We start from the raw sequence: 91,541 nt of genomic DNA on the forward strand, positions 1-91,541 counted from the left end.
GCGTCCGGTACGGGTCCCCGTTTGTACAGCTTGCCTAAATCGTCGCGCTCCCGGGCCCGCCCGCCGCCCGAATCCCGGCCCGTGGGGGGGGGGGGGGCCCGCCGCCCGCCCGACGGGGTCACCGGGCCGGGCCCCGGCCCGGTCCCGGGGTCACGCCCCGGCCCGGCCCCCGGCCGGCCGGGGCCGGTCCGCCGCCGACCGCTGGGCGGGGACGGCGCGGTCGCGCTGGAGGTCCAGCAGCTCGCGGAACAGGCCGTCCGGGCGGGCGGCGAGTTCGGCCCAGGTGCCGGTCTGGACGATGCTGCCCTGGTCCATCACGATCACCCGGTCGGCGACCGCCGCGTTGGCGATGTTGTGGGTCACCAGCAGGGTGATCCGGCCCTCGGCGAGGCCGCGCAGGGCGTGCAGGATGCGGTGCTCGGCGCGCGGGTCGAGGTCCGAGGTGGGCTCGTCCAGGATCAGCAGCCCGGGGCTGCGCACCGTGCGGTACAGGGCCCGGGCGACGGCCGCGCGCTGCCAGCCGCCGCCGGACAGCTCGGCGCCGCCCCACCACCCCTGGGCGAGCAGGGTGCGCCAGCCCGAACGCAGCCGGCCGACCGTCTCGTCGAAGCCGGTCCGGGCCGCGGCCTCCACCACGTCCGCCATCCACCGCTCGGTGAGGTGGCCCAGGTGGACGTTCTCGGCGGCGCCGAGCGGCCAGCGGGCGAACTCCTGCGGCACCCGGGCGACCCGGGACCACATGCCGTCCGCGTCCAACTCCTCCACCGGCACGCCGTCCCAGGTGATCCGGCCGGACTGCGGCAGGTAGAGGCCGGAGAGCAGCTTGAGCAGGGTCGACTTGCCGCTGCCGTTCTGCCCGATCACGGCCACCACCTCGCCGGCCCGCAGGGTCAGGCTGACCCCGCGCAGGGCGGGCTCCTGCTGCTCGCCCGGGTAGGCGTGGCTCAGCCCGGTCACCTCGACCAACTGCGGTGCTCCCGGCACCAGTTCGCCGCGGTCGATGCGGTGGCCGCCGGCCTCGTCCAGGAAGGTGAAGTAGTCGTCCAGGTAGAGGCCCATCCGGTACAGCCGGGCGCCGTTGCCGACCAGGCCCTGCAGCCCGGAGGAGGCGGTGCGCAGCGCGAAGGTGGCGGTGCCGGCGGCGGCCAGGTCGATCCGGCCGGAGGCCACCAGGTAGAGCAGGGTGCCCCAGATCAGCGCGCTGCCGGCCCCGGTGCCGAGCGCGGCCAGCAGCGAGACCTTGGCCGCCTGCCGGGTGGCCCGGTCGGTGGCGGCGACGATCTTGGCCTCGGCGCGGCGGTACTTGGCCATCAGGAAGGGCGTGACCTGGTCCGAACGGACCTGGTCGGCGCGGGTCTTGTCGATCAGGAACCAGCGGTAGACGCGCAGCGCGCCGCGGTCCTCGTTGGTGACCACCGCGGCCAGGTAGTGGATCCGGGCGGTGCGCACGGCGGCGACGGCGGTCGGCACCGAACCGAGCAGCAGCAGCGGCACCAGCCAGGGGTGCAGCGTCGCCAGCACGCCCGCGGCGGCGGCCAGCGAGACGGTGGAGGCGATCACGTCCTGGGCGTTGGAGAGCAGGTCGGGCGTGGTCGAGGCGCCCCGGTCGGCGGCCTCCCACTGCTCGTTGTAGGCGGGTTCGTCGTACGCCTCCAGCTCGGCGGCGCACCCGGCGGCGATCAGCGCCAGCTCCGCCTCCCGGGTGATCCGGGGCGACACCCGGCCGGACAGGCCCACCACCGCGATGCCCAGGACGGCCCGCAGCCCGGCCGAGGCGGTCAGCAGGAGCAGGGAGGGCGTGGCGGTGCGCAGGTGCTCGGCCACCGGCCCGGGCACGAGCAGGGCGCCCAGGGTGCCGGTGGTGGCGTACAGCGCGAGCGCCCCCGCCACCCCGGCCAGCGCCTGGCAGACCAGCAGCAGCACGGTGGACGTGCGGTCCGCCGCCCAGGCCAGCGCCAGCGCCCGGCGGACCAGGTGGGGCAGGCGGCGCAGCATCGCGCCGGTGGACATCGACGCGCCCGCCTCGGCGCGGCGGTCGCCGGGGAAGCGCAGGTGCAGCTCCTCGTCGTGCTCGGCCCCGGCCGGGGACTTCTCGGCCAGGGGCTTCGTGGGCTTCACGACCTGTTTCGACACGGTGTTCCTCCCAGGTACGGCGGCAGACGGCCGCAGCGGTCCCGCACGCGGGCAGCCCTCACCGCGGGGTGGGCGCGGTGGGTCGGCAGCGGTGCCGGAGGGCACGCTGCGGAGGTCGGGCTGCCGGTGCGGACCCCGATCCTGGCAGCGGCCGACGGGCCCGTCCGGCGTGTCCCGCCCGCTCTCACCCGATCCGGGCGATTCCGTGTCGGCGACGGCGAGTTGGTGGATGTCGATCACCGGGACGCTCCGCGATGTTCGATGCGCGGCGGGCCCGGGCGGACCGGCGGCGGCTCATCCGCTCATCGGACGGCCACCCCACCCGCTCCGGGTCGGCGGGACGCTTCCTGTGGCCGGGTGGCGCGCCGAAGGTCACGATGGAGGCCCGAGCCGCCCCCAGCCCGATCGGAGTGCGATGAGCGAGCAGCACAACGTCGTCCTGCTGACCTTTCCCGACGGCGGCGCCTGGCGTCCCGCGTTCGACGAGGCGCAGCACCTGCCGGGGCTGCGGTACGCGGCGGCGATGGAGCGCAGTGCCGACGGCCTGCTGGAGATCAAGGACACCTTCACCCGGGGAGCCGGGGTGGCCACGGTCGGGTCGGGGGTGCTGGGCGGCCTGGTGGGGCTGCTCGGCGGGCCCGTGGGCGTGCTGCTCGGCTTCGCGGCGGGCGCGGCGCTCGGCAACGCGGCCGAGGAGCGCGCGGCCTCGGAGGGCGGCGCCGCGCTGATCGTGCTGTCGCCCCGGGTGCCGGACGGCGGGGCGCTGGTCGCCGTGGAGGTGCGGGAGGCCTCGCCCGGCCCGGCGGACGAGCTGGCCGCGAAGCACGGGGCGAGCGTCGAGCGGATCGACGAGCACGCCTTCACCGAGCAGGTCCGGGCCGCGGAGCGGAAGGCCGAGGAGAGCCGGAAGGCCGAGGAGGGCCGGGCGGACGAGGAGTCCTGAGCCCCCCGGCCCGCCCGGGGGGCTCACTCCGCCCGCAGCGCGTCCGCCGCCCGCCGCAACTTCCGTACCGCGCCGGGCGTACGGGCTCCGGCGTCATCCTTGCGGGGTAGTCGTCAGGTGCAGCGGCTGCCGCCGCTCGCGGGGCTGTCCCCGGCGGCGGCCGACCGCCACAATGACCCGGTGATCAACCACCCCACCGTGCGGCGGCTGCTGGACGGCGGCGCCGACGACGCGCCGCCCCCGCCCCGGCCCACCCGGCGCGGCCAGGCCTTCGACCTGGCCCTGGCCCTGTTCCTGGCCTCCGTCTGCGGCCGCTACGCCGTCGTCGCGGCCCACGCGCACGGCCAGTACGGTCCGGGCGGGCACGGATCGCCCTGGCACGGGATGCTGCTGCTGGTCCCCGTCGTCCCGCTGCCGCTGGTGCTGCGCCGGCGCCACCCGCTGGCGGTGCTGTGGACGGTGCTGGCGGCCGCCCTGCTGGTGCGGTCGCAGCACGAGGACATCGCGTTCTGGGCGGGCGTGGTGGTGATCGTCGCCGCTTACGGCGCGGCCGCCTACGGGCGCCGCCCGAAGGCCGTGCTGCTCGGCCTGGCGGCCGCCACCGCGGCCCTGGTGGTGCTCTTCGACCACGCCCTGCTGCCGCACTTCCAGAACTGGGTGATCGCCGTGCTGGTGCTGGTGCCGGTGCTGGCCGTCGCCTACGAACTGCGGATGTGGCGGCGCCGGGTGGAGGAGGGCCGGGAGCGGCTGACCGCCCTGGAGCGCGAGCAGCTGACCGCGCTGGACCGCGCGGTGGACCTGGAACGGGCCCGCATCGCCCGGGAGTTGCACGACGTGGTCACCCACAACGTGAGCATGATGACGATCCAGGCCGGGGCCGCCCGCAAGATCCTGGACACCGCTCCGGACAGGGCCCGCGAGGCGATGGCCGCGGTGGAGGCCGGCGGGCGCGCGGCGATGACCGAACTGCGCCAGGTGATGGGGCTGTTGACCATCGACTCGGAGACCGGCGGCGATCCCGCGACCACCGCCGACCTCAGCCCGCAGCCCGGCCTCGGCCGGCTCGACTCCCTGGTGGAGGGCGTGCGCCGGGCCGGCCTGCCGGTGGAGCTGACGGTGCGCGGGGAGCGCCGGACCGTCCCGCCCGGGGTCGAACTGGCCGCCTACCGGGTCGTCCAGGAGGCGCTCACCAACACCGTCAAGCACGCGGGCGGCGCCGCCGCCGCGGTGACCGTCGACTACGCCGCCGACCACCTCACGGTGGAGGTCACCGACACCGGCGGCCGCCCCACCGGCGCCGCCGCCACCGGCAACGGGCGCGGCCTGCTCGGTCTGCGCGAACGCCTCGCCGTCTACGGCGGCACCCTGCACACCGGCCCCCGGCCGCGCGGTGGCTACCGCGTCAAGGCCTCGATACCGCTGGAGAGTTGAGAGTTGACTGACACCGTGGAGCAGCACCCGATCCGCGTGGTGGTCGCCGACGACCAGGCCCTGGTCCGGATCGGCTTCCGGCTGATCCTGGAGTCCGAGGGGATCGAGGTGGCCGCCGAGGCCGAGGACGGCGAGCAGGCCGTCGCCGCCGTCCGCCGCACCCGGCCGGACGTGGTGCTGATGGACATCCGGATGCCCGGCCTGGACGGCCTGGAGGCCACCCGGCGGATCCTGGCCGGCCGGCCGGCGGACCGCGCCGCCGACGCGCCGCGGATCATCATGCTGACCACCTTCGACCTGGACCACTACGTCTACGCCGCGATGGCCGCCGGGGCCAGCGGCTTCCTGCTCAAGGACGTCACCCCGGAGCACCTGGCCGCCGCCGTCCGGCTGGTCCGCACCGGGGACGCCCTGCTCGCCCCGGCGATCACCCGCCGGCTGGTCGAGCGCTTCGCCCGCCCGGCCGCCCCCGAGGCGGCCGCCCCGCACCGTGAACTGGCCACCCCCACCCCGCGCGAGCTGGAGGTGATGGGGCTGCTGGCCCGTGGCCTCAGCAACGCCGAGCTGGCCGGCCGGCTCCAGCTCTCCGAGGCGACGGTGAAGACCCATGTGGCCCGGATCCTGGGCAAGTTGGGGCTGCGGGACCGGGCCCAGGTGGTGGTCGCGGCGTACGAGACCGGGCTGGTCAGCGCGGGCGCGCCGTAAGGGCGGAAGGGCGTAGGGGCGTAGGGGCGGAGGGGCGTAAGGGCGGAGGGGAACGCCGCAACGACGCACGGGAGCACGGGAGTTGGTCGACAACCCCCGGGCTCCCGCCGTCATCGGCTACCGCGTCACACCAGGTCGAAGCGGTCCGCGTTCATGACCTTGACCCAGGCCGCGACGAAGTCCTCCACGAACTTCTCCTTGGCGTCGTCGGCCGCGTACACCTCGGCGACGGCGCGCAGTTCGGAGTTCGAGCCGAACACCAGGTCGGCGCGGGTACCGGTCCACTTGACCGCACCGGAGGCGTCCCGGCCCTCGAAGGTGTGGGCGTCCCCCGAGGCGGAGGACCAACTGGTGCCCAGGTCCAGCAGGTTGACGAAGAAGTCGTTCGTCAGCACGCCCGGGGTCTCGGTCAGCACACCGTGCGCGGACTGCTGGTGGTTGGCGCCCAGCACGCGCAGACCGCCGACCAGCACGGTCAGTTCGGGCGCGCTCAGGCCCAGGAGGTTCGCCTTGTCCAGCAGCAGGAACTCGGCCGGCAGCCGGTTGCCCTTGCCGACCCAGTTGCGGAAGCCGTCCGCCTTGGGCTCCAGCGCGGCGAAGGACTCGATGTCGGTGAGCTCCTGCGGGGCGTCCACCCGGCCGGCCGCGAACGGCACCTCGACGGCCAGCCCGGCCGCCTTGGCCGCCTGCTCGACGCCGACGCCGCCGGCCAGCACCACCAGGTCGGCCAGCGAGACCTGCTTGTCGCCGGCCTGCGCGTTGAAGTCCCGCTGCACGCCCTCCAGCGCCCGCAGGACACCGGCCAGCCGGTCCGGCTCGTTGACCTCCCAGCCGGCCTGCGGCTGCAGCCGGATCCGGCCGCCGTTGGCACCGCCGCGCTTGTCGCTGCCGCGGAACGAGGAGGCCGCGGCCCAGGCCGCGGAGACCAGCTCGGAGACCGACAGGCCGGTCCCGGCGATCCGCCGCTTGAGGTCGGCGACGTCCGCGGCACCGACCTGCTGGTACGAGACGGCCGGCAGCGGGTCCTGCCAGAGCAGGTGCTCGGCCGGGACCTCCGGGCCGAGGTAGCGCACGACCGGGCCCATGTCGCGGTGGGTCAGCTTGTACCAGGCGCGGGCGAAGGCGTCGGCGAACTCCGCCGGGTTCTCCAGGAAGCGGCGCGAGATCGGCTCGTACACCGGGTCGAAGCGCAGCGACAGGTCGGTGGTGAGCATGATCGGGGTGTGCCGCTTGGCCGGGTCGTGGGCGTCCGGCACGGTGCCCTCGCCGGCGCCGTCCTTCGGCTTCCACTGGTGGGCGCCGGCCGGGCTCTCGGTGAGCTCCCACTCGTAGCCGAACAGGGTCTCGAAGAAGCTGTTGTCCCAGGTGATCGGGGTGGCCGTCCAGATGCCCTCGAGACCGCTGGTGATGGCGTCGGCGCCGACGCCGGTGCCGTAGCCGCTCTTCCAGCCGAGGCCCTGCTGCTCCATCGGCGCGGCCTCCGGGTCCGGGCCGACGTTGTCCGCCGGGCCGGCGCCGTGGGTCTTGCCGAAGGTGTGGCCACCGGCGATCAGCGCGACGGTCTCCTCGTCGTTCATCGCCATCCGGTAGAAGGTCTCGCGGATGTCGCGGGCGGCGGCGATCGGGTCCGGGTTGCCGTTGGGGCCCTCGGGGTTGACGTAGATCAGGCCCATCTGGACGGCGGCCAGCGGGCTCTCCAGCTCGCGGTCGCCGGTGTAGCGCTCGTCGCCGAGCCAGGTGGTCTCGGGGCCCCAGTAGACGTCCTCGTCGGGCTCCCACTCGTCGACCCGGCCGCCGCCGAAGCCGAAGGTCTCGAAGCCCATGCCCTCCAGCGCGACGTTGCCGGTCAGGACGATCAGGTCGGCCCAGGACAGGCTGCGCCCGTACTTCTTCTTCACCGGCCACAGCAGTCGGCGGGCCTTGTCCAGGCTGGCGTTGTCCGGCCAGCTGTTCAGCGGGGCGAAGCGCTGCTGGCCGCCGCCGGCGCCGCCGCGGCCGTCGCTGATCCGGTAGGTGCCGGCGCTGTGCCAGGCCATCCGGATCATGAACGGACCGTAGTGGCCGAAGTCGGCCGGCCACCAGGGCTGCGAGGTGGTGAGCACCTCCTGGATGTCCCGCTTGACGGCGGCGAGGTCCAGGGCGCTGAACGCCGCGGCGTAGTCGAAGTCCGCGCCGAGCGGGTTGGCGACGGCGGGGTTCTTGGCGAGGATCTTGAGGTTCAACCGCTCCGGCCACCACTGGCGGTTCCCGCCGCCCTGGGTGGGGTGGAGCGCGCGCCCGTGGTTGACCGGGCAGCCGCCCGCGCTCGCCTCTACACCGGTTGCATCGTGGTTCTCAGACATGGGAATCCTTCCGTACAAGGCGGATCACGGTGTCTATCTGCTACCTACGGCACCTACTGCTGCTATTCGGCACTGCCGTTACCCAGGCTAGCGCCGGAGCCGATCCTACGATGGACGTAGTCCAAGTCAAGAAAGACACCAAACCCCCGTCCGGCCGAGGTCGGAGGCCTCAGGACCGGCATTGGTAAACTCCGGTCTTCCCCCATGACCTGAATAGGTGAACCGTGATGAGTGACCTGCTGGAGCGGCTGCGCGAGCGCGGCTGGCGCCTCACCTCCCAGCGGCGTGTCGTGGCCGAGGTCCTGGACGGCGAGCACGTGCACCTGACCGCCGACGAGGTGCACGCCCGCGCGGCCGAGCGCCTCCCGGAGATCTCCCGCGCGACGGTGTACAACACCCTCGGCGAGCTGGTCACCCTCGGTGAGGTCATCGAGGTGTCCACGGACGGGCGCGCCAAGCGCTACGACCCCAACGCCCACCACCCGCACCAGCACCTGGTCTGCACCGGCTGCGGCGCCATCCGGGACGTCCACCCCCTGGGCGACCCGCTCGCCGACCTCCCGGCGGAGCAGCGGTTCGGCTTCGCCGTCTCGGGCGCCGAGGTCACCTACCGGGGCCTCTGCCCGGCCTGCGCGGGCTGAGCCGGCCCACCGGCGGAGCGCGCCGTCACCCCGGAACCGTCCAGCGCACCGGCAGGCTCTTGAGGCCGTTCTGGAAGTTGGACACCAGGCGCCGCGGCGGCCGGTCCGGGTCGAGCTCCAGGTCCGGGAGGCGGTCGAGGAGGTGGCGCAGGGCGGACCGCAGCTGCAGGCGGGCGAGCCGGGCGCCGACGCAGAAGTGCGGGCCGTACCCGAAGCTCACGTGGTCGTTCGGGGTGCGGGAGACGTCGAAGCGGTCCGGCTCCGGGAACACGGCCTCGTCCCGGTTCGCCGAGGCGTGGTGGACCACCACCTTGTCGCCCCGGCGGACCGGCTGCCCGGCGATCCGGGTGTCCCGGGTCGCGGTGCGGCGGAAGTGCACCACGGGCGGCCAGCAGCGCAGCATCTCCTCCACCGCCGACGGGACCAACTCCGGCCGCTCGCACAGGAGTCGGTACTGGTCCGGATGGCTGAGCAGGGTGTGCAGGCCGCCCGGCAGGCCGTTGCGCACGGTCTCGTTCCCGGCGACGGCGAAGAGGAAGAACATCGTCTCGAACTCGGCGGCGCTCAGGCCGGCGTCCCGCATGCGGGCGACGATGCTGCCCGGCGGCGGCTGTCGGGCGAGCGCGTGGGCGTAGGCGAACATGTCGGCGAGGGCCGCGCGGGAGCGCGGGTTGAGCGGGCGGCCGTCAGGGGCCGTGGGAGTGGTCGGCCGGTGGTCGAGCGCGGCGCGTCCCACGGCGGTGAGCCGGGACGGGTCGGCGGTACTGGACCGGGCGTACTCCGGGTCCTGGTAGCCGATCACCCGGTTCGACCAGTCGACCAGCAGCTGCCGGTCCTGCTCGGGCACGCCCAGGACCAGGGCCAGCGTCCACACGGGCAGATCGGCGGCGAGCGGCACGAAGTCGGCTTCGCCCAGGGGGCGGATCGCGGCGACCAGTTCGGCCGCGCGCCCCTCGACGGCGGCGGTCAGCCGGTGCAACGCGCGCGGGGTGAAGGCGGCGGTGACGATCCGGCGCAGCCGGGCGTGGTCCGGCGGGTCCTGGTTGAGCATCATGGTGCGGACGAAGGCCAGGTCGGCGGGGGTGTCCGGGTCGCGGATCTGGGTCGCCCCGAGGTGTGAGGAGAACAGCTCCGGGCTGCGCAGCACGTGCTTCACGTCCGCGTGCCGCAGCACCGCCCAGTAGCCCGGCCCGGCCGGCCAGTCCCCCACCGCCGGCTCCTCCACCCAGCAGACCGGGGCCTCGGCCCGCAGCTCGCGGAACAGCCCGTACGGAACGCCCTCGGCGTACGTCCCGGGCAGGAAGATCCGGTTCACCCGCGCCTGGTCCAGTGCCACGGTGACCGACCGTACTGCGTCGCGGTTGCGGCGATCAACCGGTGGGATCCCGTAAGGTCGGCCAATGGCCAAGTACTTCGACGTGCACCCCGAATCCCCCCAGCCGCGCACCATCAGCACCGTGGCCGACAGCCTCCGCTCCGGAGCCCTCATCGCGTACCCGACCGACTCCTGCTTCGCGCTCGGCTGCCGTCTGGACAACCGCGACGGGCTGGAGCGGATCCGGTCCATCCGGCGCCTCGACGACCGCCACCACTTCACCCTGGTGTGCGAGGACTTCGCTCAGCTGGGGCAGTTCGTCCAGCTCGACAACAACGTCTTCCGGGCCGTCAAGGCCGCGACGCCGGGCAGCTACACCTTCATCCTCCCCGCCACCAAGGAGGTGCCGCGCCGGCTGATGCACCCCAAGAAGAAGACCGTGGGGGTGCGGATCCCCGACCACGCCGTCACCCGGGCGCTGCTCGCCGAACTGGGCGAGCCCCTCCTCTCCAGCACCCTGATCCTCCCCGGCGAGGACGAGCCGATGACCCAGGGCTGGGAGATCAAGGAACGCCTCGACCACGTGCTGGACGCCGTGGTGGACTCCGGCGACTGCGGCACCGAGCCGACCACGGTCATCGACTTCTCCAGCGGCGAGGCCGAGATCACCCGCCGGGGGGCCGGCGACACCGCGCGCTTCGAGTGAGGGCCCGGCGGCCGGGGCCGGGGGCCCGGCCGCCCGGCGGCCCCCGGCTCAGCGGTGGCGGAGGTCCACGAACGAGCCCACCAGCCCACCGAGGGCGATCGCCGGGATCAGCGACGCGTCCCACGGCTGACCACCCGCCGGCCCGGAGGCCGCCACCAGGGCGGCGACCGCCAGCGCCGTCGCCCGCCCCGCGGTCGACTGCGGAATCAGCGGCGAGGGCTTGCCGTTTCGCCGCTCACGGGCCAGTTTGATGACGAGCAGGAGCAGTGCGACTGCGAGCAGTGGCGGCACCATGTCGTGGGTCATGCCGCCAGGATGTCATGGACGGTGATGAGTTGATCGAGTTGGGTGGGGTCATCGATCCGCAGGAAGGCCGCCTCGACGGCCAGTTGGAGCTCGGGCCCGCGCAGCCAGGCCGCGAAGGTCCGGTACGCGGCTCCCCGTTCGTCCCAAAGGGCGTCCCGCGGTTCGAGCTCACCGCCGAGGGCGAACTCGTACAGGCGCTCCACGGCCACGGGGCTCGCGAGCCGGGCCCATTCTGCTAGTCGGCCGCCGGTCCCGTCCGGATCGGCGGCTCCCAGAGCACTGAGCACGGCCTCGGTGTCCCCGCACTGCCGGGCGTCGTGCAGGACGTCCGGCCACAGGGCGTCGAGGAGCCGGCGCAGGTACGGCGCCTCCGGCCAGTCCTGCCAGCCGGCCTGCGCCAGCTTGCGGCAGACCAACGGCACGCCGGGCCAGGCGAGTTCGCCGGTCAGGACGAGCTGGAGGATGCGCGGCGCGAAGTAGCGCAGGTCGGCGGGCGAGCCGACGGTGTTCAGCACGGAGGCGGCGTAGGGCCCCAGCTCCTCGGGCGTCAACTGCGCGCGGGGCGCGCCCAGGAGGCGGTCCAGCCCGGCCCGGGAGGCGCAGCAGGGGCAGGCGTCGATGCGGCTCGGCCGCGGGGCGGTCGAGAACACCTCGGGGAGACCGGTGACCAGGTGCTGCAGTGCGGTGCCGTCCGTCATGGCCGCCATTCAACAGGTCCGCCGGGACGGGCGTGGGTGCGTTTCGGCCGGGCTGGACCAGGCACGCGTCGGCCCGGGGTTGCGCAGGGCCACCCCGGGTGTGGGGGAACAGATCCGATCGGCGTGTGGTTGGGGCAGGGCGACGGCCAAGGACGGCACTCGCGAAGGGGCTTACCCATGAAGATCGGCATCATCGGCGCGGGCAACATCGGCGGTAACCTCACGCGGCGGCTGACGGCTCTCGGGCACGAGGTCTCGGTGGCGAACTCGCGCGGGCCGGAGTCGTTGCGGGCGCTGGTCGAGGAGACGGGCGCGAAGGCGGTAACGGCCGCGGAGGCGGCGCACGGCGCCCAGGTCGTGGTGGTGACGGTGCCGTTGAAAAACGTACCGGGCCTGCCCGCGGGGCTGTTCGACGGCGCCGCCGAGGGGCTCGCGGTGATCGACACCGGCAACTACTACCCGAAGGAGCGCGACGGCCGGATCGACGCGATCGAGGACGGCGGGCTGACGGAGAGCCGCTGGACGGAGCAGCACCTGGGCCACCCGGTGGTGAAGGTGTTCAACGGCACCTACGCGCAGGACCTGCTGGACCGCCCGCGCCCGGCGGGCGACCCGGAGCGCCTCGCCGTGCCGGTCTCCTCGGACGACGAGGCGGCGAAGGCCGTGGTGCGGGCGCTGGTCGACGAGTTGGGCTTCGACACCGTGGACGCCGGCGGCATCGACGAGTCCTGGCGCCAGCAGCCGGCCACGCCGGTGTACGGGCTGCGCGCCGGGGTGGCGGCGGTCACCCGGGCGCTCGCGGAGGCGTCCCCGGAGCGCCCGGAGGCGCACCGGGCCTGAGGCACCGCAGCGGGGCCCGGCCGCTCAGGGCTCCGTCGGCAGGGCCCCGCCGGTCAGGGCTCCGCCGCTCAGGGCTCCGCCGGTCAGGCCGAACTCGCCCGCACCACCAGTTCGGTGGGCAGCTCCAGGCCGCCCGTCGGCGCGGCCCCGCCGTGCACCTGGTCCAGCAGCCGGGTGACCAGCCCGGCCGCCAGGGCCCGCAGCGGCAGCCGGACCGAGGTCAGCGGCGGGTGCAGGTGGCGGCAGAGCGGTGAGTCGTAGAACCCGGTGACCGCCACCCCGGCGGGCCCGACCGCCGACCCCTCGGCCCGGATCGCCTCGTACGCGTCCAGCGCCAGCAGGTCGCTGCCCGCGGCGACGGCCGTCGGCCGGTCGGGCCCGCGCAGCAGCTCCCGCACGGCCGCCACCGGCCCGGCCGTCGGCGCCGCCTCCGACGGGGCGACCGCCGTCAGGCCCAGTCGGCGCGTCTCGGCGAGGAAGCCCGCCCGCCGAGCCGCCATCCAGGGCAGGTCCTCGGCGGCGCCGAGGTAGCCGATCCGGCGGTGACCCCGCGCCGCGAGGTGCCGCACCACCGCGGCCATCGCCGCGTCGTTGGCGATGTCCGCCCAGTGCTGCGGCTCGCCCGGTCCGGTCCGGCCGAAGCTGACGAAGGGCACGCCCAGCCCGGCGACGTGGGCGATCCGCCGGTCCTCGGTCAGGACGTCCGCCAGCACCAGCCCGTCGACTTGCCGGGCCGCCACCAGTTCGTCGATGGCCGCCACCGGGTCCGCCGCGGGCGGGGCGGGCCGGAACAGCAGCACCCGCTGCCCGCGTTCCCCGGCCGCGTCGACCAGGGCCTCCAGGAAGCCGGCCATCAGCGGGTTGGGGTCGAGCGGGTCGTCCACCGGCGCGAGGTAGCCGATGGTGCGCCGGGCGCCGCTGCGCAGCGACCGGGCCGACTGGTCGGGCTGGTAGCCGAGTTCGCGGATCGCCGTGCTGACCCTGGTCAGCGTCTCGGCGCGGACCCGGTGCGGGGCGTTGAGCGCGTTGGAGACGGTCTGCCGGGAGACCCCGGCCGCGCGGGCGACCTCCTCGATGGTGGTGGCGCCACGGCGCGGTCGGTGCGCTCCCTCGGGCATGCGGGTCCTCCGGTGGTGGGTCAGGGGCGGCGCAGCGACAGCAGCCCGCCGCGCGGCACCGCGAGGGTGTCCGTCCAGTCGAGGTCGATCTCGTCCTGCCGGACGATACGCCCCCGGGCGTCCTGGACGGTGGCGGTGGCCCTGCCGCTGCCGCCCACCAGCCGGACGTCCGGGTCGGCGTCGGCGTTGGCCACCAGCAGGGTGTGCCAGTCGTCCGCCGAGACGTCCACCGGCAGCGCCGCGTACCGGGCGACCACGACCGTCCCCTCCCCGCGGGCGGTGACCAGCGGGTATCCGAGGTCGGGCCGGCTGGGGAGCAGTTCGCCGCGCTGCAGGGTGTCGAGGTGCTCGCGGAACACCCCCAGCCAGAAGGCGATCGCCTCGCGCTGCCCGGGGTCCTGCGCGGCGAGGTCGACGGAGATCTGGGGCACCGAGAAGAGCACGTTGACCAGGTGGCAGGCGATCTGCTCGGGCGGCTCGGCCGGGTGCCACATCAGCATGTCCGCGTGCACCGGCACCGGCCCGGCGGCCAGCCGCACGTCGACGGTGCGCTGCCGGTTCTCCTGCGGGCTGAGCGGGCAGTCGGTGGCCCGGATCATGGTGGCGTACGGCCACAGGGCGGGGCTGACGTACGGCTGCCGGTGCTCGATCATCGCGTCCGGGTGGGCGGCGGTGGTCCGGGCCCGGATCGCGGCGAGCAGTCGCTCCACGCCCTCGGCCACCTCGGCGCAGTCCGCCTCGGGGCCGGGCCCGGGGGCGTCGGGGCGCTCGGCGGCGCGGGCGAAGGAGTCGACGAAGTCGACCTTGAGCCCGTCCATGCCCCACTCCTCGACGGCCCGGGCCAGCCGGTCGGTGAGGAACTCGCGGACCTCGGGGTAGCGCGGGTCGGCGACCACCGCGCCCAGGTGGGGGACGTCGGCGAGGGCGTGCCGGCCGATCTTCCGGTAGGCGGCGCTGTCCTTGCCGATGAACGGCAGCGCGTACCAGAGCAGGTAGCGGACGCCGAGGTCGTGGACGCGCCGGACGTGCTCGGCGGTGTCGGGCAGCGAGACGGGCTCCCAGTCGCCGCAGTGGGCGTAGCCGCGGGTGCGGTCGGCGGTCATCCAGCCGTCGTCGACGATGATCACGTCCAGCCCGAGGGCCTTGCCGAGCGCGGCCTGGGCCTCGATCCGCTCGGGCGAGACGTCCTGGTGCATCGCGTACCAGGTGGAGTAGGCGGGGCGGCGGGCGTCCTCCGGGACGACGACGGAACGGCCCTCGCCCCACCAGGCGGTCAGGTCGGCCAGGCAGCGGGCGAAGTGCCGGCCCGAGGTGTCGATCCGGACGGTGATCCGGCCGGCGGCCTGGGCCCAGCAGCGGAAGTCACCGGTCTCCTCGACCACTCCGGCCCCGACCAGCACCTCGGTCTGCTCGGCCGCGAAGGCGCAGACCGCGGTGTCCCCGGTGCCGACCAGCGCGGCGATCGGGGCGCCGGCGGCGGGGCCGGTGCGGCGCGGGGCGCTCCAGGCGGCGGGCAGCCAGCCGGTGCCGCGCGGTTCCGGGGTCCAGAAGGAGGTGACGTCCACGCAGGGCACCCGCCACTCGATCCGGACCTCGGCCGGGCCCTCGGCGCTCACCTCGACCACGCCGTCGGCGACCTCCCGGACGGTGGCGGTGCCGCTCGCCCGCAGGTCCAGGCCCCGGGCGTGGGGCAACGGGTGGAGCGCTCCGGGGGCGGGGGCGTGCGGCTCCCAGACCTCGGCCGTGCTCCCGGCCGTAGTCCCCGCTGCGGTGTCGGCCGCGGTCCCCGCTGCGGTGTCGGTCTCGGTCATGCCGCTCAGCCCTTCGTCGCGCCGGCCAGCAGGCCGGAGATGAACTGCCGTTGGAGGACCAGGAAAAGGACCATCATCGGCAGGGTGGAGAGCGCGGTCCCGGAGAGGATCGCGCCGTAGTCGGTGGTGCTCTGGTTGCCGTACAGGGTCGCCAGGGCGACCGGCAGGGTGTGCATGCCGGGGCTGCGCAGGGCGATCAGCGGCCAGACGAACTGGTTCCAGGAGCCCAGGAAGAGGAAGATCGAGAGCGCGGCGAGCACCGGCCGCATCACCGGGACGACGACGTTCCACAGCACCCGGAACTCGCCCGCGCCGTCGACCCTGGCGGCGTCCAGGAGTTCGTCCGGCAGGCTGCTCAGCGACTGGCGCATCAGGAAGACCGCGAAGGGCACGCACAGCCCGGGCAGGATGATCGCCTGGTAGGAGTCGAGCAGGCCGAAGTCCGTCATCATCGTGAACAGCGGTACCAGCATGACCTGTTCGGGCACCACCAGGGTGGAGAGCAGCAGCGCGAACAGCAGGGTGCGGCCGCGGAAGCGGAACTTGGCGAAGGCGTAGCCGGCCAGCAGGGCGACGACCAGGGCGCCGAGGGTCTGGATCCCGGCCACCAGCAGGGAGTTGCCGAGCACCCGGAGCAGGCCGATCCGCTGGTCCAGCCGGTGGAGGTTGTCGCCGAGGCCCCCGCCGGGCAGCAGGTGCGGCGGCCAGTCGAAGATCTCGGTGTCCTTGCGGGTGACGGAGACCAGCAGCCAGTAGAAGGGGGCGACCGAGAAGCCGGTGAGGCCCGCCAGGAGGAAGGTCAGCGGCCAGCCGCGGAGGTTCCTGGGGTTCATCCGTCCCTCTCCCCCATCAGGCGCATCTGGACCGCGCCCAGCACGGCCACCAGCAGGGTGAGCGCGTAAGCGATGGCGGAGGCGTAGCCGAAGTCGAAGTAGCGGAAGCCGTTCTGGTACAGGTACATGGAGACGGTCAGGCTCGCGTTGTCCGGGCCGCCGCCGGTCAGCACGTACGGCTCGTCGAAGAGCTGGAGGGTGCCGATGGTGGAGAGCACGACGGTGAACAGCAGCAGCGGGCGCAGGGCCGGGACGGTGATCGCGGTGAAGCGGCGGACGGCACCGGCGCCGTCGACCATCGCGGCCTCGTACAGCTCCTTCGGGACGGACTGCAGGCCGGCCAGGTAGATGACGGCGTTGTAGCCGGTGTAGTGCCAGGTCAGCACCAGGACGACGGACATCCGGGCCCAGAACGGCTGCCCCAGCCAGTCGACGGCGGGCAGGCCGATGGCGTGCAGCAGCCAGTTGACCGCGCCGTCGTCGCGCTTGAGCAGGAAGGCGAACATCACGCCGGTGGCGACCAGGCCGGTGACGGCGGGCATGAAGACGCCGAGCCGCCAGACGGCCCGCCAGCGCACCAGGGTGGAGTTGATGCCGACGGCCAGCAGCAGGGCCAGCCCGAGCATCAGCGGGACCTGTACGACGAGGATCTCGCCGGTGTTGCGCAGGGCCGTCCAGAACAGCGGATCGTCCAGCAGGCGCCGGTAGTTGGCGAGGCCGGCGGGGCGGGCGGCGGGGCCGGAGCCGGTGGTGAAGGAGAGCAGCAGCGAGTCGACGATCGGGTAGGCCTTGAACACGCCGAAGGTGATCAGGGCGGGGGCGAGCAGCAGGTACGGCAGGGCGGTGCGGCGCAGCCGGGCCCGGCGGTGGGCGCGCGCGGCCGGGCCGGCGGGGCGGGCGGGGCGGGTCCGTCCGGTGGCGGGGGGTGCGGTGGCGGCGGTCATGCGACGGTGCGTCCGGTCTGCTGGGCGAGCTGCTGGGCGGCGGCCCGGAGGACGCCGGCCGGGTCGCCGCCCTTGAGGAGGACCTTGGTCTGGGCGTCGCTCGCGAGCTTGAGGGCGCGGGCGTAGTCGCCGGAGTAGTTGGTGGGGTCGCCGCCGTCGGTGGCCAGGTCGGCGAAGGTCCGCAGCGGGGACTGGCCGCCGTAGTAGTCGCTGGGCCTGGCGTACAGCGGGTCGCCGTAGGCGTCGAGGAGTGCGGGGAAGACCCCGCCGGCGTCGAACATGGCGTTCACCGAGGCGGGGCGGGTGAGCGCGTACTCGACGAACTTCCAGGCGGCGCGGCGGCGCGGGCTGGAGGCGGCGACGGTGAGGTGGGTGGAGTTCACCAGGGCGGTGCGCTTGCCGCCGGGGGTGACGGCCGGGGGTTTGGCGAGGCGCCAGTTGCCGTGCTGGTCGGCGAACTTGGCCTCCAGGTAGTGCGCGGCCCAGGCGGGCATCGGGGCGACGGCGAGCTTGCCGGCCTTCATCAGGGTGGCCCAGCCCTGGTCGCCGGGGGCGTCGGCGACCAGCCCGGCGTCGTCCAGGTGCTTGAGGGTGGCCAGGGCGCGGACGTCCGGCTCGGAGCCGAGGGTGATCCGGCCCCCGAGGTCGAAGTAGAAGGCGCCCTGGAGCTGCATCAGGGACTGCACGAAGTCCAGGTCGGGGCTGGGGTTGGCGGCCTTGTTGATGCCGATCAGCGAGATGCCGGGGTTGGCGGCCTTGAAGCGGTCGGCGGCCGCCGTGAGGTCGTCCCAGGTGGCGAAGGAGGCGGGGTCGAGGCCGGCCCTGTCGAAGTAGTCCTTGCGGTAGAAGAAGCCGAGCGGGTTGGCCTCCCAGGGCAGGGCGTAGGCGTGGCCGTCCTTGCCGGTGACGACCGGCCACAGGCCCTTGGCGAACTTCTCCTTGTGCGCGTCGGCGCCGAAGGCCGAGAGGTCGGCGAGGCCGCCGGGGAACTTCTCCAGGTAGCCGGGCAGGTAGTCGCAGCCGATGTGCAGGACGTCGCCGAGGCCCTGGCCGCCGGCCGCCAGGCCGACGGTGATCTTGTCCCAGATGGCGGGGTTGCCGATGTCCTGGACGTCCACCGTGATGCCCGGGTTGTCCTTCTCGAAGGCCGGGACGACGGCGCGCAGCGCGACGGCCGCGGTGGCCCACGACCAGACGGTGACCTTGCCGGTGTCGGCGTCCCCGCCGGAGGCGCTCCCCGAGCCCGGGTCGCCGCAGGCCGCGAGGGCTCCGCCGGCCGTGAGGGCCAGCAGGCCGGCGCCGGAGGCGCGGAGCAGGTCGCGGCGGGAAAGGTGTGACATTGCATTCCTCCCGATGGGTGGCTCTGGACGGAGGCGGGGCATGGGGGTGGTGGAGCTCGGCGGCCAAGTTTGAACGTTCAAAACAACAAAACAGACCACAACTCAACAGATTCGCACGAGCGGAACACAGCAAACGCCCGCCCTCCCCGCGCCGTCAACCCCTGGCGCAGCGAAGGGCGGGCTCCGCAACCGTTCCGTTATGAGCGCCGGCGGGTCAGGAGCGGACCACCGGGGCGCCGGTGAGGTCGACCCCGGCGTCGCGGAGTTCGGTGAGCGCGGCATCGGTGGTGTCGGGGGCGACGCCGGCCGTGTAGTCGAGCAGGACGCGGGCGTCGAAGCCGGCCCGGCGGGCGTCCAGCGCGGTGGCCTTGACGCAGTGGTCGGTGGCGATGCCGACGACGTCGACGGCGTCCACGCCGCAGTCGTGCAGCCAGTCGGCGAGCGGGGTGCCGTCGGCGGTGAAGCCCTCGAAGCCGCTCTTGGAGGCGGAGCGGGCGCCCTTGTAGAAGACCTCGTCGACCGCGCCGGCCTCGACGGCGGGCAGGAAGTCGGGGTGGAACTCGCCGCCCTCGGTGCCGGCCACGCAGTGCACCGGGAAGGAGTCCCGGTAGTCGGGATGCTCGGAGAAGTGGCCGCCCGGGTCGACGTGGTGGTCCCGGGTCGCAACCACCCGGGACCACCCCTCCCGCTCCGGGCCCTGGATCAGCGCGGCGATCGCCCGGGCCCGGTCGGCGCCGCCGCCGACCGGGACGCTTCCGCCCTCGCAGAAGTCCTTCTGCACATCCACCACGATCAGCGCGCGCGTCATCGAACGGCCCTTCCTCACCAGGTTCTTACGCATCCGCGGCCCAGCTTGGCGGGTCGACGGCCGTGGACGAAGCAACCGGGCGGCCGTTCACTCGAACGGGTTCCACCGGTTCCCGGCAGGGGTACGGCGGGGCGCGGCGGGCGGCCGCCGCCGTCGAAAGGGCGTCGAACCCGCGTCGAACAGGCCATTGAGAGCCGGTCGGCGCCGCACCTACACTCGCGGCCGTCCGTGACCCCGCGTCCCGGATTCCGCTCCGTGTTCCGCTCCGCATTCCGCTCCGTGCCCGGGGTGATCGATCCGCCCCGGGTCGATCGCCGATGTCCCCCAACCCACCCTCGTGGAGGACTACTTGAAGGCTCGAACGATACGCCGCATGCTCCTGGCCGGGGTGAGCAGCCTGGCCCTCGCGGCCTCCGGCGCGCTCGCCGCCCCGGTGGTCGGCAGCGCCGTGCCCGGCGGCGCCGCGGCCGCCGGCTACCCGACGGTGCACCCCACGGTGGCCGACTACGCCCAGGTGTCGGCGGGCACCACTCCCCCCACCCCGACGCAGTGCGCGAGTGCGGGCCGCCGCTGCTTCGACCCCCAGGCGATCAGGGCCGCCTACCACCTGGGCCCGCTGTACGCGGGCGGCTTCGACGGCCGCGGCCAGACGATCGCGATCCTCGACTCGTACGGCAGCGACACCATGGCGCACGACCTGCACGTCTTCGACCAGGCCTTCGGCGTCACCGCGATGTGCGGCGAGGAGGCGGTGACCTGCCGGCCCGGGATGCCGTCCTTCGGCGAGCTGCACGTCCAGGGCGATCCGGGCACCAACGCCCCGCCGCCCACCAGCCACGGCACCGGCCAGGAGAGCAAGGCCGCGTGGGCGCTGGAGGTCGCGCTCGATGTGGAGACCGCGCACGCGATGGCGCCCGGTGCGAACATCCTGCTGGTCAGCACGCCGACCGCGGAGACGCTCGGCGTCCAGGGCCTGCCGACGCTGATGAACGCCGAGCAGTACGTGGTCGACCACCACCTGGCGAACGTCATCTCGCAGTCCTTCGCCTCCGCCGAGGGCGCCTTCGGCAGCGCCCAGTCCATCGAACCGCTGCGGCACGCCTTCAAGTCCGCGGCCCTGAACGGGGTCACGGTGCTCGGCTCCTCCGGCGACAGCGGCACGGCCGGCTCGGAGAAGACCCCGGTGAAGTCGGGCGGCTCGACCCTGCCGTACCCGTCCGTGGAGTGGCCCGCCTCGGACCCGCTGGTGACCGGCGTGGGCGGCACCTACCTGTGCACCGACCCCGGCGCGACCGGCGCCCGGACCGTGGACAGCACCGACAACCCGGCCGCCTGCCAGAGCAACTCCGGCTCCGCCGAGGTGGGTTGGACCAACTCCGGCGGCGGGTTCAGCCGGGTCTTCGACCGGCCCGACTACCAGTCGGCGCTGCCGGCCGGCTCCACCGCGATCGGCGCCAAGCGCGGCGTGCCGGACGTCTCCCTCCAGGCCGCCTCCAGCACCGGCGCGCTGGTCTACCTGTCGCTGCCGCCGGACGGCTCCTCCGGCCTCAAGTGCGGTGCCACGCCGTGCAGCACGGGCTGGTACGACATCGGCGGCACCTCGCTGTCCTGCCCGCAGTGGGCCGGCCTGGTCTCGATCGCGGACCAGATCAACGGCGGCGGCCTGGGCCAGATCAACCCGGCCCTGTACAAGCTGGGCGCCGACCCGGCGAAGTACGCGGCCGACTTCAACGACGTGACGCTCGGGAACAACACCACCGACCCGACCGTCCCGGGCTACCCGGCCGGTACGGGCTGGGACCCGGTCACCGGCCTCGGCACGCCCGACGCGGCGAACCTGCTGCCGGACCTGGTCAGCGCCGTCCGGGCGGGCTGACCGCAGCCCGGCGCTCCGCCCCGTCGAGCTGTGCGGCTCGACGGGGCGGAGCCGTGTGCGGCACCGGCCCGGCCGGCTCGGCCAGTTCGGCTGGGTCACGGATCCGGAGGGGAACCGCATCGAGCTCTGGCAGCCCGCCTGAGCGCGGTCGTAGGGCCCGTCTTCAAACTCCCGCACGGGAAGTCGGCCGGGCCGACTTCCCGTGCGAAGCGATCAGAACAGCGCGTCGGCGGACCCGCACTTGAGGGTGCCGCTGGCCGTGGCATCGATGCCGCCCGGCATCTGGTGCACCGCCATGCCGGAGAACGTGATGGCGTCCTCGGTGCGGCCGGCCCCCGCACCGACCGGGACCTTTCCGGCCCACGCCGCCACCTTCGGGTCCTCGGGCTCGCCGACGGTCAGCAACAGGCTCATCTGGCCCTGGCCGTCGAAGCCCATGACCAGGGCGGCCTTCTTGGTGGACTTGCCCGTCGCGCTCAGGGTCAGCGGGCCGGACGGGGACTTCTTACCGACGCAGCCCGCCGTGTCGAAGGTGAACGTGCCGCCCTCGCTGCCGGTGATGGTGACGGTGTTCGCGCCCCCGGAGCCCGCCGCACCACCCGCCGAACCGCCCGCCGCATCGGCCGTCTTCGAGGGAACGGCCGGGGTCGGCGCGTCGGCCGGTGCGGAGGTGGCGGCGCTCGACGTGACGGCGGTCGGCACGGCGGCGGTCGGTGCGGCGGAACTTGGCGCGGCGGTGTTCGAGGAGGACGACGAGCCCGAGGAACCACAGGCCGAGAGCAGGAGGACGGAGGCGCCGAGGACCACGGCGGGGACCACACGAGTCATTCGCATCATGGGCACAACGTAGAGCTCCTGTGTGACAGAACATCAGCGAATCCTCGACGGATCCGTACCAGAGCGGTCCGGCTTCCCCGCGCGGCCCCCGTGCGCCCCACCCGCACCGCAGTTGGTCAGCGGGGGGACCGGATGCCGTCGATGATGCGGGTCCAGTTGTCCGCGCCGTGGCCGTCCTCGATCGCGCGGCGGTAGTGGGCCTGAACAGCCAATGGGAGGGCGGGGTCGAGGCCGAGCGAGGTGCTGGTCTCGACGATGTGGTCGGCGGTCGCGCCCATCATGGTGACCGTGCTGAGGTGGCCCGGGTGCTCCCCCGCGTCGAGCGCGGTGCCGGGGGCGGCCTCGCCGGCCCGCAGGATGGCGCCGATCGTGTCGGCGGAGGAGAGCAGGTCCGGCAGGGCCTCCGCGGCCTTCATCCCCGCGGTGCCCAGCATCGCGGTGGCCTGCATCAGGGCGGACAGGGTGGTGAGGAAGACGGCGAGTTGGGCCTGGTACATCATCTGGGCGAGGCCCGCGTCCTCGCCCAGGTACCTCGGCGTGCCGAGCAGGGCCAGCGCGGCCCGGTGACGATCCATCACCTGCCCGGGACCGCTGTAGTAGACGTGGGACGCCGCCGTACCGACCATCGGCGCGGGGACCATGACGCCCCCGGTGAGGAACTCGGCGCCGTGGCCCGCCGCCCAGGCGGCCGCCTCGCGGGTGCGGTCGGGGGTGTCGGAGCTCAGGTTGACCAGGGTCCGCCCGGCGAGCGCCGTGGTGGCACCGTCGAGGATGTCGTACATGGCCCGGTAGTCGGTGAGGCTGAGGATCACGAGGCCGCTCGCCCCGACCGCCTCGCCGGGCGTCGCCGCGAGCGTCGCCCCGGCCGCGACGACGCCGTCGGCCCGAGCGGCGGTGCGGTTCCAGACGGTGACCGGGTGGCCGGCGGCGAGGAGGGCGCGGGTCATCGCCTGCCCCATCGGGCCGAGGCCGATCACGGTGACGGCGCTGTGCTGACCGTTGGTGTGGTTCTGTCGTTCGTTCACCCCTCCATCCTCGGAGAGGGCAACTATCCTCGGAAGTACCCACTATTTTCTGCGGTACTTACCTTTTCGTAAGGGGGATCGGTGATGGCCAAGGCACCGAGGAACGGGCCCTACATCTGCGGGATCGACGCCGCGCTCGACGTGGTGAGCGGCAAGTGGAAGGGGCTGATCCTGTGGGAGCTCACCGCCCACGGCGTGCGCCGCTTCGCCGAACTCCGGCGCGCCCTGCCGGGCGTGAGCGAGAAGATGCTGACGCAGCACCTGCGGGAGATGGAACAGGACGGCCTGGTCCACCGGGAGGTCTTCGCCGAGGTGCCGCCGCGGGTGGAGTACACGCTGACCGAGGACGGGCGCACGCTCAACGAGGCGCTCCGGCCCCTCGGTGCCTGGGGAGCCGGGCGGGTCCGGCGCGAGGGGCTCGACCTCGTCGCGGTGGCCGAGGCCTCCCGCGGGTAGGGCGTGGGCCGGGTGGGTCGTGGGGGGGGACCCACCCGGCCCGCGCGGGCGCGTCACGGCTCGGGGCCGTCGGGATCCTGCGTCAGCAGGTGAACCTCGGCGACTGCACCGAGCCCTGGCGGACGTCGTTGTTGGTGATCCAGGTGTCGATCACCAAGGTCCCGCCGAGTGCGCAGTAGAGGTCGTGCCCGTTCCACTGCTGCGAGACGTTGTTGGACAGGTCGCTGTCGACGGTGTAGAGGACGCTCGGGTTGAAGTCGCTGATGGAGCCGTCCGCGTTGACGCGGGCGACCGCCTGCCAGATGCGCACCTGGGTGTCCGGCGTCCCGTAGGCGGTCACCGACGAGGCCACGCTGCTCTGGAGGTTGTTGGGCCGCGCACACGGCAGCAGCGAGACGCCGTGGCCCACGTACACCGAGTTCGGTTTGATGTCGAGGCCCCCGCGGCAGCCACCGCCCCCGATCTGCTGTGCCGAGGCGCTGCTGGTGGAGCCGATGACCAGGCCGAGGGTGGCCGCCGCCGCGAGGGCGAGGCTGGCGAGCTTGCGCATGGGTTTCTTTCCTCCGGTGTCGGATTGGCCGTGCACCGCCACATTCGCCGTCGGGGCTGCCAAGGCGACAGCTATTCGCCGCTGGGCCTCATAGTTGAGAACTCACCCACGGCGGCCCGGCCGCATGGCACCATCGGCTGTGCTCGAAATCGGCTTCCGGCCGGCCGATCTGGCCCGCGTCCGGTTCGCGGTCTCTCCGCTGGATCACGTGCTGGGCGGCGTCGCCGGCCCGCAGCACCACTGCGCCCGCGACTCGGTGAACCGGGACCGGTGGTGGCGCCGGGTGAAGGGCCACGTCCCGCAGCAGGCCGCGGCGTTCATCGATCTGGTCAACGCGAGCCCGCTCGGCGTACCGATGTTCCTGACCCCCGACAGCACGGCCGCGCGGGCGACCATCGGCGACGAACTCGACGCCCTGCTCGCCCTCCCCGAGGCCGAGGTCCACCGGGAGATGCAGGACTACGGCACCGGGCCGGACCTCCCCCGCGTCATCGCCGAGTTGCGGGACGGCGGCACCCGCCGGCTGCGCCGGATCACCGACGCCGCCTGGGCGCTGTTCCGCACCTGCCTCGCCCCGGACTGGCCCGACATCCAGCGCGCCCTGCGGGCGGACGTCGAACAGCGCTCACGCGCCGTCGCCGAGACCGGGCTCGGCCCGATGCTGGCGCGGCTCCACCCGGACCTGTCCTGGCACGACGAGGGCACCCTCCGGTACGCCAGTCCGGAGTGGCGGCTCGCGTACGACCTCGGCGGGCGCGGGCTGGAGTTGCGGCCCAACCTGTTCCTCTCCGGCCTCACCGCGCCCCTGGGCGCCCACCGGTCGCCGGCCCTGCTGTACCCCGGCCGCGACCACCCGGCCCGCCGCGCGGACGGGTTGGCCCGCCTCCTCGGTGCCGCCCGTACCCGGGCCCTCCGGGCGATCGCCCAGGGCGCCTGCACCACGGGCCAGTTGGCCGAGGACCTCGGCGTGTCCGCACCGACCGCCTCCGCCCACGCCACCGTGCTGCGCGACGCCGGGGTGATCACCACCGAGCGCCGGGGCCGCGAAGTCCGGCACAGCCTCACCGCCCTCGGCCGCGACCTCCTCCTCGGCTGAGTACCGGCCGTCGGTGCACGGCTCCGCGGCGGCCGGAGCCGGCACGGCGTTCAGAGCATCGCGGGGCCCAGGGTGTCGCACTTGAGGCTGCCGCTGGCCTTCGCCTCGGCAGCGTCCGGCGTCCTGGAGACCGGCAGGTCGGTGAAGGTCACAACGTCCCTGGTCCGGCCTGCCTTCTCGCCGACCTCGGCCTTTCCTCCCCAGGTGACCGTGGACGGGGCGAGGACCTTGTCCATGGCCACCGTCAGGATCATCTCCCCCTTGCCGTCGAAGACGGCCGTCAGCATGGCCTTCCCGTCGGGCCCGCCCGTCGCCATCAGCAGGAGGTTCCCGGACGGGGACTCCTTGCCGAGGCAGGCACCCCCCGTGAACTCGTACGTACCACCGCTGCTGCCGCTGATGACGACGGTGTTGGTCGGCCCCGCGCCGCCGGTGCTCGGGACTGTAGTGCTCGGGGCCGTGCCGTCCGGCGCGGCGGCCTTCGCGGACGGCTGCGTGGACGGCGCCGGGTCCGCGGGCCCGCAGGCCGCGAGCAGGAGCGCGGAGACGCCGGCGACCACCACGGGATGCACACGAGTCGTTCGAATCATGGTCAGAAGGTAACGCCCTCGGATGACGATGCGTCATCGGATGCCCAACAGGTCCGCTGCGGTCCGCAGTCAGCGGTACCGGGCACCGGGTCAGCGGCCGACTTCGCGCAGGCGGAAGTCCTCGACCGTCTCACGGCGGATGAGCAGCCGGGCGCGGCCGTCCTTGACGGCGGCCACGGCGGGCCGGCCGACCAGGTTGTAGCCGGAGGCCATCGACAGCTGGTAGGCGCCGGCCGCGGGGACGGCGAGCAGGTCGCCGGGGCGCAGGTCGGCGGGCAGGACGGCGTCGTGGACCAGGACGTCCCCCGCCTCGCAGTGGCGGCCGACGACGTCCACCCGGGCCGCGCCGGCGTCGGAGCGGCGGCCCACCAGCCGGACGCTGTACGGGGATCCGTACAGGGCCGGGCGCGGGTTGTCGCTCATGCCGCCGTCGACGGCGACGAAGGTGCGGCCGTCCGCCGTGTGCTTGACGGAGAGCACCCGGTAGACGGCCACCGCCGCCGGTCCGGCGATGGCGCGGCCCGGCTCGACGATCAGTCGGGGCACCTCCAGCCGGGCCTCGGCGCAGCGGACCGCAAGCCGGTCGGTGACCCGGACGGCGAACTCGGCGAGGTCGAACTCGGCGTCCCCCGGCAGGTACTTGATGCCGTGGCCGCCGCCGAGGTCCAGTTCGGCCAGTTCGACGCCGTGCCGGTCCCGCACCGCGGCGAGCAGCCGCACCAGGGCGTCGACGGCCTGGAGGAAGGGTTCGAGCTCGGTGATCTGCGAGCCCAGGTGGCAGTGCAGTCCGGCCAGTTCGAGTCCGGGCTGGTCGAGCACCCGGGCGATGGCGTCGGCCGCGTCGCCGCCCTCGATCGGGAAGCCGAACTTCTGGCCGCCGACGCCGGTGCGTACGGCCGCGTGGTGGCCGGCCGCGATCCCGGGGACGACCCGGACCAGCACCTTCTGCGGGGTGTCGGCGGCGACCAGCGCGGCCAGCCGGGCGATCTCCGCCGGGCCGTCGATGACGATCCGCCCGACCCGCAGCCGCCGGGCCAGCCGCAGTTCCTCCGGGGACTTGGCGTTGCCGTGCAGCAGGATGCGCTGGGCCGGGAAGCCGGCCGAGACGGCCAGCCACAGTTCGCCGGAGGAGCAGACGTCCAGGCCGAGGCCCTCCTCGGCGGCCCAGTCGGCCATGGCGCTGCACAGGAAGGCCTTGGCCGCGTACAGCACCTCGGCGTGCGGCAGTGCCCGCCGGTAGGCCCGGGCGCGGCTGCGCACCTCGCCCTCGTCCAGGACGTACAGCGGGGTGCCGAACCGTTCGGCCGCCTCCGCCAGTCCGACGCCGCCGACCAGGACCTCACCGCCCGGGCCGGGCCGCGCGGAGGCGGGCCACGGGCCGCCGAGGGTGTCGGCGGGGGCGGGGGTCGGAACGGGCGGGGCGATCAGCTGGGTCATGGCGGCTACTCCTACGGGTGGTGGGGAAGGGCGGCTCGGTCAGTCCTCGTAGTGCATGGCGAAGCGGCAGTGCGCCGGGCGGGTGCGCGCCTGGTCGACGGTGCTCGGCGCGGGTGAGGGCGGCTCGGGCCGGTCCTGGCGGTCGGCGGCGGGCACCAGGCGGATGGTGCGCCCCAGCGGCCGGTCGACGTCGATGAGGGCGGTGGCGGTGGTCACGGCGGGCTCCTGGGATCTGCGGCAGGGGCCGTCGTCCGGCGGCCCGCATCCAGTGGAGACCCTCCGGGCACCGTTCGCACCCGGCCTTGACGCACGGCCTACGCATCGGGGGCGTACCTTGACGACTTCCTGACATGCCCGGGATTCCAGTGTTCCGAACGACTGTTCGTGCAGGTCAGGGGCCGGGCGCCGGCAATGTCAGGGAAGCGTCAAGGATGGCCGTTTCCTCGCCAAGCCCGCGTCAAGGCCGGCATGGCCCGGCGGACTCCGATGGTGGGCTGTGGCCCGTCCCCGTCGCCCCGAGCACGCCGCCCCGCAGCTTCGGGGCGCCCCGGAAGGTCCCCCGAGACGATGCGCCGTTCGGCCCTCACCCCACCGGACACCACCCCCGGCACAGGCCCGGGCACCACGCCCGGCACCGGCCCCGGCCCCGGCCCCGGCCCGCAGAACTGGTTCCGCCGCCCGGAGCCCGCCGCGCCGGAGCCCCCGCACCCGCACCCGAGCCACCGCCCGTCGACCGCCAAGGGCCGACGGCAGCTGATCACCCGGCACCAGCTGGCCGAGGCACTGCCCGCCGCCGTACGCAAGCTCCACCCGCGCACGATGCTGCGCAACCCGGTGATGCTCGTGGTCGAGACCGGCTCGGCGCTCACCACCATCAGCGCCGTCGTCCACCCGAGCGTCTTCGCCTGGGCGATCTCCTTCTGGCTCTGGCTGACCGTGCTGTTCGCCAACCTCGCCGAGGCCGTGGCCGAGAGCCGGGGCAAGGCGCAGGCCGCCTACCTGCGCCGCGCCCAGGCGGCCACCACCGCCCGGCGGCTGCTGCACTGGCGGGTCGGCACCCGCGACCACCGACACGAGGTCGTCCCCGCCGAGGAGTTGACGCTGCACGACATCGTGCTGGTGCCGGCCGGGGAGGTGATCCCGCAGGACGGCGAGGTGGTCGAGGGCGTCGCGACGGTGGACGAGTCCGCCATCACCGGCGAGTCCGCGCCCGTCATCCGCGAGTCCGGCGGCGACCGCACGGCCGTCACCGGCGGGACGAAGGTGCTCTCCGACCACCTGGTCGTCCGGGTCACCTCGCGCCCCGGGCAGAGCTTCGTGGACCGGATGATCGCCCTGGTCGAGGGCGCGAACCGGCAGAAGACGCCGAACGAGATCGCCCTCAACATCCTGCTGGCCTCGCTCACCATCGTCTTCGTGCTGTCCGTGGTCTCGCTCCAGCCAATGGCCATCTACGCCCACGCCCCGCAGACCACCGTCGTCCTGGTGGCGCTGATGGTCGCGCTGATCCCGACCACCATCGGCGCCCTGCTGTCCGCGATCGGCATCGCCGGGATGGACCGGCTCGTCCAGCGCAACGTGATCGCCCTGTCCGGACGGGCCGTCGAGGCCGCGGGCGACGTGGACGTGCTGCTGCTCGACAAGACCGGCACCATCACCCACGGCAACCGCCGGGCCGTCGCCCTGCACCCGCTGCCCGGCGCGACCACCGAACAGCTCGCCGAGGCGGCCCAGTTGGCGTCCGTCGCGGACGAGACCCCGGAGGGCCGCTCCCTGGTCGAACTGACGAACCGCCAGTACTGGGTGCCGCCGCGGACCCCCGGTGAACTGGGCGAGCAGCGACCCGTCCCGTTCACCGCGCACAGCCGGATGAGCGGCGTCGACCTCAGCTGGCCGGACGGCACCGGCTGCCTGATCCGCAAGGGCGCGGCCGCGGCCGTCGCCCGCTGGGTGGTGGACTCCGGCGGACGGATGCCGATGGAGGCGAAGCCCCTGGTCGACCGGATCGCCGCGGCCGGCGGCACCCCGCTGCTGGTCGCCGTGCACGACCGGCACGGCGCCCGGGCGCTCGGTGTGGTCGAGCTCAAGGACGTGATCAAGGAGGGCATCGCCGAACGCTTCGCCGAACTGCGCCGGATGGGCATCCGCACCGTCATGGTCACCGGCGACAACCCGCTGACCGCCCGGGCGATCGCCGAGGAGGCCGGGGTGGACGACTTCCTCGCCGAGGCCACCCCCGAGGACAAGCTCGCCCACCTCCGGCGCGAACAGGCCGCCGGGAACATGGTCGCGATGACCGGCGACGGCACCAACGACGCCCCCGCCCTCGCCCAGGCCGACGTCGGCGTCGCGATGAACTCCGGCACCCCGGCCGCCAAGGAGGCCGGCAACATGGTCGACCTCGACTCCAACCCGGCGAAGCTCATCGACATCGTCCGGGTCGGCAAGCAACTCCTCATCACCCGGGGCGCGTTGACCACCTTCTCGATCACCAACGACGTGGCCAAGTTCTTCGCGATCATCCCCGCGATGTTCGCCCACGCCTACCCCGGGCTGCACCACCTCAACATCATGGGCCTGCACAGCCCGCAGTCCGCGATCGCCTCCGCGATCATCTTCAACGCACTGATCATCGTCGCCCTGATCCCGCTCGCCCTGCGCGGCGTGCGCTACCAGCCCGCCTCCGCGACCGACCTGCTCCGGCGCAACCTGCGGGTGTACGGGCTGGGCGGGCTGGTGCTGCCGTTCCTCGGCATCAAGGCGATCGACCTGCTGATCGAGTTCGTCCCGGGCCTGGGCTGAGCCCCGCGGCCGCCAGGAGGCCGCCTGTCAGGAGGCCGTCAAGATGCGTGCGACCGGCGTCATGACGGTGTCAGCGCCGGTACGGAGGGCACGGTTCCGGGGTTCACTGGAGGTATCCGAAGCAAGGAGCACCTCACCGGCAGAACCCGACCGGAGTGCGCGACCGGAGAGACGGAGACGAACGGCCATGACCGGGACCACGACCGACACCACGACCGGCACCACCCGAGTGATCGTCGGCCTGAGCGGGTCGCTGAACAGTCTGGCCGCCCTCTACCACGCCGTCGGCGAGGCGGCCCGGCAGGAGGCCGTGCTGGTGCCGGTCGCCGCCTGGACGGTCGGCGACCGGGACGGGCTGCGACCGCTGTCCGAACTGGAGCACGCCGCCCGCCGCCGACTGGACGTCGCCTTCGAACAGGCCTACGGCGGCTACCCGTCCGGCCTGGTGATCCACCCGGTGGTGGTGAACGCCGAACCGGGGCCCGCCCTGGCCGCCGCCGTCACCGGACCGGACGACCTGCTCGTCCTCGGCGCCGCCACCCGGCGCCGCTTCGACCTGCTGCGCGGCACCTCCGTCGCCCGGTACTGCCGGCACCGGGCGGGCTGCCGGGTGATCGAGGTCTCGCCGTCGGCGCTGCTGACCCGGCTGGAGCTGACCGCCCGCACCGGGGCACCGCTGCCGCTGCTGGCACGGTAGCGGCAGCAGCAGCGGGCCCGGCCGGGGCCGAAGACCCCGGCCGGGCCCCCGTCACTCGGCGTCGTGGCTCCCCCGCCGCTCGGCCAGGGCCTGCCAGACCTGGTCGCGCAGGAACGGCGGGTCGGTGAAGCGGATGCCGGTGGCGTCGCGCAGCGCGTTGGCGAAGGCCGGGGCCACGGGGTTGAACGGGCTCTCGCTCATCGACTTGGCGCCGAGCGGGCCGATCGCGTCCGAGGTGGTGCTGAAGTGCACCTCGGTGCGCGGCACGTCGGCGTACGCCGGGAGCCGGTAGCGGCGGAAGGCCGCGGTGGTGACCTCGCCGTGCTCGTCCAGCAGCACCCGTTCGAACAGGGTCGCGCCGAGCGCCTGGGCGACCCCGCCCTCGACCTGGCCGCGGCACTGCATCGGGTTCATCACCCGCCCGGCGTCGGCCCCGTGCACGCTGCGCAGGATCCGGATCTCCCCGGTGTCCGGGTCGACGGCGATCCGGAACCACTGCGAGTTGAAGGCGATCGAGCGCGGCGAGCCGCCGAAGTGGCCGTCGGCGGCGAGCTCGACGCCCTTGCCGCGGGCGGCCTCGAAGACCTCCTTGAGGGTGATCGTCCGCCCGTCGCACTCGACCGCGTCGGCACCGAGCCGCAGCAGGCTGCGCGGGGTGCGGGCGTACTCGGCGGTGAAGGTCAGGAGGAGCTCGGCGAGCGCGTTGGCGGCCTTCATCACCGCCTTGCCCGCGACGACCGTACCGGCCGAGCCGAAGGCGCCGGTGTCGTGCCGGACGACGTCGGTGTCGGACTGCCGCACGGTGATCCGGTCCACGGTGGTGCCCAGGGCCCCGGCGGCGATCTGCCGGTGGACGGTGGTGGTGCCGTTGCCGAACTCGGCGGTGCCCACCGCGATGTCGTACCCGCCGTCCTCCAGCAGCCGCACGGTGGCGTCGGCGATGTGCCCGCCGGGCGGGCCGCAGGCGATGGCCGCCATCGCGAAGCCCTGCCCCACCAGCCAGCCCTCGGGGGCGAGTTCGGCGCTGGTGTCGTTCGCGAGGGCCTCCCGGACGACGCCGAGGCACTGGTCGAGGCCGTAGCTGGCGATGTGGAGGTCCTCCTCCTCGCCGAGCGGGCCCTCCATGTGCTCGCCCGGGCCGATGATGTTCTTCTCCCGCAGGACGAGCGGGTCGACGCCGAGCCGCCGGGCGAGCTCGTCCATCGCGGACTCCACGGCGAAGGTGACCTGCCCGAGGCCGTAGCCGCGGAAGGCCCCGGCCGGCACGCCGTTGGTGTAGACGGAGTACGCCTCCACCTTCTTGTTCGGCGCCCGGTAGACGCCCATCGACTCACCGACGCTGTGGAACATCACCGCCGGCCCGTGGTTGCCGTACGCGCCGGTGTTGGACACCACCCGGAAGCGGATCGCCGTCAGGGTGCCGTCCCGCTTGGCGCCGAGCTTGACGGTGACCAGGAAGGGGTGCCGGGTGGTGGCGCCGTGGAACTGCTCGGCGCGGGTGAACTCCAGCTTCACCGGCCGGTGCAGCCGCATCGCCGCGAGCACCGCGATGTCCTCGGTGAGCATCTCCTGCTTGCCGCCGAAGCCCCCGCCGACCCGGCCGGCCACCACCCGGACCTTCTCCGTCGGCAGGTCGAACAGGGCGCACAGGGCGCGCCGGGTGAGGAAGGGCACCTGGGTGGAGGAACGGACCACGATCCGCTCCTCCCCCGTCTCCCCGGCCTCCCCGGCCTCCCCGACCGGCTCGAAGGTCACGACGCAGCCGTGGGTCTCCAGGCTGGCGTGCTGGACCCGCTGGGTCCGGAAGGTCTCCTCGTACACCGCGTCCGCCTCGGCGAACCCCTGCTCCACACTGCCGAGTTCACCGTGCGCCTCGCCGCAGACGTTGTTCTCCGGGCGGGCGATCCGGGACTCCGGCCCCTTGGGGTGCAGCACCGGCGCGCCGGGCGCCATCGCCTCCTCCGGGTCGAGCACGTACGGGAGTTGCCGGTACTCGACGACGATCCGGCGGCAGCCCTCCTCGGCGGCCGCCTCGCTGTCCGCGACCACGGCGGCGACCCGCTGGCCGACGAAGCGCACCACGTCGTCCAGCAGCCGGGTGTCGTCCGGGTCCTCGGTGGGATGCTCGTGCCGGGCCGAGGAGTAGAGCCGCTCGGGCGCGTCGTGGTGGGTGAGGACGAGGTGCACGCCGGGGACGCGCAGGGCGGCCGCCGTGTCGATGGAGAGGATCCGGGCGTGCGGGTGCGGCGAGCGCAGCAGCTTCATGTGCAGCAGGCCGGGCACGTCGACGTCGAAGGTGTAGCGGGCGGTGCCGGTGACCACCTGCGGCCCGGCCGGGGCGCCGAGGTTGCGGCCGACGGCGTGGCCGGGGTCGGGCTCCTCGGTGTGGCGGACGCCGTTGATCGCGTCCTCGATCGCCCGGTAGCCCGTGCAGCGGCACAGGTTGCCCTTCAACGAGCGCGGCAGGTCGGTGAGTTGTTCCTCGTCCAGGGCGCTGGTGGTCATCAGGAAGCCGGCCGTGCAGAAGCCGCACTGGAAGCCCTGGGCGTCCAGGAAGCGCTGCTGCACCGGGTGCAGCTCGCCGTCCGGGCCGGCCAGGCCCTCCACGGTGGTGACGGACCGGTCGGCGGCCCGGGCCGCCGGGTAGAGGCAGCTGTGCACGGGGTTGCCGTCGACCTGCACGGTGCAGGCGCCGCAGTCGCCCGCGTCGCAGCCCTTCTTCACCCCGAACCAGCCGCGCTCGCGCAGGTAGGTGCGCAGGCACTGGCCGGGGCGCGGCTCGGCCCCGGTGGGGCGGCCGTTGACGTGCATCGCGAAGCTCATCGCGCTGCCTCCTCGGTGGGGGTGTGAGGGCTCAGCTCCCGGCGGATCTGCTCGGCGAAGCGGAAGGTCAGGTGCCGGCGCCAGGCGGGCAGCCCGTGGATGTCGTCGAAGTAGTCCTCCGGCCCGATGCCGTCCCGGATCGCCTCCTCGACGGCCGCCGCGTTGGGGGCGGACGGGAACCAGAAGCGGAACGGGCGGACGGTGGAGGCGGTGACGGTGAGGGTCAGCGAGCCGTCCACCGGGTCCAGGGCGCCGACCAGCAGCGCGGCGGAGCGGCCCAGCCCGTACAGCGAGGCCTGGCGGAAGGCCGTGCGGCTCGCCAGCGCGCGGGCCGGCAGGGTGATGGAGCGCAGCAGTTCGCCGGGCCGCAGGTCCTTGCGGCCGGCGCCGGTGACGAACTCCGCCACCGGGACCTTCCGGTACTCGCCGGAGGGGGCGCGCAGCAGGCAGACGCCGTCCAGCGCGGCGGTGAGCGAGATCATCGGGCCGGCGGGCAGGCCGTTGCAGAGGTTGCCGCCGACGGTGGCCATGTTCCAGATCTTCCAGGAGGCCAGGAAGGCCCGGCAGCACTGCTCGACCAGCGGCGCGGCCGTCCAGTCGGCCTCCTGGCGGCCGTACCGGGAGAGCTGGGCGACGGTGCAGGTCGCGGCGATCTCCAGGCCGCCGTCCGGGGTCCGGGTGAGCGGCCGCCAGCCCATCCGGCCGAGGTCGATCAGGCGGCGGATGTGCGGCTGCGGCTCGGAGAACAGGTAGGTCCCGCCGCCGAGCCAGGCGTCGCCGGACCGCCAGGGGCCGCCGAGGCGGGCGTCCCGCAGTTCGGCCACCGTGTTCAGATCCATGTCGCCCCTCCGTCCCCGGCCTGTTCCGTTCGTTCGGTAGGGCGATTGAAGCGGTCGGCGGGCGGGCGTCACGAGTGGTCCCGGGCACCATTCGGACCGGTCCGCCGCTGGTCGATCCTCCAGGCCGGGCGCGGCCCGTCCGGCCGGGGCCCGGAGGGGAGTCGGCCGCTCCGCATGCCAACTTCGACAAGCCTGTCGAAGTTGGCATGGCCGGGCTATGCTGTCGGCAGGTCCGAAGGTGGACTCCTGTACCCGTCGACGTCCGCACCGCCCCGGTGCGCCCGACCGGAAGGAGGCGAGACACACGGACCGCACCCCGACGGGCCCCCACCCGCGCGGCACCCGCGCCCGGGCCCACTCCCAGTCCCGTACCCGCGGGTCCGCTCCCGGCAGAACTCCCTTCCGAGGATGAGACGCTGACGCACCGTCAACTTCGTGCGCGACCCTTCACCACCTCGCCGTCCGGGCGTACCTCGGACCGCCCGCCGCCGTTGTACGGAAGGTGATCCGCCGCGCCCGCCCCCGCCCTCCGCACCCCCCGCCGAGGAAGAGGTACCCCATGACGACGTCCAGGCTCCTCCCGCACCCCCGCGAGGCGGCCGTCCTGGCCGCCGTCCTCGGGCTGCTCGTCCTGGAGGAGATCGCCCTCGGCCTCGCCGAGGAGGAGGACCGCCCCGTCATCGGCGCCGTCCTGATCGGCGCCTCCTGTTCCGGCCTGCTGGTCGTCGGCGCGGTCCTGTTCAGCCGCTGGCTCGAAGCCCGCCGCCCGCTCCCGCTCCCCCCGCCCGGCCCGAACGGGCGCGAGTACAGCGCCTGGGCGCTCGAAGGCTTCCCGATGGAGGCCGTACGCCCCCTGCTGCTCGCCGAACACGCCCCGCAGCTCGGCCAGTTGTACTCCGCCTGGATGCTCGCCCGGGCCGGCCGCACCGCCCCCTGGATCGCCCGCCGGCTGGGACTGCCGGTCGAGGCCGTCCAGTTGCTGGTCGACGCCGCCCGCAGCCACACCGCTTCGCCGCCGCTGCCGGGGGCGTGAGGGCCGGCGGCAGCGGCGGCGGGTGCCTGAAACAGCGAACGAAGCCCCGGCACCGCAACACGCGGTACCGGGGCGGACGTTCGGGTGCGGGATCAGTTCGGGTGCCGGATCAGCTCTCCCGGCCCGAGGCGTCGTCGATCAGGAACGCGGTGGTCGGGCTCGTCCCGGACTCGTGGGAGACCAGCTTGAGGCCGATGGTGGTCCCCCAGCCGACCTGGCCGATCACCGAGGAGAGGTCCACCGACTGGTACTGGTAGCCGTTGGTCGGGTTCCGGCTGCTCCAGGTCTTCACCGTGCCGAGCGGCTGGCCGGTGTACTGGTCGACCGCCACCAGCGACAGGGTGTCGGGCGCCGTGGCGGAGGTGTTGCTCGTCTCCACGTCCAGCCAGAAGGAGAAGCTCGCCTGCCCGTAGCCCGGGTAGGTGTTCAGGTAGGTGGTGATCGAGTCGTCCGTCCCGGTGTTCTGGCCCAGCCAGGCGTACCAGGAGCCGGAGTGCGGCGCGTGCAGGCTGGACGGGGTGACGATGTTGTACCCCGACGGGCTCCAGGCGTCCGTCATCACGGTGTGGTCGACGTCCGCCGAGCCGTTCTCGAACCCGGCGTCGGTGAGCTGCTCGATCGATCCGCAGCCGGACCCGCCGGCGGCGCTGACGTTCTCCCAGAACCCGGTGGACGCCGCCTTGCCCGCCGCGTCCGTCGCCGTCACGTTGATCCGCTGGTAGCCGCTGGTCGCGGCGGCGGTGCCGGAGATCACCCCGCTGTGCGGGTCGATGGCCAGCCCCTGGGGGAGCCCGGTGGCGCTGTAGGTGAGGGCCGAGCCGGTGCCGGAGACGCCCACCGCCGGGATGGACAGCGGGTGGCCGGCCGGGTCCGTACGGTCGCACATGGTGCTCACCGAGACCGGCGGGGAGGCCACGATCGGGTCCGAGGCCGCGCACAGGTGGTCGGCGTTGGACCACAGCGTCTGCAGCGGGAAGCTGCCCGTCGCCAGGTCCTCGAAGAACAGCCCGCCGTTGGCGCCCTTCGGGATCCAGGCGCACTTGTCACCGATCTCCTGACCGGTGGCGTCCGTCCAGCCGCCCGGGGTGTTCGGGTCGCTCACCGTCTCCGCGTACTCGTGGCCGCCGATGATCCCGTAGCCGTCCAGCCGCCCCCGCGGGGTGTTCTCGCCGAACCAGTTGGTGCCGCAGCCGGCCACGTCCGTCAGGTACGGCATGTTGGTGTAGGCGAGCTGGCCGTACGGGGAGCGCTGGAAGTCGTGCCAGGCGCAGTAGCCCAGCTCCTTCCACTTGTCCGGGTCGGTGCCCTGCGGCGAGTCGATGACGTACTGCACGTTGCGGTTCTGCGCCTCGGTCAGGTTGCCGAAGTGCTTGGCCGCGGCCAGCGCCTCCGCCCCGAGCTGCGGCTCGGTCGCCGCCTGCGGCGCGGGCGCGGCGTTGTCCACCCAGACGCCCGCCAGCACGCTGCCCTGCTGCGGGTACGGGATGTGGGCGGAGCCGGCCGGGCACTGCACGGAGCCCGCGGCGACGCCCTCGCAGTACTGGGTCAGCACGGCGCTCCAGCCGTCGCCCTGGCTGCCCAGGCCCTTGAAGAAGTCCTGCTGGTACGGCGCGGCCTGGTCCGGGTCGCCGGTCGCCACGGTGTCACCGGCCGCGTTCGTCGACGGGGTGCCCCACTGGGAACCCCACAGGACCAGGTACACCTTGGGCGCGCCGATCACCACACCGGTCGACTCCTGGCCGCCCTTGTAGGTGACCTGGAGGTCGTACTCGTTGGCGACGTTGCCGTCGCCGTCCTTGCCGCCGGTGCCCGGGTCGGCGCCGTCCACCAGCTGCGGCGCCTTGGTCGTGGTGCCCACCGGGCCGGCCTTCGCGGCCCCGACCCGGCGCGGGCCGGACTTCTTCGGGGCGGCGGCCTGCTCCGCCTTCGGGGTGCCGGGCCGGGCCTCGACGGTGGCGGCCCGCGGCGCGTGGGAGTCGGCCATCGCGGACAGCGGACTGCTGAGCGCGGCACCGGCCAGGGCGGCGGCGAGTGCCACCAGGGCGGTCCGCGGGGCGCGCACCGGGCGGCGGGCGCCACTGGGCGTGCGGGATCGGAATCTGAACACGGGTCGGGTTCCGTCTCTCGTGACGTGGGGGGAGGGCGGGACGCACACGCGGTCCGGGCGGACGGGGAAGGGGCCTCACTCAGGGCCGAGCGCTGTGCAATGCGCCATATGATATTTCACTGATGGTCGCGCACAAGGCCTCCCACCCGGCGCCCGACAGCGGCACCCCCGGGGCCCGACGCGCCCGCACCGCACCCCACCAGGGCCGATCACCCCGCCACGGCGGCGCGGACAACTCCCCCGGCGGGCCCGGATTTTAACTCCCCCTTACCAGGCCCCACCAGGGCCTTGGCATTCCTCAGACCGGACGCCCCGCGTGCGCCTGGGTCACCAGGAACGGCACCAACCCACGCTCCGTCAGCGCCGCCCGCCACGCGTCCCGCGCCACCACCAGCTCCCCGGCCCCGCCCACGGCCTCCCCGCTCCCCGCCGACCGCGACGCCGCCCCCAACAACCCCAGACCGCCCACCAGCAGACACACCGCCCCGATCCCCCCGGCCACCCAGCCGGCCCCCACCAGCGCCCGCCCCAACGCCTCGGCGTCGTCCGACAGCCCCAGCACGTAGCCGAGCACCAGCAACACCCCGGCGGCGACGACGGCGATGATCGGCACGATCACCCCCAGCACCCCCCACCACCCGGAAGCCCGCCCCCGCCCCGGCACGTCCACCGGCAGCCGCGCCACGGCGTCGGCATCCGCCCGCAACGCCGCGTACCGCTCGTACTCCGGCGCGGCGGCGGCCAGCACGTACTCCGCGTTCTCCCGCGCCACCCGCCGCAACCGGTCCACCTCACCCCCCACCCCCTGCAACGCCGCCCGCACCTGAGGCGCCGCCAACGCCCTGCCCAACTCCGTCTCGAAGTCGGCCCGATCCTGCTGCGGCAGCCGAAGCGGCCTGTCCATGCCGTGCCCCTCTCACGTAGTTCTACAGAACTGTAGAACACGGGGGCGCGCAGCAGCAGTCCTGTTCAGGGCCGGATTCGGCCGCTACGACGACTCGGCCATCGGCCGCCGGGCCCGGCGCCCTGACACGGCGCCAGGCCCGGGGGCCACCGCGAACGGTGATTCCGTGCTCAGCCGACGGCGAGCTTCACCTGGCGGGAGTCGGCGGCAGCGGACGGGGTGGTGCCGATGTTGGAGACGGTGGCGATGGCGACGGCGTCCGCGCCGGGGATCCAGTTGACGGTCTTGGACTGGACGAGCAGCTGCCGCTGCTGGACGGTGCCGTCGCAGACGATGTCGGTGTCCGGGGTCCGGCTGGAGCCGAAGGCCTTGGAGGAGGAGTCCTCCGGGTCCTGCTGTTCGACCGAGACGGTGAGCGAGCGGGCCCCGTCGGCGACCGAGCACAGGTAGCTGACGTTCACCCGGGCCTTGCTGGGGATCTTCGGGTCGATCACGACGTCACCGAGGGTGACGGCGATGGCGGGCGCATCGTCGGCCGGGGCCGCCGTCGGGGCGGCGGCCTGGGCCGGGGCGGCAAGGCCGGTGAGGGCCGAGGTCAGTACCGTCAGGACGATCCACCGCTGCACTGCAACCTCCGAGGATGTGGGGCGTGGTGCGGCCGACGCTAACCGCCGCTCCGCCCGCCCGCGCGCCGGGTCGTCCGATCGTCGTACGAACGACCTCGTGACGACCCGGCAGCAGCACGGCGTCACCGTCGCGGCCGCAGCCACACCGCCCAGGTCAGCGCCGAGCACAGCAGGTACGCCACCAGGAACCCGAGGTACGCGGCGTCCCCGTTGTGGCTCGCCAGGAAGGACTGCCGGAAGGCCAGGTTCACCAGCACCCCGCCGAAGGCCCCCACCGCGCCCGCCAGGCCGATCAGCGCCGCCGTCCGCCGCCGGGAGTCGGCCTCGGCGGCGGCCGGGTCGGCGCCGGCCGCGACCGCCGTCCGGGCGAGGCCCTGGTAGTGCGCCGGGATCATCTTGTAGGTGGACCCGTTGCCGATCCCGCTGAGCACGAAGAGCGCGATGAACCCGCCGAGGAAGAGCGGCAGCGAGCCGGCCCGGGAGGCGAGCAGCACGACCGCCGTGCCGGCGCCCATGGCGGCGAAGGTCGCCAGCGTGACCCTGGCCCCGCCGTACCGGTCGGCGAGGCGTCCGCCGACGGGCCGCAGCAGGGAGCCGAGCAGCGGTCCGAGGAAGGTGAGGGCGGCGGCCTTGACCGGGGTGTCGAAGCGGTCGTGGAACTGGACCTGGAGCACCTGCCCGAAGGCGAAGCCGAAGCCGATGAAGGAGCCGAATGTGCCGATGTAGAGGGTGGAGACCGCCCAGCCGTAGGGGTCGCGGGCGACCTCCCGCAGCGCCCGCCCTTCTCCCCTGGGCGCCTTCGGCAGGTTGTCCATCCGCCACTGGGCCCCGGCCGCCGCGAGCACGATCAGCGGCAGGTAGAGCAGCGGCAGCAGCCGGGGGTGGGCGGCGCCGGCGGTGGCCAGCACGAGCAGCCCGAGCAACTGGACGGCGGGGACGCCGAGGTTGCCGCCGCCCGCGTTGATCCCGAGGGCCCAGCCCTTGAGCCGGTGCGGGTAGAAGGCGTTGATGTTGGCCATCGAGGAGGCGAAGTTGCCGCCGCCGACGCCGGCCACGCAGGCGACGGCGAGCAGGGTGCCGTAGGAGACGCCGGGTTCCAGCACCAGGGCGGCGAGGGCCGTCGGCACCAGCAGCAGCAGGGCGCTGACCACCGTCCAGGTGCGGCCGCCGAAGCGGGCGACGGCGAAGGTGTACGGCAGCCGGAGCAGGGCGCCGAGTGCGGTGGGCAGCGCGGTGAGGGTGAACTTGCCCGCGGTGTCGATGTGGTACTCGGGCCCGAGGAAGAGCACCAGCACGGACCACAGGCTCCACACCGAGAAGCCGATGTGCTCGGAGAGGACGGAGAAGACCAGGTTGCGCCGGGCGATCCGGGCGCCGCCGCGGGCCCACATCTCCTCGTCCTCCGGGTCCCAACCGGCCAGCGGGGCGGGGGTTCTGGACTCCACGACGGTGGTCATGCCGCGGCCTCCACGGGGAGCACCCGGACCGGCCAGCGGCGCAGCACCGCGGGTGCGCCGTCGGGCGCGGTGTCCTCGTCCAGGCAGCGGCCGTCGGTGAGGTCGTACACCTGCTTGTACATCGGCGAGGTGAGGGTGGGCCGGTCGCCGCGGCTGCCGAGCAGGCCGCGGGAGAGGACGGGGGCGCCGCTGAACGGGTCGAGGTTGTCGACGGCGTACAACTCGCCGCCGCGGCTGCGGAACAGGGCGACCTGCTGGGCGACCTGCCCGGCCTCGGGGAGCAGCACGGCGACGCCGCGGCCGGGTTGGAGGTCGGCGAGGGCGCAGACGGTCTGCCAGTGGTTGCCGTCGTGGATCTGTACGGTCACGGGGTGAGCACCTCCAGTCGGGCCCCGGCGACGAGCACCGGGGAGTTGAGGGTGCGGCCGGCCTCGCCGGGGCGGGCGGGGCGGATCTGGCCGCGTTCGGGAACGAAGGTAACGGCGGGGTCGGGGGTGCCGGGAGCATTGACAAAGGAGGAGAACCGCCGCAGCCGCTCGGGGTCGGCCAGGGTTTCGGCCCATTCGTCCCGATAGCCGCTGATGTGACACATCGTCAGTTCGTCGAGCTCGGCGGCGATGCCGAGCGAGTCGTCCAGGACGACGGCCCGCAGGTGGTCGAGTCCGCCCTCCAGGCGCTCCAGCCAGACCGAGGTGCGTTCCAGGCGGTCGGCGGTGCGGATGTAGAACATCAGGAAGCGGTCGATGGTGCGGATGAGGGTCTCGCGGTCGAGGTCGGCGGCGAGCAGGTCGGCGTGCCGGGGGGTGGTGCCGCCGTTGCCGCCGACGTAGAGGTTCCAGCCGGCCGAGGTGGCGATGACGCCGAAGTCCTTGCTCTGCGCCTCCGCGCACTCGCGGGCGCAGCCGGAGACGGCGGCCTTGAGCTTGTGCGGGGAGCGCAACCCCCGGTAGCGGAGCTCCAGTTCGATGGCGAGGGTGGTGGAGTCCTGGACGCCGAAGCGGCACCAGGTCTCGCCGACGCAGGACTTCACGGTGCGCAGCGACTTGCCGTAGGCGTGCCCGGACTCGAAGCCCGCGTCGACCAGCTTGCGCCAGATGACGGGGAGTCCGTCGACGGTGGCGCCGAACATGTCGATCCGCTGGCCGCCGGTGATCTTGGTGTAGAGGCCGTGGTCGCGGGCGATCTCGCCGATCGCGATCAGGCCCTCGGGGGTGATCTCGCCGCCGGGCACCCGGGGGACCACCGAGTAGGAGCCGTTGCGCTGGAGGTTGGCGAGGAAGTGGTCGTTGGAGTCCTGGAGGGCGCCCTGTTCGCCGTCCAGGATGTGGCCGTTGCCGAGGCTGGCCAGGATGGAGGCCACGGTCGGCTTGCAGACGTCGCAGCCCTCGCCGCCGCTGCCGTACCCGGCGAGCAGGTCGGAGAAGCCGGTCAGTCCGGTGACCCGGACGATCTCGTACAACTCGGCACGGCTGTGGGCGAAGTGCTCGCACAGGCCCTGGACGGTGGCGACCCCGGCGGCGGCCAGTTCCTCGGTGACGACGGTGCCGAGCTGCTTGAGGCAGCTGCCGCAGCCGGTCCCGGCCCGGGTGCACTTCTTGACGGCGGCGACGCCGTCGGCGCCCTGGTCGCGGACGGCGGCCCGGACGGCGCCCTGGGTGACGTTGTGGCAGGAGCAGAGCACCGCGTCGTCGGGCAGGGCGAGCGGTCCGGCGGGGGCGGACCCGGCGGGCAGCACCAGCTGTTCGGGGGCGACGGTGAGCGGCTTCCCGGCGACGGCGAGCGGGCGCAGCGCGCCGTAGCCCTCGGTGTCGCCGACCAGGACGCCGCCGCCCCCACCCCGCAGCAGGCCGTCGCCGCCCTCCTCGCCGCCGGACACCCCGACGTCGCGCTGGCCGGCTACCTCCTCTCCCCCGGCTTCTTCGCCCGCCGCGCGGCCACCACGGCGGCCACCTGGACCACCGCCCCGTTGGGCGCCCACCCGGCCGTCGCCCGCCTCGTCCTGCACCGCTACGACCAGGCCCTGGCGGCCACCGCCCTGCCCACGGCCGCCTGACCGGCCCCGCGGGCCCCGGCTCCGGGCGTTCGGAGCGGCGGTGCACCGCCCTGCCGGATGCCCGGAGCAGGCCTCCGCTACCGTCGACCGGAAGCCCTGCGGAGGCGGGGGCGGGCGGGAGCGGGCGAGAGGCACGGGTGGGGGCAGGGTGGATCCGAACAGTGGACCGGTCGTGGGTGTGGGGCTCACCCCGACGGAGACGTCCGCACTCCTGCTGGACAAGATCCGCCGGGGGCACGACTACGCCCGCCGGAGGAAGGAACGGTTCCGTCGGCGCGCTTCCGCGGTGAAGCTCCTGACGCTGGCGCTGTCCGCCGCCTCCACCATCCTGCTGGGCCTGCACCGGTGGACGGACCTGGCGTTCGCGCTGGTGGCCCTGGTGACGGCGCTGGCGGCCGCCGAGCCGTTCTTCAACTGGCGCTCCCGGTGGGTGCTGATGGAGGAGGCGCAGTACCGCTTCCGGCGGCTCTCCGACGACCTGGAGTACCTGCTGGCGTCGACGACGGCCGACGGCCCGACCCGGCACCAGCTCGACGGCGTCTTCGGCAGGTACCAGGCGGTCTGGGACGACCTGAGCCGCACCTGGCTGGAACGGCGGCGCGAACCCGCGCCGCCGTCGACCGCCTGATCGATCACCGGGCCGACCGTCCGGCCGACCCCCGCCGGGTGCCCGGCTCCGGTGGTCAGCCCGTGACGCTGGCGGCGCCGGTCTCCAGGTGGCCGGTGGCGCGGCGGCTCCAGGCGGGGTCGCTGCCGACGGTCACGGTGAAGTCGTACCAGCCCTGCGCGATGGTGACGGCGTTGAAGTAGTCCCTGACCGTGGCCCCCGGGGCGACCTGGTAGGTCCAGCTGCCGGTCCGGTAGTTGGTGGCCGTGACGGTGAAGGTCACCGTACTGGTGCCGGTGTTGGTCATGGCGAACCAGAGCGCCGGCCGGCCGGTGTCCGGCGCCGGCGCGTACGAGGTGGTGGCCTCGGCGGTGCGGCCCGCGGTGGTCGCGTTTCCGGCGAACCGGCGCAGGGTGCGGTTGGGGCCGAGCACGGTGAGGTCGTACTGCCCGTTGCCGGAGCCGGCGCCGATGTCGAAGGAGTCGCGGGCGCTGCCGTCGGTGCCGCTGCCGGCGTCGTACGGGGCGACGGTGTACTGCCGGGGGCCTTCGGTGCGGTAGGCGTTGGCGTGGATCGAGTAGTGCGCCCAGGCGGTGGCCTGCGGGCCCTGGTTGGCCAGGTCGATCCAGAGCAGGGTCCGGCCGTCGGCCGTGGACTCGATCCGGTCCACCCAGGCGTTGGGCTGGTAGGGCAGCGCGCGGGCGGGCTTGGTGCCGGGCTCCTGGACGGGCATGGAGTTGGTGCCGGGGCTCGGGTTGATCTGGAGGTTCGCGGTGGCCTGGCTGATGGTGGCGCTGGTGTCGGGCAGCGCGGGCACCCCGTGGACGGGGTTGGCGAAGTCGAAGGCACCGGTGAGGTCGCCGCAGACCTGGCGGCGCCAGGTGCTGATGTTGGGGCAGACGGCGGGGGTGCCCAGCGCGGCGGTCCAGGTCTCCAGGAAGCGGATGACGCTGGTGTGGTCGTAGACCCGGGAGTCGACCCAGCCGCCGCGGGTCCACGGCGAGACCACGATCATCGGGACGCGGAAGCCGAGGCCGATGCCCGCACCCTTGCAGAACTCGCCGGCGGTGCCGGCCGGGGCCGCGGGCGGGGGCACGTGGTCGAAGAAGCCGTCGTTCTCGTCGTAGTTGAGGAACAGGGCGGTGGAGTCGAAGACCTCCGGGGAGGCCGCCAGGGCCTGCAGCACCAGGTTGACGAAGTGCGCGCCGTTCTCCGGCGGGCCGTCCGGGTGCTCGGAGAACAGCTGGTCGGCCACCACCCAGGAGACCTGGGGCAGGGTGCCGGCGAGCGCGTCGGCCCTGATCGCGGCGGCGATGTCGTCCGGGGTCGAGCCGGTGCGGGCGGGCACCGAGCCCATGCCGCGCTGGGCGAGCGGGCTCGAACTCGGCGCGCCGGTGAACTGGTTGAAGTAGGCGAGGCCGTTGTCGCCGAAGTTGTCGTTGGCGTTCTGGTAGACCTTCCAGCTGACGCCCGCGTCCTGGAGGGCCTCGGCGTAGGTCTGCCAGCGCAGGCCCGACTCGGAGCCGCCGTCGTAGGCCGGTCCGCCCGCGGTGGCGGCCGGGTCGATCGTGCCGGACCACAGGTAGGTGCGGTTGGGGCCGGTGGCCGAGAGGATGGAGCAGTGGTAGGCGTCGCAGACGGTGTAGGCGTCGGCCAGCGCGTAGTGGAACGGTATGTCCTCGCGGGCCATGAAGCCCATGGTTCTGTCCGAGCCCTTGGCGGCGATCCAGGAGTCCATCCTCCCGTTGTTCCAGGCCTGGTGCTGGGTGGACCAGGAGTGGTCGAGCGAGCCGTCGCACTGCGCGAGCTGCTCGGGGCTGACGCCCCACCACCAGGTGTTCGTCTTGCTGAGCTGCCAGGGGTACTGCCGCCCGCTGCCGTTCGGCTGGTTGAACACGCTGGTGCCGCCCGCGATCTGCAGGGCGGTGCGGTCGCCGAAACCGCGCACGCCCTTCAGGGTGCCGAAGTAGTGGTCGAAGCTGCGGTTCTCCTGCATGAGCACCACGACGTGCTTGACGTCCCGGATCGTCCCCGTGCTGCCGGTGCTGCCGGTCGTGGCGGCCTGCGCGCCCGGCGCCGCGCCGGGCAGGGCCGTGTCCAGCCCGATGGCGGCGCCGAGGGCGGCGGCCGAGCCGAGGAAGGTACGGCGGGTGACGGGTGACACGGGTGGCCTCCGAGAAGTCTGGACAACTCCGACGTCGGCGACTGTCGGGCAGCCAGATGGCTACCGACCGGTAGCCGGGTGGCGGAGAAGTTACACCTGGCCGACAGTTGACGGAAGGTCTCACACCGTCACGGGATCCGCCCTGCCGCCGCGCGCCTCGGCCCGCCGGGAACCCGCCGGGAGCCCGCGGCCACCGGATGCACACGAACCGGCCGCCGGTGAGGATGGGCGGCGGGGCCGGGCAGTGGACGGAGTCGCTGGTGAAGGCGTTACCGGGTGGCCGCACCGCGCTCGTCACGGTCCTCGCCGGCCTCGCCGTCCTGACCACGGGCGCGAGCCCCTCGCCGACGGACACGACCTCGTCGTCCTCGCCCTCGCCGTCGACCTCGCCGACCTCGCCCTCGCCGTCGACCTCGGGGGCCACCTCGGGGGCCACCTCGGGGGCCACCTCGTCGGCAGCGGCCGTCACCCTGGCGCCGACGCACGGACCCCGGTTCGGGACCGTTCAGGCGACGCTCTCCGGCTTCCCGGTCTGCGAGAGCGGTCTCTCGACGCGCCCCAACCCGGTCGATGCCCTGGTGACCTGGGACGACACCCCGGCCACCCGCCTCACGACCGTCCGGACCGGGACGAAGCCGCCGTCCTCCGGCACGTTCACGGTGCCCGAAGGCGCCGGCGACGGCGTGCACACCGTCACGGCGACGTGCCCGGGCTTCCCCCCGACCATGGCGACGGCGCACTTCACCGTCGCGCCGCCGACACTGACGGCGGATCCGGCCCGCTCGGCGCCCGGGTCCACCACGACCCTCGTCGGCACCGGCTTCGCCTGCCCCGCGGACGACACCGTCGCCCTGGCCTGGGGCACCACCGCGCTTCCCGGCCCCGGAAAGCCCGACGCCGACGGGGGCTTCCGCACCGGCGTCACCGTGCCCGCGGACGCGGCCGCCGGTGACCACGACGTCCGGGCGTCCTGTGCGGCGGAGCCCCGGATCACGGCGGACGTCCACGTCCTCGTCCCGGCCCCGGGTCCGACCACGTCCTCGCCGACTACGCCCACGCCTCCGCAGCCGTCGCCCGTCCGGACGATGACCGCGTCGCCGGGCGCCCCCCTGCACGTCTCCGGCCGGACGGACGCCTGCGCCGGGGGCGCCGACCCGCGCCAGGTGGTGCTCTCCTGGGACGGCGGGCCCCGGTCCCACCCGGTCACGGCCGACGAGTCGGGCCGGTTCCGGTCGATCGCCACCGTCCCGGCCACCGCGCCCACCGGCCCCCACCGGATCACCGTGGAGTGCGCGGGCACCCACACGGTGACCGAGATCGTCCCGGTCGTCGTCGCCCAGCACGTCCCGCCGCCCCCGCCGAAGCCCCACCTGCTCTGGATCGTCCTCGGCGCTCTCGCGGGTGTGGCCCTGGCGGCGTTCGGGCTGCGCCGCGTCCTGCGGCCGGGCGGCACGGCGGGCCGGGCGGGTCGGGCAGGCCGGGCGGGCACGGTGACGGCCGAGGCGGGCGCGTGGGGAGACGCCCGGACGGAACTGACCGAGCGGCCCGGTCCCGCCGGGCCCGGGCACAGCGTCCGCCTGGTGCCGCGCCCGGATCCGGGCCGGCAGAGCTTCGAGGAGGTGCGCGATGACGATGGTCGCGACGGATGACCCGTACTCCCTGGCGACGTTCCTGGGAGCCGTCGAGCCGTTCGCCGACGTCCTCCGGTCGAACGGCCTGGACACCGCCCTGGACGGGCTGGACACCGCGCTCGCCCGGGCCGCCCGGCAGGAGGTGGCGAGCGTCGTGCACGGCTTCCTGGGGCTGGACATGATCGACCTGCTCGCCGGCGGCTGGCGCACCCAGTCACAGCTCGCCGCGGCCGCCCGGGAGACCTGCGCGGCCCCCGGCAGCGAGGAGGTCGTCGCACTGCTGGAGCACCGGGTCAGGTCGGTGCACCAGCCCTCGGTGAACGTGCTCGTCGACGGCGTCTCGATGGGCACCCTCGAGGTGGACATCGAGGTGGTCTTCGAGCTCGACGGGATCGTGGCCGTCGTACGCGGGGGCAGACTGGTCGCGGTGCGGGCGGGTCGCTGCACGGCGAGCGCGACGGTGGCACTGGAGCGGATCCCGCTGCTGAGCCGCCGACGGGAGTTCGACCTGCCCGGCGGCGTGGGGTGGCGCCGGGGCATGGTGCTGCGGCACTGCACGCCGACCCCTCCCCCGCCCCCTCCGCCGACCCCGCCGGGTTGATCGGCCGGGGGCTGCCCGCTACGCCGCTTCCTCCCCTCGTCCGGCCGAGGCGACGAAGGCCAGCAGCCGCTCGTTGACCGCCTCGGGCTGCTCCAGGTTCAGCCCGTGACCCGCCCGTTCGAGGATCTCGGCCCGCACCCCCGGAACCAGCGCCGTCACCCGCTCCACCACCTGCCGCGGCCGCAGCAGCGCGCTGCGCCGGCCCACCAGCACCAGGACGGGCAGCCCGATCGACCCCAACTCCCCGTCCGTGAAAGGCCGGGCCGGCGGCCGGCCGCCCGGCTTGTAGCTGCGCATCGCGAGCATCAGCGGGGCGATCATCTCGCGCGGCGCACTGAGCGCCGGGTTCGCCAGCAGCCGCCCGAGCGCGGGGCGCAGCGGTCGCGGCGCGAGCATGCCGAACAGTCCGCCGATCATGTGGGCGTAGAACCGCGCGGGGACCTTCTCGATGCCGCCCGGGTCCAGCGAGGTGACGGAGGCGAGCCGTTCGGGCGCGTGGATCGCCTGGTTGAGGGCCAGCCAGCCGCCGTACGAGACCCCCACCAGGTGCACCCGGTCCAGTCCGAGCCCCGTCAGCACCTCCCCCAGCCACTCCGCGTTCTCCGCCGATCCGGCCGCGACGGCGCGCTGCTCACTGCGGCCGGGGTCGTCCAGGGTGTCGACGGCGTAGACCGGGTGGTGCGCGCCCAGGGCCGCGATCTGCGGGTACCAGTTGGACGGGTGCCCGGCGTGGCCGTGCAGCAGCACGATCGGCTCGCCGGTCCCCGTGCCGTAGCGGTGGACGTGCACGCTCCCGTACCCGGTCTCGACGTCGAACTCCTGCCGCGGGCCGGGCCACAGCTCCATCGCCCGGTCGTACGCCTCAAGGAACTTCGCCTTCGCCGTCTCGCTGGTGAAGTGCCCGACGCTGGTCCTGGTCATGATCCCTCCCGGTTTTGGTGGTATGGTTGTACCACAAAAACATCCGGAAGGAACCCGATGCCCAAGCTGGTGGACCACGAGGAGCGACGGGCCCACATCATCGACGCCCTGCTTCGCTCGGCGGCGAGCAGCGGCCTCCACTCCGTCACCATGCGCTCCGTGGCGGTCGAGGCCGGCGTCTCCGTGCGGCTCGTCCAGTACTACTTCGACACCAAGGAGCAACTGCTCCTCGCCGCCATGACCCGCCTCGCCACCCGGATGGGCGAGCGCGTCCAGCGCCGCGTCCGCGCCACCGGCGCGGGCAGCGACCCGCGCGCCGTCGTCGAGGCGGTGCTGCTCGAAGCCGTCCCCACCGACGAGGAGAGCCGCGCCTTCCACCTCATCTACACCGAGTACGCGGTCCTCTCCGTCACCGACCCGGCCCTCGGCGGACAGCCCTTCCTCGCCGCACCCGACGAGATGGAGTCCTTCCTCGCCGCCCAACTCGCCGCCGCCGGCGCCGCCGACCCGCGCCAGGAGGCCGTCGTCCTGCTGGCGGTCTCGGCGGGCCTGGGCCTCAGCGTGCTGCTCGACCAGCGGACGGCGGAGGACGCCACGGCCGTCCTCCGCTACCACCTCGGCCGGGTCCTCCCTGCGTAGCACCGCTTCACCCAGGGCAGAACGCGGCGCCCTTCCCCCCGCGCCCCGGATCCCTAGGCTGGAGGGGTGAGCACTCATGCGCCGAACGAAGCCCGCGTCATCCCGCTGCGCCGCCCGCAGGCCACGCCACCCGCACCTCCCGCGCCGAAGGAACCGCTCTGGCGCGACCTCGTCGGCGACGTGCTGCGGCGCGAACGGCTCGCCCAGGAGCGGACGTTGAAGGACGTCGCGGAGACCGCCCGGATCTCGGTCCCGTACCTGTCCGAGCTGGAGCGCGGCCGCAAGGAGGCCTCCTCCGAGGTGCTCGCGGCCGCCGCCAAGGCCCTCGGGCTCCGCCTCGGCGACCTCCTCTCGCTCGCCCAGGACGAGTTGGTCCGGCACACCCGGCCGAACCGGACGAGCGGGCCCCGGGCACAGTACGACGGGCTCTGCATGGCGGCCTGACCGCAGCGGTGGCCGGCACACCCCCGTCGCACCGGCCACCGCCGACGCTCACCGCCGGCTCAGCACCTGGTCCGCGAGCCCGTACGCGACGGCCTCCTCGGCACTGAGCACCTTGTCCCGATCCATGTCCGCGCGCAGCGTCGCCACGTCGTGGTGGGTGTGCCGGGCAAGGACCTCCTCCACCTGCGACCGGATCCGGACCATCTCCTTCGCCGCGAGGCTCAGGTCCGAGACCGTCCCCTGCCGCCCACCACTGGCCGGCTGCCCGAGCAGCACCCGCGCGTGCCGCAGCACGAACCGCCGCCCCGCATCCCCACCCGCCAGCAGCACCGCCGCCGTCGACGCCGCCTGTCCGACGCAGAACGTCGAGATCGGCGCCTGCACGAAGGTCATCGTGTCGTAGATCGCCATCAGCGAAGTGAACGACCCTCCGGGCGAGTTGAGGTAGATCGAGATCTCCCGCTCCGGGTTCTCCGACTCCAGGTGCAGGAGCTGCGCGATGACCACGTTCGCGACCCCGTCGTCGATCTCGGTGCCGAGGAAGATGATCCGCTCGTTCAGCAGCCGGCTGAACACGTCGTACGTCCGCTCGCCCTTCGCCGTCCGCTCGATCACGTACGGAACCGTGTACGACCCCATGTCAGAGCCCCATCCGTCGCCGCGAGGAGGCCGGGCGGATGTCGTCGACCGACTCCACCACCCGGTCCACGAGCCCGTACGCCACGGCCTGCTCGGCCGTGAACCAGCGGTCCCGGTCACCGTCCCGGGCGATGGTCTCCGTGCTCTGCCCGGTGTGCTCGGCGGTGATCCGCTCGATGGAGCGCTTGGTGTACTGCAGGTTCTCGGCCTGGATCTCGATGTCCGCTGTGGTACCGCCGATGCCCGCCGACGGCTGGTGCATCATGATCCGCGCATTGGGCAACGCGAAGCGCTTGCCGGGCGTCCCCGTGGTGAGCAGGAACTGCCCCATGCTGGCCGCGAACCCCATCGCCAGGGTGGAGACGTCGTTGGGAATCAGCCGCATGGTGTCGAAGATCGCCAGCCCGGCGCTCACCGAACCCCCGGGGCTGTTAATGTACAGCCCGATGTCACTGCGCGGATCCTCCGCCGAGAGCAGCATCAGCTGCGCACACACCCGGTTCGCCGACACGTCGTCCACCTGGGTGCCGAGCAACACGATGCGCTGGGCCAGCAGTTGGGCGGCGAGGTGGTCGTCGAAGGCACCGGGCACCGTCTCCCCCTGCCCCGCCCGGGGCAGCGGCGTACTGAGCGAAGTCATCTGCTCCTCCTTGTCGAGCCGTTGACTCCACTCTCACCCCGCGCTGCCCCCCGGATGCCGTTCCTCTGCCCGCCGCAGATTCGCCAAGGGCAGAGCGCTACGGGGCCAGGTGGTCGAACTCCCCGGCCTTGACACCACGGAGGAGGGCGAGCAGCCCGTCGGCCGTGGTCGTGATGACGACCTCAGGCTCGTCGCTCTCACGGAGTTTGATGGTGTCACTGACAGCTGCTGCAACGTAGATGCAGTTGGCGGTGTCACCACTGAATGAGGACTTCTGCCAGCTCAGAACGGCCATGATTGTTCCCATCTCAAATGCTCAGGGCATTCCGGCGAATAAGGTCACGAGACGCCTCGGGCCCGAGTGCGGTCGCCTCCAACCGATCCAACACGGCTCGATACTTGATCAACTGCGGCTCGGTGTCAATGAACTCGAATCGGTCTCCATCGACCTGGACGCTGTCCAACTGTGCCACCTCGGCGGCGAAGTAGACGATCCCAGCACCGGAACTGGGATAGCTCCCGGTGCCGAACGGGATCACTCGCAGGTCGACATGGGGAAGCTCACTCGCCGTCAGCAGGTACTCCAGTTGGCCGCGCGCGACCTCCGGTCCCCCGAAGGCCATTCGCAAGGCAGTCTCATGGACAACCGCCGAAAGAGGCGTCGGCTGGTCCCCGAAGAGCACCGCCTGCCGCTTGATCCGATGAGAGACAAGGTGCTCCACTTCGGGCGGTGACAGCGGTGGGACCACATCCCGGAAGAGCGCGCGGGCATGTTCAGGGGTCTGGAGAAGTCCGGGGACGTGAACGACTGAGACAATCCGCATCGATCGCGCATGGTGCTCGACTTCCGCCAGATCGAGCGCACCGGCGGGAAGGATCTCGCGGTACTCCTCCCACCAACCGCGCGTCCGCCCTCCTGTCATGCGGGTTAGCGCATCGATCAACATCTCATCCACACAGCCGTAGAGGCGAGCAAGGGTTCGCACCCGGTCTGCGCTCACCGGGTATCCACCGGCTTCGATGCTGCTGATCCGGGACTGCGTCGCGCCGTGCAATTCCCCGGCCCTCGTGGCCGACAGGCCCGCCCGCTCACGCAACCGACGCAGCTCGGTACCAAGACGTCGCTGCCGGGCGCTCGGCGGAAACTTGCTGGGCGGCATCCGCCTCTCCCTTCACTCTTTGGGATGGATGTGCCATGGATCCCTCAAAGAGGGTGGACTGCATCCTACTGGCTGGCTATTTTTGACGTTGCATCAGAAAGACTCCACTCCCTCTGATGGTGGCAGCTCCGCATCCAACTCCCGTTTCACAGGAGACTTCCATGACTGCTGCGCCCTCACCAAAACTCCGCCCCGTCGACATCACGTTCGACCGGGAGCTGTGCGAACTCGTGCTCGACACCGCGCCCCGGCTCTTCGCCGTCGTCCAGGTGTGCGGCGACAGCAGCGCGGACGCCGACGGCTGGGTAGTGGCCTGGGGCCTCGCCGAACCCGACGGGCCGACCCACGTGATCAGCCTCGACGGCCGGGCCCGCCTGACCCTCGCCTCCCCCGAACGAGCCCTCCGCCACTTCGCCGGGCGCCCGGGTCTCACCGCCCGCCTCGTCTGGCTCGCCCACCCGAACACCGCCGCCCTGGACCAGCCCAAAGCCGCCTGACCCCCACACAGGAAGTCGACCTGGCCGACTTCCTGCGCCCGCCCCAGCCGCTCGTTAGTGTGAAGACCAGAACCACAGAGCACAGTTGGGGGGAACCCGATGGGTGGATACATCTCGGAGCCGGAACGGCTTCCGGTGGCGGCGGCCAAGCTGGACGAGGGGGCGGACAAACTCACGCAGGCGAACACCGGTTTCGGCGAGTCGACCGCTGCCGCGACCCGTCACAACGAGTGGACCGTCGGTTCGTCCCTCGGCGCGGCCACCGGCCACTGGTCCACGGAAGCCGGCAAGGTCACCGATGCGGTGAAGAAGATCGCCGAGGGACTCCGCGTCACTGCCGCCAACTACTACCGGCAGGAAGCCGCCGTGGCGGAACAACTGCAGCGTGCTGCCGATCTGTTGGAGGACAAGAGCTGATGCCGTCCGCCTACGCCGAAGATCCCGACGGGCGCCGGAAGACCAGTGAGCCGCTCCATGAACGACGCTTCGCGAAACCCGTCACCCTCCAGCAGATCCGCTCCTGCGACCCAGAAGCGTTCCACCGGGCCGCGGAGGAGTGGGACAAGGTCGGGTCGGCCATGAGTTCTGCCAAGTTCATCGCCGTCGATGTGCTCTCCACTCTCCAGGAAGGCTGGAGTGGCGACGCCGCGACCCTCGGACGCCGGGCACTCACCGACCTGGTCGACGAAATGTCCATCGCCGAACAGGAGATGGAGGCGGCGAAGCTCACGCTGACGAACACCGCGACCGGCCTGGCCCTCGCCCGCCGATGGGTCGCCGAAGCGGACGATCTCGCCCGCGCCAACGACCTCACGATCAAGGACGACGGCGACATCGGCTATCCGGCCTGGCTGACCAGGAGCAACGACCCGGAGAGCGGGGGCGAGTCCCGGCGACTGGGCACGGTGGCCGGAGACATCCGCAATCTGCTGACGGCTGCGACGAAGTACGCATCCGATGTCAGCAACACGGCGGGGCACGAGCTCGACCGCATCAACGGCGCAGCGAAGTACCGCCACCTCGACGACTGGACCAAGCGGGTGGTGGGCGAGGACCTGGCGGGCGCGCGGGACCTCTCAAAGGTCTTCGGCGGCGAGGGTGGAGTACTGCTGCCGCCCGATGCGTACGACCGGGGGGCGGGCGCCTACAACACCGAGGCCCCGACCGACCGAGACCGCAAGCTGGCCGCCACCCTCGGGGCCGGAATCGCGGGTCTGCCGTTCGCAACAGGCGGCACCAATGCCAGCGCCAACATGGCCCACTACCTTTCCGGCACCGGCGAACCGCTGAACCTGAACGTCGAGGACATGTTGAAGGACATTCCCGACTTCCAGAACAGCGTGGCCACCACCCTCGACGGCAACCTCCCGGGCTGGCAGGCCGAGGCCCTGGCGGAGTACCGGCGCACGGGCAAGCCGGTCGCGCTGGTCCAGCAGACCGGTTGGCAACCCATGTCCGCCACCCCGGACAGCAGCAAGGACTGGTTCTACGCGGTCGGGTCCTTCCACTACAACACCGAGGCGAAGATCGAGGTCAAGCCGACCTCACCCGGCGCTCCGCCAGAGGTGACCGTCACCTACAAGACCCACGTCCGCGACCGGTACAACTGGGACTTCGACAAGAACGACCCGCTTCATCAGAAGGGAACGAACGTACCGGGCCTGGGGTACGTCTCGGACGAGGACCTTCAGCGCCTCCATCGCACCGGCCTGGCACGGGAGTTCGACATGGGTGGTGCCGGCGACACGCGAACCAGGAAGCTCTGAGATGACGTCCGATTGGACCCCAGAGAAGCCTTGGGCTCGTTGGCTCCTGCGCGGATTCCTCGCGCTGTGCGTGCTGATCACCGTGGGGTGCGTCTGGTGGGGGGTGGCCGGGTTGCGGCGGAGCGCCGAACCGCCGGACACCGTCGCGGCGCGCGCCGAGCGGCTGGCGGGTCTGCACTACAGGAACGACGCCAGACTAGGGCGGTACTACATACCGGCGGCCGCCGTGCTGTCACGGACTCCCGACGGGGCGCAGGTCGCCTTCCTTCATTACGGGATGGTCGGCGGCGACGAGGTCAACATCGACGACTTCCTGTCCACCTACCGCCTGCCGAGGGCCGGCGCCCCCGCCCCACTGCCTGAGGACCTGAGAACAGCACTCCCCGGCGACGAGCCGGCCGAGGGCGTGTTGCTGCCGGAAGGGCAACCCGGGCGGCAGGTGTTCGTGGTGGAGCACCCGGGCGAACGGCCCGGCGCCGCCGACGTGTACGTCCGGGCTACCGGGTCGTGAGGGGCTACACGGCGACGAAGCGGCGGGGGCCGTCCCCGGTCAGGATTCGGCCGAAGCGCATGGCGGGGAAGTGGGCGGCGACCAGCACATCGTCCGTGTCGGCGGCCTGGTCGGCGATGCGGTTGCGGACGGCGGAGGCGGCCTCCGGGTCGATGTCCCAGATGACCTGCCAGTCGCGTTCGCCGAACTGGACCACGGAGTGGGCGACATCGCCCAGCAGCAGGGCGCGGCGGCCGCCGGAGGAGGCGACGTAGACGGTGGTGCCGGGGGTGTGGCCGGGGAGGTGGAGGGCGTCGAGGCCGGGGGCGATGGTGAAATCGGCGTCGAACAGCTCCAGTTGGGGGCCGAGCGGGCTGAGTTTGGCGACGGCCTCGGGCTGGGCGGTCTCCCCCGTCACGAAGTGCTGCCAGTCGGCACGGTGGGCGCGGTAGGTGGCGCGGGGGAAGACGGGGTGGCCGTCGACGGTGGCCCAGCCGATGTGGTCGAAGTGCAGGTGGGTGAAGACCACGTCGGTGATGTCCTCGACGGTGACGCCGTGGGCGGCGAGGGAGTCGAGCAGCGCGCCGCCGCGGTACTTGCCGTCGTCGTACGGGCCGACCCCGGCGTCGACCAGGACGGTCCGCTCCCCGATGCGGACCAGGAAGCCGCCGAGCGGCAGGTCGAGGCTGCCGTCGGCCGCCCGGTGGTGCCCGTGGCAGGCCCACGGGTCGGCCATGCCGGGGCGGGTGAGGATATCGGCGGCCACCTCACGACCCACCCCGTCCGTGATCGCCAGGATCTCGATGTCACCGATCTTCACGTGCGCCCTCCGGCAGTTGACGGTCGTTCGTGGACCACCGGTGGCAACCGTGCCGGACGCCCGGGGATTCCCGGGCGTCCGGCGTGCAGGCGACTACCGCCTACTCGTCGTCGTCGGACCAGCCGTCGCTGCGGTCGCGGTACAGCGTGAACCGGTCGTACAGCACCGGTGTCGGCAGCGGGTTGGCGGCGGTGGCGGGCACCGAGTGGTAGTAGGAGACGGTGATGGTGGTGCGGTCGCCGGGGTACCGGCCCGGGTCGACGTCGAAGACGGCGACGCCGTACGGGTACTTGGTGTCCGGGTCGGTGACCGCGGACCAGTGGGCCTTCTCCTTGGCGTCCGGGTCGGCCTTGAAGGTGAGCCGCTGGGTGCGGACGCTGGCCTGGCGGACGCCGTCCGCGTCGGGCGGGAGGTACACGTCGTCGTGGCCGGCGGTGCCGCCGCCGCCGAGGATGAGGTGGACGGTGCCCTCGGAGGTGTCGATCTGCCGCAGGTCGTCGTCGACGACGGCGGGGGTGAGCAGCCCGCCCGGCTCCGTGCCGCGCACGGGGTGGGTGCGCTCGTAGTCGTGGTCGTGGCCGGCCAGGACGAGGTCGACGGAGTAGCGGTCGAGCAGCGGCAGCAGCTGCTCCCGGATGCCCATGTCGCCGCCGTGGCTGGCGGCGGAGGAGGACATCGCGAACTGGTGCAGGTTGACGACGATCCAGTCGACCGCGCTGCCGTGCCGGGCGCGCGACAGGACCCGCTCCAGCCAGCGGAGTTGGGCGCCCTCGCTGTAGCCGCTGATGTAGATGGACTGCCCGGTGGCGGGGTCGAGGCTGGCGTCGTCCTCGACGGCGATCTCGTTGCCGTCCAGGCTGACGAACAGCACCGAACCGACCTGGAAGCTGTACCAGTTGCCGCAGTGGTCGCGGGTGCCGTTGTCGGGCAGCTCGAAGCGGGTCAGGTACGAGGCGTACCCGAGGTCGCCGCCGCCCGCCTCGACCTCGTGGTTGCCGGGGGCGGGCATCCAGGGGCGGTTGGCGGCGGACTTGGACAGGTTGTTCATGAACGCGTTCCAGGCCTGCGGCTGGAGCTGCGGGTTGTTGTTGGCGTAGGCGAGGTCGCCGTTGAGCAGGTGGAACAGCGGGTTGAACTGTTCGACCTGCCGGACGGCGGCGGCGCCGTGGATGGAGGACTTCGCGAACACGTTGTCGCCGGTGCCGAGGTCGCCGAAGCTGGTGAAGCGGAAGGCGGCGCGCCCGCGGGCGGGGGCGGTGCGGAAGGTGCCCCGGACGGGCTGGGCCCCGTCGTGCAGCACCTCGTACACGTAGGTGGTGTCGGGGCGCAGCCCGTCCAGGCGGGCGTGGTGGGTGAAGGTCTCCACCTTGTTGAGGCCGTCGACGTAGCTGCGGCTGCTCGCGTCGACGCTGCGGCCGGCGCCGCCGCGCGGGGTGCCGATCCGCACCCGGGGGCGCTTCACGGAGGCGCCGGTCGCCCAGGAGACGGTCATCTCGCGGGAGGGCTCGTTGCCCCACTGGAGGTGGACCTGCTCCGGTCCGGGGGTGCCGGCGACGGCCGGCTGGGTCCACAGCAGGGTGGACGCGGGCAGCGCGGCGAGCGCGCCGGCCACCGTCCCCGTCCGGAGGACCGTTCTGCGCGAGGGTTGTGCCGGGGAATGTGCCACTGCCGCCTCCTGGGCTACGAGAAACGCCCAGGAGGCTCGCAGTCGGACGGTACGGCCGCACCACCATCAACCGTGCGGACGGCGAACGGCAGTTGAACGCTGGTCCGGACCAGCTGCCCGGCGGACCGGCCTCCGGGAACCGGGTACGCGCGGAGGTCCCGGGCAGGGGGTACGGCCGGATGGCCGCGGGCCGCCGGGGTGGTGCGGGACGGCCGAGCGGGTGACCTCCCGGTCGTGTCGGCGGCGGCGCGCCCGGCTCGGCGTGCGTCGGTTGGAACGCGCCGTCTCCGGGCGGTGCACGCCCTGTCCCCGGACCTGAGAGCCGCCCATGCCTCCCACCGCGCGCCTCCGCCGCCTCGTTCCCACCGCGCTCTGCGCCCTCGCCGTGGCCCTCGCCGCCCCCGCGGCCCACGCCGCGCCCCCGGGCGGCGACAGCGGGGCCGACCCGGGCGGGAGGACGGACGGCGGCCGGTACGACTGGGAGCGGGTGGCGGACTGCGAGAGCAGCGGCAACTGGCACATCAACACCGGCAACGGCTACTTCGGCGGCCTCCAGTTCGACCGGTCCACCTGGCGGGAGAACGGCGGCCTGGCCTACGCCCCGCGCCCCGACCTCGCCAGCCGCGAGGAGCAGATGGCCGTCGCCCAGCACCTGGCCGAGCGGCGCGGCCTCTCCCCCTGGCCGGTCTGCGGCTCCCGCGCCCTGGGCGGCCGCGCCCACGGGACCGCCGCCCCGGACCGGGACGAGGCCCGCGCCGAGGCCCGTGGCCGGACCCACGACCTGACCGGCGACCGGACCCATGACGAGGAGGCCGCCGAGGCCACCCGCGACCACGGGCGCGACGCCGTCCTGCCGCCGCCCGCCCCCGGCTCGGCCGTGGACGGCCGGTGGACCGTCCGCGAGGACGACACCCTGGACCAGCTCGCCGCCACCCTGCGCGTCCCCGGCGGCTGGCCCGCGCTGTACGAGCTCAACCGCGCCACCGTCGGCGAGGACCCGGACCTCATCCAGCCCGGCCTGGTCCTGCGGCTCCCGTCCTGACCTCCTGAACTGACCCCCTCCTGAACGCCGACGGCCCGCCCGGTCCTGGAGGACCGGGCGGGCCGTTGCGCAGCGGGCGGGCCGTGGCGCGGGCGGCGGCGTCAGCCGACGTGGACCCGCGGACGCTTCGTCCGGTCCGGCTCCGCCTCGCGCAGCACCTCGCGGGTGACCGGCGCGACCTCGCCCTGACCGAACAGGATGAAGCGCAGGAACTGGGCGAAGGGGTGCCCCTCGGTCCACTCGAAGTACAGGTGCGGCCGCTGCCCGGTGCGGTCCCGGACGGTGAGCGCCAGGGCGGCGATCGCGTTCGGGATGCTGGAGCTCTCCAGGGTGAGCACCCGGTACCGGTTGTGCAGCACCTCGCCGCGGACGGTCAGCTCGGACTCGAAGTCCGAGGCGTCCCGGACGGTCACCTCGACGAAGACCAGGTCGTCCTCGCCGGGGATGTCGTTGTCGGCGCGGATCTGCCGGATCTTGTCGCGGTACTCGGCGACGTCCCGGTTGGTCGGCTCGTTGGCGATCAGGCGCAGCGGGCGGTGGGCGTAGTCGCGGATGAACCGCTCGGCCGTCTCGTCCAGCAGCACGTCGGTGACGCGCAGCTCGAAGGCGCGCTTGAGGCGGGAGAGCAGCGACACCAGGATGATGCCGGCGATGAAGCAGGCGCCGATCTTGACGCCGTCCGGGCGCTCCATGGTGTTCACCACGGTGGTGTAGAGGAAGACCGCGGCGATGACCCCGAAGGCGACGGTCCAGCCGCGCTGGCGCTTCTTGTACGCGGCGATGGTGACGGCGATGGCCGCCGAGCTGATCAGGACCAGCACACCGGTGGCGTAGGCGCCGCCCTGGGCGTCGACGCTGGCGTCGAACAGCCAGGTGATCAGGAAGCCGACGACGGTCAGCACGATCACCATCGGGCGCACGGCGCGGGCCCAGTGCGGGGCCATGCCGTAGCGCGGGAGGTAGCGGGGCAGCAGGTTGAGCATGCCCGCCATGGCGGAGGCGCCGGCGAACCAAAGGATCGCGATGGTCGACAGGTCGTAGACGCTGCCGAAGGCGCCGCCCAGGTACTCGTGCGCCAGGAAGGCCAGGGCGCGGCCGTTGGCCTGGCCGCCGCTCTCGAACTCCTTGGCGGGGATGAGCAGGGTGCAGATGAAGCTGGTCGCGATCAGGAAGCTGCTCATGATCACGGCGGCGGTGGTGAGCAACTTGCGGGTGCCGCGGATCCGGCCGACCGGGTTCGCCTCGGTGTCGTCCGCGTCGCCCTTGATGTGCGGCATCACGGCGACGCCGGTCTCGAAGCCGGACATGCCGAGCGCGAGCTTCGGGAAGACGACGAGCGCGACGCCGATCATCACGAACACGTTGCCGTGCTGGGTGGTGAGCGCGTTGGACCAGTCGGTGACGACGTGCGGCGCCTGGACGATCTTCCAGATGCCGACCGCCACGACCACCACGTTGAGCGCCAGGTAGACCCCGACCAGCCCCACGGCCAGGCCGATCGCCTCGCCGAAGCCCTTGAGGAAGACGGCACCGAGCAGGGCGACCAGGATCAGCGTGATGACCATCTGCTTGCCGCCGAGGGCGCCCGTCAGGTGCGGGTTCTCGACCAGGTGGGCGCTGGCGTCGGCGGCGGAGAGGGTGATCGTGATGATGAAGTCCGTCGCCGCGAAGCCGAGCAGCGCGAGGACGAACAGCTTGCCCTTCCAGAACGACAGCAGCCGCTCCAGCATCGCGATCGAGCCCTCACCGCGCGGGCTCTCCTGGGCGACCCGCCGGTAGACCGGCAGCGCGCCCAGCAGGGTGACCAGCACCAGCACGATCGTGGCGATCGGCGACAGCAGTCCGGCCGCGAGCGCGGCGATGCCCGGCTGGTAGCCGAGCGTCGAGAAGTAGTCCAGACCGGTCAGGCACATCACGCGCCACCACGGCTGGCCCGTGTGCGCAGCGTGACCGGCCTCGGCGGCGGAGTCCCCCGACTCCGCGCCGTCCTGCTGCGCCTTCGCGGCGGCGTCCCTGGCGGCCTTCTCCGGGGACATGTCCTCCAGGAGCCAGCTGCGCAGCCGTATTCGCGCCGACGACGGAGCCTCCGTCGTCGCCTCCGTCGAACCCGACGAAACCACCTTGCACCTCTTGTTTAAAGACCCCGTAAAGCGCCGTCGGGCGACGGCAGTGCGCCAGGCTATGCGACAGCCGTTAAGGAGACGTCATCGGCCCGCGTTAAGAAAACGTCATGGCTGCGCAGGTCGGAACGGGTGGCGCGGCGGGTCGGGGCCGGCGCCGGGGCGGGGCGGTGGAGCACCCCGCCCCGGCGTCTCACGGACCGGACGGGGTTACGCCCGGTAACCGAGGACCGTCATCATGCCGGTCTCCGCGTGGTACACGTTGTGGCAGTGCACCATCCACAGACCCGGGTTGTCGGCGTCGAAGTCCACCGCCAGGGTCGTGCCCGGCAGCACGATCGCGGTGTCCTTGCGGGGGCCGCCGACGCCCAGCGCGAAGCTGTGTCCGTGCAGGTGGACGGGGTGCCACATGGCGGTGCTGTTGCGGAACTCCAGCCGCACCCGCTCCCCGGCCGCGACCGGGTGGCGCTGCGCCGGGTCGTACCTGCGGCCGTTGAACGCCCAGTCGGCCCTGGCCATGCCGCCGGTGAGCTCCAGCGCCACCGTGCGGTCCGGCGCCCGGTCCGGCAGCCGGACGGCCGGATCGGCCCTCAACTGCCCGGCGGTCAGCAGCCGGCCGTCCAGTTCGGCGGGGCGGGTCGAGGCGTCCGGCGCGGCGCCGGCGCCGGTGCGCAGCACCGCCAGCGCGGCGGCGTTCTTGCCCTCGGCCAGGGCGGTCAGCGGGAAGGCGCCGTCCTTGGCGGTGACCAGCACGTCGTAGCGCTCGCCCATGCCGAGCAACAGGGCCTGGGTGGTGGCCGGTTCGACCGGGAAGCCGTCGGTGTGGGTGACGGTCAGCTCGTGGCCGCCGAGGGCGACCCGGTAGGCGGTGTCGCCGCCCGCGTTGATCAGCCGGAGCCGGATCCGGTCGCCGGGCTTGGCGGTGAAGGTCTCGGGGGCGGTCGCCAGGCGGCCGTTGACCAGGTGGAAGGGGTAGGCGACGTCGCCCGCGTCGCCGCCGAGCAGCGGGCTGGTGGCGCCCATCAGCATCCGGGACGGGCCGTCGGCTGCGGCGGGGGTGCCCGACATGCCCGGCATGCCGTGCCCCGAGTGGTCCATGCCACCCGTACCGCCCATGTCGCCCATGCCCTTGGCGAGTTCGGCGAGGACGGCGTCCGGGGTGCTGCCGTCGACCCCGTCCACCCAGTCGTCCAGGACGACCACCCACTCCCTGTCGTAGCGCAGCGGCTCCTTCGGGTCCTCGACGATCAGCGGGGCGTACAGGCCGCGGTCCTGCTGGACGCCGGAGTGCGGGTGGAACCAGTAGGTGCCGGGGTGGGAGAGGGCGAAGCGGTAGTCGAAGGAGGCCCCCGCCCGGACGGGGTCCTGGGTCAGGCCCGGCACGCCGTCCATGTCGTTGCGCAGCGCGAGGCCGTGCCAGTGCAGCGAGGTGGGCTGCGGCAGGTGGTTGGCGAGGGTGAGGGCGAGGGTGTCGCCGACGGTGGCGCGCACCTCCTGGCCGGGCAGGCGGTCGCCGTAGGCCCAGCTGCGGACGGTGCGTCCGCCCAGGTCGAGGGTGGTCTCGGTGGCGGTGAGCGCGACCTTGCGCTCGGGTCCGGGCTTGCGCCGCGCCTCGGCGGCGGCGACCTCGGGACCGTTCGGGGCGACGAAGCCGGCGGGGGCGGCACTGCCGGTCATCGGGGAACGGTCCATGGACGAGTGGTCCATGCCGCTCATCGGGTCCGAACCGGCGGAGCAGGCGGTGAGCAGGCCGGTCCCGGCGGCGGCGAGCGCGGCGCCGAGGACGGTACGACGGGTGGGTGTGCGCATGGCGGAGTGCACCTCGTACAGGGGTGGTGTGGACGTACAGGACGGCGCGTCGGCCGTTCCGTGCGCGGGCGCGCGGGCGCGCAGGCGCGATGGCGCGTGCGCGGGCACAGGACGGCGGGCGCACGCCTACTGACGCAGCACCGACAGTCTGCTGAGGAGGAGCCGCCCACCCCCGGGCGGCGGCAGTGCGCGGACGGCCCGCAGCAGCCGGGCCCGCACCTCGGCGGCGGCGTCACCACTGCGGCGCAGCAGCGGGCCGACGACCAGCAGCACCACGCCCCAGCCGACCAGCACGGCGAGACAGACCGTCATCGGGTCCATGCCGTCGGCGGTCGCGGGATCAGCAGTCGCGGAATCGGCAGTCGCGGAATCGGCAGTCGCGGATTCGACGGCCGCGGAATCGACGGCCGGCCCGTGGTGGTCCGGCAGCTGCTGGACCACCGCCACCCGGGGCCCGTGCCCCTCCGACCCGCCGTGCCCGCCGTGCCCGCCACTCGGGTGCCCGAGCGTGTGCATCGTCACGATGCCGAGCAGCAGCGCGGCGAGCAGCAGCAGGCGCAGCACCCCGGGCACCGGGGCGCCGTACGGCCGCTGCTGCGCCATGCCCCGCCTCCCGTCCGCCCCACCGTGTCCGCTTACCCCCGCAGGGTATCCCGAGCTGCGACCGGGCTACGACCGGGCCGTGCGCCGGGGGCCGCCACCGGATCGTTCGAGCCCATACCACATCCCCCCGGGTTCCGGCGGACTTTCCGTGTACAAGATCCGTTAACATGCCCGGCAGTTACGCACGATCCCGGGCCGGGAGGACGCCGCGGTCCGGAACTGACGGGGGAACGAAGAGATGGCAGTACCTGACGCGGGACTGGAGTTCAAGGTCAAGCCGGGCGAGCTGGACGGCTGCGGGCAGAGCGCGCAGCACATCGGCGGCCTGATACCGGGCGAGACCGCCAAGATCACCGATCCGTGCAACACGGCCGCCGGAGGCCTCAAGGGCTTCCTCACCGCCGGCGCGATCACCAGTTGCAGCACCAGCTGGAAGACCCTGCTCGACAAGCTCGGCGGCGACATGGGCGACGTCGGCACCAAGCTCGGCACCTCGGCGACCTACTACCGCCAGGCCGAGCAGAACGCCCACAACAGCATGCGCAACCCGAACGCGCCCGCCTCGAACGGCACGGAGCCGGACCCCTTCGACACCGCCGTCGTCCCCGGCCCGGTCAAGCCGCGCAGCGCGAAGGCGGCCGAGTAGCCATGGACATCAAGACCCTGCACGACGCCGACGTCATCGGCATCACCGGCGCGAAGAACGCCTTCGACACCCTGGCCACCGCCTTCGGCCAGCACATCGAGAACTGGCAGCACGAGGTCGTCGACCGGCTGAACCACTCCGAGTGGACCGGGACGGCCGCCGGGCACGCCAACACCCGGATCCAGGACCTGGGAAACGAACTCCAGGCCGCCAAGCAGGAACTCGGCCTGGTCAGCCGGGCCCTGCAGGACGCCTACGACGGCTTCGCGGCCGCCCAGGCCCACCTGATCAACGCCCTGGACGACGCCAAGACCCACAAGCTGACCGTCGCCGCGGACGGTGGGATCACCTGGGAGAAGGACCCCAACTCCCCCAACTTCGCGGGCACGGACGCCGAGGCGCAGGCCAAGCAGATCCAGGCCCGGATCACCGCCGCCCTCAACGAGGCCGACCACGCCGACCAGACCATCAACACCCGGCTCGGCCACCTCGCCACCAACGCGAGCAACGGCACCGGCCTGGACTCCGCCACCGCGAAGGCCGACCAGGCCGCCGCGGACGCCCTCGGCCAGATCCCTCCCGCCGGCACCGACCCGAACAGCGTCAAGGCCTGGTGGAACGGGCTGACCGACGAGCAGCAGCACCGGATGGTCCTCAACCACCCCGACCAGATCGGCAACCTCGACGGCATCCCCGCCACCGGCCGGGACGAGGCCAACCGGATCAACCTGGCGCGCGGCAAGCAGGACGTCCAGCACCAGCTCGACGCGCTCGGCGCCGCGCCGCCGGCGACCGTGGGCAACGGCAGGTTCATCCGCCCGAACCCCGCCTACACGGACTGGCAGCACAAGCACGACGAGCTGGCCGACAAGATGAACGGCATCAACGCCATCGAGAGCCGGCTGAACACGCCCGTCGACGCCCAGCACCCGCCGACCTTCCTGATGGGCTTCGACACCAACGGCAAGGGCCACGCCATCGTCGCGGTCAACAACCCCGACACGGCCGACAACGTGTCGACGTACGTCCCCGGCACCGGCGCCCGGCTCGGCAGCATCAACAGCGACATCAACCGCTCGGACGCGATGGTCGCCTCCGCCAACGCCGCGGGCACCGGCAAGACCACCTCGTCGATCACCTGGGTCGGCTACGACGCACCCCAGAACATCATCCCCGAGGCCGCGGACGACACTTACGCGAAGAACGCGGAGGACAAGCTGGTCGGCTTCGAGAACGGACTGCACGCCACCCACAACGGGGCCATCGGGAACAACACCATCCTGGCCCACAGCTACGGCACCACGGTCGTCGGCTACACCATGCGCGACCACGGCCTCCCGGTCGACAACGCCGTCCTGATCGCCAGCCCCGGCGCCGGCGTCGAGAACGCCAAGGACCTGCGGATCGACCCCTCCCACGTGTACGCCGCGCAGAGCCCGGCCGACGCGATCGGCTGGGCCGCCGCCACCGACCCCGGCGGGATGGGCGACAACCTCTGGGACAACATCAAGACCGACTTCGGCTTCGGCGACGGCGACCACCACCTGATGTACGGCCGGCAGACCACTGCCCCGCAGTTCGGTGCGAACGTGATGCCCGTCGACCCCGACGCCGGCCACTCCGACTACTGGAACAACGGTTCACCCACCCTGGCCGCCATGGGCCAGGTCATCGCCGGAAAGCCCAACTCATGACCGCCACCGCACCCGTCCCGCTGATCGGGCGGGTCACCGCCGCGGCCCTCCTGGCGGTCACCGCCACGGCCCTGAGCGCCTGCGGGGCCGACACCCTCCAGGAGCGCGCGCAGCCCACCATCACCCTGGACCAGGCGAAGACGCAGATCGACGGCTACCTCGCCGCCGTCCAGGCCCGACTGCCGGTCCAGCCGGTGTCCTCGCCGCCCGCGTTCAGCGATCTGGAGTGCGACGCCAACGACATCGGCCCGCACGGCCGGAAGCAGACCAGCCGGGTCCGCGACCTCGGTGACGTGCCGTCGGACGCCAAAGCCAGGACGGTGACCGCCTTCCGCGACTACCTGACCGGACAGGGCTTCCAGGCCGTGCCGGAGCCGACGGGCTCCCACATCGACCGGATCCGGCTGAGGAACCCGCAGAACCAGTTCCTCGCGATCCTGAACGGAACCTCCGACTCCGGCCACGACCTCACCCTCCAGGTCGGCTCGCCCTGCGTCTGGCCCGACGGCACGCCGGCCAAGTAGCCCAACTCCCCTTCGGGGCCGCACCTTTACCGAGGTGCGGCCCCTTCGCACACGCCCCGGTCGAACCCCTTTCCCGTTCTCGACGATCCGCTAGCATGCGTCGTCAGTTGTCGCTCGGACCGGCCCGGCGACCCGTCCGGCCACCGGTCCGGAACTGACGGGGGAACGAAGACATGGCAGAACCCGATGCGGGTTTGGCGTTCAAGGTCAAACCGTCCGAGCTGGACGGCTGCGGACAGAGCGCGCAACACATCGGCGGTCTCATACCCGGCGAGACCGCGAAGATCACCGATCCGTGCAGCCAGGCCGCCGGCACCCTGCAAGGCTGGCTCACCGCCGCCGCGTTGACCACCTGCGGCAGCAGCTGGAAGACCCTGCTGGACAGGCTCGGCGGCGACATGGGCGACTTCGGCACCAAGCTCGGCACCTCGGCGGCCTACTACCGGCAGGTCGAGCAGGACATCCACACCAACATGATCCACCCGGACACCCCGGTCCCGACCACCAAGGAGCCCGACCCGTTCGGCACCGTCGTCATCCCCGGCCCGGTGGGACCGCGCAGTGCGAAGGCGGTGGAGTAGCCGATGGACATCAAGACGCTGAACGGCGCCGACTTCGGCAACCTCGCCACCGCCAAGGGCGCCTTCGACACCCTCTCCACCGCCTTCGGACAGCACGTGGAGAACTGGCAGCACGAGGTCGTCGACCGGCTGACCCGCTCCGAGTGGACCGGGACGGCCGGCGGCCACGCCCAGACCCGGATGCAGACGCTGCACGACGAACTCCAGGCCGCCCAACAGGAGATCGGGCTCATCAGCCGGGCCCTCCAGGACGCCTCCGAGGCCTTCGTCGCCGCCCAGACCCACCTGTCCAACGCCCTCAACGACGCCAAGGCCCACAAGCTGACCGTCGCCCCCGACGGCGGGATCACCTGGGACAAGGACCCCAACTCCCCCAACTTCGCGGGCACGGACGCCGACACCCTGGCCAAGGACATCCAGAGCCGGATCACCGCCGCCCTCACCGAGGCCGACCACGCGGACCGGACGATCAGCAGCCGACTCGCCCACCTCACCACCAACGCGACCAACGCCACCGGACTCGACTCCACCGTCGCGAAGAACGACACGGCCGCCGCGAACGCGCTCCACCAGGTCCCCGCCGCGGGCACCGACCCCAACAGCGTCAAGGCCTGGTGGGACAGCCTGACCGACGAGCAGCAGCGGATGATGGCCCTCACCCACCCGGAGCAGATCGGCAACCTCGACGGCATCCCCGCCACCGGCCGCGACCAGGCCAACCGGATCACCCTCGCCAAGACGCACGCCGACCTCCAGCAGCGGCTCGACGCCCTCGGCCCGGAGCCCGACTCGGTGGTGGGCACGCCGTACGGCGCCGTCGAGCCCCCGGACCACAAGCTCTGGAAGCAGGAGCACGACGGGCTCGTCGACCAGCTGAACGGCATCAAGGCGATCGAGGACCGGATGAAGGTCCCCGTCGACGCCAACCATCCGCAGACCTACCTGCTCGGCTACGACAACGCCGGTCGCGGCCACGCCATCGTCGCGAGCGGCAACCCGGACACCGCCGACAACGTCTCGACGTACGTCCCCGGCACCGGAGCGCGGCTCGGACACATCGGCAGCGACATCGAGCGCTCGGACGCCATGGTCGCTGCGGCCAACGCCGCCGGCACCGGGAAGACCACCTCCTCGATCACCTGGATCGGCTACGACGCCCCGCAGTCCCTCGCCGATGCCACGGACGACCAGTACGCGAAGGACGCGGAGAAGAAGCTGGTCGGCTTCGAGAACGGATTGCACGCCACCCACAACGGGACCATCGGCAACAACACGATCCTCGGGCACAGCTACGGCACCACGACCATCGGCTACACCATGAAGGACCACGGGCTCCCGGTCGACAACGTCGTCCTGATCGCCAGCCCCGGCGCCGGCGTCGACTCCGCCAAGGACCTCCGCATCGACCCGTCCCACGTGTACGCGGCGCAGAGCCCGTCCGACATGATCGGCATGGCCGCCGCCATCGACCCCGGCGGAATGGCGCAGAACGTCTGGGACAACACGGTGAGCAACCTGCCCTTCGTCGACGACGACGACCACCACCTGATCCACGGCCGCCAGACCACCGTGTCCGACTTCGGCGCGAACGTCATGCCGGTCGACCCCAAGGCCGGGCACTCCGACTACTGGAACAACGGCTCGCCGACGCTGGCCGCGATGGGGCAGGTCATCGCGGGCACGTAGCGGCCGCCTCCTCGGCGGCAGGGGCCGCAGCCGTTCACACCGGGTGCGGCCCCTGCCGCCGTCCCTGCTCCTGCTCCTGCCGCTACTCCTGCCGCACGGCCGCCGCCAGGTGCGCACGGAACCAACGGTGGGCAGGATCGGCCGAGTTGCGCGGGTGCCAGGCCATCCCCAGTTCCAACGGCGGGAGTTCGAGCGGGATCGGGAAGGTGCGCAGGCCCAGCGCCTCGAAGGCCTCCGGCAGCCAGTCCGCGGCCCCGAGCGTCACCAGGTCGGAGTCCCGGGCCAGCAGCATCGCGGCGGTGTGGCTGGGCACCACCACCGCGACCCGGCGGCGCAGGCCGCGCTCGGCCAGCGCCGCGTCGATCGGCCCGAGCCGCTTGCCGCGCCGCGAGACGCCGATGTGGTCGGCGGCGGCGAACCGCCGGGCGGTGATCCGCCCGTCGAACAGCGGGTGCCCGGCCCGCGCCACGCCGGCCACCGGCGCCGTCACCAGCGGCCGGGTGCGGATCTCCGGGTCCAACTGCCCCAGCACGCCGACCTCGACGTCCACCCGCCCCTGGCGCAGGCCCGGTCCGCCCTCCAGCGACTCCGGCAGGAACAGCACGTCCACGCCCGGGGCCTCGGCCCGGATCCGCCCGGTCAGCCGGCCGGCCGCCCGGACCAGCACCGCGTCCGTGCTCTGCACCGTGAAGGTCCGCTCCAGGTGGACCGGGTCGAAGCCCGCCCCGGGCCGCAGCACGTTGTCGCAGCCCCGCAGCAACTCCGCCACCTCCTCCCGCAGTTCCAGCGCCCGCGGGGTCGGCACCAGCCCCTGCCCGGCCCGCACCAGCAGCGGGTCGCCGACCGCGCGGCGCAGCCGGGCCAGCATCCGGCTCGCCGCCGCCGGCGAGGTGCCGAGCCGCTCGGCGGCCCGGGTCACGCTGTTCTCCTGGAGCAGGGCGTCCAGCGCCCGCAGCAGGTTGAGGTCCATCAGTGGGCTCCTGAGCTGCAGTTTTGCGTCTGGGGCAATGATCCCGTGCCGATCCTTGCATGGCTCGACCGGCCTGGGGCGAGCACAGTGGGAACCGTTCACGAAGCACCCGCCGGCACCCACCGGCCACCCACCAGGAGTTCCCGTGCCGAACACCCCCCTCGACGCCCGCGCCCACCTCGACACCCGCGCCCAGCTCGACGCCCGCGCCCACCTCGCCGGCGACGTCCTCGCCGTCGTCAGCCAGAGCGGCCCGACCGTCTCCTTCTTCGACGCCGCCACCGACGCCCTGCTCGACACCGTCGAAGTCCCGGCCCAGCCGCACGAGCTGTGCTTCGACCCGACGCAGCGCCTGCTCTGGTGCACCAGCGCGTACCGCTCCGGCTACTACAACGCCCACGACGGCCACAGCACCGAACTGACCGTCATCGACGCCGACACCCGCACCGTCGTCGAGGTGATCGACCTCGCCCCCGAGCACGGCCCGCACGGCCTGGCCCTGGACCCGGTCCGCGGCCGGCTCTACGTCAGCGTCGAGGCCTCGGCGGACCGACCCGGCGGCGTGGTGGTCGTCGACACCGCGACCCGCCGCCCGCTCGGCCGGATCGACACCGACGCCCCGGGCCCGCACTGGTTCGCCATCTCCCCGGACGGGCGCACCGGTTACGCCACCAACAAGGAGGCCCCGTACGTCTCCGTGGTCGACCTCGACCGCGGCACACTGACCGCCAAGATCACCGTCCCCGGCAGCGAGGGCCTGGCCGTCTCCGCCGACGGCGCCCGGGTGTACGTCGGCGGGCCCTACCTCGGCTTCGCCGGGAAGCCCGACGCCGCGCCCGGCATCCGCGTCCTGGACACCCGTACGGCCTCCGTGGTCGACGTGCTGCCGACCGGCTCCGCCGTCCTGCCGGTCCACCTGACCAGCAGCGGCCGCCTCCTGGCCGGCGAGATCCACGCCACCACCAGCCCCGACTCGCCGCTCGGCCGACAGGACCCCGGCTGCCTCACCGTCTTCTCCGCGGCCACCCACCGCAGGCTCGGCTCCGTCGAGGTCGGCCGGTTCCCGCTGACCATCACCTCCTCTCCCGACGGCCGGTTCGGCTACGTCGCCTCCGTCGTCTCCTCGACCGTGGACGTCGTCGACCTCGACACCCTGACCCCGGTCACCCGCCTCACCGTCCCCAAGCTCGCCGAGCCCGGCGCCCACGGCCTGGCCTACCTGCCCCGCCCGGCCTGACCCCTCCCGGCTCCGTGCTCCGGGCCGCGGCAGGAGTCTTGCCGCCGCCCGGTGCCGGGCGCATCCTGGGGCCCACCCGTCGTACCGGGAAGGAGAGGGGACAGGATGCGACGCCGCCTCGGGGCGCTCTGGTCGACGCTGGCACTGGTGACGGCGCTCGGCCCGGCCACCGCCTGCGATCCGGCCCTCGACCCCGGCACCTACCGCCACCCGGTGCCGCTCCCCGAGGCCGCCCCGCCCTCCGCCCAGTGGATCGCGGACCTCGTCGGCGGACTCAACCTGCCGCCGCAGTGCCCGAAGCCGACCCTGGCGACCATGGTCGTCCTCGACACCGACGGGCAGACCCGGGCCGTGGCCCTCTGGCTGCCGGACAACCTCGACGTCTGCTACGCCGTCGTCAACCACGCGGGCGTCACGCCCACCACCGTCTGGTTCGCCGCCATCGCCGACCTCGTCCCCCGCACCCCGATGCCCGCCGACACCACGGCGGGCGTGGACTCCTACGCCTTCACGGCCTACCGCGGCCAGGTGGACGACATCACGGTCTCCGGCGACCCGGACCACCTCGTCAGCCCCGTCCGGCGCCGCACCCTCGACCTCGGCGCCGGCGACCTCGTCACCTTCGCCGCCTACCACTACCGGATCCCCCCGACCGGCCGCCCGCTCACCCTCACCCTCTGCACCCCCACCGGCACCTGCCGCGACGCCCACTGACGCACCGTCACCTCCGTGCGGGACCGGGACGGTTCCGTGACCCCGCAGCGCCTTGTCGGCCACCCCGCCCTGGCCGACCCTGGATCCATCGGAGCGCTACAGGGGGTACGCGATGAAAGGCCTTGCGGGACTGGTGAGTTCGGCGGCCGTCCTGGCCGCCGTGACGGCCTGCGGAGTCTTCGCCGACGACGGGGCGCCGCGCCACGCAGTGGTGCTGCCCGAACCGGCGCCGCCGTCCGCCCAGTGGATCGTCGACGCCGTCGACCGGCCGGGGCTCCTGGTGAAGCAGTGCCCGAAGCCGACCCTCGCCACCCTCGCGGTACTCGACGACGACGGGCACTCCCGAGCGGTCGCGTTCTGGTTGAAGGACAACCTCGACGTCTGCTGGGTACACCTCGGCGACCCGTGGGACGGAACCGAGTTCATCCCGATCGACGATCAGACCAGGGACACGGAGCTGGTGGCGAACGGGGTACTGGGGCCGGAGCAGTACCTGTTCACCGCCTTCTCCGGCCGCCAGGACGACGTCAAGGTGACCGGCGACACCGACCACGTCGCCGCCCCACCCCGCTTCCGCGCGGTCGACCTCGGTGGCGGCAGGTTCGTCACCTTCGCCGAGTTCCGCCTCCTGTCGCCCACCCACGGCGAGGACCTCACGGTGTACCTCTGCCCCACCTCCGGCGACTGCCACTACACGAGCCCCTCCGCCACCGAGTTCCCCGCCCTCCCGACCCCCGAGTCATCCCCCAAGAGCACCCCCTAAGGGAGTGAACGCGCACGCCAGAGGGCATGGCAGGTCGTGGCAGTCAGTCCGTCGAGCGTGAGAAGGTAACGCGCATGAAGCCCATCAATTTCGTCCTCAACGTCATCTGGCTGCTCTTCTGCGGCATCTGGATGGCCATCGGGTACGTCGTCGCCGGAATCATCTGCTGCGTGCTGATCGTGACCATCCCGTTCGGCATCGCCTCGTTCCGGATCGCCGGCTTCATACTGTGGCCCTTCGGACGGACGACCGTCGAGCGGCCGGACGCCGGGGCGGCGTCCTGCGTCGGCAACGTGATCTGGTTCGTCTTCGCCGGGTGGTGGCTGGCGATCGCGCACCTGGTGACCAGCATCCCGCTGTTCCTGTCGATCATCGGGATCCCCTTCGGCTGGGCCAACCTCAAGATGATCCCGATCTCGCTGATGCCGCTCGGCCGCGAGATCGTCTCCACCGACGAGGCCTGGGGCACCCGGTACTGAGCGCCACCACCGACGCTGATGGCCGACGAGGGAGCCTCCTCGTCGGCCATCAGCGTTCGTGCTGGTCAGATCTGCGGACATCACCCTGGACCACGAACGTCTGCGCTTCTGCCTCCACCCGCCGGCCCCGGAACCGCTGCCGAGGTGCAGGATCAGGCCGGTACCAGGTCCGCGTAGAAGATCACGTTCCCGGTCCGGTGCCCGTCCCTGATCTCACCACCGCAGGTCAGCAGCCGCAGTTCCGGCCGGTCGGTGGCGCCGTAGACCTTCTCGGTCGGGAAGGCCTTCTTGTCCACCTTCTCGATCTCGCGGACCGCGAAGACGGCCGTGGTGCCGTCCTCACGGGGCACCGCGATCCGGTCGCCGAGCCTGATCTTCTCGACGTCCTTCATCAGGGCCGGCCCGTGCCTGGTGTCGAAGTGGGCCACGAGCACGGACGCCCCCGGTTCACCCGGGGTCGGACTCCCCTCCCACCACCCCGGAAGGTCCGCCTCCTTGGCGGGATCCGGCACCCCGAGCTCGCCCTTGTCGTCGATCTTCAGATCGACCATCCTCTTCGCGTCGACACCGGCCGACCCGATCTTGAGCCCCGTCGGCCGGGACTTCGGAAGGGAGGCCGCCGCAGTGGCCGGCGACGCGGTAGCGGTGCTGACGATCTCGGGGGCGGCGGGGAGCACAGGGCTGTCCCCACCGCCGCAGGCGGTGAGCAGGGCAGCCGCCGCGACGGCGACCGCAACGACGGTGACGCGGGTTCGGGTCATGGGTGTCCTCCGGGCAGGCATGGAACGGCCGCCGGGCGGGGGGAACCCACTCGCGCGGCGGCCGTCGATCGAGGGATCAGACGTTGCCGCGGCCGCGCCACAGCAGCACGAAGCCGAGGCCAGCGGCGCCGACGGCGGCCGCACCGGCCCCGCCGTACACCAGCTCGGCGCTGTCACCGGTGCCGACGCCCTCGGCACCGGCCTTCACGCCGCCCTTGGGCGTGACCGCCGCTTTCTTGTCACCGGGCTGGCCCTTGTCACCCTTGTCACCCTTGTCACCAGGCTGACCCTTGTCACCCGGGGTGATCTTGGTGGCCGTCACCTTGCCGTCGGAGGCCAGGGCGAAGCTGTAGTCACCGTGCCGCCCCGTGGAATCGCCGGGGTTGGTCAGCGTGGCCAGGTCCCCGCTCATACCCCTGCGGATCTTCGCGGTGTACGCCGCGATCTTGCCCGTCCGGGTCGAGACGACCTGCTCGTGGACGTCGGCCACATAGCCGTCGGCCAGCTCCTGCGTGTTCGGCACCTCCTCGACCGTCAGAATTCCCTTGGAGTCCATGGTGAAGTCGTAGTTGTGGAGGCGGCCGGTCCTCACACGATCGACCCTCAGCTCGATGGACTCGCCAGTCAGGTCATAGGTGATGGTCACCCCGATCGGATTGTCGCTCTTGTACCGCGTGCTGTAACCGTCGGGCAGGTCGTGGGACTTTGCCTTCGACGCGGCCTGCAGTGCGTTGGACGAAGGGGCGTGCCCGGTGTCGGCGGCGTGGGCTAGGCCCAGGGGGAGGGACAGGGCCGCCGTGGCACCCACGACGGTGACAGCAACTCGGAGAGCGGAACGCATTTTTCGCGAATCCCCTTGTCTCGCTGACCGAGATCAGCGACTCATCGGATGAATTTCGGGAAGCGTACGTTCGACCAAGGAGAGACAAGTAATACGCCTGAACGGGCCTTCAGGTACAAGACCAACCGCCCGCCGGGAGTTCACTTCAGTGGATTCACCAAAGGTGACCGAACCCGCCCCAGAAGGTCCTGCAGTCCTGAAACCGTTGGGGTTCTGAGTTATTGACCTTGCGTGGGTGAGCCGCCTGGGGACGCTCTGCTCTTGTCGCCGTCGGCACAGGAGGTGGAGCGGCAGGCCGTGGTGGAGCATCGACCCTGTGAGCTCGGGCTTGCCGGCCAGTTGTGGACGCCCTCACAGGTCGGCTCCGACCGAGTCGCGTCGCCGCAGCCCTCATCTGGCTCGGCAGACTCCCCACCTGAGATGACTCCTCAAGTGCATCTGTGGGGGCGACAAAGGTGAATGGGGATTCATCCTCTGTCGACGATGTATCGATTGTTCTCCGGCCGCGTGGACGATCGATCCTCGCCCGGACCTCTCAGTCGAGAGGAACGGTGGCGCGGACGTGCCAACCGTCCTGGTGCGGGCCGGCACTGACAGTGCCGGCCAGGCTCTGGATGCGCTCGGCAAGGGCGAGAAGTCCGGTGCCACCTCCGGTGCGGTTGCGTGTTCGCAGCGCCTTCCTGCCGCCGTGGTCGGCCACGGACACCGACACAGCGCCGACAGAGGAACGGGTGGCCGAAACCGAGAACCGGGTAGCGCGGGAAGAATGTCGGCGGATGTTGATGAGTGCCTCGAGCACCAGCCTGTAGACGGCGTCCTCAACCTCGGGCGGGGCAGCGCCGATCACGATACGGTCGATCAGGTCCGCCAGGCCGAAGGCCCTCGTTATCGACCTGCCCCCGGAGCCCAAGGTCACCAGCACCTCGGCCGCTTCGACCCCCAGTGCCGTCGCACGGGCGATGCCGAAGGCGCGCCCGACCGGGATGAGGATCGAGGCGGCCGGTGTCGACAGCAGGAAGATGGTCGACCTCGAGCTCGACGCCACGGGCGAGCTCGGTGTCCCGGATCCCGACACCGACGCGAACAGCCCCGGCTGGTGGACCGGGAGCGTCACCCCGGGTGAGACCGGGATCGCCGTCCTGGTGGCGCACTTCGACACCAGGCACGGCCCTGCGCTGATGAAGGACGTCGAGAAGGTCGAGCTGGGCGACACCGTCGTCGTCCGGCGCGAGGACGGCAGCACCGCGGAGTTCAGGATCCGTGAGATCCAGAACGTGAACAAGAAGGACTTCCCGACCGACAAGGTCTACGGTGCGACCGACCACGCCGAACTCCGCCTGCTGACCTGCGGCGGCGGGATCGAGCACGGGCACCGCACCGACAACATCATCTTCTACGCCGACCTCGCCGCGTAACGCGCGCCTCCCACGGGCGGCGGATCGGCGACGCCGCGGCCCGTCCCCGCCCGGGGGCGGGCCGCGGGCGTTCCCGGGGTCAGAGGCCGAGAATGCGCAGCGCCTGCGCGCGCATCTCGACCTTGCGGATCTTGCCGGTGACGGTCATCGGGAACTCCTCGACCACGTGCACGTAGCGCGGGACCTTGAAGTGGGCCAGCCGCCCGGCGCAGTAGGCGGCCACGGCCTCGGCGGTGAGCGGCTCGGCGCCCTCGCGCATCCGGATCCAGGCCATCAGCTCCTCGCCGTACCTGGGGTCGGGGACGCCGATCACCTGGACGTCGAGGACGTCGGGGTGGGTGTAGAGGAACTCCTCGATCTCGCGCGGGTAGAGGTTCTCCCCGCCGCGGATGACCATGTCCTTGATCCGGCCGGTGATGGCGAGGTAGCCGTCCGCGTCCATCACCGCGAGGTCCCCGGTGTGCATCCAGCGGGCCGCGTCGACGGCCTCGGCGGTGCGCTCGGGCTCGTCCCAGTAGCCGAGCATGACGGAGTAGCCGCGGGTGCACAGCTCGCCGGGCTCGCCGCGCGGGACGGTGCGGCCGGTGGCCGGGTCGACGACCTTGACCTCCAGGTGCGGGCCGACCCGGCCGACGGTGGAGACCCGGCGCTCGACCGGGTCGTCGGTGCGGGTCTGGGTCGAGACCGGCGAGGTCTCGGTCATGCCGTAGCAGATCGACACCTCCGCCATGCCCATCCGCTCGATGACCTCCTTCATCACCTCGGCCGGGCAGGGCGAGCCCGCCATGATGCCGGTGCGCAGGCTGCCCAGGTCGTAGCGGTCGAAGTCCGGGTCGGCGAGTTCGGCGATGAACATGGTCGGCACGCCGTACAGCGAGGTGCAGCGCTCGGCGGCGACGGCGGCCAGGGTGGCGCCGGGTTCGAAGGAGGGGGCCGGGATGACCACGCAGGCGCCGTGCGAGGTGGCGGCGAGGTTGCCCATGACCATGCCGAAGCAGTGGTAGAAGGGCACCGGGACGCAGATCCGGTCCTGCTCGGTGTAGTCGAGCAACTCGCCCACGAAGTAACCGTTGTTGAGGATGTTGTGGTGCGAGAGGGTGGCGCCCTTGGGGAAGCCGGTGGTGCCCGAGGTGTACTGGATGTTGATCGGGTCGTCGGGGGCCAGCTCGCCCTGGCGGGCGGCCAGCGGGGCGGGGTCGGCGGCGCGGCCGGCGGCCAGCACCTCGTCCCAGGCGGGGCTGCCGAGCAGCAGCACCCGCTCCAACCCGGCGCAGCGGGGCCGGACTTCGCCGATCATCCCGGCGTAGTCCGAGGTCTTGAAGCGCTCGGCGGCGACCAGCAGCCGGATCCCGGCCTGGTTCAGCACGTACTCCAGCTCGTGCGCCCGGTAGGCCGGGTTGACGGTGACCAGGACGGCGCCGAGCTTGGCGGTGGCGTACTGGGTGAGCGTCCACTCCGCGCAGTTGGGGGCCCAGATGCCGACCCGGTCGCCCTTGGCGATGCCGAGCTCCAGCAGGCCGAGGGCCAGCGCGTCGACGTCGGCGGCGAGTTGGGCGTACGTCCAGCGGCGGCCGGTGGGGCGGTCGACCAGGGCGTCGCGGTCGGGGAAGGCGCGCACCGCGCGGTCGAGGTTCTCCCCGATGGTGTCGCCGAGCAGCGGGACGGCCGAGGTCCCAGAGGCGTAGCTGCGCTGGGCGGGCGGTGTCGGCACGGGCGGGCTCCTGGGTGCGGCGGTGCGGGACAGGGGACCATGCTCGCGGTCCCCGGCCCGCGCCGCCACCCCCGAACGGGGGTACCGGCACGGCACCGGGGCCGCCCGTCGGCTGCGACGGACGGCCCCGGTGCGCGGGTCAGGCGTTGATGCAGGTGTTGCCGAAGGCCGGGTTGAGGATGCTGATGACGCCGATCGAGTTGCCGCAGACGTTGGCCTCGAGGTTGATCGGGATCTGGATCTGGTTGCCGGAGAGCACACCGGGCGAACCGAAGGCGACACCGTTCGCGGTCGCGCCGCTGGCGGCGGCGGTGCCGGCACCGGCGATGACGGCCACCGCGGCGAGCGCGGTGGCGGCGAGGGTGGTGCGAATACGCATTGCGTCACTCCTTGAGAGGGTGGCGGAACTCCGTGTGACGATCACACTCGCACCGATCGAACTCCACGGCAGGCCGGAAGCGGCCGAATTGGTCAGCCCGAGGGCGTGTCGCCCTCCCGCCGACCCTCCCGCAGGCCCTCCCCCGGCTCCGCACCCGACCCGCCGAACCCGGACACGCTCAGTGATCCCAGCAGCTCCCGGGCCGGTTCCAGCCCCGGTTCGGCCTCCAGCGCGCGGTGCAGCAGGCCGAGCGCGAGCGCCCCCTCCCCCGCCCCCAGCGCCGTCAGGGCCCGGTTGTAGTCGATCCGACCGGCGTAACGCAGCCGGAACAGCACGCCCAGGTCCTCCCGGCAGGACGGGCAGCCCAGCGACCGCCGGTCCGCCGGGACCTTGCACAGCGGGCAGCGGACCTCCGGCTCCTCGGGCGCTCCGGGCACGGCAGGTACGTCGGGAGTGGTCATCGCGGACCGGCCTCCTCCGGGCGCACCGGGCCGAGCGACTCGGCGGCCGGCTCGCTGCCCAGTTCCCGCTGCGCCTGGGCGTACAGCGCCAGCAGGTTCGACATGTGGGTGTTGACCGCCTCCATGTTGGGCGCCTCCACCGCCTCGTCCAGGCCGCGCAGCTCCGCCATGATCCGCTGCCCGAGGGCCGGCGACACCATGTTCTGGTTGACGTAGATGTTGCACATGGTGAGCATCCGGAAGGTGTGGCCGAGCGAGTCGCACAGCTCGTCCGCCTTCTGGGCCGCGCGCATCGCGCCCTCCCAGTCGGCCGCCTCCCGGCGCAGGCGCAGCTCGGCGGCCACCGAGCGCAGCCGGTCCAGGTCGCTCGGGTCCAGGTGCTTCTCGCAGTAGTGGATGAACAGGCTCAGGTAGGCCTCCGAGCCGCGCACCCAGCGCTGCGCCTTGAGCTGGCGCTGCGCCCGCTCCAGCGCCTCGTCCACCGACCGGCCGCGGGTCTGCCCGGCCGCCAGGTCGTCCAGGGCGTCCATCAGCCGCTGCGCCTCGCGCATCTCGGCCTCGGTGAGCTCGCCGCCCCAGCGGTCGGTGAAGGACTCGATCTGCCGCTGCTGCTCCTCGACCTGCACCTTCAACTCGGGGTCGAGGGTGACCCGCTCCAGCTTGACGGTCTTCTCGGCGCCGCCCTGGATCCGCACCGACAGGGTGATGGTGCGGTCGCGGTCCAGGCCGAAGGAGACCTCCACCGGGGTGCGGCCGCCGAGGCCCTCGGGCAGGCGCAGGGTGAGGTGGCCGATCAGCTCGTTCTGCTGGGCGATCTCGTGCTCGCCCTCGTAGACGGCGATCTCCAGCCGTTGGCGGCCGCTGCCGGAGACCACGAACTCCCGGCCGACCGGCGAACTGGTCGGGTAGCTGGTGTTCTTGGGGATCATGACGGCCAGCCGGCCGTCGTTGAGCTCGATGCCGAGGTTCTTCGGGGTGATGTCGAAGGGGTTGGTGACCTGCATCAACTCGCCGCAGCCCGCACAGACTTCGCTGCCCGGTGGGTTGACGGTGGCGCAGGAGGAGCAGCGCAGGCCGACGTCCTCGGCGGCGGTGGAGGCCACCTTGGTGTGGCCCGGGGCGGCCGAGTTGAGCGGCTCACCGCACAGTTCGCAGGCGGTGACGCCGGGGGCGGCCGGGGTGCCGCACTGCGGGCAGTTGTCGGCGCGCAGCGCGGTGGTGGCCTGGGACTGCTGCGGGATCCTCGCGCCGGAGCCGGCCTCGCCGTCGGCGGACGAACCGTCCATCTCCTGGGCGCACTTGGGGCAGGCCGACGCCCCGGCCTCGACCGGGACGTGGCAGGTCGGGCAGGAGACCCGGTCGCCGCCGAGCAGGGAGGTCGCGCAGTTGGCGCAGTTGGAGGCCGAGAGGTCCCCGGGGGCCCGGCACTCCGGGCACTCCACCTCGCCGACCAGGGCGCACTGCACGGCCGCGCCGAGCGCCACGCACTGCATCGGGTTGACGCCGCGCTTGATCCGGCGGGTGCCGAACACCTCGCCGAGGCGCCGCTCGACCAGCGGGATCGCGGTCGAACCGCCGACCAGCACCACCTCGTCGACGTCCCCGACGGTCAGGTTGGCCTGCATGATCGCCTTGTGGGTCAGCTCGATGGTCCGCTCGATCTGGGCCTCGATCAGCTCCTCGAAGCGGGCCCGCTCGAACTCCGTCTCCAGCACCAGCTGTCCGGCGCCCAGGCCGGGCAGGATCACTTCGGAGGACTGCTGGTTGGACAGCTCGATCTTGACCGTCTCGGCCGTCGAGGCGATCTTCGGGCGGTCCCGCAGGTCCGGCTGGTAGTCGGAGCCGTACTCCTCGCGGATGTCCTCCAGCAGCGCGGTGGTGATCGCCCGGTCGAAGTCGTCGCCGCCCAACAGGTTGTCGCCCTCGATGCCGAGCACCGAGACCGAACCGGGCACCAGCAGCAGGATGGAGATGTCGAAGGTGCCGCCGCCGAGGTCGTACACCAGGACGGTGCGGCCCTCGTCCCCGGCGTCGCTCGCCAGCCCGTACGCGAGCGCGGCGGCGGTCGGCTCGTTGATGATCCGCAGCACGTGCAGGCCGGCCATCCGGCCCGCCTCCTGGGTGGCGGCCACCTGCCGCTCGCCGAAGTACGCGGGGACGGTGATCACCGCCCGGTGGAAGGGCTCCCCGAGACGCTGCTCGGCGTCCTGCTTGAGCCGGTGCAGGATGATCGCGGAGATCTCGATCGGGGTGTAGGAGCGGCCGTTGAACCAGACGTTGACGTCGCCGTCGGTGCCCGCGGTGACCTTGTAGTCGACCTCCTTGAGCGCCGCCTGGACCTGCGGGTCCTTGAACTTGCGGCCCATGAAGCGCTTGACCGAGCGGATCACGTTCGCGCCGTCGATGGCGATCCGGCTGCGCGCGGTCGAACCGACCAGCAGCTCGCCCTTGCGGCCGCTGCCGACCACGGAGGGCGTGGCCTCCTGGTTCTGCCGGTTGAAGATGATCTCCGGCGCGCCCCGGCGCAGGTGGGCCACCACGGAGTTGGTGGTGCCCAGGTCGATGCCGAGTGTGCGGTACATGTCGTTCCCCTCTTGCCCCTCGTGGTCCTGGCTACTTCTTGCGTTTGGCGCGCTTGGCCGGCCGGCCCGGCGCCTTGGCGTGCCGACGGACCCGGGGCGGCACCGGCCTGGCGGCGGGGTCGGGCGCGGCGGCCGTCGGCTGCTCGGGCTCCTTCGGCTCCTCGGACTGCTCCGGCTCCTCAAGCCCGATCCGCGCGCTGCGCGGGTCCTCGACCGGCACCGGCACCGGCTCCGGCACCGACTCCGGTGCCGACTCCGCCGCCGACTCCGCTGCGGCGACCACCACTTGGGCCCGGCGCAGCACCTCCTGCTCCCAGAAGAAGCCGGTCACCACCGTCTGCAGCACCGTCTCCGGCGCCACCCCCGGCCGCACCTCGGTGCCCACGATCTCGGTCAGCGCCGGGTCGGCCGCCAACCCCTCCAGCCGCATCGGCCGGACCCCGGCCTTGGCCAGCCGGCCGAGCAGCCGCCGACGGGTCGCCTCCAGCCCGGCGCCGCGGCCGAGCGCCACCAGCTCGCGGTCCAGCCCGAGGGCGGTCAGCGCGTCGTCCACCTCGATCAGGACGCCCAGCAGTTCCCGCTGCTCGGCCCGGGCCTGCTGCTTCTGCTCGGTCAGCTTGTTGCCCAACAGGGAGGACCGGAAGAGCAGTTGGGTGAACTTGGCCTCCAGGTCGACGGCCTCCGCACCCGGCGGGACCTCCAGCGGCCGGTGGCCGTCGAGCAGGGCTGCGGTCGGTACACCGGCCGGTGCGGTCGGTGCGGTCGGCCCGGCGGGTGCGGTCGGTGCGTCGGTCATTGCGGGACCTCGATCTGGGGCAGCACGGACAGGTCGGCCGCGTAGCGGGCGGGGACGGGCGGTTCGGGGTCGGCGCCGCCGGGGGCGGGCTCGGCGAAGTCGGCGGCGGCCTCGGCCCGGTGCAGGGCGAGCAGGGCCGGGGCCGGCGGGAGGCCGGGGCGCTCGATCACCAGCAGCGGTTCGGCCAGCGCGGGGGCGAGCAACTCGGCGGCCTGGTCGACCGGTTCGGGCGGCAGCGGCTGTTGGAGGTCCACCTCCAGGCGCCGGTCCGGGTTGCGCAGCAGGGCCGCGGCGTCCTGGATCTGCTGGCGGCTGTACCGGCCCGCCTTGAGCGCCTTCCCGACCGAGAGGTTGATCTCGCGTACCCCGGCCGTGAGCGGGATGCCCAGGACCTCGTACGGCGACGGTTCGTGCAGTGGCATGGCGGGCGGTCTCTCTCCTCACGGTCCGGACGGGGCAGGGGGGTTGGGGGTAGCGGGCTGGGCGGTGCGGTCGGTGCGGACGCGGTGCACGGGCTACGACGGCGCCGGCCGTCCGGCGGTTGCGGGGCCGGTCAGTAGCGGCGGCCGAGCTTGTTGATCCGGTCCGCCAGGGCACGCAGTTCGCGGTCGTGGGGATTGTGCTGGAGGGCCAGTTCCATCGCCCCCTGGGCCTCCAGGTGGTTGCCGGCGTTGGCCCGGGCGACGGCGAACGAGCTGAGGACGATGCCGAGTTCGGTCTTGAGCTTGGCGGTGTCCTCCGGCGCGACGGCGAGTTCGAGCGCCTCGCGCAGCAGGCCGATCGCCTCGACGTAGAGGCGCTCCTCGTAGAACGAGATCGCCCGGCTGCGCCAGACGCTGACCATCAGGCCGCGGATCTCGGCCGAGTCGTCGTAGGACCTGGCCTTGTGGAGCATCGCGGCCTGGGCCTGGAAGGTGCTGTTCTGCATGTGGTCGATGACGTGGTTGGCGAGCAGCACCGAGACCCGGCGGCCCGCCTCGCTCGCGGCGTCGCCCTCCCAGTCCGGGTCCCAGACCAGCGCCTCCAGCATCCGGGCGAGGGCGCGGGCGCTGTCGTCGACGAAGGCGGCGGAGCGGGCCAGTTGGCGCAGCACGAAGGCGAGGCCCCGGCGGTTCTCGGGGTCGTCGTCGAGTTCGATCAGCCGCTTCCACGTCCCGACGGCTTCCTGGAGTTCCGCGTCGGAGGCGTCCACCCGGCTGAGCTGACCGGCCCGGTTGCCGAGGGCGGCGCGCAGGAAGTGCCGGGCGGTCGGGTCGCCGGGGGCGAGCTCGGCGCTCTTGGCCAGCAGTTCGAGGGCGCGCAGGTAGTCCTTCTCCTCGTTGTTGATCTTGCGGGCCCACTGGGCGTAGGTCGCGCCGAGGTCGCCGCGCACCTCCGGGTCGTCCGGGGCCAGCGCGAAGGCCTTCTCCAGCAGTCCGGCCGCGCCCTCCTGGTCGTCCACGCTGCTCTTCAACAGGGCGCGGGCGGCCCGGACCCCGGACTCGGCGGCCACCTTGGCCACCTCGACGGGCAGCACCAGGCCGGGGACGCTCCGGGCCCGGGTGAGGCAGTCCAGCGCCTCCCGCCAGTCCTGGTTGCGGTGGTGCTCCCGGGCCTGGCTGACCAGGGCCGCGCCGAGCAGCGACTGCCAGGCGGCGCCGCGCTCGCCCTCGGCGACCGCGTCCAGCGCGGCGACGGCGGCCGCCTGCCGGCCCTGGAGGTGCAGGTACTGCTGCGGGCCGAGCGCGCCGAACAGGCCGAGGGCTCGGCCGAGCGCGGGCCCCGAGGCGGCCCCGGGGCCGCGCCGCCAGGCGCCGACGGCCTGCTGGTAGGCCTCGCCCCAGCCGGCCAGTTCGGCGCGCAGCAGCCGGTCCAGGCCCGGGCCGAGGACCAGCCGGCGGGTGGGGCGCCCGGGCAGGGCTATCCGGACGTCCTCCTGGGCGAAGGCGTCCGCGGCGTGGGACTCCATGCCCAGGCGCAGCGTCCACGCGGTGGTCTCGTCGCCGCTGCGGCCGGCGGCCCGGTCGAGGGCGCGCAGGTCCTCGCGGAGGCGGTCGGTGAGCGCGGTGCGGGCGGCGGCGGTGCGCTGGGGGTCGGCCTCGCGGCCGGTGGTCCGGGCGGTCTCGGTCCAGAGCTCCTCGCGGTGCAGGGCGGCGACCAGGCAGCCGATCGTCCAGGCCCAGGCCTGCTCGTCGGCGGCCTCGGCCACGGTCCCGTCGGCCGCTCCCGTCGCCGTCGCCCCGGTGGCGGCCGCGAAGCGGTAGCCGGCCAGCCCGAGGGCGTGCAGCAGCCGGGGGTGGGCGGGGTCGTCGAGCAGCAGCGCGCGGTAGGCCCGGTAGGCCTCGCGGTGGCGGCCCTCGACGGCGTGCTGGTGGGCCTCGTGCTCGCCGAGCAGCACCAGCGCGGCGGCCGCCTGCGGGTGGCCGGGCGCGAGGGCGAGGGCCCGGCGCAGGTCGCCGGCCGCCCGGCCGTGCTGCTCGGCCGCGAGGGCGGCGCCGGCCCGGCGGACCAGGACGGCCGCCCGGGCCGGGCCGGCCTCCTCGGGCAGATCGGCCAGGGCCTCGTCGAGGCGGCCGAGTTCGGCGCGCAGCAGGGCGAGGTCGAGCCGTACCGGTGCGGCGGCGGCGCCGTCGCCGAGCGCCTCGGCCCAGCCGGCCAGGACGGGTTCGGCCTGTTCGGGGGTACCGGCCCGGCGGGCGCAGTCCAGGAGGGCGCGCAGGGCGGGGCCGGTGCAGTGGGTGCAGCGGGGCGAGGCGGATCCGGCCGGGGCGTGCAGGTGCTCGGCGCAGGCCTCCCGCCCGCAGCCTCCGCAGGCGCCGGTGGCGGGGCGGGCGCAGGCCGCGCAGTCGCCGACCGGGTCTGCGGCGGAAGCGGCCTCGAAGGAACCGGCCTCGGGGGAACCGGCGGCGGACCCGGCCGCGGGGGCGGTGAGGAAGTGCCGGTACCAGTCCAGTGCGGCGGCCCAGTTGCCGGCCCGTTCGGCCAGCAGGGCGCGCAGCCGGGCGAGCGCCGGGTCGCCGGCCGGGTCGGGGTCGAGCGGACCGAGCAGGGCGATGGTCTGCACCGGACGGCCCGCCAGCAGGGCGGCGGCGGCCAGGTGGTAGCGGTCGCGGGGCGCGGCGGCGGGGTCGAGCAGCGCGGTGACCCGCTCGGTCGCGCCCTCGGCGAGGGCGAGCGCGGCGCGCAGCCGGGACTGCCGGTGGGTGAGCGCGCCGGGCAGGGCGTCGGCCAGGGCGAGCGCGGCGGCGGCGGCCTCGCGCGCCTCGGCGCGGTCGCGGCCGGTGACCAGCAGGTGGGCGGCCTCGCGCAGGGCGGCCTCGCGCAGCGCGGACCGGTAGCCGGGGGCGCCGGGGTGTTCGGCGGCGGCCCGCTGCCACAGGGCGCGGGCGGCGGCCGGGTCGGCGGCCAGCCGGGTGCGGGCGAGCCGGTCGCGGGCCAGGGCCTGGCGGACGTGCAGTTCGGGGTCGTCCAGGGGTTCCCAGCGGGCGAGGGCGCCAGCCGGGTCGCCGGTGCGGGCGAGGGCGAGGCCGTGGTGGTAGGCGGCGATCCGGCTCCAGCGGGAGTCGGGTTCGGTGTCGGCCTCGGCGCGCAGTAGCGGCTCGGCCTCGGCGGCCCGGTCGGCGGCGGTCAGGGCGGCGCCGAGCCGGACCCTGGCGGGGCGCCAGTCGGGGACCTGGCCGAGGCCGGTGCGGTAGTCGGCGGCGGCCTCGGCGTGCCGCTGGGCCCGTTCGTGGACCAGGGCGAGGCCGAACCGGGCCGGGGCGAAGGAGGGTTGGACGGTGAGTGCGGCGGTGAACTGCTCCCGGGCCTGGTCGTCGGCGCCGAGCAGCAGGGCGAGCCGGCCGAGGGCGTAGCGCGGGCGCGGGTCGCCGGGGGTCTCGGTGGCGGCGGCCGCGAGGTCGGCCCAGGCGGCGTCGGTGGCGCCGAGGCGCTGCCGGGCGAGGCCGCGGAAGAGCAGGCTGTCGGTGCGCAGGGCCGGGCCGCGGCCCCAGGGGCCGGGGTCGCCGGGGCCGCGGCGCAGGGCTTCGTCGAAGGCGGCGGCGGCGGGTTCGTCCCGGTGCGCGGTGAACAGCTGGGCGCCCCAGCGGAACCAGAGTTCGGCGCCGCCGCCGGGGGCCGCGGCGGCGAGCAGCGGTTCGGCCTGCTCGGCGCGGCCGGTGGCGTTCAGCAGGGCGGCCCGGGCGAGGACCGGCCAGTCCTGGCCGGGCAGGGCGGCGAGGGCCCGGTCGGTGGCGTGGTCGCGCTGCTCGGGCGCGCCCTCGCGGCAGAGGTGCTGGAGCCACCGTACGGTGCGGGCGACGGCGTCGGCGTCCTCGCCCGAATCGGTTTCGGTGGCGCTGCCGGTTTCGGTGGCGGTGCCGGTGGCGCTGCCGGTGCCGGTGCCGGTGGTGGCGGCGGCCCGGAGGTAGGCGAGGACCGGGCCGAGGTCGCCGTCCGGGGCCTGGGTCCGTTCCTCGGCGAGCCGGCGCAGGCTCCAGCGGGGCAGTTGCCGGGCCGGGTCGGTGAGCAGCGGGAAGGCCTCGCGGTGCAGGGCGAGGGTGGCCTGCTGGTCGCCGGTGGGGATGGTGGCCTCGGCCTGGCCGAGCAGGGCGAGGCCGCGCTGGGTGCGCAGTTCGGCGGGTCCGGTGGCGAGTTGGCGGGCCAGCCGGGCGTAGCGGCGGCGGGCCTGCGGGGCCTTTCCGGCGGCGAGCTGTCCGGCGGCCGCGGCCAGGGCCTTGGCGACTCCGGCCGGGTCCAGGGTGGTTCGCCTACGGGCGAGCAGGACGGCGGCCGCCCCGGCCAGTGCCACCACGATCAGCAGCACCGCAAGCTGCAGCATGCACCGTCCCCCTGTGCCTCGATGTCGTCCCGCTTCATGATCAACATTCCCCGTACGACCATGAGTTGACGTTGTTTCGTGATGTTGCTCGGGCGCCCATCAGAATAGGCCCTCCTCCGGTCGGACGAACAGAAATGCGCACTATCCTGGGCAGCGCGCAGGCCGTACGGCAGTCGCGCGTCCGCAGTGGTGAGGAAGCGTCGGGGGTCGCGTGTCAGAATCTCGTTGGGTGCCCGGGCTCCGCTTCGGGCCCGAGTTCGACCCCGAACAGTACGAGCTGCTGGAGTTCCACCACCGGGGCGGCGAGGCCGAGGTGTGGCGGGCGGTGCGCACCGGGCACAACGGGATCAGGGAACTCGTCGCCGCGAAGATCATGCTGGAGCGCGACCCGTCCGAGGTGCGGCGCTGGCTCGGCCGCTGGGACGACGTCTCGCACAACGCCCACCGGCTCGGCGTCACCGACCTGGTGGTGCCCAGCTTCCTGCTCGGCCCCTCCCCGCACCGGCCCGGCGCGGCGCCCTCCGGCGGGCTGCTCGGCTACCAGATCTCGCCCTGGGTCGACGGCGTGCCGCTGCACACCTGGGCCCGGGCCCAGCGCGGCGGTCCGGCCGCGATGGCCGAGGTGCTGGCCCGGCTGTGCCGGATCGTCGACGAGCTGCACCGCAAACGCTGGGTCCACCGCGACATCTCCCCCGCCAACGTGCTGGTGGACGGCCAGGGCCTGGTCAAACTGATCGACCTGACCTTCCTCGCCCCGCTCGACCACACCCTGACCGTCGCCGTGTTCACCCCCGGGCACGTACCGCCGGAGGCCGAACAGGTCGGCGGCTTCCCCACCACCGCCAAGGACCTCTTCGCGGTCGGCACCCTCGCCCGCACCCTGCTGCTGCCCGACCACGGCCGGCTCGACCACCGGCTCGCCGCCGAACAGGCCCGCGCCGAGCTGCTGGCCGCCGGTTACGGCGAGGAACTGGCCCGCTGGGCCTGCGAACCGCTCGCCCGCGAGCCCGACCGGCGCCCCGCCCCGCTCGGCCCCTGGGCCGCCCGCGGCCGCGAACTGCTGCGCGCCCACCGCCCGGTGGCGCGCACCGCGGGCCTGGCCGTACTGCCGGACCGGGCCGGCCGGCCGCTGGTGGTCACGGCCGGCGCCGACGGCACCGCGCTGGCCGGCCCCGGACGCACCGGCCACCGGCCGCCCGTCGGCCAGGGGCCCGGTGCGGTAAGGGAGTTGGCGGCGGGCTGGGCCGGGCGCCAGGGCGAGCTGGTGGTCTGCGCCGAGGACCGCTCCGGCACCCTGTGGGTCGGCACCGCGGCCGGCTGGTGGGAGGCCGCCCGCGGGGTCAGCGGCCTGGCCGGAGCGGTCGGCGCGGCCGGGGAGCTGACCGTGTGGACCGCCGCCGCCGGCGCCCTGCGCTCCTACCGCTGGGCCCCCGGCCTCACCCTCACCGGCCAGGAGCACCCCGGCTGCCCCGCCGACCGGGTGCTCGCCGCCGAGGAGGAACGGCCCGGCGCCTGGCTGGTCCTGGTCGAGCACCGCGAGCGCGTGCTCAGCTGGCGCCCGGGCTCCGGCTCACCACCCGTCCCGCTCGGCCCGCCCGGCACCCTGCGCGCCGGCGCGCTGGCCCGCGCCTCCGCCGGACCGCAGGCCGCCACCCTGCGCACGGACGGCTCCGCCCAGTTGCACACCCTCGGCTCGGCGACCGCCACCGCCACCGAGATCGGCGACGGGGAACCCTCCCTCGGCATCGCCATGGTCGGCCACCGCGGCGGCCCCACCGTCGCCCTGGCCGGCGCGGGCGGGGTCCGGCTGCGCCTGCCGCCCGGCGGAGCCTCCCGGCGCCCCCGCTGGTGGCGGCCGACCCTGCGCCCCGCCACCCGGGTCGCCCTCGCCATGGGGGACGACTGGCGCCTGTGCCTGGCGGCCGTGGTGGAGGGCGAGTTGCAGGTCTGGCAGGAGGACGCGGCCTACCGCTGGCAGGCGGTGGACCTGCCCGAGGGGCCGTGACGACGGCGGACCGCACGGTCCGGGGCCGGTCGGCGAGGTGCGTGCCCAGCCGTCAACCGCCCGGCCGCCCGGCGCTGCCCGGACGCTCACTCCCCCGGCAGCAGGTGCACCGGCCCCGCGGCGGCCAGGTAGGCCTCACCGCCCACCGGCCACGGACGGTCGGCGGAGACGATCAGCACCTCGGGCAACCCCGCCGCGCCGGGCCGCAGTTCGACCCGGTGGTCGTGGCCCCGGAAGTCGCTGCCGAGCACCTTCGCCGGGACGGCGCCCGCCACCGGCTCGGCGGTGAGCCGCAGTTGGCCCGGCCGGAGCAGCGCGAGCGCGCCGCCGGAATCGACCGCGGGGTCGGCCAGCGGAAGGGCGCCCAGGGCGGTCAGCGCCTCGACTCCCCTGGCCTCGGCCGGGATCAGGTTCGCCTCGCCGAGGACGCCCGCGACGGCGGCGTCGGCCGGGCGGTGGTAGAGCTCCTCGGGGCTGCCCGCCTGGGCGATCCGGCCGTCGCGCAGGACGGCGACGGTGTCGGCGAAGGAGAGCGCCTCGTCCTGGTCGTGGGTGACCAGCACCGCCGTGGTGCCGGACTGCCGCAGGGCGGTGGCGACTTCGCGGCGCAGGTCGGCCCGCAGGGCCGCGTCCAGGGCGGCGAACGGTTCGTCGAGCAGCAGCAGGCGCGGGCGGGGCGCCAACGCCCGTGCCAGGGCGACGCGTTGCTGCTGGCCGCCGGAGAGCTGGTGCGGGCGGCGCTCCCCCAGGCCGGACAGGCCGACCAGGTCGAGCAGTTCGGCGACCCGGGCGCGGCGCTGCGAACGGGGCAGCCCGAAGCCGATGTTGGCGGCGACGCTGAGGTGCGGGAAGAGCGCGCCGTCCTGCGGGACGAGGCCGACGCCCCGCTGTTCGGCGGCGAGCCTGCGGCGGCCGTCGTCGAGGACGCGGCCGTGCAGCACGACCTGCCCGGCGGCGGCCGGGTGGAAGCCGGCCAGCACCCGCAGCAGGGTGGACTTGCCGCAGCCGGAGGGGCCGAGGACGCAGGCGAGCGCGCCGTCCGGCACGGTCAGGTCGATGCCGTGCAGGACGGGGCTGCGTCCGTGGGCGGCGTGCAGGTCGACGACGGAGAGTCCGGTCATCGGGGGCTCCCGGATGGGCGGCGGGTGAGCAGCAGGACGGAGGGGACGGACAGCGCCACCATCAGGGCCGCGTACGGCGCCGCCGCCCCGTAGGCGAGGCCGCTGGTGTAGACCCAGAACTGGGTGGCCAGGGTCTGGGTGCCGGTGGGGCGCAGCAGCAGGGTGGCGGTGAGTTCGGTGGAGGCGGTGAGGCCGACCATGGCGACGGCGGCGCCGAGGCCGGGCAGCACCAGCGGCAGGGTGACCCGGCCGAGGACGGCGAGCGGCCGGGTGCCGAGCGAGCGGGCGGCCTCCTCGACGCCGGGCGGCACCTGGGCGAGGGCGGCGCGGACGGCGGTGAGGGCCAGCGGGAAGAACAGCAGGACGTACCCGAGGACCAGCATCGGCGGCTGCTGGTAGAGCGGCCGGGCCCAGCGGACGGCGAAGAAGACCACCGCGAGGGCGACCGCGATGCCGGGCAGCGCCCGGGTGAGGTAGGCGATCCGCTCGACGGTGCGGGCGGGCCGGGTGCCGCGCCGCCAGCCGTACAGGGCGACGGGGAGGGCAGCGGCCGTGGCGACGACGGCCGCGCCGAGCGCGTAGCCGAGGGTGGCCAGGGTGGCGCCGAGCACGGAGGCGGAGGGCAGGGTGGTGGAGCTGCCCTTGACCAGCCAGTACGCCAGCGCGTACAGCGGCACCCCGAGCGAGACGCCGACCAGTGCGGCCAGCGCGCCGAGGGCGGGGGCGGTCCAGCCGCCGAGCCGTACGGGCACGGCGGGGCGGGCCAGGGCGCCGTGCCGGGTGGTGCGTGCCCGGCGGCCGGCCCAGGCCTCCAGGGTGACCAGCAGCAGGGCGAGGCCGACCAGCACCAGGGTGAGCAGGGAGGCGGAGGCCGCGTCGAAGCCGAGCTTGTACTGGGTGAACACGGCGGTGGCGAAGGTGGTGTAGCGCAGCATCGCGAAGGCGCCGTACTCGCCGAGCAGGTAGAGCGAGACCAGCAGGACGCCGCCGGCCAGGGCGGGCCGGGTGAGCGGCAGGGTGACCCGCCACAGGGTGGCGAGCCGACCGCGGCCGAGCGAGCGGGACACCTCCTCGGCGGCGGCGTCGCCGTGCCGCAGGGCGGCCGCGACCGGCAGGAACACCAGGGGGTAGAGCGAGCAGGTCATCACCAGGACGGCGCCCCAGTAGCCGTGGACGGAGCGGAACAGCGAGACCCAGGAGTAGCCGCGGACGAACTCCGGTACGGCGAGCGGCAGGGCGAGTCCGACGGTCCAGGCCCGGCGGCCGGGCAGGGTGGTGCGCTCGACCAGGTAGGCGGCGCCGAAGCCGAGGACGGCGGTGGCGAGGGTGACGGCGGTGGCCAGGCCGAGGGTGTGCCAGAGCAGGGTGGCGATCAGCGGGCGGCCGAGCAGCCGCCGGGCCTGCTGCCAACCGGCCTGGGCGGCCTGGGCGGTGACGAAGCCGAGCGGCGAGGCGACCACCGCGACGACGGCGACGGCGACGGGGGCGAGCAGGCCGCCGGCCCGCCACCGCCACCCGGGCAGGGGGGTCGTCACTGGAGCAGTCCGGCGTCCTGGAGCAGGGCCAGGGCCTGCTTGCCGTCGCCGAGCGCGGCCGGGTCGGCGACGGTGCCGAGGCCGGCCAGGGCGGGCAGTTCGGGCTTGCCCTGGACACCGGTGACCAGCGGGTACTCGTAGCTGGCGGAGTCGGCGATGACGGTCTGGGCGGGCGCGGAGGCGAGGTAGCCGAGGAAGGCCTGGGCGGCGGCCTGGTGCTTGCCGTGCTTGAGGATCCCGGCGCCGGAGACGTCGATCAGCGAGCCCGGGTCGCCCTTGGGGAAGTAGTGCAGGGTCGCGTGGGTCCCGGCGGCGCCCTTCTCGTCGCGCATCCGGTAGAAGTAGTAGTGGTCGATGACGCCGCCCTCGACCTCGCCGCTGTTGATCGCGGCGGAGAGGGTCTCGTTGCTGTCGTAGACCTTGGCGTTGTCCTTGAGGCCCTTGAGCCACTGCTTGGTCGCGTCCTCGCCCTTGGCCTTGAGGACCTGGGTGACGACCGGGGCGAAGTCGGTCTCGCCGGGGGCGATGCCGAGGCGGCCCTTCCACTCGGGCTTGGCCAGGTCGAGCACGGAGGCGGGCGGCGCGGTGTCGGCGGCCTTGCCGGTGCCGGCCAGGAAGGCCGAGCTGCGGGCGGAGACGCCGACCCAGTCGCCGTTGCCGGAACTGTCGGCGGCCGGGACGGACTTGAGGGTGTCGGGGGCGACCTTGGCGAGCAGGCCCTTGTCGTCAAGAACGGTGAGCGCGGGCGGGTTCTCGGCGTAGAAGACGTCGGCCGGGGAGGCGTCGCCCTCCTGGAGGATCTGGTTGGCGAGCTCGGCCTCGTCGCCGGAACGCAGTTCGACCTTGATGCCGGTGCGCTTGGTGAAGTCCTCGGTGAGGGCCTTGACGGTCTGTTCGTGCTGACCGCTGTAGACGGTGACGGTCTGGCCGGCCGCGGCGGTGGCGCTGTCCGCGCCTCCCGTCCCGCCGGAGCTGCCGCAGGCGGTGAGGGCGAGGGCGCAGACGGCGACGAGGGACAGGCCGGCCAGGGGCCGCACGGTACCGGGCATGGTGAGGGTCCTCCGGAAGGGCAGGGGACGGCCGCCGGGGCCCTCGGAAAGCGAGGGTCGGCGGCCTGACGGCACGAGAACCTAAGGCAGGAAAGGCTTGCCTAACAAGTGTCGGAGCGTCACATCTCGGCCTGGTCGCGGCGGGGTAGGACTTCGGTGAGCGGACTCCCAAGTACGGGCAAAACAACCGCCAAGTACGGGTCACAGGTGGCAACTGCGGACGAACCGGACCCCTGGCGCCCTGGACTCACCGTCACGATGAGTAACGAACCCGGGAGCGCCCCGGACGGGCCCGGGGCCCCGGCCCCCGGGGCGGGTGGCGGGGCCGCCGCCCCGCGGGCGCGGCGCCCCGGGGGCGGCGCCCCCGCGGCGGCGCGGGGCGCCGGGCGGCGCGGCCCCCGCGGCGGGTGGC

Annotated in this window: 82 protein-coding genes and 1 pseudogene; 33 read left to right on the forward strand and 50 right to left on the reverse strand. The window is 73.4% G+C overall.

All coding sequences use genetic code 11. From position 1 onward, the window contains the following. Window positions 1-150: 150 nt before the first annotated feature. Window positions 151-2,118, reverse strand: a complete 1,968-nt coding sequence (locus ACFXOZ_RS13565; protein ID WP_380521528.1) for an ATP-binding cassette domain-containing protein — start codon at window positions 2,116-2,118, stop codon at window positions 151-153. A gap of 430 nt (window positions 2,119-2,548) precedes the next feature. Here ACFXOZ_RS13565 and ACFXOZ_RS13570 point away from each other — a divergent pair, with 430 nt between their 5' ends. The 3 genes from ACFXOZ_RS13570 to ACFXOZ_RS13580 all read left to right on the forward strand — a co-directional run bounded on the left by ACFXOZ_RS13570 (window position 2,549) and on the right by ACFXOZ_RS13580 (window position 5,212). Then, window positions 2,549-3,076 carry a histidine kinase gene (locus ACFXOZ_RS13570; protein WP_380590064.1) on the forward strand — a complete coding sequence of 176 codons (528 nt, stop codon included), beginning with the start codon at window positions 2,549-2,551 and terminating at the stop codon, window positions 3,074-3,076. A gap of 180 nt (window positions 3,077-3,256) precedes the next feature. Further along, the gene (locus ACFXOZ_RS13575) at window positions 3,257-4,507 is read left to right on the forward strand and encodes a sensor histidine kinase (RefSeq protein ID WP_380521531.1); all 1,251 of its coding nucleotides are present in this window, start codon (window positions 3,257-3,259) and stop codon (window positions 4,505-4,507) included. A gap of 3 nt (window positions 4,508-4,510) precedes the next feature. Further along, entirely contained in the window at window positions 4,511-5,212 is a 702-nt protein-coding gene (locus ACFXOZ_RS13580; protein ID WP_380590067.1) for a response regulator, read from the forward strand. Between the two features lie 125 nt (window positions 5,213-5,337). On the opposite strand, the gene katG is transcribed toward ACFXOZ_RS13580, so the two are convergent. After that, window positions 5,338-7,554, reverse strand: coding sequence for a catalase/peroxidase HPI (gene katG / locus ACFXOZ_RS13585; protein ID WP_380521535.1), 2,217 nt, complete (start codon window positions 7,552-7,554; stop codon window positions 5,338-5,340). Between the two features lie 227 nt (window positions 7,555-7,781). Between katG and ACFXOZ_RS13590 the strand changes: the two genes are divergently transcribed. Continuing rightward, the gene (locus tag ACFXOZ_RS13590) at window positions 7,782-8,195 is read left to right on the forward strand and encodes a Fur family transcriptional regulator (RefSeq protein ID WP_360238584.1); all 414 of its coding nucleotides are present in this window, start codon (window positions 7,782-7,784) and stop codon (window positions 8,193-8,195) included. Window positions 8,196-8,220: 25 nt separating this feature from the next. On the opposite strand, the gene ACFXOZ_RS13595 is transcribed toward ACFXOZ_RS13590, so the two are convergent. Further along, window positions 8,221-9,531, reverse strand: a complete 1,311-nt coding sequence (locus tag ACFXOZ_RS13595) for a cytochrome P450 (RefSeq protein WP_380590070.1) — start codon at window positions 9,529-9,531, stop codon at window positions 8,221-8,223. A gap of 64 nt (window positions 9,532-9,595) precedes the next feature. Between ACFXOZ_RS13595 and ACFXOZ_RS13600 the strand changes: the two genes are divergently transcribed. After that, entirely contained in the window at window positions 9,596-10,216 is a 621-nt protein-coding gene (locus ACFXOZ_RS13600; RefSeq protein WP_375883736.1) for an L-threonylcarbamoyladenylate synthase, read from the forward strand. 48 nt (window positions 10,217-10,264) lie between these two features. Here ACFXOZ_RS13600 and ACFXOZ_RS13605 read toward each other — a convergent pair whose 3' ends face one another. Next, window positions 10,265-10,522 (reverse strand): hypothetical protein, encoded by a 258-nt coding sequence (locus ACFXOZ_RS13605; RefSeq protein ID WP_375883734.1) that lies wholly within the window; start codon window positions 10,520-10,522, stop codon window positions 10,265-10,267. Next, entirely contained in the window at window positions 10,519-11,220 is a 702-nt protein-coding gene (locus tag ACFXOZ_RS13610) for a hypothetical protein (protein WP_380590073.1), read from the reverse strand. Before ACFXOZ_RS13610 ends, ACFXOZ_RS13605 begins: the two co-directional genes overlap by 4 nt. A gap of 177 nt (window positions 11,221-11,397) precedes the next feature. On the opposite strand from ACFXOZ_RS13610, the gene ACFXOZ_RS13615 reads away from it, so the two are divergent. Beyond that, on the forward strand, window positions 11,398-12,060 hold the full coding sequence (locus tag ACFXOZ_RS13615; protein WP_380521543.1) for an NADPH-dependent F420 reductase: 663 nt from the start codon (window positions 11,398-11,400) through the stop codon (window positions 12,058-12,060). An 83-nt stretch (window positions 12,061-12,143) separates the two neighbouring features. On the opposite strand, the gene ACFXOZ_RS13620 is transcribed toward ACFXOZ_RS13615, so the two are convergent. From ACFXOZ_RS13620 to ACFXOZ_RS13645, 6 genes are all read right to left on the reverse strand, one after another. Beyond that, entirely contained in the window at window positions 12,144-13,178 is a 1,035-nt protein-coding gene (locus tag ACFXOZ_RS13620) for a LacI family DNA-binding transcriptional regulator (RefSeq protein ID WP_375883722.1), read from the reverse strand. A gap of 20 nt (window positions 13,179-13,198) precedes the next feature. Then, window positions 13,199-14,989, reverse strand: coding sequence for a glycoside hydrolase family 36 protein (locus ACFXOZ_RS13625; RefSeq protein ID WP_380590076.1), 1,791 nt, complete (start codon window positions 14,987-14,989; stop codon window positions 13,199-13,201). A gap of 5 nt (window positions 14,990-14,994) precedes the next feature. Next, window positions 14,995-15,822, reverse strand: coding sequence for a carbohydrate ABC transporter permease (locus tag ACFXOZ_RS13630; protein WP_375883718.1), 828 nt, complete (start codon window positions 15,820-15,822; stop codon window positions 14,995-14,997). Continuing rightward, window positions 15,819-16,766 carry a carbohydrate ABC transporter permease gene (locus ACFXOZ_RS13635; RefSeq protein WP_380590079.1) on the reverse strand — a complete coding sequence of 316 codons (948 nt, stop codon included), beginning with the start codon at window positions 16,764-16,766 and terminating at the stop codon, window positions 15,819-15,821. Before ACFXOZ_RS13635 ends, ACFXOZ_RS13630 begins: the two co-directional genes overlap by 4 nt. Further along, the gene (locus ACFXOZ_RS13640; protein WP_380590082.1) at window positions 16,763-18,106 is read right to left on the reverse strand and encodes an ABC transporter substrate-binding protein; all 1,344 of its coding nucleotides are present in this window, start codon (window positions 18,104-18,106) and stop codon (window positions 16,763-16,765) included. Before ACFXOZ_RS13640 ends, ACFXOZ_RS13635 begins: the two co-directional genes overlap by 4 nt. A gap of 214 nt (window positions 18,107-18,320) precedes the next feature. Further along, on the reverse strand, window positions 18,321-18,914 hold the full coding sequence (locus ACFXOZ_RS13645; protein WP_375883710.1) for an isochorismatase family protein: 594 nt from the start codon (window positions 18,912-18,914) through the stop codon (window positions 18,321-18,323). 373 nt (window positions 18,915-19,287) lie between these two features. Between ACFXOZ_RS13645 and ACFXOZ_RS13650 the strand changes: the two genes are divergently transcribed. Next, entirely contained in the window at window positions 19,288-20,790 is a 1,503-nt protein-coding gene (locus ACFXOZ_RS13650) for a protease (protein WP_380590085.1), read from the forward strand. 213 nt (window positions 20,791-21,003) lie between these two features. On the opposite strand, the gene ACFXOZ_RS13655 is transcribed toward ACFXOZ_RS13650, so the two are convergent. Together ACFXOZ_RS13655 and ACFXOZ_RS13660 are read right to left on the reverse strand one after the other, a co-directional pair. Continuing rightward, complete coding sequence (locus tag ACFXOZ_RS13655) at window positions 21,004-21,618, reverse strand: hypothetical protein (RefSeq protein WP_375883704.1); 615 nt, start codon at window positions 21,616-21,618, stop codon at window positions 21,004-21,006. A 125-nt stretch (window positions 21,619-21,743) separates the two neighbouring features. Next, window positions 21,744-22,652, reverse strand: coding sequence for an NAD(P)-dependent oxidoreductase (locus ACFXOZ_RS13660; RefSeq protein WP_380590088.1), 909 nt, complete (start codon window positions 22,650-22,652; stop codon window positions 21,744-21,746). 84 nt (window positions 22,653-22,736) lie between these two features. Here ACFXOZ_RS13660 and ACFXOZ_RS13665 point away from each other — a divergent pair, with 84 nt between their 5' ends. Continuing rightward, window positions 22,737-23,108, forward strand: coding sequence for a winged helix-turn-helix transcriptional regulator (locus ACFXOZ_RS13665; protein WP_380590090.1), 372 nt, complete (start codon window positions 22,737-22,739; stop codon window positions 23,106-23,108). Window positions 23,109-23,190: 82 nt separating this feature from the next. Here ACFXOZ_RS13665 and ACFXOZ_RS13670 read toward each other — a convergent pair whose 3' ends face one another. Continuing rightward, window positions 23,191-23,658, reverse strand: coding sequence for a hypothetical protein (locus ACFXOZ_RS13670; protein ID WP_380521561.1), 468 nt, complete (start codon window positions 23,656-23,658; stop codon window positions 23,191-23,193). Window positions 23,659-23,797: 139 nt separating this feature from the next. Here ACFXOZ_RS13670 and ACFXOZ_RS13675 point away from each other — a divergent pair, with 139 nt between their 5' ends. Then, window positions 23,798-24,754, forward strand: a complete 957-nt coding sequence (locus ACFXOZ_RS13675) for an ArsR/SmtB family transcription factor (protein WP_380590092.1) — start codon at window positions 23,798-23,800, stop codon at window positions 24,752-24,754. Between the two features lie 50 nt (window positions 24,755-24,804). Here ACFXOZ_RS13675 and ACFXOZ_RS13680 read toward each other — a convergent pair whose 3' ends face one another. The 3 genes from ACFXOZ_RS13680 to ACFXOZ_RS13690 form a co-directional block, all read right to left on the reverse strand. After that, window positions 24,805-25,344 (reverse strand): hypothetical protein, encoded by a 540-nt coding sequence (locus tag ACFXOZ_RS13680; RefSeq protein WP_380521564.1) that lies wholly within the window; start codon window positions 25,342-25,344, stop codon window positions 24,805-24,807. A gap of 90 nt (window positions 25,345-25,434) precedes the next feature. Continuing rightward, the gene (lysA, locus tag ACFXOZ_RS13685; RefSeq protein WP_380406259.1) at window positions 25,435-26,781 is read right to left on the reverse strand and encodes a diaminopimelate decarboxylase; all 1,347 of its coding nucleotides are present in this window, start codon (window positions 26,779-26,781) and stop codon (window positions 25,435-25,437) included. Between the two features lie 39 nt (window positions 26,782-26,820). Continuing rightward, entirely contained in the window at window positions 26,821-26,997 is a 177-nt protein-coding gene (locus tag ACFXOZ_RS13690; protein ID WP_375883689.1) for a hypothetical protein, read from the reverse strand. Window positions 26,998-27,348: 351 nt separating this feature from the next. On the opposite strand from ACFXOZ_RS13690, the gene kdpB reads away from it, so the two are divergent. Both kdpB and ACFXOZ_RS13700 read left to right on the forward strand, forming a co-directional pair. Further along, on the forward strand, window positions 27,349-29,583 hold the full coding sequence (kdpB, locus tag ACFXOZ_RS13695) for a potassium-transporting ATPase subunit KdpB (RefSeq protein WP_380590094.1): 2,235 nt from the start codon (window positions 27,349-27,351) through the stop codon (window positions 29,581-29,583). 187 nt (window positions 29,584-29,770) lie between these two features. Continuing rightward, a complete protein-coding gene (locus tag ACFXOZ_RS13700) occupies window positions 29,771-30,280 on the forward strand; it encodes a universal stress protein (RefSeq protein WP_380590097.1) in 510 nt (169 codons plus the stop codon). 51 nt (window positions 30,281-30,331) lie between these two features. Here the strand turns inward: ACFXOZ_RS13700 and ACFXOZ_RS13705 are convergent, their stop codons facing one another. Then, window positions 30,332-33,103 (reverse strand): molybdopterin-dependent oxidoreductase, encoded by a 2,772-nt coding sequence (locus ACFXOZ_RS13705; protein WP_380590099.1) that lies wholly within the window; start codon window positions 33,101-33,103, stop codon window positions 30,332-30,334. Further along, a complete protein-coding gene (locus tag ACFXOZ_RS13710) occupies window positions 33,100-33,942 on the reverse strand; it encodes an FAD binding domain-containing protein (protein WP_380590102.1) in 843 nt (280 codons plus the stop codon). Before ACFXOZ_RS13710 ends, ACFXOZ_RS13705 begins: the two co-directional genes overlap by 4 nt. A 559-nt stretch (window positions 33,943-34,501) precedes the next feature. Between ACFXOZ_RS13710 and ACFXOZ_RS13715 the strand changes: the two genes are divergently transcribed. Then, entirely contained in the window at window positions 34,502-34,975 is a 474-nt protein-coding gene (locus tag ACFXOZ_RS13715) for a hypothetical protein (protein WP_380521572.1), read from the forward strand. 109 nt (window positions 34,976-35,084) lie between these two features. On the opposite strand, the gene ACFXOZ_RS13720 is transcribed toward ACFXOZ_RS13715, so the two are convergent. The 6 genes and pseudogenes from ACFXOZ_RS13720 to ACFXOZ_RS13745 all read right to left on the reverse strand — a co-directional run. Continuing rightward, window positions 35,085-37,082 carry an Ig domain-containing protein gene (locus ACFXOZ_RS13720; protein ID WP_380521574.1) on the reverse strand — a complete coding sequence of 666 codons (1,998 nt, stop codon included), beginning with the start codon at window positions 37,080-37,082 and terminating at the stop codon, window positions 35,085-35,087. 298 nt (window positions 37,083-37,380) lie between these two features. After that, entirely contained in the window at window positions 37,381-37,986 is a 606-nt protein-coding gene (locus ACFXOZ_RS13725; protein WP_375883673.1) for a hypothetical protein, read from the reverse strand. 170 nt (window positions 37,987-38,156) lie between these two features. After that, window positions 38,157-38,612 carry a hypothetical protein gene (locus ACFXOZ_RS13730; RefSeq protein ID WP_380590104.1) on the reverse strand — a complete coding sequence of 152 codons (456 nt, stop codon included), beginning with the start codon at window positions 38,610-38,612 and terminating at the stop codon, window positions 38,157-38,159. A 122-nt stretch (window positions 38,613-38,734) separates the two neighbouring features. Then, on the reverse strand, window positions 38,735-40,069 hold the full coding sequence (locus ACFXOZ_RS13735; RefSeq protein ID WP_380590107.1) for a nitrate/nitrite transporter: 1,335 nt from the start codon (window positions 40,067-40,069) through the stop codon (window positions 38,735-38,737). Then, on the reverse strand, window positions 40,066-40,437 hold the full coding sequence (gene nirD / locus ACFXOZ_RS13740; RefSeq protein WP_380590109.1) for a nitrite reductase small subunit NirD: 372 nt from the start codon (window positions 40,435-40,437) through the stop codon (window positions 40,066-40,068). The genes ACFXOZ_RS13735 and nirD overlap by 4 nt, the downstream gene beginning before the upstream one ends. Beyond that, window positions 40,434-41,927, reverse strand: a pseudogene (locus ACFXOZ_RS13745) ((2Fe-2S)-binding protein); the annotation flags it as partial. The pseudogene ACFXOZ_RS13745 and the gene nirD, both read right to left, overlap by 4 nt. Before the next feature lie 367 nt (window positions 41,928-42,294). On the opposite strand from ACFXOZ_RS13745, the gene ACFXOZ_RS13750 reads away from it, so the two are divergent. Then, complete coding sequence (locus tag ACFXOZ_RS13750; protein ID WP_380521582.1) at window positions 42,295-42,750, forward strand: SLATT domain-containing protein; 456 nt, start codon at window positions 42,295-42,297, stop codon at window positions 42,748-42,750. A gap of 55 nt (window positions 42,751-42,805) precedes the next feature. On the opposite strand, the gene ACFXOZ_RS13755 is transcribed toward ACFXOZ_RS13750, so the two are convergent. Next, window positions 42,806-44,893 carry a phosphocholine-specific phospholipase C gene (locus ACFXOZ_RS13755; protein ID WP_380590112.1) on the reverse strand — a complete coding sequence of 696 codons (2,088 nt, stop codon included), beginning with the start codon at window positions 44,891-44,893 and terminating at the stop codon, window positions 42,806-42,808. Between the two features lie 197 nt (window positions 44,894-45,090). Here ACFXOZ_RS13755 and ACFXOZ_RS13760 point away from each other — a divergent pair, with 197 nt between their 5' ends. Both ACFXOZ_RS13760 and ACFXOZ_RS13765 read left to right on the forward strand, forming a co-directional pair. Next, window positions 45,091-46,542, forward strand: a complete 1,452-nt coding sequence (locus tag ACFXOZ_RS13760; protein WP_380590115.1) for a hypothetical protein — start codon at window positions 45,091-45,093, stop codon at window positions 46,540-46,542. Next, window positions 46,520-47,125, forward strand: a complete 606-nt coding sequence (locus ACFXOZ_RS13765; protein WP_380521588.1) for a hypothetical protein — start codon at window positions 46,520-46,522, stop codon at window positions 47,123-47,125. The genes ACFXOZ_RS13760 and ACFXOZ_RS13765 overlap by 23 nt, the downstream gene beginning before the upstream one ends. Before the next feature lie 18 nt (window positions 47,126-47,143). On the opposite strand, the gene ACFXOZ_RS13770 is transcribed toward ACFXOZ_RS13765, so the two are convergent. Beyond that, window positions 47,144-48,046, reverse strand: coding sequence for an alpha/beta fold hydrolase (locus ACFXOZ_RS13770; RefSeq protein ID WP_380590118.1), 903 nt, complete (start codon window positions 48,044-48,046; stop codon window positions 47,144-47,146). A 57-nt stretch (window positions 48,047-48,103) separates the two neighbouring features. On the opposite strand from ACFXOZ_RS13770, the gene ACFXOZ_RS13775 reads away from it, so the two are divergent. Beyond that, a complete protein-coding gene (locus tag ACFXOZ_RS13775; RefSeq protein ID WP_380590121.1) occupies window positions 48,104-48,685 on the forward strand; it encodes a TetR/AcrR family transcriptional regulator in 582 nt (193 codons plus the stop codon). 66 nt (window positions 48,686-48,751) lie between these two features. Continuing rightward, window positions 48,752-49,129 carry a helix-turn-helix domain-containing protein gene (locus ACFXOZ_RS13780; protein ID WP_380406314.1) on the forward strand — a complete coding sequence of 126 codons (378 nt, stop codon included), beginning with the start codon at window positions 48,752-48,754 and terminating at the stop codon, window positions 49,127-49,129. A gap of 48 nt (window positions 49,130-49,177) precedes the next feature. Here the strand turns inward: ACFXOZ_RS13780 and ACFXOZ_RS13785 are convergent, their stop codons facing one another. The 4 genes from ACFXOZ_RS13785 to ACFXOZ_RS13800 all read right to left on the reverse strand — a co-directional run bounded on the left by ACFXOZ_RS13785 (window position 49,178) and on the right by ACFXOZ_RS13800 (window position 51,568). Next, complete coding sequence (locus ACFXOZ_RS13785; RefSeq protein ID WP_375883634.1) at window positions 49,178-49,768, reverse strand: ClpP family protease; 591 nt, start codon at window positions 49,766-49,768, stop codon at window positions 49,178-49,180. A gap of 1 nt (window position 49,769) precedes the next feature. After that, a complete protein-coding gene (locus tag ACFXOZ_RS13790) occupies window positions 49,770-50,408 on the reverse strand; it encodes a ClpP family protease (RefSeq protein WP_380590125.1) in 639 nt (212 codons plus the stop codon). Between the two features lie 97 nt (window positions 50,409-50,505). Then, window positions 50,506-50,703 (reverse strand): DUF397 domain-containing protein, encoded by a 198-nt coding sequence (locus tag ACFXOZ_RS13795; protein ID WP_380590128.1) that lies wholly within the window; start codon window positions 50,701-50,703, stop codon window positions 50,506-50,508. 13 nt (window positions 50,704-50,716) lie between these two features. Next, window positions 50,717-51,568, reverse strand: coding sequence for a helix-turn-helix domain-containing protein (locus ACFXOZ_RS13800; RefSeq protein WP_380590131.1), 852 nt, complete (start codon window positions 51,566-51,568; stop codon window positions 50,717-50,719). Between the two features lie 161 nt (window positions 51,569-51,729). On the opposite strand from ACFXOZ_RS13800, the gene ACFXOZ_RS13805 reads away from it, so the two are divergent. From ACFXOZ_RS13805 to ACFXOZ_RS13820, 4 genes are all read left to right on the forward strand, one after another. Beyond that, the gene (locus ACFXOZ_RS13805; RefSeq protein ID WP_380590134.1) at window positions 51,730-52,065 is read left to right on the forward strand and encodes a hypothetical protein; all 336 of its coding nucleotides are present in this window, start codon (window positions 51,730-51,732) and stop codon (window positions 52,063-52,065) included. 99 nt (window positions 52,066-52,164) lie between these two features. Continuing rightward, complete coding sequence (locus tag ACFXOZ_RS13810; RefSeq protein ID WP_380521605.1) at window positions 52,165-52,482, forward strand: type VII secretion target; 318 nt, start codon at window positions 52,165-52,167, stop codon at window positions 52,480-52,482. Continuing rightward, window positions 52,482-53,831, forward strand: a complete 1,350-nt coding sequence (locus ACFXOZ_RS13815) for a hypothetical protein (RefSeq protein WP_380590137.1) — start codon at window positions 52,482-52,484, stop codon at window positions 53,829-53,831. Before ACFXOZ_RS13810 ends, ACFXOZ_RS13815 begins: the two co-directional genes overlap by 1 nt. Before the next feature lies 1 nt (window position 53,832). After that, complete coding sequence (locus ACFXOZ_RS13820; RefSeq protein ID WP_380590140.1) at window positions 53,833-54,342, forward strand: hypothetical protein; 510 nt, start codon at window positions 53,833-53,835, stop codon at window positions 54,340-54,342. Between the two features lie 4 nt (window positions 54,343-54,346). Here ACFXOZ_RS13820 and ACFXOZ_RS13825 read toward each other — a convergent pair whose 3' ends face one another. Both ACFXOZ_RS13825 and ACFXOZ_RS13830 read right to left on the reverse strand, forming a co-directional pair. Then, window positions 54,347-55,141 (reverse strand): MBL fold metallo-hydrolase, encoded by a 795-nt coding sequence (locus tag ACFXOZ_RS13825; protein WP_380590143.1) that lies wholly within the window; start codon window positions 55,139-55,141, stop codon window positions 54,347-54,349. A gap of 100 nt (window positions 55,142-55,241) precedes the next feature. Further along, entirely contained in the window at window positions 55,242-56,807 is a 1,566-nt protein-coding gene (locus tag ACFXOZ_RS13830; protein WP_375883610.1) for a purple acid phosphatase family protein, read from the reverse strand. A 328-nt stretch (window positions 56,808-57,135) separates the two neighbouring features. On the opposite strand from ACFXOZ_RS13830, the gene ACFXOZ_RS13835 reads away from it, so the two are divergent. Then, complete coding sequence (locus ACFXOZ_RS13835; protein ID WP_380590146.1) at window positions 57,136-57,849, forward strand: transglycosylase family protein; 714 nt, start codon at window positions 57,136-57,138, stop codon at window positions 57,847-57,849. A gap of 101 nt (window positions 57,850-57,950) precedes the next feature. On the opposite strand, the gene ACFXOZ_RS13840 is transcribed toward ACFXOZ_RS13835, so the two are convergent. The 3 genes from ACFXOZ_RS13840 to ACFXOZ_RS13850 form a co-directional block, all read right to left on the reverse strand. Then, entirely contained in the window at window positions 57,951-59,885 is a 1,935-nt protein-coding gene (locus tag ACFXOZ_RS13840; RefSeq protein WP_380521614.1) for an amino acid transporter, read from the reverse strand. 294 nt (window positions 59,886-60,179) lie between these two features. Then, complete coding sequence (locus ACFXOZ_RS13845; RefSeq protein WP_380590149.1) at window positions 60,180-61,778, reverse strand: multicopper oxidase family protein; 1,599 nt, start codon at window positions 61,776-61,778, stop codon at window positions 60,180-60,182. A gap of 126 nt (window positions 61,779-61,904) precedes the next feature. After that, window positions 61,905-62,381 carry a DUF6153 family protein gene (locus ACFXOZ_RS13850; RefSeq protein ID WP_380590152.1) on the reverse strand — a complete coding sequence of 159 codons (477 nt, stop codon included), beginning with the start codon at window positions 62,379-62,381 and terminating at the stop codon, window positions 61,905-61,907. Between the two features lie 238 nt (window positions 62,382-62,619). On the opposite strand from ACFXOZ_RS13850, the gene ACFXOZ_RS13855 reads away from it, so the two are divergent. The 5 genes from ACFXOZ_RS13855 to ACFXOZ_RS13875 all read left to right on the forward strand — a co-directional run bounded on the left by ACFXOZ_RS13855 (window position 62,620) and on the right by ACFXOZ_RS13875 (window position 67,512). Next, window positions 62,620-63,027: a hypothetical protein gene (locus ACFXOZ_RS13855; RefSeq protein WP_375883598.1), complete on the forward strand. Its 408-nt coding sequence runs from the start codon at window positions 62,620-62,622 to the stop codon at window positions 63,025-63,027. Between the two features lie 2 nt (window positions 63,028-63,029). Continuing rightward, window positions 63,030-64,721, forward strand: a complete 1,692-nt coding sequence (locus ACFXOZ_RS13860; protein WP_380521621.1) for an alpha/beta hydrolase — start codon at window positions 63,030-63,032, stop codon at window positions 64,719-64,721. Further along, window positions 64,718-65,245: a hypothetical protein gene (locus ACFXOZ_RS13865; RefSeq protein ID WP_380521623.1), complete on the forward strand. Its 528-nt coding sequence runs from the start codon at window positions 64,718-64,720 to the stop codon at window positions 65,243-65,245. Before ACFXOZ_RS13860 ends, ACFXOZ_RS13865 begins: the two co-directional genes overlap by 4 nt. Window positions 65,246-65,418: 173 nt before the next feature. After that, a complete protein-coding gene (locus tag ACFXOZ_RS13870) occupies window positions 65,419-65,826 on the forward strand; it encodes a hypothetical protein (protein WP_380408639.1) in 408 nt (135 codons plus the stop codon). Window positions 65,827-65,829: 3 nt separating this feature from the next. Then, entirely contained in the window at window positions 65,830-67,512 is a 1,683-nt protein-coding gene (locus ACFXOZ_RS13875; RefSeq protein WP_380590156.1) for an alpha/beta hydrolase, read from the forward strand. Window positions 67,513-67,594: 82 nt separating this feature from the next. Here ACFXOZ_RS13875 and ACFXOZ_RS13880 read toward each other — a convergent pair whose 3' ends face one another. Next, the gene (locus tag ACFXOZ_RS13880; RefSeq protein ID WP_380531242.1) at window positions 67,595-68,482 is read right to left on the reverse strand and encodes a LysR family transcriptional regulator; all 888 of its coding nucleotides are present in this window, start codon (window positions 68,480-68,482) and stop codon (window positions 67,595-67,597) included. A gap of 145 nt (window positions 68,483-68,627) precedes the next feature. Here ACFXOZ_RS13880 and ACFXOZ_RS13885 point away from each other — a divergent pair, with 145 nt between their 5' ends. From ACFXOZ_RS13885 to ACFXOZ_RS13900, 4 genes are all read left to right on the forward strand, one after another. After that, window positions 68,628-69,719: a YncE family protein gene (locus ACFXOZ_RS13885; RefSeq protein ID WP_380590159.1), complete on the forward strand. Its 1,092-nt coding sequence runs from the start codon at window positions 68,628-68,630 to the stop codon at window positions 69,717-69,719. Window positions 69,720-69,824: 105 nt separating this feature from the next. Continuing rightward, window positions 69,825-70,433 carry a hypothetical protein gene (locus ACFXOZ_RS13890; protein ID WP_380590162.1) on the forward strand — a complete coding sequence of 203 codons (609 nt, stop codon included), beginning with the start codon at window positions 69,825-69,827 and terminating at the stop codon, window positions 70,431-70,433. A gap of 112 nt (window positions 70,434-70,545) precedes the next feature. Continuing rightward, entirely contained in the window at window positions 70,546-71,196 is a 651-nt protein-coding gene (locus ACFXOZ_RS13895; RefSeq protein WP_380590165.1) for a hypothetical protein, read from the forward strand. A gap of 74 nt (window positions 71,197-71,270) precedes the next feature. Continuing rightward, entirely contained in the window at window positions 71,271-71,675 is a 405-nt protein-coding gene (locus tag ACFXOZ_RS13900) for a YccF domain-containing protein (protein WP_375883580.1), read from the forward strand. Window positions 71,676-71,827: 152 nt separating this feature from the next. Here the strand turns inward: ACFXOZ_RS13900 and ACFXOZ_RS13905 are convergent, their stop codons facing one another. From ACFXOZ_RS13905 to ACFXOZ_RS13915, 3 genes are all read right to left on the reverse strand, one after another. After that, entirely contained in the window at window positions 71,828-72,436 is a 609-nt protein-coding gene (locus ACFXOZ_RS13905; protein WP_380531255.1) for a class F sortase, read from the reverse strand. A gap of 76 nt (window positions 72,437-72,512) precedes the next feature. Then, entirely contained in the window at window positions 72,513-73,244 is a 732-nt protein-coding gene (locus tag ACFXOZ_RS13910) for a hypothetical protein (protein ID WP_380590168.1), read from the reverse strand. Window positions 73,245-73,812: 568 nt separating this feature from the next. Further along, window positions 73,813-74,322, reverse strand: a complete 510-nt coding sequence (locus ACFXOZ_RS13915; RefSeq protein WP_380590171.1) for a hypothetical protein — start codon at window positions 74,320-74,322, stop codon at window positions 73,813-73,815. On the opposite strand from ACFXOZ_RS13915, the gene ACFXOZ_RS13920 reads away from it, so the two are divergent. Beyond that, window positions 74,297-74,692, forward strand: coding sequence for a sortase domain-bontaining protein (locus ACFXOZ_RS13920; protein WP_380590174.1), 396 nt, complete (start codon window positions 74,297-74,299; stop codon window positions 74,690-74,692). The two genes, ACFXOZ_RS13915 and ACFXOZ_RS13920, sit on opposite strands and share 26 nt — an antisense overlap. Before the next feature lie 79 nt (window positions 74,693-74,771). Here the strand turns inward: ACFXOZ_RS13920 and ACFXOZ_RS13925 are convergent, their stop codons facing one another. The 7 genes from ACFXOZ_RS13925 to ACFXOZ_RS13955 all read right to left on the reverse strand — a co-directional run bounded on the left by ACFXOZ_RS13925 (window position 74,772) and on the right by ACFXOZ_RS13955 (window position 85,419). Next, window positions 74,772-76,403 (reverse strand): AMP-binding protein, encoded by a 1,632-nt coding sequence (locus ACFXOZ_RS13925; RefSeq protein ID WP_380590177.1) that lies wholly within the window; start codon window positions 76,401-76,403, stop codon window positions 74,772-74,774. Between the two features lie 139 nt (window positions 76,404-76,542). Further along, the gene (locus ACFXOZ_RS13930) at window positions 76,543-76,782 is read right to left on the reverse strand and encodes a chaplin (RefSeq protein WP_375883566.1); all 240 of its coding nucleotides are present in this window, start codon (window positions 76,780-76,782) and stop codon (window positions 76,543-76,545) included. 92 nt (window positions 76,783-76,874) lie between these two features. After that, entirely contained in the window at window positions 76,875-77,243 is a 369-nt protein-coding gene (locus ACFXOZ_RS13935) for a hypothetical protein (protein ID WP_380590180.1), read from the reverse strand. Further along, entirely contained in the window at window positions 77,240-79,825 is a 2,586-nt protein-coding gene (locus ACFXOZ_RS13940; RefSeq protein WP_380590183.1) for an Hsp70 family protein, read from the reverse strand. The genes ACFXOZ_RS13935 and ACFXOZ_RS13940 overlap by 4 nt, the downstream gene beginning before the upstream one ends. A 31-nt stretch (window positions 79,826-79,856) precedes the next feature. Next, window positions 79,857-80,621 carry a nucleotide exchange factor GrpE gene (gene grpE / locus ACFXOZ_RS13945; protein ID WP_380590186.1) on the reverse strand — a complete coding sequence of 255 codons (765 nt, stop codon included), beginning with the start codon at window positions 80,619-80,621 and terminating at the stop codon, window positions 79,857-79,859. After that, window positions 80,618-81,043, reverse strand: coding sequence for a hypothetical protein (locus ACFXOZ_RS13950; RefSeq protein ID WP_375883557.1), 426 nt, complete (start codon window positions 81,041-81,043; stop codon window positions 80,618-80,620). Before ACFXOZ_RS13950 ends, grpE begins: the two co-directional genes overlap by 4 nt. 131 nt (window positions 81,044-81,174) lie before the next feature. Continuing rightward, window positions 81,175-85,419, reverse strand: coding sequence for a hypothetical protein (locus ACFXOZ_RS13955; RefSeq protein WP_380590189.1), 4,245 nt, complete (start codon window positions 85,417-85,419; stop codon window positions 81,175-81,177). A gap of 229 nt (window positions 85,420-85,648) precedes the next feature. Here ACFXOZ_RS13955 and ACFXOZ_RS13960 point away from each other — a divergent pair, with 229 nt between their 5' ends. Further along, window positions 85,649-87,424 carry a hypothetical protein gene (locus ACFXOZ_RS13960; protein WP_380590192.1) on the forward strand — a complete coding sequence of 592 codons (1,776 nt, stop codon included), beginning with the start codon at window positions 85,649-85,651 and terminating at the stop codon, window positions 87,422-87,424. 86 nt (window positions 87,425-87,510) lie between these two features. On the opposite strand, the gene ACFXOZ_RS13965 is transcribed toward ACFXOZ_RS13960, so the two are convergent. Genes ACFXOZ_RS13965 through ACFXOZ_RS13975 form a run of 3 tightly spaced genes read right to left on the reverse strand, consistent with a single transcriptional unit; the run spans window position 87,511 to window position 91,129 of the window. Further along, complete coding sequence (locus ACFXOZ_RS13965; RefSeq protein ID WP_375883547.1) at window positions 87,511-88,545, reverse strand: ABC transporter ATP-binding protein; 1,035 nt, start codon at window positions 88,543-88,545, stop codon at window positions 87,511-87,513. Continuing rightward, window positions 88,542-90,080 (reverse strand): ABC transporter permease, encoded by a 1,539-nt coding sequence (locus ACFXOZ_RS13970; RefSeq protein WP_380590195.1) that lies wholly within the window; start codon window positions 90,078-90,080, stop codon window positions 88,542-88,544. Before ACFXOZ_RS13970 ends, ACFXOZ_RS13965 begins: the two co-directional genes overlap by 4 nt. Beyond that, window positions 90,077-91,129 (reverse strand): iron ABC transporter substrate-binding protein, encoded by a 1,053-nt coding sequence (locus ACFXOZ_RS13975; RefSeq protein WP_380527520.1) that lies wholly within the window; start codon window positions 91,127-91,129, stop codon window positions 90,077-90,079. The genes ACFXOZ_RS13970 and ACFXOZ_RS13975 overlap by 4 nt, the downstream gene beginning before the upstream one ends. Window positions 91,130-91,541 lie beyond the last annotated feature (412 nt).

It is taken from the genome of Kitasatospora sp. NPDC059160 (assembly GCF_042755465.1).
GTDB lineage: Bacteria > Actinomycetota > Actinomycetes > Streptomycetales > Streptomycetaceae > Kitasatospora.

Excerpts from the sequence above, each read along its gene's own strand:
- ACFXOZ_RS13940 (WP_380590183.1), bottom strand. The coding sequence starts at position 79,825 with ATGTACCGCACACTCGGCATCGACCTGGGCACCACCAACTCCGTGGTG.
- ACFXOZ_RS13710 (WP_380590102.1), bottom strand. The coding sequence starts at position 33,942 with ATGGATCTGAACACGGTGGCCGAACTGCGGGACGCCCGCCTCGGCGGC.
- ACFXOZ_RS13895 (WP_380590165.1), top strand. The coding sequence starts at position 70,546 with ATGAAAGGCCTTGCGGGACTGGTGAGTTCGGCGGCCGTCCTGGCCGCC.
- ACFXOZ_RS13610 (WP_380590073.1), bottom strand. The coding sequence starts at position 11,220 with ATGACGGACGGCACCGCACTGCAGCACCTGGTCACCGGTCTCCCCGAG.
- ACFXOZ_RS13955 (WP_380590189.1), bottom strand. The coding sequence starts at position 85,419 with ATGCTGCAGCTTGCGGTGCTGCTGATCGTGGTGGCACTGGCCGGGGCG.
- ACFXOZ_RS13805 (WP_380590134.1), top strand. The coding sequence starts at position 51,730 with ATGACTGCTGCGCCCTCACCAAAACTCCGCCCCGTCGACATCACGTTC.
- ACFXOZ_RS13935 (WP_380590180.1), bottom strand. The coding sequence starts at position 77,243 with ATGACCACTCCCGACGTACCTGCCGTGCCCGGAGCGCCCGAGGAGCCG.
- ACFXOZ_RS13700 (WP_380590097.1), top strand. The coding sequence starts at position 29,771 with ATGACCGGGACCACGACCGACACCACGACCGGCACCACCCGAGTGATC.
- ACFXOZ_RS13645 (WP_375883710.1), bottom strand. The coding sequence starts at position 18,914 with ATGACGCGCGCGCTGATCGTGGTGGATGTGCAGAAGGACTTCTGCGAG.
- ACFXOZ_RS13670 (WP_380521561.1), bottom strand. The coding sequence starts at position 23,658 with ATGCGCAAGCTCGCCAGCCTCGCCCTCGCGGCGGCGGCCACCCTCGGC.
- ACFXOZ_RS13630 (WP_375883718.1), bottom strand. The coding sequence starts at position 15,822 with ATGAACCCCAGGAACCTCCGCGGCTGGCCGCTGACCTTCCTCCTGGCG.
- lysA (WP_380406259.1), bottom strand. The coding sequence starts at position 26,781 with ATGACCCAGCTGATCGCCCCGCCCGTTCCGACCCCCGCCCCCGCCGAC.
- ACFXOZ_RS13725 (WP_375883673.1), bottom strand. The coding sequence starts at position 37,986 with ATGGACAGGCCGCTTCGGCTGCCGCAGCAGGATCGGGCCGACTTCGAG.
- ACFXOZ_RS13815 (WP_380590137.1), top strand. The coding sequence starts at position 52,482 with ATGCCGTCCGCCTACGCCGAAGATCCCGACGGGCGCCGGAAGACCAGT.
- ACFXOZ_RS13890 (WP_380590162.1), top strand. The coding sequence starts at position 69,825 with ATGCGACGCCGCCTCGGGGCGCTCTGGTCGACGCTGGCACTGGTGACG.
- ACFXOZ_RS13905 (WP_380531255.1), bottom strand. The coding sequence starts at position 72,436 with ATGACCCGAACCCGCGTCACCGTCGTTGCGGTCGCCGTCGCGGCGGCT.
- ACFXOZ_RS13785 (WP_375883634.1), bottom strand. The coding sequence starts at position 49,768 with ATGGGGTCGTACACGGTTCCGTACGTGATCGAGCGGACGGCGAAGGGC.
- ACFXOZ_RS13855 (WP_375883598.1), top strand. The coding sequence starts at position 62,620 with ATGGCAGTACCTGACGCGGGACTGGAGTTCAAGGTCAAGCCGGGCGAG.
- ACFXOZ_RS13795 (WP_380590128.1), bottom strand. The coding sequence starts at position 50,703 with ATGGCCGTTCTGAGCTGGCAGAAGTCCTCATTCAGTGGTGACACCGCC.
- ACFXOZ_RS13590 (WP_360238584.1), top strand. The coding sequence starts at position 7,782 with ATGAGTGACCTGCTGGAGCGGCTGCGCGAGCGCGGCTGGCGCCTCACC.
- ACFXOZ_RS13975 (WP_380527520.1), bottom strand. The coding sequence starts at position 91,129 with ATGCCCGGTACCGTGCGGCCCCTGGCCGGCCTGTCCCTCGTCGCCGTC.
- ACFXOZ_RS13880 (WP_380531242.1), bottom strand. The coding sequence starts at position 68,482 with ATGGACCTCAACCTGCTGCGGGCGCTGGACGCCCTGCTCCAGGAGAAC.
- katG (WP_380521535.1), bottom strand. The coding sequence starts at position 7,554 with ATGTCTGAGAACCACGATGCAACCGGTGTAGAGGCGAGCGCGGGCGGC.
- ACFXOZ_RS13870 (WP_380408639.1), top strand. The coding sequence starts at position 65,419 with ATGGCAGAACCCGATGCGGGTTTGGCGTTCAAGGTCAAACCGTCCGAG.
- ACFXOZ_RS13625 (WP_380590076.1), bottom strand. The coding sequence starts at position 14,989 with ATGACCGAGACCGACACCGCAGCGGGGACCGCGGCCGACACCGCAGCG.
- ACFXOZ_RS13790 (WP_380590125.1), bottom strand. The coding sequence starts at position 50,408 with ATGACTTCGCTCAGTACGCCGCTGCCCCGGGCGGGGCAGGGGGAGACG.
- ACFXOZ_RS13605 (WP_375883734.1), bottom strand. The coding sequence starts at position 10,522 with ATGACCCACGACATGGTGCCGCCACTGCTCGCAGTCGCACTGCTCCTG.
- ACFXOZ_RS13930 (WP_375883566.1), bottom strand. The coding sequence starts at position 76,782 with ATGCGTATTCGCACCACCCTCGCCGCCACCGCGCTCGCCGCGGTGGCC.
- ACFXOZ_RS13865 (WP_380521623.1), top strand. The coding sequence starts at position 64,718 with ATGACCGCCACCGCACCCGTCCCGCTGATCGGGCGGGTCACCGCCGCG.
- ACFXOZ_RS13570 (WP_380590064.1), top strand. The coding sequence starts at position 2,549 with ATGAGCGAGCAGCACAACGTCGTCCTGCTGACCTTTCCCGACGGCGGC.
- ACFXOZ_RS13920 (WP_380590174.1), top strand. The coding sequence starts at position 74,297 with ATGGTCGACCTCGAGCTCGACGCCACGGGCGAGCTCGGTGTCCCGGAT.
- ACFXOZ_RS13900 (WP_375883580.1), top strand. The coding sequence starts at position 71,271 with ATGAAGCCCATCAATTTCGTCCTCAACGTCATCTGGCTGCTCTTCTGC.
- ACFXOZ_RS13615 (WP_380521543.1), top strand. The coding sequence starts at position 11,398 with ATGAAGATCGGCATCATCGGCGCGGGCAACATCGGCGGTAACCTCACG.
- ACFXOZ_RS13640 (WP_380590082.1), bottom strand. The coding sequence starts at position 18,106 with ATGTCACACCTTTCCCGCCGCGACCTGCTCCGCGCCTCCGGCGCCGGC.
- ACFXOZ_RS13765 (WP_380521588.1), top strand. The coding sequence starts at position 46,520 with ATGACGATGGTCGCGACGGATGACCCGTACTCCCTGGCGACGTTCCTG.
- ACFXOZ_RS13760 (WP_380590115.1), top strand. The coding sequence starts at position 45,091 with ATGCACACGAACCGGCCGCCGGTGAGGATGGGCGGCGGGGCCGGGCAG.
- ACFXOZ_RS13775 (WP_380590121.1), top strand. The coding sequence starts at position 48,104 with ATGCCCAAGCTGGTGGACCACGAGGAGCGACGGGCCCACATCATCGAC.
- ACFXOZ_RS13705 (WP_380590099.1), bottom strand. The coding sequence starts at position 33,103 with ATGAGCTTCGCGATGCACGTCAACGGCCGCCCCACCGGGGCCGAGCCG.
- ACFXOZ_RS13620 (WP_375883722.1), bottom strand. The coding sequence starts at position 13,178 with ATGCCCGAGGGAGCGCACCGACCGCGCCGTGGCGCCACCACCATCGAG.
- ACFXOZ_RS13655 (WP_375883704.1), bottom strand. The coding sequence starts at position 21,618 with ATGACTCGTGTGGTCCCCGCCGTGGTCCTCGGCGCCTCCGTCCTCCTG.
- ACFXOZ_RS13860 (WP_380521621.1), top strand. The coding sequence starts at position 63,030 with ATGGACATCAAGACCCTGCACGACGCCGACGTCATCGGCATCACCGGC.
- ACFXOZ_RS13770 (WP_380590118.1), bottom strand. The coding sequence starts at position 48,046 with ATGACCAGGACCAGCGTCGGGCACTTCACCAGCGAGACGGCGAAGGCG.
- ACFXOZ_RS13850 (WP_380590152.1), bottom strand. The coding sequence starts at position 62,381 with ATGGCGCAGCAGCGGCCGTACGGCGCCCCGGTGCCCGGGGTGCTGCGC.
- ACFXOZ_RS13680 (WP_380521564.1), bottom strand. The coding sequence starts at position 25,344 with ATGATTCGAACGACTCGTGTGCATCCCGTGGTGGTCGCCGGCGTCTCC.
- ACFXOZ_RS13715 (WP_380521572.1), top strand. The coding sequence starts at position 34,502 with ATGACGACGTCCAGGCTCCTCCCGCACCCCCGCGAGGCGGCCGTCCTG.
- ACFXOZ_RS13965 (WP_375883547.1), bottom strand. The coding sequence starts at position 88,545 with ATGACCGGACTCTCCGTCGTCGACCTGCACGCCGCCCACGGACGCAGC.
- ACFXOZ_RS13650 (WP_380590085.1), top strand. The coding sequence starts at position 19,288 with ATGCTCCTGGCCGGGGTGAGCAGCCTGGCCCTCGCGGCCTCCGGCGCG.
- ACFXOZ_RS13845 (WP_380590149.1), bottom strand. The coding sequence starts at position 61,778 with ATGCGCACACCCACCCGTCGTACCGTCCTCGGCGCCGCGCTCGCCGCC.
- ACFXOZ_RS13600 (WP_375883736.1), top strand. The coding sequence starts at position 9,596 with ATGGCCAAGTACTTCGACGTGCACCCCGAATCCCCCCAGCCGCGCACC.
- ACFXOZ_RS13875 (WP_380590156.1), top strand. The coding sequence starts at position 65,830 with ATGGACATCAAGACGCTGAACGGCGCCGACTTCGGCAACCTCGCCACC.
- ACFXOZ_RS13810 (WP_380521605.1), top strand. The coding sequence starts at position 52,165 with ATGGGTGGATACATCTCGGAGCCGGAACGGCTTCCGGTGGCGGCGGCC.
- grpE (WP_380590186.1), bottom strand. The coding sequence starts at position 80,621 with ATGACCGACGCACCGACCGCACCCGCCGGGCCGACCGCACCGACCGCA.
- ACFXOZ_RS13735 (WP_380590107.1), bottom strand. The coding sequence starts at position 40,069 with ATGACCACCGTCGTGGAGTCCAGAACCCCCGCCCCGCTGGCCGGTTGG.
- ACFXOZ_RS13840 (WP_380521614.1), bottom strand. The coding sequence starts at position 59,885 with ATGTCCCCGGAGAAGGCCGCCAGGGACGCCGCCGCGAAGGCGCAGCAG.
- ACFXOZ_RS13950 (WP_375883557.1), bottom strand. The coding sequence starts at position 81,043 with ATGCCACTGCACGAACCGTCGCCGTACGAGGTCCTGGGCATCCCGCTC.
- ACFXOZ_RS13820 (WP_380590140.1), top strand. The coding sequence starts at position 53,833 with ATGACGTCCGATTGGACCCCAGAGAAGCCTTGGGCTCGTTGGCTCCTG.
- ACFXOZ_RS13665 (WP_380590090.1), top strand. The coding sequence starts at position 22,737 with ATGGCCAAGGCACCGAGGAACGGGCCCTACATCTGCGGGATCGACGCC.
- ACFXOZ_RS13635 (WP_380590079.1), bottom strand. The coding sequence starts at position 16,766 with ATGACCGCCGCCACCGCACCCCCCGCCACCGGACGGACCCGCCCCGCC.
- kdpB (WP_380590094.1), top strand. The coding sequence starts at position 27,349 with ATGCGCCGTTCGGCCCTCACCCCACCGGACACCACCCCCGGCACAGGC.
- ACFXOZ_RS13835 (WP_380590146.1), top strand. The coding sequence starts at position 57,136 with ATGCCTCCCACCGCGCGCCTCCGCCGCCTCGTTCCCACCGCGCTCTGC.
- ACFXOZ_RS13800 (WP_380590131.1), bottom strand. The coding sequence starts at position 51,568 with ATGCCGCCCAGCAAGTTTCCGCCGAGCGCCCGGCAGCGACGTCTTGGT.